Source organism: Glaciibacter kafniensis (assembly GCF_039538945.1).
GTDB lineage: Bacteria > Actinomycetota > Actinomycetes > Actinomycetales > Microbacteriaceae > Cryobacterium > Cryobacterium kafniensis.
The window spans coordinates 55,824-169,346 of record NZ_BAABCN010000008.1 but is presented as its reverse complement, the minus strand read 5'-3'; the positions used below and the strand labels follow the sequence as shown (position 1 = coordinate 169,346).

104 protein-coding genes and 3 tRNA genes (2 of these 107 running past the window's edge) are annotated in these 113,523 nt (G+C 65.0%); 29 read left to right on the top strand and 78 right to left on the bottom strand.

Going from position 1 to position 113,523, the window contains the following annotated elements; all coding sequences use genetic code 11:
* The 3 genes in view from ABD791_RS14105 to ABD791_RS14095 are tightly spaced (at most 40 nt apart) and all read right to left on the bottom strand, a layout consistent with a single transcriptional unit that may run on beyond the window.
* Positions 1-14, bottom strand: partial view of an FmdB family zinc ribbon protein gene (locus ABD791_RS14105; protein ID WP_345067840.1) — the beginning only. The gene continues 343 nt to the left of window position 1, outside the view; only the first 14 of its 357 coding nucleotides appear in the window; the start codon lies at positions 12-14; its stop codon lies beyond the left edge, outside the window.
* Between the two features lie 4 nt (positions 15-18).
* Positions 19-807, bottom strand: a complete 789-nt coding sequence (locus ABD791_RS14100; RefSeq protein ID WP_345067838.1) for an N-acyl homoserine lactonase family protein — start codon at positions 805-807, stop codon at positions 19-21.
* Between the two features lie 40 nt (positions 808-847).
* A complete protein-coding gene (locus tag ABD791_RS14095) occupies positions 848-2,044 on the bottom strand; it encodes a cytochrome P450 (RefSeq protein WP_345067836.1) in 1,197 nt (398 codons plus the stop codon).
* Between the two features lie 362 nt (positions 2,045-2,406).
* Between ABD791_RS14095 and ABD791_RS14090 the strand changes: the two genes are divergently transcribed.
* Together ABD791_RS14090 and ABD791_RS14085 are read left to right on the top strand one after the other, a co-directional pair.
* Positions 2,407-2,817: a carboxymuconolactone decarboxylase family protein gene (locus ABD791_RS14090; RefSeq protein ID WP_345067834.1), complete on the top strand. Its 411-nt coding sequence runs from the start codon at positions 2,407-2,409 to the stop codon at positions 2,815-2,817.
* Positions 2,814-3,701: an NAD(P)-dependent oxidoreductase gene (locus tag ABD791_RS14085; RefSeq protein ID WP_345067832.1), complete on the top strand. Its 888-nt coding sequence runs from the start codon at positions 2,814-2,816 to the stop codon at positions 3,699-3,701. The genes ABD791_RS14090 and ABD791_RS14085 overlap by 4 nt, the downstream gene beginning before the upstream one ends.
* An 89-nt stretch (positions 3,702-3,790) precedes the next feature.
* Here the strand turns inward: ABD791_RS14085 and ABD791_RS14080 are convergent, their stop codons facing one another.
* From ABD791_RS14080 to ABD791_RS14060, 5 genes are read right to left on the bottom strand one after another with little or no spacing between them, the layout of a single operon-like run.
* On the bottom strand, positions 3,791-4,714 hold the full coding sequence (locus ABD791_RS14080; RefSeq protein WP_345067831.1) for a LysR family transcriptional regulator: 924 nt from the start codon (positions 4,712-4,714) through the stop codon (positions 3,791-3,793).
* Between the two features lie 44 nt (positions 4,715-4,758).
* Positions 4,759-5,721: an alpha/beta fold hydrolase gene (locus ABD791_RS14075; RefSeq protein ID WP_345067829.1), complete on the bottom strand. Its 963-nt coding sequence runs from the start codon at positions 5,719-5,721 to the stop codon at positions 4,759-4,761.
* Between the two features lie 3 nt (positions 5,722-5,724).
* Positions 5,725-6,585 (bottom strand): SDR family NAD(P)-dependent oxidoreductase, encoded by an 861-nt coding sequence (locus ABD791_RS14070; protein ID WP_345067827.1) that lies wholly within the window; start codon positions 6,583-6,585, stop codon positions 5,725-5,727.
* The gene (locus ABD791_RS14065) at positions 6,579-7,787 is read right to left on the bottom strand and encodes an FAD-dependent oxidoreductase (RefSeq protein ID WP_345067825.1); all 1,209 of its coding nucleotides are present in this window, start codon (positions 7,785-7,787) and stop codon (positions 6,579-6,581) included. The genes ABD791_RS14070 and ABD791_RS14065 overlap by 7 nt, the downstream gene beginning before the upstream one ends.
* An 11-nt stretch (positions 7,788-7,798) precedes the next feature.
* Positions 7,799-8,812: a PDR/VanB family oxidoreductase gene (locus tag ABD791_RS14060; protein ID WP_345067823.1), complete on the bottom strand. Its 1,014-nt coding sequence runs from the start codon at positions 8,810-8,812 to the stop codon at positions 7,799-7,801.
* A 287-nt stretch (positions 8,813-9,099) separates the two neighbouring features.
* Between ABD791_RS14060 and ABD791_RS14055 the strand changes: the two genes are divergently transcribed.
* Positions 9,100-10,287 (top strand): cytochrome P450, encoded by a 1,188-nt coding sequence (locus ABD791_RS14055; RefSeq protein ID WP_345067821.1) that lies wholly within the window; start codon positions 9,100-9,102, stop codon positions 10,285-10,287.
* Positions 10,288-10,306: 19 nt separating this feature from the next.
* On the opposite strand, the gene ABD791_RS14050 is transcribed toward ABD791_RS14055, so the two are convergent.
* The 7 genes from ABD791_RS14050 to ABD791_RS14020 form a co-directional block, all read right to left on the bottom strand.
* Complete coding sequence (locus tag ABD791_RS14050; protein ID WP_345067819.1) at positions 10,307-10,876, bottom strand: HtaA domain-containing protein; 570 nt, start codon at positions 10,874-10,876, stop codon at positions 10,307-10,309.
* Positions 10,873-11,580, bottom strand: a complete 708-nt coding sequence (locus ABD791_RS14045) for a TetR/AcrR family transcriptional regulator (protein ID WP_345067817.1) — start codon at positions 11,578-11,580, stop codon at positions 10,873-10,875. Before ABD791_RS14045 ends, ABD791_RS14050 begins: the two co-directional genes overlap by 4 nt.
* A gap of 61 nt (positions 11,581-11,641) precedes the next feature.
* Positions 11,642-13,906 carry a cytochrome P450 gene (locus ABD791_RS14040; protein WP_345067816.1) on the bottom strand — a complete coding sequence of 755 codons (2,265 nt, stop codon included), beginning with the start codon at positions 13,904-13,906 and terminating at the stop codon, positions 11,642-11,644.
* 53 nt (positions 13,907-13,959) lie between these two features.
* Positions 13,960-15,093, bottom strand: a complete 1,134-nt coding sequence (locus ABD791_RS14035) for a serine hydrolase domain-containing protein (protein ID WP_345067814.1) — start codon at positions 15,091-15,093, stop codon at positions 13,960-13,962.
* Between the two features lie 114 nt (positions 15,094-15,207).
* Entirely contained in the window at positions 15,208-16,020 is an 813-nt protein-coding gene (locus tag ABD791_RS14030) for an SDR family NAD(P)-dependent oxidoreductase (protein ID WP_345067813.1), read from the bottom strand.
* 229 nt (positions 16,021-16,249) lie between these two features.
* Positions 16,250-17,005 (bottom strand): SDR family NAD(P)-dependent oxidoreductase, encoded by a 756-nt coding sequence (locus ABD791_RS14025; protein WP_345067811.1) that lies wholly within the window; start codon positions 17,003-17,005, stop codon positions 16,250-16,252.
* A 2-nt stretch (positions 17,006-17,007) separates the two neighbouring features.
* Positions 17,008-17,286, bottom strand: coding sequence for a putative quinol monooxygenase (locus ABD791_RS14020; protein ID WP_345067883.1), 279 nt, complete (start codon positions 17,284-17,286; stop codon positions 17,008-17,010).
* A 147-nt stretch (positions 17,287-17,433) separates the two neighbouring features.
* Between ABD791_RS14020 and ABD791_RS14015 the strand changes: the two genes are divergently transcribed.
* Positions 17,434-18,495 (top strand): zinc-binding dehydrogenase, encoded by a 1,062-nt coding sequence (locus tag ABD791_RS14015; protein ID WP_345067809.1) that lies wholly within the window; start codon positions 17,434-17,436, stop codon positions 18,493-18,495.
* Positions 18,496-18,507: 12 nt separating this feature from the next.
* Here the strand turns inward: ABD791_RS14015 and ABD791_RS14010 are convergent, their stop codons facing one another.
* The 15 genes from ABD791_RS14010 to ABD791_RS13940 form a co-directional block, all read right to left on the bottom strand.
* A complete protein-coding gene (locus tag ABD791_RS14010; protein WP_345067808.1) occupies positions 18,508-19,209 on the bottom strand; it encodes an ABC transporter ATP-binding protein in 702 nt (233 codons plus the stop codon).
* On the bottom strand, positions 19,206-21,935 hold the full coding sequence (locus tag ABD791_RS14005) for an ABC transporter permease subunit (protein WP_345067806.1): 2,730 nt from the start codon (positions 21,933-21,935) through the stop codon (positions 19,206-19,208). The genes ABD791_RS14010 and ABD791_RS14005 overlap by 4 nt, the downstream gene beginning before the upstream one ends.
* Positions 21,936-22,054: 119 nt before the next feature.
* Positions 22,055-23,266 (bottom strand): ABC transporter substrate-binding protein, encoded by a 1,212-nt coding sequence (locus ABD791_RS14000; RefSeq protein WP_345067881.1) that lies wholly within the window; start codon positions 23,264-23,266, stop codon positions 22,055-22,057.
* A gap of 170 nt (positions 23,267-23,436) precedes the next feature.
* A complete protein-coding gene (locus ABD791_RS13995) occupies positions 23,437-24,237 on the bottom strand; it encodes an SDR family NAD(P)-dependent oxidoreductase (RefSeq protein ID WP_345067804.1) in 801 nt (266 codons plus the stop codon).
* A 214-nt stretch (positions 24,238-24,451) separates the two neighbouring features.
* A complete protein-coding gene (locus tag ABD791_RS13990; protein ID WP_345067802.1) occupies positions 24,452-25,168 on the bottom strand; it encodes a GntR family transcriptional regulator in 717 nt (238 codons plus the stop codon).
* A gap of 43 nt (positions 25,169-25,211) precedes the next feature.
* Complete coding sequence (locus ABD791_RS13985) at positions 25,212-26,174, bottom strand: SMP-30/gluconolactonase/LRE family protein (RefSeq protein WP_345067800.1); 963 nt, start codon at positions 26,172-26,174, stop codon at positions 25,212-25,214.
* Between the two features lie 216 nt (positions 26,175-26,390).
* Entirely contained in the window at positions 26,391-27,338 is a 948-nt protein-coding gene (locus ABD791_RS13980; RefSeq protein ID WP_345067798.1) for a VOC family protein, read from the bottom strand.
* Between the two features lie 391 nt (positions 27,339-27,729).
* On the bottom strand, positions 27,730-28,731 hold the full coding sequence (locus tag ABD791_RS13975) for an aldo/keto reductase (RefSeq protein WP_345067796.1): 1,002 nt from the start codon (positions 28,729-28,731) through the stop codon (positions 27,730-27,732).
* Entirely contained in the window at positions 28,728-29,675 is a 948-nt protein-coding gene (locus tag ABD791_RS13970; protein WP_345067794.1) for a Gfo/Idh/MocA family oxidoreductase, read from the bottom strand. Before ABD791_RS13970 ends, ABD791_RS13975 begins: the two co-directional genes overlap by 4 nt.
* Positions 29,672-30,535 carry a class III extradiol dioxygenase subunit beta gene (locus ABD791_RS13965; protein ID WP_345067793.1) on the bottom strand — a complete coding sequence of 288 codons (864 nt, stop codon included), beginning with the start codon at positions 30,533-30,535 and terminating at the stop codon, positions 29,672-29,674. The genes ABD791_RS13970 and ABD791_RS13965 overlap by 4 nt, the downstream gene beginning before the upstream one ends.
* On the bottom strand, positions 30,535-30,933 hold the full coding sequence (ligA, locus tag ABD791_RS13960; protein ID WP_345067791.1) for a protocatechuate 4,5-dioxygenase subunit alpha: 399 nt from the start codon (positions 30,931-30,933) through the stop codon (positions 30,535-30,537). Before ligA ends, ABD791_RS13965 begins: the two co-directional genes overlap by 1 nt.
* 2 nt (positions 30,934-30,935) lie before the next feature.
* Positions 30,936-31,844, bottom strand: coding sequence for an amidohydrolase family protein (locus ABD791_RS13955; protein ID WP_345067789.1), 909 nt, complete (start codon positions 31,842-31,844; stop codon positions 30,936-30,938).
* Positions 31,841-32,860, bottom strand: a complete 1,020-nt coding sequence (locus ABD791_RS13950; RefSeq protein WP_345067787.1) for an amidohydrolase family protein — start codon at positions 32,858-32,860, stop codon at positions 31,841-31,843. Before ABD791_RS13950 ends, ABD791_RS13955 begins: the two co-directional genes overlap by 4 nt.
* Complete coding sequence (locus tag ABD791_RS13945; RefSeq protein WP_345067785.1) at positions 32,857-33,996, bottom strand: 4-oxalomesaconate tautomerase; 1,140 nt, start codon at positions 33,994-33,996, stop codon at positions 32,857-32,859. The genes ABD791_RS13950 and ABD791_RS13945 overlap by 4 nt, the downstream gene beginning before the upstream one ends.
* Positions 33,993-34,709: a 4-carboxy-4-hydroxy-2-oxoadipate aldolase/oxaloacetate decarboxylase gene (locus tag ABD791_RS13940; RefSeq protein WP_345067783.1), complete on the bottom strand. Its 717-nt coding sequence runs from the start codon at positions 34,707-34,709 to the stop codon at positions 33,993-33,995. Before ABD791_RS13940 ends, ABD791_RS13945 begins: the two co-directional genes overlap by 4 nt.
* 236 nt (positions 34,710-34,945) lie before the next feature.
* Here ABD791_RS13940 and ABD791_RS13935 point away from each other — a divergent pair, with 236 nt between their 5' ends.
* Complete coding sequence (locus ABD791_RS13935) at positions 34,946-35,515, top strand: DapH/DapD/GlmU-related protein (RefSeq protein ID WP_345067781.1); 570 nt, start codon at positions 34,946-34,948, stop codon at positions 35,513-35,515.
* A gap of 105 nt (positions 35,516-35,620) precedes the next feature.
* Here the strand turns inward: ABD791_RS13935 and ABD791_RS13930 are convergent, their stop codons facing one another.
* Positions 35,621-36,397, bottom strand: a complete 777-nt coding sequence (locus ABD791_RS13930; RefSeq protein ID WP_345067780.1) for an IclR family transcriptional regulator — start codon at positions 36,395-36,397, stop codon at positions 35,621-35,623.
* A 107-nt stretch (positions 36,398-36,504) separates the two neighbouring features.
* Positions 36,505-37,269, bottom strand: a complete 765-nt coding sequence (locus ABD791_RS13925; protein ID WP_345067778.1) for an IclR family transcriptional regulator — start codon at positions 37,267-37,269, stop codon at positions 36,505-36,507.
* 143 nt (positions 37,270-37,412) lie between these two features.
* On the opposite strand from ABD791_RS13925, the gene ABD791_RS13920 reads away from it, so the two are divergent.
* On the top strand, positions 37,413-38,606 hold the full coding sequence (locus tag ABD791_RS13920; RefSeq protein ID WP_345067776.1) for a 4-hydroxybenzoate 3-monooxygenase: 1,194 nt from the start codon (positions 37,413-37,415) through the stop codon (positions 38,604-38,606).
* Positions 38,607-38,755: 149 nt separating this feature from the next.
* Here the strand turns inward: ABD791_RS13920 and ABD791_RS13915 are convergent, their stop codons facing one another.
* Positions 38,756-40,075: an MFS transporter gene (locus ABD791_RS13915; RefSeq protein ID WP_345067774.1), complete on the bottom strand. Its 1,320-nt coding sequence runs from the start codon at positions 40,073-40,075 to the stop codon at positions 38,756-38,758.
* 199 nt (positions 40,076-40,274) lie between these two features.
* On the bottom strand, positions 40,275-41,684 hold the full coding sequence (locus ABD791_RS13910) for an FAD-dependent oxidoreductase (RefSeq protein ID WP_345067773.1): 1,410 nt from the start codon (positions 41,682-41,684) through the stop codon (positions 40,275-40,277).
* Between the two features lie 114 nt (positions 41,685-41,798).
* Here ABD791_RS13910 and ABD791_RS13905 point away from each other — a divergent pair, with 114 nt between their 5' ends.
* Positions 41,799-42,851 carry a LacI family DNA-binding transcriptional regulator gene (locus ABD791_RS13905; protein ID WP_345067771.1) on the top strand — a complete coding sequence of 351 codons (1,053 nt, stop codon included), beginning with the start codon at positions 41,799-41,801 and terminating at the stop codon, positions 42,849-42,851.
* 44 nt (positions 42,852-42,895) lie between these two features.
* Here ABD791_RS13905 and ABD791_RS13900 read toward each other — a convergent pair whose 3' ends face one another.
* The 8 genes from ABD791_RS13900 to ABD791_RS13865 all read right to left on the bottom strand — a co-directional run bounded on the left by ABD791_RS13900 (position 42,896) and on the right by ABD791_RS13865 (position 50,825).
* Positions 42,896-43,813: a Fic family protein gene (locus ABD791_RS13900; protein WP_345067769.1), complete on the bottom strand. Its 918-nt coding sequence runs from the start codon at positions 43,811-43,813 to the stop codon at positions 42,896-42,898.
* A gap of 3 nt (positions 43,814-43,816) precedes the next feature.
* Positions 43,817-44,599, bottom strand: coding sequence for a hypothetical protein (locus tag ABD791_RS13895; RefSeq protein WP_345067767.1), 783 nt, complete (start codon positions 44,597-44,599; stop codon positions 43,817-43,819).
* 220 nt (positions 44,600-44,819) lie between these two features.
* Positions 44,820-44,893, bottom strand: a tRNA-Met gene (locus ABD791_RS13890).
* A gap of 37 nt (positions 44,894-44,930) precedes the next feature.
* Positions 44,931-45,002 (bottom strand) — tRNA-Thr (locus ABD791_RS13885).
* Between the two features lie 75 nt (positions 45,003-45,077).
* Positions 45,078-46,952 carry a glycoside hydrolase family 13 protein gene (locus ABD791_RS13880; RefSeq protein ID WP_345067765.1) on the bottom strand — a complete coding sequence of 625 codons (1,875 nt, stop codon included), beginning with the start codon at positions 46,950-46,952 and terminating at the stop codon, positions 45,078-45,080.
* A 10-nt stretch (positions 46,953-46,962) separates the two neighbouring features.
* Positions 46,963-47,868, bottom strand: coding sequence for a sugar ABC transporter permease (locus tag ABD791_RS13875; RefSeq protein ID WP_345067764.1), 906 nt, complete (start codon positions 47,866-47,868; stop codon positions 46,963-46,965).
* Entirely contained in the window at positions 47,868-49,496 is a 1,629-nt protein-coding gene (locus ABD791_RS13870) for an ABC transporter permease subunit (protein WP_345067763.1), read from the bottom strand. Before ABD791_RS13870 ends, ABD791_RS13875 begins: the two co-directional genes overlap by 1 nt.
* Before the next feature lie 87 nt (positions 49,497-49,583).
* Positions 49,584-50,825 (bottom strand): sugar ABC transporter substrate-binding protein, encoded by a 1,242-nt coding sequence (locus ABD791_RS13865; protein WP_345067761.1) that lies wholly within the window; start codon positions 50,823-50,825, stop codon positions 49,584-49,586.
* A 175-nt stretch (positions 50,826-51,000) separates the two neighbouring features.
* Between ABD791_RS13865 and ABD791_RS13860 the strand changes: the two genes are divergently transcribed.
* Entirely contained in the window at positions 51,001-52,674 is a 1,674-nt protein-coding gene (locus ABD791_RS13860; protein WP_345067759.1) for a glycoside hydrolase family 13 protein, read from the top strand.
* 190 nt (positions 52,675-52,864) lie between these two features.
* On the opposite strand, the gene ABD791_RS13855 is transcribed toward ABD791_RS13860, so the two are convergent.
* The 4 genes from ABD791_RS13855 to ABD791_RS13840 all read right to left on the bottom strand — a co-directional run bounded on the left by ABD791_RS13855 (position 52,865) and on the right by ABD791_RS13840 (position 58,203).
* Positions 52,865-54,175, bottom strand: coding sequence for a peptidoglycan DD-metalloendopeptidase family protein (locus ABD791_RS13855; protein ID WP_345067757.1), 1,311 nt, complete (start codon positions 54,173-54,175; stop codon positions 52,865-52,867).
* A 235-nt stretch (positions 54,176-54,410) separates the two neighbouring features.
* Entirely contained in the window at positions 54,411-55,244 is an 834-nt protein-coding gene (locus ABD791_RS13850) for an inositol monophosphatase family protein (RefSeq protein WP_345067755.1), read from the bottom strand.
* 239 nt (positions 55,245-55,483) lie between these two features.
* Positions 55,484-56,098 (bottom strand): TetR family transcriptional regulator, encoded by a 615-nt coding sequence (locus tag ABD791_RS13845; RefSeq protein ID WP_345067753.1) that lies wholly within the window; start codon positions 56,096-56,098, stop codon positions 55,484-55,486.
* A gap of 932 nt (positions 56,099-57,030) precedes the next feature.
* A complete protein-coding gene (locus tag ABD791_RS13840) occupies positions 57,031-58,203 on the bottom strand; it encodes a threonine synthase (RefSeq protein WP_345067751.1) in 1,173 nt (390 codons plus the stop codon).
* A gap of 139 nt (positions 58,204-58,342) precedes the next feature.
* Between ABD791_RS13840 and ABD791_RS13835 the strand changes: the two genes are divergently transcribed.
* The 5 genes from ABD791_RS13835 to ABD791_RS13815 all read left to right on the top strand — a co-directional run bounded on the left by ABD791_RS13835 (position 58,343) and on the right by ABD791_RS13815 (position 64,501).
* Positions 58,343-58,981, top strand: a complete 639-nt coding sequence (locus ABD791_RS13835) for a TetR/AcrR family transcriptional regulator (RefSeq protein WP_345067749.1) — start codon at positions 58,343-58,345, stop codon at positions 58,979-58,981.
* A gap of 104 nt (positions 58,982-59,085) precedes the next feature.
* Positions 59,086-61,635: an MMPL family transporter gene (locus tag ABD791_RS13830; RefSeq protein ID WP_345067747.1), complete on the top strand. Its 2,550-nt coding sequence runs from the start codon at positions 59,086-59,088 to the stop codon at positions 61,633-61,635.
* Between the two features lie 512 nt (positions 61,636-62,147).
* Positions 62,148-62,294, top strand: coding sequence for a hypothetical protein (locus ABD791_RS13825; protein ID WP_345067745.1), 147 nt, complete (start codon positions 62,148-62,150; stop codon positions 62,292-62,294).
* A 795-nt stretch (positions 62,295-63,089) separates the two neighbouring features.
* Positions 63,090-63,551, top strand: coding sequence for a hypothetical protein (locus tag ABD791_RS13820; RefSeq protein ID WP_345067743.1), 462 nt, complete (start codon positions 63,090-63,092; stop codon positions 63,549-63,551).
* Positions 63,552-64,174: 623 nt separating this feature from the next.
* On the top strand, positions 64,175-64,501 hold the full coding sequence (locus tag ABD791_RS13815) for a hypothetical protein (RefSeq protein WP_345067742.1): 327 nt from the start codon (positions 64,175-64,177) through the stop codon (positions 64,499-64,501).
* 192 nt (positions 64,502-64,693) lie between these two features.
* On the opposite strand, the gene ABD791_RS13810 is transcribed toward ABD791_RS13815, so the two are convergent.
* Complete coding sequence (locus tag ABD791_RS13810) at positions 64,694-65,350, bottom strand: hypothetical protein (RefSeq protein WP_345067740.1); 657 nt, start codon at positions 65,348-65,350, stop codon at positions 64,694-64,696.
* A gap of 457 nt (positions 65,351-65,807) precedes the next feature.
* On the opposite strand from ABD791_RS13810, the gene ABD791_RS13805 reads away from it, so the two are divergent.
* Positions 65,808-66,389, top strand: coding sequence for a hypothetical protein (locus ABD791_RS13805; RefSeq protein WP_345067738.1), 582 nt, complete (start codon positions 65,808-65,810; stop codon positions 66,387-66,389).
* A gap of 219 nt (positions 66,390-66,608) precedes the next feature.
* Here the strand turns inward: ABD791_RS13805 and ABD791_RS13800 are convergent.
* Positions 66,609-66,690 (bottom strand) — tRNA-Tyr (locus tag ABD791_RS13800).
* A gap of 182 nt (positions 66,691-66,872) precedes the next feature.
* On the opposite strand from ABD791_RS13800, the gene ABD791_RS13795 reads away from it, so the two are divergent.
* Both ABD791_RS13795 and ABD791_RS13790 read left to right on the top strand, forming a co-directional pair.
* Positions 66,873-67,889 (top strand): LacI family DNA-binding transcriptional regulator, encoded by a 1,017-nt coding sequence (locus ABD791_RS13795; protein WP_345067736.1) that lies wholly within the window; start codon positions 66,873-66,875, stop codon positions 67,887-67,889.
* Between the two features lie 149 nt (positions 67,890-68,038).
* Complete coding sequence (locus ABD791_RS13790; RefSeq protein WP_345067734.1) at positions 68,039-68,527, top strand: YajQ family cyclic di-GMP-binding protein; 489 nt, start codon at positions 68,039-68,041, stop codon at positions 68,525-68,527.
* A 104-nt stretch (positions 68,528-68,631) separates the two neighbouring features.
* Here ABD791_RS13790 and ABD791_RS13785 read toward each other — a convergent pair whose 3' ends face one another.
* The 16 genes from ABD791_RS13785 to ABD791_RS13710 form a co-directional block, all read right to left on the bottom strand.
* On the bottom strand, positions 68,632-69,564 hold the full coding sequence (locus ABD791_RS13785; RefSeq protein WP_345067732.1) for a phosphate ABC transporter ATP-binding protein: 933 nt from the start codon (positions 69,562-69,564) through the stop codon (positions 68,632-68,634).
* Positions 69,565-69,588: 24 nt separating this feature from the next.
* A complete protein-coding gene (locus ABD791_RS13780; protein ID WP_345067730.1) occupies positions 69,589-70,455 on the bottom strand; it encodes a sortase in 867 nt (288 codons plus the stop codon).
* Between the two features lie 179 nt (positions 70,456-70,634).
* Positions 70,635-71,423: a hypothetical protein gene (locus ABD791_RS13775; protein ID WP_345067728.1), complete on the bottom strand. Its 789-nt coding sequence runs from the start codon at positions 71,421-71,423 to the stop codon at positions 70,635-70,637.
* Positions 71,420-72,499, bottom strand: coding sequence for a COG1470 family protein (locus ABD791_RS13770; protein ID WP_345067727.1), 1,080 nt, complete (start codon positions 72,497-72,499; stop codon positions 71,420-71,422). Before ABD791_RS13770 ends, ABD791_RS13775 begins: the two co-directional genes overlap by 4 nt.
* 213 nt (positions 72,500-72,712) lie before the next feature.
* Positions 72,713-73,741 carry a hypothetical protein gene (locus tag ABD791_RS13765; RefSeq protein ID WP_345067726.1) on the bottom strand — a complete coding sequence of 343 codons (1,029 nt, stop codon included), beginning with the start codon at positions 73,739-73,741 and terminating at the stop codon, positions 72,713-72,715.
* A gap of 38 nt (positions 73,742-73,779) precedes the next feature.
* On the bottom strand, positions 73,780-74,865 hold the full coding sequence (locus ABD791_RS13760) for a hypothetical protein (protein ID WP_345067724.1): 1,086 nt from the start codon (positions 74,863-74,865) through the stop codon (positions 73,780-73,782).
* Positions 74,866-74,977: 112 nt separating this feature from the next.
* Complete coding sequence (locus ABD791_RS13755; RefSeq protein WP_345067722.1) at positions 74,978-77,518, bottom strand: hypothetical protein; 2,541 nt, start codon at positions 77,516-77,518, stop codon at positions 74,978-74,980.
* A gap of 140 nt (positions 77,519-77,658) precedes the next feature.
* Positions 77,659-79,320, bottom strand: a complete 1,662-nt coding sequence (gene pstS, locus ABD791_RS13750) for a phosphate ABC transporter substrate-binding protein PstS (RefSeq protein WP_345067720.1) — start codon at positions 79,318-79,320, stop codon at positions 77,659-77,661.
* Positions 79,317-80,675, bottom strand: coding sequence for a phosphate ABC transporter permease PstA (gene pstA / locus ABD791_RS13745; RefSeq protein WP_345067718.1), 1,359 nt, complete (start codon positions 80,673-80,675; stop codon positions 79,317-79,319). Before pstA ends, pstS begins: the two co-directional genes overlap by 4 nt.
* A complete protein-coding gene (pstC, locus tag ABD791_RS13740; RefSeq protein WP_345067716.1) occupies positions 80,675-81,712 on the bottom strand; it encodes a phosphate ABC transporter permease subunit PstC in 1,038 nt (345 codons plus the stop codon). Before pstC ends, pstA begins: the two co-directional genes overlap by 1 nt.
* Before the next feature lie 265 nt (positions 81,713-81,977).
* Positions 81,978-83,801: a protein kinase domain-containing protein gene (locus tag ABD791_RS13735; RefSeq protein ID WP_345067714.1), complete on the bottom strand. Its 1,824-nt coding sequence runs from the start codon at positions 83,799-83,801 to the stop codon at positions 81,978-81,980.
* Complete coding sequence (locus ABD791_RS13730; RefSeq protein ID WP_345067712.1) at positions 83,782-84,309, bottom strand: hypothetical protein; 528 nt, start codon at positions 84,307-84,309, stop codon at positions 83,782-83,784. The genes ABD791_RS13735 and ABD791_RS13730 overlap by 20 nt, the downstream gene beginning before the upstream one ends.
* Positions 84,310-84,535: 226 nt before the next feature.
* Positions 84,536-85,537, bottom strand: a complete 1,002-nt coding sequence (locus ABD791_RS13725) for an alpha/beta hydrolase (protein ID WP_345067710.1) — start codon at positions 85,535-85,537, stop codon at positions 84,536-84,538.
* Between the two features lie 179 nt (positions 85,538-85,716).
* Complete coding sequence (locus tag ABD791_RS13720; protein ID WP_345067880.1) at positions 85,717-87,099, bottom strand: FAD-dependent oxidoreductase; 1,383 nt, start codon at positions 87,097-87,099, stop codon at positions 85,717-85,719.
* 78 nt (positions 87,100-87,177) lie between these two features.
* Positions 87,178-88,260, bottom strand: coding sequence for a polyprenyl synthetase family protein (locus tag ABD791_RS13715; protein WP_345067708.1), 1,083 nt, complete (start codon positions 88,258-88,260; stop codon positions 87,178-87,180).
* A gap of 30 nt (positions 88,261-88,290) precedes the next feature.
* Positions 88,291-89,025 carry a class I SAM-dependent methyltransferase gene (locus tag ABD791_RS13710; RefSeq protein ID WP_345067706.1) on the bottom strand — a complete coding sequence of 245 codons (735 nt, stop codon included), beginning with the start codon at positions 89,023-89,025 and terminating at the stop codon, positions 88,291-88,293.
* A 72-nt stretch (positions 89,026-89,097) separates the two neighbouring features.
* Between ABD791_RS13710 and ABD791_RS13705 the strand changes: the two genes are divergently transcribed.
* Positions 89,098-90,330 carry an isochorismate synthase gene (locus ABD791_RS13705; RefSeq protein WP_345067704.1) on the top strand — a complete coding sequence of 411 codons (1,233 nt, stop codon included), beginning with the start codon at positions 89,098-89,100 and terminating at the stop codon, positions 90,328-90,330.
* A gap of 178 nt (positions 90,331-90,508) precedes the next feature.
* Here the strand turns inward: ABD791_RS13705 and ABD791_RS13700 are convergent, their stop codons facing one another.
* The 4 genes from ABD791_RS13700 to ABD791_RS13685 all read right to left on the bottom strand — a co-directional run bounded on the left by ABD791_RS13700 (position 90,509) and on the right by ABD791_RS13685 (position 93,638).
* A complete protein-coding gene (locus ABD791_RS13700) occupies positions 90,509-91,405 on the bottom strand; it encodes a DUF4190 domain-containing protein (protein WP_345067702.1) in 897 nt (298 codons plus the stop codon).
* Between the two features lie 77 nt (positions 91,406-91,482).
* On the bottom strand, positions 91,483-92,361 hold the full coding sequence (locus tag ABD791_RS13695; protein ID WP_345067700.1) for a PPK2 family polyphosphate kinase: 879 nt from the start codon (positions 92,359-92,361) through the stop codon (positions 91,483-91,485).
* Positions 92,362-92,461: 100 nt separating this feature from the next.
* Entirely contained in the window at positions 92,462-92,935 is a 474-nt protein-coding gene (locus ABD791_RS13690; RefSeq protein ID WP_345067698.1) for a pyrimidine dimer DNA glycosylase/endonuclease V, read from the bottom strand.
* 139 nt (positions 92,936-93,074) lie between these two features.
* Positions 93,075-93,638, bottom strand: a complete 564-nt coding sequence (locus ABD791_RS13685) for a MarR family winged helix-turn-helix transcriptional regulator (protein ID WP_345067695.1) — start codon at positions 93,636-93,638, stop codon at positions 93,075-93,077.
* Positions 93,639-93,719: 81 nt separating this feature from the next.
* Between ABD791_RS13685 and idi the strand changes: the two genes are divergently transcribed.
* Genes idi through ABD791_RS13650 form a run of 7 tightly spaced genes read left to right on the top strand, consistent with a single transcriptional unit; the run spans position 93,720 to position 99,425 of the window.
* The gene (idi, locus tag ABD791_RS13680; RefSeq protein WP_345067693.1) at positions 93,720-94,259 is read left to right on the top strand and encodes an isopentenyl-diphosphate Delta-isomerase; all 540 of its coding nucleotides are present in this window, start codon (positions 93,720-93,722) and stop codon (positions 94,257-94,259) included.
* The gene (locus ABD791_RS13675) at positions 94,252-95,298 is read left to right on the top strand and encodes a polyprenyl synthetase family protein (RefSeq protein ID WP_345067690.1); all 1,047 of its coding nucleotides are present in this window, start codon (positions 94,252-94,254) and stop codon (positions 95,296-95,298) included. Before idi ends, ABD791_RS13675 begins: the two co-directional genes overlap by 8 nt.
* Positions 95,295-96,212 carry a phytoene/squalene synthase family protein gene (locus tag ABD791_RS13670; RefSeq protein WP_345067688.1) on the top strand — a complete coding sequence of 306 codons (918 nt, stop codon included), beginning with the start codon at positions 95,295-95,297 and terminating at the stop codon, positions 96,210-96,212. Before ABD791_RS13675 ends, ABD791_RS13670 begins: the two co-directional genes overlap by 4 nt.
* Positions 96,209-97,813 (top strand): phytoene desaturase family protein, encoded by a 1,605-nt coding sequence (crtI, locus tag ABD791_RS13665; protein WP_345067686.1) that lies wholly within the window; start codon positions 96,209-96,211, stop codon positions 97,811-97,813. The genes ABD791_RS13670 and crtI overlap by 4 nt, the downstream gene beginning before the upstream one ends.
* The gene (locus tag ABD791_RS13660; protein ID WP_345067683.1) at positions 97,810-98,133 is read left to right on the top strand and encodes a lycopene cyclase domain-containing protein; all 324 of its coding nucleotides are present in this window, start codon (positions 97,810-97,812) and stop codon (positions 98,131-98,133) included. Before crtI ends, ABD791_RS13660 begins: the two co-directional genes overlap by 4 nt.
* Complete coding sequence (locus tag ABD791_RS13655) at positions 98,130-98,480, top strand: lycopene cyclase domain-containing protein (protein ID WP_345067680.1); 351 nt, start codon at positions 98,130-98,132, stop codon at positions 98,478-98,480. The genes ABD791_RS13660 and ABD791_RS13655 overlap by 4 nt, the downstream gene beginning before the upstream one ends.
* Positions 98,481-98,510: 30 nt before the next feature.
* A complete protein-coding gene (locus tag ABD791_RS13650; RefSeq protein WP_345067677.1) occupies positions 98,511-99,425 on the top strand; it encodes a prenyltransferase in 915 nt (304 codons plus the stop codon).
* Between the two features lies 1 nt (position 99,426).
* Here ABD791_RS13650 and menD read toward each other — a convergent pair whose 3' ends face one another.
* Together menD and ABD791_RS13640 are read right to left on the bottom strand one after the other, a co-directional pair.
* Entirely contained in the window at positions 99,427-101,193 is a 1,767-nt protein-coding gene (gene menD, locus ABD791_RS13645) for a 2-succinyl-5-enolpyruvyl-6-hydroxy-3-cyclohexene-1-carboxylic-acid synthase (RefSeq protein ID WP_345067878.1), read from the bottom strand.
* 15 nt (positions 101,194-101,208) lie between these two features.
* Positions 101,209-101,727 (bottom strand): PLDc N-terminal domain-containing protein, encoded by a 519-nt coding sequence (locus tag ABD791_RS13640; RefSeq protein ID WP_345067675.1) that lies wholly within the window; start codon positions 101,725-101,727, stop codon positions 101,209-101,211.
* A 72-nt stretch (positions 101,728-101,799) separates the two neighbouring features.
* Between ABD791_RS13640 and ABD791_RS13635 the strand changes: the two genes are divergently transcribed.
* Positions 101,800-102,201, top strand: a complete 402-nt coding sequence (locus ABD791_RS13635; RefSeq protein ID WP_345067672.1) for a DUF4229 domain-containing protein — start codon at positions 101,800-101,802, stop codon at positions 102,199-102,201.
* Here ABD791_RS13635 and ABD791_RS13630 read toward each other — a convergent pair.
* The 3 genes from ABD791_RS13630 to ABD791_RS13620 all read right to left on the bottom strand — a co-directional run bounded on the left by ABD791_RS13630 (position 102,175) and on the right by ABD791_RS13620 (position 105,630).
* Positions 102,175-103,179 carry a 1,4-dihydroxy-2-naphthoate polyprenyltransferase gene (locus ABD791_RS13630; protein ID WP_345067669.1) on the bottom strand — a complete coding sequence of 335 codons (1,005 nt, stop codon included), beginning with the start codon at positions 103,177-103,179 and terminating at the stop codon, positions 102,175-102,177. The genes ABD791_RS13635 and ABD791_RS13630 overlap by 27 nt on opposite strands.
* 186 nt (positions 103,180-103,365) lie before the next feature.
* Positions 103,366-104,661: an AMP-binding protein gene (locus tag ABD791_RS13625; protein WP_345067666.1), complete on the bottom strand. Its 1,296-nt coding sequence runs from the start codon at positions 104,659-104,661 to the stop codon at positions 103,366-103,368.
* A gap of 57 nt (positions 104,662-104,718) precedes the next feature.
* Positions 104,719-105,630 (bottom strand): 1,4-dihydroxy-2-naphthoyl-CoA synthase, encoded by a 912-nt coding sequence (locus ABD791_RS13620; protein ID WP_345067663.1) that lies wholly within the window; start codon positions 105,628-105,630, stop codon positions 104,719-104,721.
* 310 nt (positions 105,631-105,940) lie between these two features.
* Here ABD791_RS13620 and ABD791_RS13615 point away from each other — a divergent pair, with 310 nt between their 5' ends.
* The 3 genes from ABD791_RS13615 (at position 105,941) to ABD791_RS13605 (ending at position 108,432) form a co-directional block, all read left to right on the top strand.
* Positions 105,941-107,005 (top strand): sigma-70 family RNA polymerase sigma factor, encoded by a 1,065-nt coding sequence (locus ABD791_RS13615; protein WP_345067660.1) that lies wholly within the window; start codon positions 105,941-105,943, stop codon positions 107,003-107,005.
* 71 nt (positions 107,006-107,076) lie between these two features.
* The gene (locus tag ABD791_RS13610; protein ID WP_345067657.1) at positions 107,077-107,397 is read left to right on the top strand and encodes a DUF7882 family protein; all 321 of its coding nucleotides are present in this window, start codon (positions 107,077-107,079) and stop codon (positions 107,395-107,397) included.
* 54 nt (positions 107,398-107,451) lie between these two features.
* Positions 107,452-108,432, top strand: coding sequence for an o-succinylbenzoate synthase (locus tag ABD791_RS13605; RefSeq protein WP_345067654.1), 981 nt, complete (start codon positions 107,452-107,454; stop codon positions 108,430-108,432).
* Positions 108,433-108,583: 151 nt separating this feature from the next.
* On the opposite strand, the gene ccsB is transcribed toward ABD791_RS13605, so the two are convergent.
* Genes ccsB through ABD791_RS13580 form a run of 5 tightly spaced genes read right to left on the bottom strand, consistent with a single transcriptional unit; the run spans position 108,584 to position 113,286 of the window.
* The gene (gene ccsB / locus ABD791_RS13600; RefSeq protein WP_345067876.1) at positions 108,584-109,543 is read right to left on the bottom strand and encodes a c-type cytochrome biogenesis protein CcsB; all 960 of its coding nucleotides are present in this window, start codon (positions 109,541-109,543) and stop codon (positions 108,584-108,586) included.
* A gap of 51 nt (positions 109,544-109,594) precedes the next feature.
* Entirely contained in the window at positions 109,595-111,268 is a 1,674-nt protein-coding gene (resB, locus tag ABD791_RS13595) for a cytochrome c biogenesis protein ResB (protein ID WP_345067650.1), read from the bottom strand.
* Entirely contained in the window at positions 111,252-112,019 is a 768-nt protein-coding gene (locus ABD791_RS13590) for a cytochrome c biogenesis CcdA family protein (protein ID WP_425562256.1), read from the bottom strand. Before ABD791_RS13590 ends, resB begins: the two co-directional genes overlap by 17 nt.
* On the bottom strand, positions 112,016-112,645 hold the full coding sequence (locus tag ABD791_RS13585) for a TlpA family protein disulfide reductase (RefSeq protein WP_345067644.1): 630 nt from the start codon (positions 112,643-112,645) through the stop codon (positions 112,016-112,018). The genes ABD791_RS13590 and ABD791_RS13585 overlap by 4 nt, the downstream gene beginning before the upstream one ends.
* Positions 112,642-113,286 carry a histidine phosphatase family protein gene (locus ABD791_RS13580; protein WP_345067640.1) on the bottom strand — a complete coding sequence of 215 codons (645 nt, stop codon included), beginning with the start codon at positions 113,284-113,286 and terminating at the stop codon, positions 112,642-112,644. Before ABD791_RS13580 ends, ABD791_RS13585 begins: the two co-directional genes overlap by 4 nt.
* 80 nt (positions 113,287-113,366) lie before the next feature.
* Between ABD791_RS13580 and aspS the strand changes: the two genes are divergently transcribed.
* Positions 113,367-113,523 carry the 5' end (the start) of an aspartate--tRNA(Asn) ligase gene (aspS, locus tag ABD791_RS13575; RefSeq protein ID WP_345067637.1) on the top strand. The gene runs 1,172 nt beyond the window's last position, so only the first 157 of its 1,329 coding nucleotides appear in the window; its start codon is at positions 113,367-113,369; the stop codon falls past the right edge of the window.

The window sequence follows — 113,523 nt, the reverse complement described above, 5'->3', positions numbered from 1 at the left end:
TCAACGAGGATCATGGCGCTACTCCAGCCCGACCAGGGGTCCCCCGAATGCCGCCCAGTCGCCCGGGTCGTGGCCGATCCAGATTCTGGCTCCTTCGGCTTCCAACTTCTTCAAGATACCGATGCTTGCCACCGCAGCCGTCTTATCCCAGTCATGCGGATCGGGCGACATCATGTCGTAGCCCACCCGCAGATGCACCGTGTCGCCCGTCAGCACGATGGTCTGCGACGGGAGCTTCACGACGAGGGCAAGCTCCCCCGGGGTGTGGCCCGGCGTGTGCAGGATCGTGATCGACCCGTCGCCCAGGAGGTCCTGCGACGAACCCTCGAGGGTGGTCCAGTCGAAGAAGCGCACTGGCTCGAGGTCGTCGGAGTAACGGAACAGGTGAGCCGTCTCCGCGCTCGGGGCCCTCGCCCAGTCGAACTCGCCGGGGCCGGCGTAGAACTTGGCCTGCGGAAACAGGTAGAGGCCACCGGAGTGGTCGGAGTGGGTGTGCGAGAGCACGACGTGGGTCACGTCTTCGATCCGGAAACCGAGGGATGCGATCTGGCGGTCGATCCGCTGGCCCGGGTTGGTCTGCACGTTCGCCACGGCCGCGAAATCCCCGAAATAGTCGTACGGGTTCTCGTTGAGCACCGGCGAGAAGCTCGTGTCGAAGAGGATGAGGGCGCGGTCATGCTGGATCAGGAACGCCGGGAGCGGGAAGGTGACCTTGCCGCTAGCGCCCACCACCAGATCTCCGGCGTCGAGGTCCATCGTGGGGGCGTCAAGCGCCCAGAGCTTGAGTGCGGTACCAGTGGTCATCATTGTCCTTTTCCTGGATTGCGGTTACGCGGGTAGAGCTCGGTTACTCGGAAATCGGGTTGAGGCGAATCGGCACGTATTCATGGCCGAACGCCTGGAAGTTGATCGCGCGACGCGGCTCGCCGACGAGATCGATCGAACCGACTCGCTTGAGAAGCGCTGCGAGGATCGAACGTCCTTCCATGCGCGCGACCGCCTGGCCGGCGCAGGTGTGGATTCCGAAGCCGAACGAGAGGTGGCTCTGGGGCTCCGGGCGGTTGATGATGAACTGGTCGGGGTTGTCCCACTTGCGGGCGTCGCGCCCGGCGCCGAGCCACATCGCGAACACCTTCGCTCCGGCCGGGATGCGGATTCCGCCGAGCTCGGTATCCTTCATCGCGACACGTCCGCCGTACCGTGACGGGGCGTAGTAGCGCGTCGATTCCTCGAATGCCGACGACAGCAGGTCGGGGTTCTCCCGCAGGAGCTGCCACTGGTCTGGATTGTCGGCGAACGCGCGCAGCATGCCCGCAATGCTGAAGACGGTGGTGTCGAAGCCAGCACCGAAAACGGCGACGAGCAGCTGCAGCGCCTCTTCTTCGGTGATGATGCCTTCGTCAGCTGCCTGGTAGAGCTGCCAACCGATTCCACCCTCGGTCTGGCGCTCGCGGGTGGCATTTGCCGCGACCCATTCGAGAGCGGGCTGGCCGTTCTCCATCTTCTTCTTGTAGTGGTCGTTGTGCGGACCGAAGACGTTGAAAACCGCATCCCCGAAGGTCAAGAGAAGCTCACGCCCTTGCTCGGGAAGGCCAAGGATGTCGGGGAAGATCTTGAGCACGTACCGGGCAGCCACGTCTTTATAGGCGTCAACCTCGATCGGGCCATTGGCCATCAACTCATCAACGAGGGCCTCAGCCTCCCGCTCGAAGTGGTTCTGCATCTTCTCCATGTTTTCCGCCGAGAAGATCCGGAGCATCACCGACTTGGTGTGGGTATGGTCCGGCGGGTCTTGCATCAGCGGCGCGGCCGTGCGGAACGGATTGGGCTCATAGAACGGGCGATCGGTGGACGAGAACACGCGCCAGTTGCGCAGGGCTTTCTGAACCTCTTCCGCACGCGTGATCGCGTAGAAATCGTACTTCTCGATGTACACGACCGGCGCGACCTCGCGCAGCAACCCGTCGTAGTGGTGCACATCCGCGAGCACCTCAGGAGCGAACGGGTCATAGTCTGAAACCGGTGCCTCGGTGAGCGTCTCCATTGTCGCAATCTCTTTCTCTTGTGTTCTCGTTCGGTTATCAGTTCGGGAGAGTTGTGCCGGGCGAGAGGCTACCGATTCGGTTCACGATCGTTTCTCGCTGCATTGCGAGTGCGACCTTTCCCTCTCGTCAGACGGGCATTCAATCGACGTCCAGACCAACATACAATCGGAGTTTACGACTTTCACTGAACAGTTGTCCACCGTACGCGCCGCTCTTTCAAAGCGCAACAGGCCCGATTCGCATCCTGCGCTTCTCTAAAGATTGTCGTACAATTCATTTGCGAGGGCGCCATCTGTGTTCATTGTCGAACACACGCTCCGTGCCGACGCGGCCAACAGGCCGTCGAGTCGTAAGGAGAACCATGACCACCGAGACCACGCGCGACGTTGTCACACACGCCGACACCTATGAAGCAGGAATCGGCATGCGCAAGGCTGTCTTGGGCGCCGCTCACGTCGAGCGATCCCTGGCCAACGTCAGCGACTTTTCCCGCCCGATCCAGGAGCTTGTCACCGAGTATTGCTGGGGCGCCGTCTGGACCCGCGACGGCCTGGAGCCGAAGACGCGCAGCCTGCTCAACCTGGCCATGCTGACGGCCCTGAACCGTCCGCACGAACTCGCCGTGCACGTGCGCGGCGCCGTGACGAATGGCTGCACTGTCAGTGAGATTCAGGAAGCCCTGCTCCAGACGGCCATCTACGTGGGAGTGCCGGCTGCACTCGAGTCGTTCCGCATCGCCGAGAAGACACTTGACGAGCTGGGAGCCCTGTGACCGCCATCACACCCGCGACCATTGGTTTCATCGGCCTCGGCAACATGGGAACCCCCATGGCGAGCCGGTTGATCGCGGCAGGACACACGGTCATCGGCTTCGACCTTGCCGAATCCGCTCGAGCGCGCCTCACCGAAGCGGGCGGACGAGCGGTGGGGAGCCCGACCGAAGCCATCGCGGGAGTCGACGTGCTGATCCTCATGCTCCCCAACTCCGCGATCGTCGAAGACGTGATCCTCGCACCGGAAGCACTGAAGGCGCTCTCCAGCACCACGGTCATCGTCGACATGAGCTCATCCGAACCGCTTCGCACCCGTGCGCTCGCCGAGAAGCTTGTTGAGACGCAGGGTGCCGTTCTTCTCGACGGCCCCGTCTCCGGAGGAGTCACGGGCGCGGTCAACGGCACGCTCACCATCATGGTCGGCGGGGGCATCAACCCGGTGGAGTCGGTCACCCCGATCCTGTCAATCCTCGGAAAGGTCGTTCACGCGGGCGATACCGGGGCCGGGCACGCTCTCAAAGCGCTGAACAACCTGCTGTCGGCAACGCATCTGCTCGTCACGAGTGAGGCGATCCTTGCCGGTGAACGCTTCGGCCTCGACCCGAAGGTCATGCTCGGAGCCATCAACAACTCAAGCGGCCGGAGCGGATCGACCGAGAACAAATGGCCGAACTTCATTCTTCCAGAGACATATAACTCCGGATTCGGGCTTCGCCTGATGCTGAAAGATATGAAAATCGCGACTGACCTGTGTGCGCAGCTCGGAATGCCGAGCCTGCTCGGCCAGCACGCCGTCGAGCTTTGGGACCGTGCCGCGGCCGCCCTTCCGGCCACGGCCGATCACACCGAGATCGCACGCTGGCTGAAGGAAAACGGCGAATAACATCGGGCGGGCACTGCCCGGCGAGACTGCCGGTCGACACTGCCGGTCGACACTGCCGCGTGCGGAACATCGTCGCCGCTAGACCCTTCCTACAGGGAGCCCAGCGCTGACGGGGTTCCGGCGATTGCCGTGGCGAGAAACCGTTCCGTCACTTCGGTCGGCTGGCGCGTCTTCGACCAGACCATCGCAATCTGAAGCGGAGGCACCCGCTGGCGGATCCGCCGGGTAATCACGACCGTCTGCGCCATCTCCGCGACCGCCTCCGGCATGACGCTCACCCCCATGTCGGCGGCAATCAACGGCAACGCTGTTTGCAGGTTCGGGATCAGCTTGAGGGTCGGCGGGGTCATCCCGTTCTCGAACCACAGCTCCTGAACCAGGTCGGGCAGTCCGAGAAAACGCGGAGTCTGACTCGGCAGCATCCATCGCTCTCCGGCAAGGTCGCGGAGGTCGATCGGCCCCGGTAGCGACGCAAAACGAGGGGGAAGGATCGCCGCTAACGGCATCTCTGAAATGCGGCTGACGTGCAGCTGCGCCGAGTACATGGTCTGCAGGCGGTCGGAATCCGATGTGGCCATGATGCCGATATCGAGGGTGCCGTTGATCAGCCCGTCCAGCACCACGTCCGGCGCGGGGTCGTTGAGATTCACGTCGACGCGAGGCGCAATCTCGCTGAAGGAATGCAGAAGCGGCGGCAGATAGGCCCAGGAGAACGGAAGGACCGCGGCCAGGTTCAACTGCCCGAGCAGCCCCTGCCCGATGGACTGGAGATCGGCCGTGATCTGGGCGAACTCCCGCAGCATCCGGTCGCCGGCTGCGGCAAGATAGATCCCCGCCGGCGTGGGCTCGACACCCTGCGCAGTTCTCTCCAACAGGCGCACCCCCGCCTCCTTCTCCAACTGCGCGATCGACGCGCTCAGGGGAGGCTGGGTCATCCCCAGCTGCCGGGCCGCCTTGGAGATCGACCCGCTGCCCACCACAACGGAAAAGTAGCGAATCTGACGCATATCCATACGTCGAATGTATATGCCCTCCCGCCCGCGTGGTGCGCGTGAGCCTACTGAGCCTGCTGTGTGGCCAGCCAGCGCAGCACCGGCGCGAGGGCGTGACCGGCATTTGCTTCCAGGATGAGACCGTGACCGTTGCCGGTGACACCGAGATCGCCGAGCCTGACGTGCGTGGCTGAGGCACCCCGGTCGGCAAGGAATGCCGTGGTGGCGGCGTCATTCTCCGCGCGACCGGATGCCTCACCAGAGACGATGAGCACCGGCAGTGCTTCCAGTGGTCGTCGACCGACGCCGTCCAGAGGTACCGCGGTCACCCCGTACTCCAGGCTGCCCCGTGGCCCGAGGTCGCGACAGGGCGGGCCGATCGGCTCGACCGCCACGATCCCCCTCACCAGCGCGGGCGCACGGGACGCCGCCAGCCAACCTGCCGACGACCCCGCCGAATGCGTGATGAGAAAGGCGGGACCGGTGCGTTCCAAGAGATCGACCAGTCGCCGGGCATCCAGTTCCTGGCTGAGTGCCGTGTTCAGGAGTATGCCGCCGCTGGAGGCCACCAGGGCGTCAAGTTCAGGCGAACCGGGCAGGCGTTCCCACTCCCACGCCGGGTTGAACGGCGTGGGATCTCCCGGGTCGGGGGCGAACAACGCGGCCGCCCCCGCATAATCCGGGAACGGTGTGCGCTCCCCCAGGCGCGTCGGGTCGTACGGACTTCGGCCGTGACCGGGCCGATCGAGGAGATAGACCGGGTAGCCGACCTCGACGGCGCGCGGGGCCCAGCCTGGCGCATCCGCTGACACCCCGAACCAATCGGTGGACTGTCCTCCCCCGCCGTGCACACAGACCAACGGCGGCAAGGCGGTACCCTCGGCGGGCGCTTCCCACTGCACCCAGGCTGGCCCCCATTGCCACGGGCCCTGATCAGAATCCTGGATGTCTCCGGGGAGGAAAAACCCGCCGGTCCGAACCGTTCGAGCCAAAGGGGACTGGTGCGGGCTGAGGGCTGACCTCGTCATCGGTCAGGATCCGGCCCGGCGTGCTGCCGGTGGAACCCCGGTCTTCATCCAGTCCAGGCGGCGTTGTACGCCGGCCATGGCCATGTCGGGGTGCGTCAAAACGAAGAACTGGTTCGTGCGGATGGCGTGGAGCACCTGGTCAGCAACCTCGGCCGGATCAAGCCCGACCTCCGCCGTGGTCGCGGCGAGCTTCTCCATCATCGCCACTCGTCCGGGTTCAGTGGCCGGCGGTACATCGGCCGGGCGGTTGCGTTCGGCCTCGATCATGCGCGTCTTCACCGGGCCCGGCGCCAGCAGGGAGACCCCGACCGGGCTGCCGGTCGTTCGCAGTTCGACCTCTAGGCTCTCACTCATCCCCAGCACAGCGAACTTCGACGCGCAGTACGGGGTCATCGTGGCGGTTCCCGAGTTGAACGCTGCGACGGATGCCGTGTTGACGATGTGGCCGCCGCCGTTCGCTTCGAGAATGGGAAGGAACACCCGGCATCCATTGAGAATGCCGAAGAAGTTCACGTCCATGACCCAGCGCCAGGCCTGCTCTGTGATGTTCAGGAACGTTCCGCCGGTCTCAACGCCGGCGTTATTGCAGACAATATCGACCCGGCCGAAAGCCTCCAGCGTCGCGTCGGCGAGGGCCTGCACCTGGTCGAGATCCCGCACATCCGTGCGAATGCCGCGAACCTCGCCGAGCGCCGTGAGCTCGGCGACAGCCGACTCAATGGCGCTCTGCTCAATGTCGGCGATGACCACGCGCGCTCCCTCCTCGAGGAAGCGCTTCGCGAGAGCGAAGCCGATACCGCTGGCGCCGCCCGTGACAACAGCGGTGCGCCCGGTGAAATCGGTGATGCCGGGCACGGTTACCACGCTCCGATCAGGGACGGGGTCTCCAGCGACTTCGGGAACATGAGGCGTTTGACCAGTGCTTCCTCATCAATGGGCAGCTTTTCGATCTCGGCCAGGTCCTCTGCAAGGCGCACCGGATCGGACGAGTGGTAGACCAGCCGTTTGTTGTTGCTGGCTGCCGGAGTAACGATCTCGGTGAAGATGCGGTGACGCTCCGTGGCGTAGACGTCCAACACCGCCTCCTCGGCCGTGCCTGCGATGACGGCGGCGAGAGCCTCGTACAGCACGAAGGTGTCGAACAGCCCGCTGGTCAGCCCCAGGCCACCCGTCGGGTTGGTGGAGTGCGCTGCGTCGCCCGCCAGCAACACCCGGCCGGAGCGGAACTGCGCCGCCGCGCGCTGATGCATGCTGTACGGCGAGTAGGCCTCGACGACCACGTTCTCCGGGTCCGCCAGGATCGCGGCGAAGTATGCCGGCATCCGCTCTTCGATACCGTCAACGGGCAGCGCCGCGTCTTCGGCGTAGGTGACCCGCCACAGTCCGTGCGCGCCACTGTTGTCGATCTTGGTGATGATCGCGCCGTACTCGTCGTCGACGAGGAACGTCGTCTGGCCCCAGCCGTTCTTCTCGAATGGGTACCGAACATTGGTGGCCACAAAGCGCTCTGGCCAGGTGATGCCCTCGAAGTCGATGTTCTGGCTCTTGCGCACTGCGCTGCCGGCGCCGTCGGCACCGATCAGCCAAGAGCCGGTGAACGTGACCGGGCCCGCTACTGTCTCGAACTCGGCGGTAACGGAGTCGGCATCCTGGGTGACGCCGACGAAGGTGTGACTCCAGTGCACCTGGGCGTGCGGGTAGGCCATCAGGCGTTCGAGGGCCAACTCCGCGAGCACGTTCTGCCCCATGTGCAGGTTGAACGGATGCGTGACCTTGCCCTCCAAGGCCTGCAGGCCGTAGCGCACCTCCTGGCCGGTCTTGAAGACTCGGTAGGCATAGTCCTGCTTGAGGAAGCCGCGGGTCGACGCTTCTTCGAACAGACCGAGGCGGTCCAGCCCATCGAGCACCGACCAGTGGTAGACCACGGCGCGCGGCGACTGGACCACGGCATCCGAGCGCTCGAACAAATGAACCGGAACACCGGCCCGAGCCAGTCCCAAAGCGTTGAGGATTCCGACCGGGCCGCCGCCGATGATCAGAACAGGAAGATGAGCGTCACTGGTCATTTTTTATCCTTCTACAGTTCGAGTTCGAGACGCGCGGACTTCGCCCGGGAGACGCAAATCATCATCATTTCGTTGGCGTTCTTTTCGTCGTCGGTCAGGATGGAGTCGCGGTGGTCCGCCTCACCGCAGACGATACGAGTTTCGCAGGTTCCGCAGGTTCCCTCCATGCAGGAGTAAATGACGGATGCCCCGGCTTCCTCCGCGACCTCGACGATGTTCCTGCCTTCTGGCACCTCAAATTCCAGTCCGCTCAGGGTCAGCTTGACGGTGAACGAGGTGCGGTTCTTGGTTAGTGCCTCCGCGTCATTCGGAGCGAAGCGCTCCAGCCGAAGCGTGTCGGCGGGCCAGACATCCGAAACGATCCCTTCCAGCGCTTTCAGCACGCCTTCCGGACCGCAGGCGTAGATTTTCACGTTGTCCCGCGGTTCGCCCAGCAGCGCCGGCAGGTTGGGAAACCCGAACTCGTCGTCTGGGCGAATGTCGACCTTGTTCGGGTAGCGCGATGCGAGCGAATCGCTGTACGCCATCGAAGCCCTCGAACGGCCCAGGTAGGAGAGTTTCCACGTCGCACCCGTGCGCTCGGCGTGCTCGATCATGGGGATCATCGGAGTGATGCCGATGCCCGCCGCGACGAAATGGTAGTCGGGAGCCTCTACGAATTCGAAGTTGTTCCGTGGGCCGGAGACCATGAGAACATCACCCTCGCGCACCTCGTCGTGGATGAAGGCGGAACCGCCGCGACTTCGCGGGTCTTTCAGCACGGCCACGCGGTAGCTGCCGATCTCGTCGGGATCACTGCACAGCGAATACTGGCGCACCAGACCGTTTGGCAGGGTCAGTTCAAGATGGGCTCCGGGCTTCCAGGCCGACAGGCTGAAACCGTCCGGGTTGACGAACTCAATCTCAACCACGGAGTCTGAAACGTCACGGCGGGCACGAATGGTCAACGGCTCCCCGTCGAGGGGCGCTCTGGCCCCCTGCTTCCGGGAAATCGTGGCAATTGCTTCATTCACGTTCGCACTCATCGCGCAGCCTCCTTGCTGAGTTTGATGCTCTGGCGTGACCCACGCTTCGTCGGGTCCCCAGTCACACTAATGCGGGCCACCGGACCGAGCCATACGAATCCTCGAATTTGGGTGCGAGGGATATACGTTGAGACTATGGCCCCTGTGCTATATCCTGAACGTATAGGTCTGCCCTCTAAATCCTCTACACAGTATGCGCGGCGTGTCTTCCGCCGCCTAAGCTGGGGCCAATCACCGCTGCCACGGGCACGGACGATCCAATGGCGGGTCAACGGAAGGCTCAGAAAATGACCGACACACTCACCCCGGGCTCCAGCACGGAAGCCGTCGACTGGCGCCCCATCCCGGTTCAGGACTACCCAGCCGAATACGACCGGCTGCGCGCGGAGATCCCCGTCGCTTACACCGACGACTACGACGGTTTCTACGGACTGATGAAGTATGACGACGTGCAAAAGGCGAGCCGGGACTGGAAGACGTACACCAGCGGCCAGCCGTTTCTCGAGTTCCCGCAGTTCATGATGTCGATCCCGATTCAATCGAATCCGCCGATCCATACCTTCTACCGCAAGTTCCTGATGCAGTACTTCACGGCAGAGCGCGTGGCAATGCTCGTTCCCGACATCAAGGCGATCATCGCCCACTGCCTCGACCCGCTGATCGCGCGCGGAGAAGGCGACATCATTGACGAGCTCGGGCGAATCGTGCCCCAGCAGGTGCTCGCGAAGTTCATGCTGCTCCCTGACGACGCCTGGATCACGATGGCCGAAAGCCTCGCCAAAGCGGATGCCGTACGGCACGACGTCGTGAAGCTCCGCGAGGTCAATAAGGACCTCTGGTATCCAACGGTCGAGAAGCTGATCGAGGAGCGCCGGCACAACCCCCAGGATCCGGCCATCGACATCATGAGCGGCGTATTGGAGTTGAAGCCGGATGGCCGCGAGGTTACCCACGAGGAGGCACTCTCACTCGGCGTGCAAATCTTCTCCGCCGGCGCCGACACCACCACCGGGGCGATCGGCTCGATCGTTGTGTACCTGGCCGAGCACCCCGCCGACCAGGATGCCCTGCGGGCCAACCCCGAGTTGATACCGACGGCAATCGAGGAGTTCCTGCGCCTGGCCCCGCCGCTGCACCAGACCGGTCGCAAGACCACCAAGGCTGTGACTGTGCGGGACCGAGAGATTCCGGAGGGCGCCCTGGTCGGTCTCAACGTCTTCTCCGCGAATCGCGATGCCGACAAGTTCGACCGGGCGGACGAGTTCGTTCCCGACCGCACCCCCAACGCTCACCTGACTTTCAGTCACGGCCCGCACCAGTGCATGGGTGCCCCCATCGCTCGCGAAGAACTGCACGAGTTTTTGACGCAGCTGCTGGCCAAGACCACGTCATTCGAACTGGCGGCCGAGCCGGTACCGGGCCGTCCGCTCCGAACCAACTGGACCAGCGTCGCGGTGCGCTTCGTCGCCGCATAACAGACGGACCTCGTGCCGCTTAGGGAAGAAGGATGAAGACCGGGTCCATCTCCTCGCCCTGGCCGTATTGCTCATTGAAGACGAACACTCCGCGCGCGCTCAGGCGTGCCGGAACGTCCTGCCAGAGCAAGCCGGCCGGGGCGGTTTCAGGTTCGACCCGGTCGAGCTCGGCGAGAACGATCCGCTGCTGACGGTCTGGCCAGGTGAGTGAATCGACCACCGTGAGCACGACGCCGTCGTCGGTGAACTCGACCCACGGGTCCGCGATCAGCACGAACATCATGTTGTAGTGCCCGCTCAGCTGCACCTGGCCCCGGAACTTCAGAACGCCGCGCCCGGTGGACGGGTCGTAGGTGGAGCCGTCGCCCAGCTCGAAGTGGAAGATACTGGAGTAGGCCAGCGAGGCCCCCTCCCCCAGCGCGTGCGCGCCGTCCGGCAGCGACGAGAGGTAGCGGATGAAGCTTCGCTTGAGCCCCCAGGTGAGGCCGGGGGCCAGCTCGGGGGCACCGTCCACTGGCGCGGCATCCGTTGTCGTGGCATCCACTGGCGCAGCATCCATTGTCGTGCCGGCGAGATCGTCGTTGGTCATGAGTATTCCTTTTCTGCACGAGGTGTCGTGCCGGTCGCGGATGCGGCACGCCCACGGTGGAGGAAATCCAGCCACTGCGTGGCCGCGACGGTGCGCAGGCACTCCAAATCGATGGGGCGTTCGCGCACGATGGCGAAGTAGAGCGTTCGGTCAAGTGCCATCTGCAGGGTGAGCAGATGAAGCTTCGCGGCTTCCCGGTCCGCTGGATCGGTCAACGAGTTGAACAGGTTCGGCATGTGCTGCCAGGTCGTCTGCAGAAGCCCATACCAGACATCTGTCACGGCATCATCACTGGCCAGCGCCTGCTCCATCGCCGCGTATTCCAGCCGGTGGTCCCGCCACTGCTCCATCGTTGTTGCCAACCACGCCTCGATGGATTTAAGGTCGGGATCGCGAATCGAATCCAGGTCGCTGTATGCCCGCAGGACTTCAGGCTCGATGCGGCGCATGATTTCGATGACGATCTCGGCCTTGCTCTTGAAATAGACGTACAGCGTGGCACGGCTGGCGCCCGCGGCCTTGGCGATGGCGTCGGCCGTGGTCTGGTTGTAGCCGATCTCGCGGAACTGCGCGAGGCCCGCGGTGATCAGGCGTTCCCGAGTGAGCTGCTTCTGGGTTTCCCGCAGGGAGGCGTGCTGGGGAGCCCAGCCGTCCATGTGCGACGATCGGGTTGCAAACCCATCGTCGCTCTTCTGTTCGCTCATCGGTTCACGCTCTCTTGCCAGCCTCAATGTCTCTGACCCGTCTCAGTGTCTCTGACCAGTCTCAGAGTTCGAGTTTAAGCTTGCAGCCGCCCAGGGAGCGGGAGACGCAGATGAACATAGTGTCGCAGCTGACTCGCTCCGATTCGGTCAGGATGGAGTCTCGGTGGTCCACCTTGCCCGACACCACAGGGGTCTCGCAGGTGCCGCAGGTGCCTTCGCCACACGATGAGATCACGGGAAGGTTCAGCTCCTCAGCGATGTCGAGGATCGACTTGTCCGCCGGAATCTGCACCGTGATTCCGCTGTCCACGAACTCGACCTCGAAGGCCACGTTCGCAGAGTCGTCGATCTCCTTCGACACGAACCGCTCCGTGTGCAGTGAGCCCTCCGGCCAGTGCGCGGTGGCCGCCTCCAACGCGTTCAGCAGCGGCTCCGGGCCACAGCAGTAGATCAGCGTGTCTTCGCGCACCTCGCGCAGGTACTCGGCGTAATCGACGCGGCCGTCGGTGTCCTCCGGAACCAGGCGCACCTTGTCACCCCAGGGCGTGAACTCGTCGAGGAATGCCATCGACGACCGACTGCGACCACCATAGATCGCAGACCACTCCGCGCCATCACGGTCGGCCTGGCCGATCATCGAAAGGATCGGGGTGATCCCGATTCCACCGCCGACGAACAGGTATTTCTTCGACGGCTGGAGCACGAAGAGATTGCGCGGCAGGCTGACGGTGAGCGTCGACCCCTCGATGATCTGCTCGTGGATCGCGATCGACCCACCGCGGCTCTTCGGCTCCTTGAGCACGCCGATCCGCCAGTGGTCCTCGGCACCTTCGGCCGAGCACAGCGAGTATTGACGCACCAGGTCGCCCACGGTCACGTCGATGTGCGCACCCGGGGTCCACTCCGGCAACAGCCGGCCCTCTGGGTCGCGCAGCACCAGAGAGACCACGCCATCCGACTCGTCGCGACGCTCGGCGACCGTCAACTCCAGGCGGGCCTGCGGGTCGGTGGGAGCCAGGCGTGCCGGCGGCTGCTCCGGATGCGCCGCCTCGGCCTCGTCGCGAGTGAGACCGGCGTCGACCTCCCAGGTCACTCCGAGCGAGCGACGCACCGGAAGCAGCGCCATCCGCACGAAGTCCAGCTTGATCGGGGTGTCGGGACGCAGCGACGGGATCCGCTCATAGAGCACCTTCAGGCCGGTAGCCCCCTGCACCCGCGCAAGCGGCTGGCCGAGGCAGGTGTGGCGGCCCTTCGAGAACGAGAGGTGATCTCGCGAGTCCTCGCGATGGATATCGAAGTCGAACGGCTCCTCATAGTGAGCCGGGTCGGTGTTGGCGCTGGCCAGGGCGACCCAAACGATGTCGCCGGCCTTGATGTCGGCGCCGCCGAGCGTGATATCGACGTTGGCTCGCCGCCCGGCGAACGGCGACGACGGGCGGCGGCGCACGGTCTCATCAAAGACACGCCACCACAGGTCGGAGTCAGCGAGGCCCTGCTCGATGTACTCCGGTTTCTTCGACAGGAAGATCACGGCGTTGGCCATGGCCTGCGCGGTGGTGTCGGTGCCGGCAGCGGCGAATTCGCCCAGGTGCACGGCAATTTGTTCCACCGGGATCAGCAGTTCGCCCGTGCTGTCGTTCGAGTTCGCCATGACGGTGATGAGGTCGTCGCCCGACTTCCCCCGACGCGCGATGATGATGTCGCGCAGCGTCGACTGGGCGGCGACGTAGCGATCCCACACCGTCGAAAGCTCGGGCTCAGCCATGGGCTCCTGGCTGCTGGCTAGGATCCGGAAGAAGTCGTCGCGCAGCTGGCGCATCATGCCTTCGAGGTCGTGCGGCAGGTCCATCAGGGCCATGATCGTCTGCGTGGTGAGCTCCAAGCAGTACGCGTCCATGAGGTTGGCGTGGCCCTCGCTCTCGAACCGGTCGATGATTCGGTGGGCCCGCTCCTCGATCTGCGGCTTAAGGGCGTCCATCCGGGCCTGAACGAAGCCCCGCTGGGCCACGCTTCGAGCGAGGGTGTGCCCCTTCGGGTCAGAGCCGACCAGGATCCGGGAGATCAGCTCGGACGAGATGAAGTCCTGGTGCTGCTCGGGAACGGTGATGTTGCCGCCGTTGGCCGCACTGGAGAAGTTTTTCCAATCCGGCAGGATCAGCTCGGCGTCCTCGCGCCGCGTGACGATCCACACGTTCAGGTAGGGGTAAAAGAAGACCGGCGCGTCATCGCGAACGTCGGCGAACGCCTGAGCGGGATCTTCGTAGTAGTGATCGCCCATCGCATCGAAGGCGAGGGATGTGGGCTGCTTCAACGGTGTGATCGTCATGGGGTGACTCCTTTGTCGGTCGTGCTGGTCTATCGGGCTGATCGGGAGTGTCGTTAGCCGGCCGAGGCAGCGACGATGGTGGAGAGTTTCTGAAAGCGGACGACGTTCTCGCTCTCCTCCATGACCCCCGTGGTGAGGCACACGAAGGTGATGCCGGAGACGGGGTCGATCCAGAAAAGGGTGGAACCGGCGCCATAGTTGCCGTGCGTGCGCGGGCTGGTGAACGGGCCAAAGAATGACGCGTGTGTGCCGGTGCCGGACAGAGAGAAGCCGAGGCCGAAGTTTCCCGGCGGTTCCTCCCACCCGCGGGCGCGGGCCATCATCGCGTACAGGTCGTTCGGCATGTCACCGGTCTGCAGAGTGGTGGCCACATCGAGGATGGCGGACGCGATGATCTGCTGGCCGTCGTGCAGGCCGGTGTTCCGGATCATCTCGGCGAAGGCGAAGACGTCGGCGGCGGTGGTGACCGACCCGACCCAGGGCATCTCAGCGTTCTCGTCGACGACGTCGTTCAGGTCTTCGATGTCCTTCGGCGAGAGCCAGCCGCCGTCGGGAATGAGGGCTTTGAGCGGCACGACACGGTCGGCCCATTCCTTTTTCGGACCGAACCGAGTGTCTGACATGCCCAGCGGTGTGAACAGGTGCTCCTCGACCAGGTCTCGGAAGCTCTCAGCACCGTAGACGCGGCGCACCATCTCGCCCATGAGAGCGTGGTTGATGGCCGGCGAATAGTTGAGAACCGAACCGGGTTCCGCCACCACGTCGATGCTGCAGATGGCCGCGATGACGTCGGCCAGATTGCCAAGTTGCGCATTGGGCAGCGGCTCGGGAGTGCTCGGCATGCCTGAGCGATGCGTCAGCAGGTGCGACAGGTTGATGCGGTCCTTGCGGTTGGCGCGGAACCGGTCCGTTCCGAAGAACTCGGGAATGATGTCGACCACACGGGTATGCAGAGCGAGCTTGCCCTCGCCCAGCGCCTGATAAACAAGCGCATTGGTGAATGCCTTCGTCAGCGACAGCACCCGAAAGATGTCGTCGTGCTTCAGCACCCGGCCGGTGGCTTGCTCAGCCATACCGAGGGTCTCATCGAATCCGATCACGCCATCGCGGGCGACGATCACCCGCGCACCGTGGTACATCCCCGACTCGATGTCGGCTTCGATGGTGTTCTTCAGAATGCCCAGCATGTCTGCATTCAATCTGGCGTCTGTACTACTCATGACACTTCACTCCGATGTGATGATTGTGTTGATGTGAAACACGTGGTGAGGGACCACTCGCACGGACCCCTCACCCGCTGACTACATGTGGATGCCGCCGTTGGGCTCCAGGGTCTGGCCGGTGTAGAAGGAACCAGAGTCGCTGGACAGGAAGAGCAGGGTCTCGGCGATTTCCGCTGGCTGCGCAGCACGGCGAAGCGGCTGCATGCTAATCAGTGCCTCGTTGAAATCCTCCGGCTGCTGGCGCAGCAGAGGGGTGTCAACCCCGGCGGGGGCGATCGCGTTGACGCGGATGTTGAACGGTGCGAGTTCGGCGGCGGCGCCGCGAGTCATGCCGAGCACGCCGGCCTTGGAGGCCGGGTAGTACAGCGGCATTGGAACACCGACCAGCGCGGCAGCGCTGGAGATGTTCACGATCGCTCCACCGACGCCGCCACGCTTGAGGAGCGGCGTCGCGGCTCGGATCACGTAGAACTGTCCGAACAGGTTGACCTCGAGCACGCGACGGAAGTCGTCGTCAGTCGTGCTCCCGATGAAGTTCGGGTCGAAGGACTCGCCACTGCGGGCAGCGTGGAAAGACGCGACGTTCGCCTCGATGAGGGCCTCATTGGCCGCCCGGTTGGGAGCGTTGATACCGGCCGCGTTGATGACAATGTCGAGACGACCGAAGGCCTTGTCGAGCTTCACGAACGCCGCGTCGACCTCGGCGCTGTTGGCGATGTCGAGGGCGATTCCGAGCGACCCGGGGATCAGATCGAACTCGCGAGCCAGCGCATCCGCCGACAGGTCGACGCCGACCACGCTCGCACCTTCCGCCGCGAAGAGCTTTGCTGTCGCCAGCCCGATTCCGGATGCTGCACCGGTGATGAAAGCGACCTTGCCTTCGAGTTTCATTCAAATCTCATTTCCATTACGACGGTCGAAGAGACCACCGGCGCCATTGCTATCGGACAGCCTCATAAGACAGGTGTCTAAAGACTGGACGTAAGTCTCGCACACGAAATGGGAGTTGTCACTAGGAATTCGAATTACTCTCAGCTGACTGACAAGGCTGCCGGGCGGGCGAGCAGGCGAGCAGGCGAGCAGGCGAGCAGGCGAGCAGGCGAGCAGGCGAGCAAATGTCTCAGAGAACCGCAACGCCACCGTCGACGCTGAACAACGCGCCGACGACGTAGCTGGCTGAATCGGAGGCCAGGTAGAGCACCGCGTCGGCAACCTCAGCGGCAGCGCCGAGGCGGCCGATGGGCGCTTTACCCTCAATAAAGGCCCGTGTGCCGGGATCGGCGACGAGGGGCGCGAGCATCGGAGTCTCGATGAATCCCGGGCACACGGCGTTGACTCGAATGCCGAAGGGAATGAGATCGAGCGCTGCGGCCTTGGTGAGACCGGCCACGCCGTGCTTACTCGCGATGTACCCCGGCATGCCCGGCGAGGCGACCAACGCCTGGATCGAGGCTGTGTTGACGATGGCAGTGCCGCCTGACGCCTTCAACGCCGGCACCTCCGCCCGCATGCAATAGAAAGCGCCACTGAGGTTCGTGCTGATGAGGCGGTGCCATTCGTCGAGATCGAGGTTCTCGAAGTCCCCGGACATCGTGGCCGGGATGCCGGCGTTGTTGAAGGCGATATGCAGTGCACCGGTCTCGGCAACCGTGGCGTCGACCATCGCGGCCACCGAGTCGTAGTTTGAAATATCCACGGTCACGGCCGAGGCCTGGCCTCCCCACGACCTGATCTGAGTTGCAGCGGCGTGCACGCGATCACCATCGCGATCGGCCAGCATCACCCAGGCGCCTTCTCGCGCGAACCCTTCGGCAGCGGCCAGACCGATACCCCCTGCCGCTCCCGTGACGAGCACCGAACGACCTTCGAATCGCATGTTCAATTGAGAAACTCCATCCGCGTGATAGCCGGTGCGCCCGCGAGGCACGGCTCGATTTCTGCCATGACGGCGCCGATCCGCGGGTCGTTCATGTGACGAACGAGCGCGGCGTCGTCTGCGAACCTCTCACTGACGAGATACCCGCCGGTTTCTCCCTCTATTCGCGCCACCGAATAGTAGTGGTAGTCCGGATCCTCGGCGGTGATCGAGGCGATCGCCTGCATCCCCGTCTCGAAACGTGCTTCACAATCGGGGAGCACCTGAAAACGCACAATCATGCCCTGCACAACCGGCCACCTCTCGTCACCATTGACTCTGGGATTCATCTCAAAATACGCTGCTAGCTGATAGCTTACAGGTATAAGAATTTCTCAAGGAAGAGGTATTTGATGCGTGCTGCCGTGCTCCACACACCGGGTGAACCGATGACCATCGAAGAGGTCGAGATCGCCGCCCCCGGCCCGGGTGAGGTGCTCGTTGAGGTGCGTGCCAGTGGCATCTGCCACAGCGACTTCCTCGCCTCCCGGACTCTTCCGCCGGGGCTCTTGCCGATCATCCTGGGCCACGAGGTCGCCGGCGTCGTGCTCGAGGTCGGCCCTGGCGTGCGCCGGCTGACGCCGGGCGACCACGTTGTTGCCTGCGAGGTCAGTCATTGCGGACACTGTGTCGAGTGCATTTCCGGCCGGCCCGCCCGGTGCATCCGCACGATTGAGACCGAGCGGCAGCAGGATGCCGACTCGCGGCTCTCGCTCGACGGAAAGGCAGTGGCGGCCTTTTCCCACATCGGAGGGTTTGCCGAACGCATCCTCCTGCACCCAAACAATCTCGCCATCGTTCCGAAGGAGCTGCCCTTCGACCGGGCGGCGGTGCTCGGCTGCGCGGTCGCCACCGGTGCGGGCGCGGCCATCAACACCGCATCGGTGCGCGTCGGTGATACCGTCGCCGTGTTCGGCTGCGGCGGCGTTGGGCTGTCGGCCCTGCAGGGGGCGGCACTCGCCGGCGCGCGCCGCGTCATCGCCATCGACATCCAGCTGGCCAAGCTCGACCTTGCCCGGCGCTTCGGCGCCACCGACACGATCGATGCAAGCGACACGGATGCCGTCACGGAGGTTCTGCGCCTCACCGACGGCATCGGTGTCGACTATGCATTCGAGGCGGCCGGCGTGACAAGCACCGCCCGGCAGGCGATCGCCGCCACCCGGCCGACCGGGACCACGTTCCTGATCGGCATGCAGTCGCCGGGGACGATACTTGAGTTCGATGTTTTCCAGGAGCTGATGCTGGACAAGAAAAGCATCCACTCCGTCTATATGGGATCGACCAACCCGCAGCGCGATATCCCCCTCTACGCCGAGCTCTACCTGCAGGGACGGTTCAATCTCGACGACCTGGTCTCACGGCACGTGAGCCTCGACGACCTCGAGGAGGGCTTCGCCTCCTTCCAGAATGGAAGTGTCGCACGCACCGTCGTCACCAGCTTCCGGTGATGACGGCGCGCCTCACCCGGCGGCCAGATAGAGGTCGCTGATCACGTCGGGTGTGGCGCGCAGGGTGCGCGCATCCGACTCGAGGGCGATCGACCCGCGCACTAGCACGAGCGCCCGGTCCACTGTCGACAGCGCGACCGGGACGTGCTGCTCGACAATGAGAACCGCGGCGCCCGCATCCGCTGCCGACCGCAATGCGGCCAGGAGGCGCTTGACGATCAGCGGCGCGAGGCCGAGTGAGAGTTCGTCGGCGAGCACGACTTTCGGCTGCGAGGCCAAGATCCGGGCCACGGAGAGAATCTGCTGTTGACCGCCGGAGAGCAGACCGGCCTGACGGTCGAGGTGTTCCTCGAGTTCAGGGAAGTGGCTGAGGGCGTCGGCGACGCTTCCCCGCCCCAGGCGCAGATTGTCGCGCACGGTCAGCGGCGCGAAAATACTGCGATCGTCGGTCAACAGCGCCAGGCCGTTCTTCGCGGCCTGATGGAGGGACCCGGGGTGTGGGGCGCCGTCGAACTCGAGCGTGCCACCGAGAGGCTTGATCTCCCCCGCGAGGGTGAGAAGGGTGGTCGTCTTGCCTGCACCGTTGGCGCCGAACAATCCGACCATTTCGCCCGCCCGCACCTCCAGATCGAGATCATGGACGATCGGTTGGCCGTGGTATCCGGCGCTAAGCCCGGTCGAACGGATGAGGGCCTCGCCCTTGTGCGAACTCATGCGGTTTGTCCTTCCTTCACGTCGAGCACATCGGTGACGGAGTCGTCAGTTCCGAGGTAGGCCGCGATCACGTTGGCATCGGCGCGGACCTCGGCCGGTGTTCCTTCGGCGATCACGCGGCCGAAGTCAAGAGCGACCACGCGATCGGAAACACCCAGAACGAGTTCAACGTCGTGCTCGATGATCAACACAGCGATTCCCCATTGGTCGGCGATACTACGCACAAGCGTGCGCAGTTCGCGCCGTTCATCGGAACCGAGACCGGCCGCCGGCTCGTCGAGCAACAACACTCGGGGCCGTCCGGCCAGCGCGCGAGCGATGGCCAGCAGTCGCCGCTCTCCATAGGACAGGTCGCTGGGTCGGTCGTGCAAACGGCCTTCCAGCCCGAAACTCGCAACCGCGGCCTGCGCCGCTTCACTCAGGCTCGGCTTGCCGGGGCGGATTCCGGCGATGAGGGTGTGGAACCACCGGGTGCGATCGGAGGCGATGACCAGGTTGTCGAACACCGTCAGGTCTTCGAACAGTTCCAGCGCCTGGAATGAACGGGCGATGCCCATCCGGGCCCGCGTGGTCGGCGGGGTTCCGAGAACCGGTCTGCCGTCGAAGGTGACGGTGCCCGCGCTCGGCTGGTTATATCCGGTGATGGCGTCGACCAGCGTGGTCTTGCCCGCGCCGTTTGGTCCGATGATGCCGAGCACTTTGCCGGCCTCAACCTCGAGGTTGACCCCGTGGAGCACGGTGTTGCCACCGAAGGCGACGGTGAGCCCGCGTACCGACAGCGTGGCGGGATCCACTCGCTGCACGGGCACGTCGGCAATGGGGGTGACCTCGACCGGCGTCTCGCTCTGAGGCCGGTTGCGCCGGAGCCGGGCGTATAGCTTGGCAAAGTCGCGTGCCATATTCGCCGCAACGCCACTCGGGGCCGTCACGACGGTCACCAGCAGAAGCAGTCCGCCGATGAGGTTGAACCAGCTGCCGCTCGTGATGAAGCTGAGCACCTGGTTCATTACGGCACCGGGTTCCATGGCGGTTCCCGCGATCGCACCACCGACGAAACCGACGCCGCCGACCGTGCTTTCTGCGATGGCGTTGATCGAATACGACGAGTCGAAGCGACCGCCGGGGTTGCCGAGCGCCACGACGAGATTCGTGAAGGCGATCAGCACGCCACCGACGCCCGCGATCATCGCCGACACGACGAAAGCGAATAGCTTCGTGCGGGCGACGTTCACACCAACGGATGCCGCAGCGCGCTCATTGCCGCGTACCGCGATGAAACGCCGGCCAACGGCCGAGCGGCGCAGGTTGAGCACCAGAAGGCCAACACCGATGAAGACGACGAGGGTGAAAATTGCATATCGCCGCGGGAAGAAGATAGCGCTGATGTCGAGGCCGAAGATGGTTGGGTTGCCAATGTTCAACCCGGTGGTTCCCCCTGAGAGGGCCGGATTGTCCAGAACGAGGGCTTGGAAAGCGACCGCCATGCCGAGCGTCACAATGGCCAGGCTCGTGCCGCGGGTTCGCACGGCGGACAGGCCCACCAAGATACCGACAGGTACGGTTGCCAGGATTCCGACCGCTGCCGCGGGGATGAACGACCATCCGAGGCCGGCGACGAGTTGCGCTGAGACCAGTGCGGCCACGCCGGCCATCGCGTAGGACGCGAGCGAAAGCTGGCCGGCGTAGCCCGTCACCACGACGAGCGAGAGCAGCACGACGGCGGCGACGAGGGTGACCGTGATCGCCTGCACCCACACTTCGGGCAGCACCCACTGGATCAGTACGAGGGTGATCGCGCCGATCACGATTACCGGGACGACGGGGATGCGACCGCTGCCGACGCTCGGCAGAGTATCCGCCGACTCCCCGCGCTGGGGTAGCGAACTGCCCCGCACAGCGAGCAGCACCACGATCACGAGAAATGGAATCGCTTCCTGCGATCCCTGAGGGAGATCAAGACGACTGATCTCTGCCTGGGCGATGCCGATCAGGATTCCGCCGAGGAAGGTCAGCCAGAACGACGACAGGTTTCCCAGCAGTGCCGCGGAGAGGATCGGTACGACCAGCGTCAGAGCGAGCGCGGGACTGAGCGAGGTGATCGGCGCCAGCATCACGCCGGCCAGCGCGGCCAGGCCCCCGGCGAGCACCCAGTTGATCAGGCTGACCCGGCGGGGCGCCCACTTGCCGAGCGCCGCGAGAGAGCGCTCGTTGACCGACAGCGCCGTCGAAGCAATGCCGAACGAGGACCGGCGGTAGACGAGGTAAAGCGCAGTTGTCAGCACCAGACTGACGGCGAGCACGATGATGCGGTCGGCACCGACCGCGATGTCGCCCAGTCGCACGACATCCGTCGGCAGCCACGGCGGCACGATGATCGGGTTGTATCCGTACCGGATGTTGAGGATCGACTGCAGGGTCAGCAGGATACCGATGGTGGCGATGGCCTTGGTGAGGGCGCTGGCATGGCGCAGCGGCCGCATGATCACCAGGTCGGTGACCGCCCCGATCGCCATCCCCACGACAACCGCCAGCACGAGGGCAACCGGCTGCGGGGCAAACCCGAGGAAGTCGTGATAGGCGTACGCTGCGGTGAGCGCAATGGCGGCGTGGGAGAAGTTGACCACGCGCGAGGCGCGGAAGACGACGTTCACGCCGAGTCCGAGTAGCGCCAGGATCGATCCTGCTGCAGCGCCGATGATCGCAAATCTGAGGATGTCGAGCATCATCGCTCGCTTTCTTTAGGGGGGGGCGGAATGGGCCGCGGAAATGGGCCAGGGAAAATGGGCCATGGAAAATGGGCCGCGGAGAAGAGCGCTGTTCGCCCTCCCCCACGGCCCCGTTCGATCTAGAAGCCGAGGCTCTCCGCCGTGAGCTCCAGCGGCTTTCCTTCGGGCTCGAACGTACCGTCCTTGGCGATGTAGGCCTGGAAGATGTTGCCTGCTGCGCGCGGGACCGGCGGGAAGAATCCGGTGACCTTCGTGAAGTCGGTCGCCGCGTACAGGCCGGTGTCGATCACGTTCCCGGGGGTCTGCAGCGCCTTTGTCACGGAGGCCCCGGTGACAGCGCCGTCGCCCTTTGCCGCAGCCTGCGCGAAGGTCAGCACCCCGGCGTAGGAGTTGAGTGCAGTCTCATCGATGACGACCTTCGCGTCGACGGCCTTCATCTCCTCGACGGCCGTCTTCGTCGCCGCCGCGCCCGTGGAGGGGAGGCTGAACGGGGAGAAGACCATCACACCGTTGCCGGCCGCGCCGAGCTGGGTGAGGGTGCTCTCGGGGAAGGCGATGGTACTGAGGGCGATCTGGGTGAATTCCTTTCCGGTCTGGTTGAGGGCGGTGATCAGGGCGGCGGAGTCCTGGGCGCCTCCACCGTAGATGACACACGATCCGTTGTCGGCAATCTGCTGGGCGACCGAGGTGAAGTCTGTCGTGTTTCCCGGGTACGCCACCATGGTGCCCGTCAGCTTCAGATTCTTTGCCAGCGGCTCGAAGTAGGCCTTGAAGGACTGCGTTGCCTGTGCGCTCTCTGGCGCGGCCAGGGTGATGGTGCCGCAGTCCTTGTCCTTCAGCCAGGTCAGGATCGGGGCCATCGGGGTTCCTGCCGTCATCACCGGGAAGGAGTGCTCGCTGGTGGAATCCATGGCGCCGATCGCCACGTTGTTGATGTATGGGATATCCGCTGCTTCGAGCAGGGGCAGGATTCCGTCGCCGAAGAGCGAGAATGCGCCGACCACTGCCGCCACCTTCTCCTGCACGGCCTGTCGGCCGCACGCTGTGGCGCCATTGGCGCTCATCTTGTCATCGCAGGAGATGAGTTCGACCGAGGTGTCCTTGCCGGCGATCCCGCCGGCTGCGTTGACATGGGCGACAGCGGCCTTGGCTGCCGTCTCAATCTGAGCCAGGGGGAACGGCGGTTGGCTGAACGAGCCGAAGACCATGATCTTCACTGAGTTCTTCGCCGAATCACTACTGGCGCTGCCAGCGCCGGTGCCGCTGGAACAGGCGACTAAGCCGATGGCCACGGTGGCGCCGACAATAGCCGCGACCAGGCCTTTCTTCATTGCAATCACAATAAGCCTCCTTGCTCATTTGGGTGCTAACCAGACCGGCGTTCGCGGATGCGAAGCTGCAGGTGCAGCCGGACTGGGTCAAAACCTACACAAGACCTGTCTGACAGCACAATGGCTGACAGCACATTGGTGCAGGGTTGAATCGTTACAGGGTCGAATCGTTACAGTGCCGCGGCGACCAGGTCGTCGGACCGCGTGCCGAAGCCACCGACGACTACTCCGCCGTCGACCGCCATCGGGTGACCGGTGACGAAGCTGGCCCCGGGGGAACACAGCCAGAGCACGGCCTGGGCGATCTCTTCGGCCTGGCCGAGCCGAACCATGCCCGAATTGAGAGTCAGCCGGTCGAGCTGCTCAGTCGGCAGGCCGCTGATGAAGGGCGTATCGATGGGACCAGGGCAGACGGCGTTGATACGGATGTTGCGCTCCCCGTAGTCCAGAGCCGCGGCGCGGGTCAGGCCGATCACGCCGTGCTTGGCCGCGGTATACGCGCCGAGGCCGTAGCCACCGATCAGGCCGGAAGCCGAGGCGGTATTGACGATCACGCCACCGCCTTGCGCCACCATGACCGGAATCTCGGCCCGCATGCAATAGAAGACGGAGGAGAGGTCGACGTCGATCACGCGACGCCAGTCCTCGACCGGAATGTCGGCGAGTGGTTCGTGAACCCCCTCGACACCGGCATTGTTGTGCGCGATGTCCAATTTTCCGTACCGTGCGACGATGGCAGCGATCAGGCGTTCGGCGCTGTCCGGGTCGGCGACGTCGACCGGGAAGAATTCGGCGGAGCCGCCGGCAGAGCGGATCAGCTCGACGGAGGCGCGTCCTGCAGTCTCAGAGATGTCGGCGACGGCCACATCAGCGCCGGCTGTGGCGAACGCGAGTGCGCTGGCTCGGCCGATTCCCGAGCCGGAGCCCGTGACGAGTGCGACGGTGTCGCGGTAATCGAAAGTGACGTTCATGCTTGTGATCCCTCTCCTTTGAGGCACTGAGGCGATCGGAAAAGTCAGGCCGGTCGCGGTCTCGTTGACCACGGTCAGGCTAACCTGTCTGACAGGTCGATAGCAAGCACGAATTTTACTCAGACCTCAGGATGGCCTGCGCGCAGATGTCTGCCCACTCAGCTGGCAGACACCCAGGCCTCAGGATGGCCTGCGTGAGAATGTGTTTGCCCGCTCAGCGGGCAGGCACATGCGTGATCGAGGGAGTCCCCTGGCGTTCCAGAGCAGCGAGCACGGTGACTGCGGCCCTGCGCACGTGCAGCGTCGCCGCATCCCGCGCGTCGGCGGCGTCCCTGCGCTCGACGGCGGCAAGGATCGCCTGAATTTCCCGCACGCTCTCCTGCGGGCGACCAGGTTGAGACAACGTCAGGGCGCGGAGCTGGGTCACCCGGCGCTGCAACGTGTTGACCATCTGGTGAAGCACCGGGTTTCCCGCGCCGCGAAACAGAACCTCATAGACGCGGTTCTTTGCATCGAGCACGTCGCGGTGCATGGAATCCTCGGTCCCCTGTGAGGCTCGCACCACGTCGCCAACGGTCGCGCGCAGCTCGGCAACGAGCTCATCATCCGCTCGCTCGGCGAAGAGCTGCGCCGCGAGGCCCTCCAACTCCGCGCGCACCTCGTAGACGTCGCGAGCGAGTTCCGGGCTCGCGATGGAGACGACGGTTCCCTTGCCATTGAGGGACTCCACGAGGCCCTCTGCCTCCAATTGACGCAGCGCCTCGCGCACACTCGGCCGGCTTGCCGAGGTCATCTCGCAGAGCTCGCGTTCGATGAGGAGCTGGCCCGCTTCGAGGCGCATCTCCACGATGGCATCCCTGATGATTGCCGCCACCTGCTCCCGAATGGGAGCGTGCCGCTGCACCTGGCGACCGCCCAAAAGATCGCTCATGGGGTCATCTCTCCGCGTTCAACTCTGTCCGCGCCAGCCAAATTCATTCCTTCACACTAGCGCTATCGGCTATCACTGCTTCAGCCACCTGACCAGCAAGGTGCACCGCCGTCTCAGCGATCCCTCGACCACCGGTCCCTCGAACCCGATACAGGAGACCCACCCCACGGTCCGGCTCGACCTCGTCGGGAGCATCGTCCCGAGGGACCCGGGAGGGGTCCAGCGACGTGACGTACAGGTCGCGTAGGCCCTCACCACCGAAGGCCAAGCTGGAGATCCCAGTCGTCGGCATCCGGAATCTCTCGGCCACGGTGCCGTCGGTCTCGAAAACGATGATGTAAGGGGAACCGTGCATGACCACCCAGATGCGACCGTCCACATCCACGGTCGCGCCGTCCGGCATTCCGCCGAGGGCACGGGTGTCTGCGAAGATCCTCCGCGCCCCCAGATCACCGCTGTCCAGGTCGTAGTCGTAGGCATAGATCAGCCCCCGGATGCTGTCGGAGAGATAGAAGATTGAGCCGTCGGGAGACCAGCAGGGCCCGTTTCCCAGGATGAACCCCTCGTCAAGGATGCGCACGGTGCCATCGTCGCGCAGCTGATGGATGGCACCGACCCCGTCCCGAAAGCCGAGATGCGACGACACCGCTACGAATCGTCCGGCCCGATCAACCTTTCCGTCGGTGAGTTGCGCCTCGGCGTGGCATCCGGCCTCGGCGACCAGGGTAAAGAGTCCGGTCGACAGGTTGAGCAGGTGGAAACCCTGCCCGAGTGCCACAGCGAGCGATCCAGCGCCGGTCGGGGCAACAGCGGCGACAAGCTCCGGTGTGACCCATTCGAGAATCGAGGCGTCACCCGGATCGTAACGGACGACACGCTGGCCCAGCAGATCGACATGGTAGAGCACACCAGCCTCCGGGTCCCAGAGCGGCCCCTCCCCGACGATCGAGCGACGCTCGCCGACCGTCGAAATTTCGATGATGCGCTCATTCATTTGGCTGCTCATCCTCATGTCTCCTGTGACTATGAATGCATTGTCCCCACGGGGACAAACCTGTCAAACGCCCGAGATTCTCAGCCCGCTTCAGGAGCAGCGTGCCAACCGCGACAGTGAGCATCGCGCCAACGAAGCAGCACTGCTCGTCCGATGCACCTAGATCCTACCCTGCTAGCTGACAGGTTCCCTAGGCCAATTTCGAATGAACACTGCGAGTTCGATGATCTACACCTCGGGGGTGCCGTGCGTGTGGAAGGTCTCGATGGTCTTCATTCCCCAAGCCTGGCCCTTCTTGCGCTCCTTCGCACTCCACTCCACGACCGGAGAATCGGGGTCGAGCAGCAGACGCGCCCCCGCGTTCGCGAGTTCGATGCGGTTGCCGCCCGGCTCCCAGACGTAGAGGAAGAACGTCTGGTTGATGACGTGTTTATGGGGACCCGCCTCGATGTGGATGCCGTTCTCGAGGAAGATGTCGGCGGCCTTGAGAATGTCCTCGCGGGTGTCGGTCGCGAACGCGATGTGGTGCAGGCGTCCGCCGTGGCGCGTCCAGTCATCGGAGTAGACGATGTCGTAGGACTTGTTGTTGAAGTGGAACCACCAGGCCGCGTAGCCGCCCTCGTCGAGCTTGATGCGTTCGCTCTCACGACCGGCGAGGGCCTTCGCGACGAACTCCCCGTTCGCAACGACGTCGTTGGCGAGGAGGTTGATGTGGTCGAGTCGGCGGGCGTTGACACCACGGCCAGGGAACGCCGACGCTTGGTTCTTCAGCGCGGGCTTATCGTCGGTGGCCACGTAACGTTCGGTCGCGTAGTAGACCCCCATCGAGTGCCCGTCGGGGCCGCGGAACTCATACGTCGGGCCGTTGCCGAGCTGCCCGTCGACCCAGCGGCCGGGCGTACCGGTTTCCTGGATGGCCGCGACGCGACGCTGCAGAGCTTCTTCGCTCGTGGCGCGGAAGGTCGTGCGGCCAACACCGGCACGCTCGGATGCCGTGAGCTTGATCGTGTACAGCTGGTATTCGTCCCAGCAGCGCAGGTAGACGGAGTCGCCTTCCTCGGCCACTACCCGCATGGCCAGCAGGTCACGGAAGAACCAGAGACTCTCGTCGAACTTCGGGGTGAGCAACTCGATATTGCCCAGGTGCGCAATATCGAACGAGGTGTGGTCAGTCATGTTGGTAGTCCTTTCTGACGTGCAGATTCTGTTCGTAAAGATGACATCGAGGTCATCTGTCTCTCGTTAGGAGTCCAGCTGCTGCTGCAGCGCATCGAGCACCACGTAGCAGGGCAGCACCTGCGCCACGCTCGAGTTCGGCTCGCGATATCTCGAGATGCGGCCTCCTTCGTCGGCTGCTCCTCGATCAACAGATGTCGATAATGTTCAGCTGTCGGGGTGCGCAGCCCTCGGGGAGCGTTGCAGTCGCTCAGGGCTGAACATGAGCGCCACAGCGACACGCATTCTCCCGCGGACAACCACCGCCGAATCAAGGCTTTCACGAGGTTCACCTGCGAAGGGGCTCGTGGCGGCTCGACCGGCTTGGCCGTTCGAGCCGTCATCTCATCGATCAGCTGGCAACTCCGAGAGAGTGCCTTCCTTCGGCGTACTCAAATGCTTCGGCGTCGACTTCGCTCGCGTTGAGCGCACCGTAACGCGGCCCGGCCACGGTCGACGTGTCGATGAGAGCACCGGCGCGCTCAAGCAACGCGGGGTCGACGGTGAGGTCCACGGAGGCTTCGTTGTCGCGCACGTGCTGGATGCTCGTGGTTCCGGGAATCGGCACAACATGCGCGCCACGCGACAGCACCCACGCGAGAGCCAGCTGCGCAGGAGTGCACGCGGCCTCGGCGGCATATTCGCGCCAAGCAGGCAACAGAGCGGCGTTGGCCGGCCAGTTTTCTGGCTGGAATCGCGGCATCGCACGGCGAATATCCTTCGGCGCAAGGTCGTTCGGGTCACTGACCGAGTCGCTCAGAAAGCCTCGCCCGACCGGCGAGAACGCGACGAGGGCAACACCCGCTTCACCCGTTGCTTCGAGAATTCCGAGCTCAGGGTTGCGACTCCACAACGAGTACTCGTTCTGCACAGCCGCAATCGGTGCGACAGCAAGCGCCTCGCGCAGTCGCTCTACCGAAACTTCCGACAGCCCGATGTTGCCGATCTTTCCCTCGATTACCAGCTCAGCCAACGCGGCAACGCTTTCGCCGATGGGCACAGTCTTGTCCCAACGGTGCAGGTAGTAGAGGTCGATGTGATCGACTCTCAACCGCTGCAGCGACGCATCAACCTGGCGACGCAACGTCTCAGGGCGCCCGTCAATGGTCTTGACGCCGTCGACAATTTCCATCCCGCCCTTGCTGGCAAGAAAAACCTCATCACGGCGCCCGGCAAGCGCGCGCCCGACGAGTTCTTCGTTACTGCCAGCGCCGTAAAGCGTCGCGGTATCGAGCATCTGCACGCCATCGTCGAGGGCGGTGCGCAGCATCTGCACGCCATCTTCGGCCGACGGAGGTACGCCATAAGCGTGGCTCAGCGACATGCAGCCCAGACCGATGCGGGGCAGGATCATGCCAGCTGTTCCTCAAGGGATCCGAGAACCCGGTAGCAATCGATGACCTGGCGAAGCGAGGAGTTCGGCTCGCGTCCCTCGCGGATCGCAGCGACAAATTCGCGATCCTGCAGCTCGATTCCGTTCATGCTGACGGCAATGTTGGATACATCGATCTGCTCGTCGCGACCGTTATAGAGGTCGTCGTAGCGCGCGATGTATGTCTCTGTGTCGCCGATGTAGCGGAAGGAGGTACCGAACGGCCCGTTGTTGTTGAACGACAGCGACAGGGTGCAGATCGCGCCTGACTCGCTCTTCAGCTGGATCGACATATCCATGGCGATGCCGAGCTCGGGGTGAATCGGACCCTGAATCGCGTTTGCCTGCACGATCTTTCCGGCCTGGTAGGCGAAAAGATCGACCGTGTGAGCGGCGTGATGCCAGAGCAGATGGTCGGTCCAGGATCGAGCTTCACCCTTGGCATTCGTGTTGCTGCGGCGAAAGAAGTACGTCTGCACGTCCATCTGCTGAACGTTGAACTCGCCCGCGGCGATCTGGTTATGCACGAACTGATGCGACGGGTTGAAGCGGCGCGTGTGACCAACCATCGCGACCAGCCCAGAGGGATCGGCTACGGCCAGAGTCGCCTCGGCGTCTGCCAGTGAATCCGCCAGCGGAATCTCAACCTGAACGTGCTTGCCTGCGGCAAGCACCGCCTGCGTCTGGCTGGCGTGCAAGCCGGTCGGCGTGGCAAGAATCACCGCGTCAACATCGTCACGTTCCAGCACGGCGTCGAGGCCGACAACGGCGTTCGCGACGCCGTACTTCTCGGCCACAGCCTGCGTGGGCGCGGCGCGCGTGCCACTGACAACCGTCACCTCGACATCCGCGATGTTCGCCAGAGCGTCAAGGTGCTTCATCCCGAAGGCGCCAGTAGCGCCGACGACGGCGAGGTTGACGGTCATGAATTCTCCTGCGTGCTCGGAAGCTGGGGGGTGAGGATGAGGTGGCCGACCGAGGTGTTCGATGCGGGCACGTGGTTGAAACGGTAAACCTCGTCGACGTTGTCGCCGAGCGCGCCGCGCATGATCAGCCACATGATGAGCTCGACTCCCTCGGAACCGGCCTCCACCATGTACTCGAGGTGAGGCTTGTACTGCAGTACCTCTGGCTGGTTGATGAGGTCGTCCATGAACTGCTTGTCCCAGGGCAGGTTGATCAGTCCGGCCCGTGCGCCCTGGATCTGGTGGCTCATGCCACCGGTGCCCCAGACCTGCACGTCGAGGTCCTCGTCGAATTGCTCGACGGCACGGCGAATCGCCTTGCCGATCGACAGGCAGCGCTCACCGGATGGCTGCGGGTACATCACCACATTGACAGCGAGCGGGATGACCTTGCTCGGCCACTTGTCGGGGGTGCCGTACATGAGCGAGAGCGGCACGGTGAGTCCGTGGTCCACCTCGAGCACGTTGAGCACCGTCATGTCGAAATCATCAAGGATGAGCGACGCGGCCAGATGGGTGGCCAGCTCCGGACTGCCCTCCACCGTCGGAACAGGCCGGGGCCCGTAGCCCTCGTCGCAGATCTCAAACGAGTCAGCGACACCGATGGCGAACGTGGGCATGATCTCCATGCCGAAGTACGACGCGTGGTCGTTGTAGATGATGATCGCGACGTCGGGGGTGTTGTCCTTGATCCAGTTTTTGGAGAACTCGTAGCCCTCGAACATGGGCTTCCAGTAGGGCTCCTCCGTGCGACCCATGTCGATGGCCGCGCCGACGGCGGGGACGTGGCTGGTTGCGACGCCAGCTGTGATGCGTGCCATTATGCCTCGCCTCTTTCTTTCTTCGAGCGCCAGCCCTCGATGCCACGGCCGCCGGCCGTCATCATCGCCTGGTACTGCTCGACATTCATATCGGTCATCGTGCTCACGGCCTGCACGTACGACAGGCCCTCCGAAGCAAAAATCTTCGAGAGAAAGTACACGTTTCCGCCGGTGTCCAGCATCTGCTGAAAGTCACGGGTGAGCACGGCCTGCTTCTGCTCGGGAGACATCTCCCATTCGTCGAGATACGCGGCCTCGTCGGCGAGAAACCGGGTGCGGTTCTCTGCGGTGCGCAGGCTCATGCAGAACTGGTTCAGCGCGAAGCCCTCGCGCGCCTTCTCGATCGTGAAGATTGTGGTGCCCGGGATGTCGTCGAACTGTGCGAAGTCAGGTTTCATGATCAGCTCCAGTAGAGGGTGGTGGGATTGTTCACGAGCAGCTTCTGCTGCAGAATGGCGGTCGTCGCGATGGACGGCACGTAGTCGACGAGGATTCCGTCGTCTGGCATCTCTTTTTTCATGTTGGGGTGCGGCCAGTCCGTTCCCCAGAGCACTCGGTCGCTGAACTCTTCGACGATGGTCTTCGCGAACGGCACGACGTCGGCGTAGAGCGGCGCACCACCGCGGATGGGCCCGTGGCTGAGCCGATCCGGGCAGCTCACCTTGCACCACACATCGGGGTTCTCCCGCATGAATCTCAGCAACAGCTCGAACTCCGCGTTGTCGACGGGCTTGCTCACATCGGGGCGACCCATGTGGTCGATGGCGATCGGGATGTTGAGCGAAACGAAGAAGTCCCACTTCTCGCGCAGGTCGGCCGGCTCGAAGTAGATCACGACGTGCCAGCCGAGCGGCCGGATTTTGTCGACGATCGTGCGGTAGTACTCGTCGGGCTTGGGGTCGACCAGGCGCTTGACGTAGTTGAAGCGCACACCGCGAACGCCGAGCTCGTGCATGCGTGCCAGCTCGTACTCGGTGACATCGGGCGTCACGGTGACGACGCCGCGTGCCCTGTCGTCGGAGTGAGCGAGCACATCGAGCAGCGCCGAGTTGTCGGCGCCGTGGCAGGTGGCCTGCACGACGACGTTGCGCTCGAAGCCCAGAAAATCGCGCAGGGCGAAGAGCTGCTCACGGCTGGCGTCGCAGGGTGTGTACTTGCGCTCGGGCGCGAACGGAAACTCGTTGCCGGGGCCGAAGACATGACAGTGCGCGTCGACCGCGCCAGCCGGCACCTGAAACGCCGGCACGCTGGGGTTCGGGTGCCAGTCCAGCCAGTCGGCATCCTTCACGAAGATCTGGGTGTCACTCACAGGCTCCGAGCCTCCAGCTTCTCGTTCAGGCGCGGGAACACCCGGCGCGCGTTGCCGGCGAAGATCGACGCGCGCTCGGCATCCGTCACATCAGCACCGTCGACATACCGCTTGGTGTCGTCAAAGTAGTGCCCGGTCTGCGGGTCGATCCCGCGCACCGCACCGATCATCTCCGAGCCGAAGAGGATGTTCTTGTTGTCGATCACGTCGACCAGCAGGTCGATGCCCGGTTGGTGGTAGACGCAGGTGTCGAAGAACACGTTGTTCATCAGATGGCCGTCGAGGCTCGGCTTCTTGAGCATGTCGGCGAGCCCCCGGTAACGACCCCAGTGGTAGGGCACTGCTCCACCACCATGGGGGATCAGAAGGCGCAGCGTCGGGAAGTCGGCGAAGAGGTCGCCCTGAATCAGCTGCATGAAGGCGGTCGTGTCGGCGTTCATGTAGTGCGCGCCGGTGGCATGGAAGTTGGGGTTGCACGACGCCGACACGTGGATCATCGCGGGAACGTCGAGTTCGACCATCTTCTCGTACAGCGGGTACCAGTACGGGTCGGTCAGCGGAACCGTCTCCCACTTGCCGCCGCTCGGGTCTGGGTTCAGGTTGCAGCCGATGAAGCCGAGCTCGGTGACGCATCGCTCCAGTTCGGCGATGCTCTCGGTGAGGTCCGCGCCGGGCGACTGCGGCAGCTGGCAGACGCCGACGAAGGTCTCCGGAAAGAGGTCGACGACGCGCTTGATCAGGTTGTTGCAGGCGACGGTCCACTCGAGGCTGATGCGCTGGTCGCCCTCGTGGTGGCCCATGGCGGATGCCCGCGGCGAGAAGATCGTCAGGTCGGTGCCGCGCTCGGTGATCAGTTTGAGCTGATTCTGCTCGATGCTCGCGCGGATGATGTCGTCGGAGATCTCGGGGTAGGCCGGCGTGGGCTCCCCCGCCGCGAACGCCGCCAGCTGGTCGATGCGCCACTGGTTGTGCAGCTCGGGGGCCGTTGTGTAGTGGCCGTGACAATCGATGATCATGTGCTCTCCCCAGATTGGAGTACGTGGACGGTGCCCGACATCAACAGGCGGGCGGTGCGAAGAAGTGCGGATTTGGTGACGACCGGCGACCCGCTGGAGTTGTCGACCTGCATCTGAACGGTGAAGAAGCCGGTGGGGTGTTCGACCGCGACCTCAAGGCTGTCGGCGATGCTGCCGTCATCTCCAGTGCTGCCGAGCCCGGCGATGTCGGCCGCGACGCTGCCCTCCAGCATGCAGGCGGTGGCCACCGACACGGCGCCGAGAACGCCGATGGACTCGTGCACGCGGTGCGGGATGAAGGTGCGCGTGCTGAGCAAACCGCCGTTTCTGGCGGGGGCCAGCAGGCTCATCTTGGGCACCGTCTTGTTCGTGACGTCGCCCAGGTTCATCAGCGGACCGACCTGCAGACGGATCGCCTCGACGCGCTCCCTCAGCTCGGTGTTCGCCTCGAGCTCGGCCGGCGTCTCATAGCCGGTCACGCCGAAGTCGGCCGCGTTCAGGCAGACGACCGGCATCCCATTGTCGATGCAGGTCACACGGATGCCGACGCCGTCGCCGTCGCCGTCAACATAGATCGTGTCGACCACATTGCCGGTCGGAAGCAGGGCTCCGCAGCTGGAACCGGCGACGTCCTCGAAGTTGAGGGTGATCGGGGCGTGCGTGCCGGGAACGCCGTCGATGCGCGCGTCGCCCGCGTACTCGACGAGGCGCCCGGGCGTCTGCACGGATGCCGTCGCCCTCGAGTCGGTGTTCACCATGTAGATGGAGACGTCGGTGACTCCGTCTCCGGCGTCGACCAGTCCGCTCTCGATGGCGAACGGGCCAACGCCGGCGAGAATGTTGCCGCAGTTCTGCTGGTCGCTCACCTCGGCACGGTCGGGCCACACCTGCAGAAACAGGTAGTCCACATCGATGCCGGGGCGGGTCGAGCGCGAGACGACGGCCACTTTGGAGGTGAGCGGATGCCCGCCGCCCATGCCGTCGATCTCCCGCGGGTCAGGTGACCCCATCGCCGCGAGCAGAAAGCGGTCGCGGGCGGAGCGGTCGACCGGCAAGTCATCCGCCAGAAAGTAGAGGCCCTTGGAGGTGCCGCCGCGCATTACAGAGCACGGCACCGAGACCTGGGTGTTCGTCATCCGTGGTCTGCCGCGTTTTCTTGGTAAGCCTCGCGCTCCTGGTAGACCTCGTAGACGAGGCCCTTCGCGGCGAGCGCCTCACGCATGTTGTAGATGTCGAGGCCGAGTTCCCCGGCCGCAAGGCGGGCACGCTTGGAGGTCTCGAGGGCCTCCCGGTCGCGGCCCTTCTGCAGCACAGCCGCCGCGTCTTCGCGGCGCACAACGCAGACGCCGTCGACGTCGGCGATCACCACGTCACCGGGGCGGATCTGCTGGTTCGCGATCATGATGGGCGTCTGCACGTTGGTCGGAGTGCCCTTGATGGTGCCCTGCGCGAAGATGGCCTTCGACCAGACGGGAAAGCCCATCTCGGTGAGGGTGGCGACGTCGCGCACGCCGGCGTCGATGACGAGGCCGCGCACGCCGTGGGCGAGCAGACTCTCGGCCAGCAGGTCGCCGAGAAAGCCGTCGTCGCAGGGGCTGGTCGGGGTGACGACCAGGATGTCACCGGGCTGGGCCTGCTCGACGGCCACGTGGATCATCCAGTTGTCACCGGGTGAGACCTCGCAGGTGAGGGCGTTACCGGCGATCTTCGCGGGAAAGATGGGGCGAAGCCGCTGGTCGAGCAAGCCGATGCGTCCCTGTGCCTCGTGAACTGTGGCAACGCCCAGTTCGGCCAAGCCGTCGACGATGTCCAGGGGGGTACGGGGGGTGCCCGTCACTACTCGCGCCATGATTCTCCTTTGAAATGCCGCGCAGTGCGCGTGTATCCAGACAACTTCACGGGGCGTGATCTTGCCAAAGCGAATTCCGGATACCGGAAGGGCAATCATGTCGATTCACTGGGAGCAGGGACATTGAGATTGAGGGGAGTTCCCACAGGCCCTGCCACTGAGCCCTCGTTTGCGCTGCAATAGATACTGAACGACAAACTGGTTCGTTGATCATCGCGAGGCTCTGAAAGGACACCATGAAACTCGACGACCTACTTGAAGCGCTCAATTCCGGGCACACCATAACCGGAGACTCACCCCTGCATGAGGTCATGCACCACGTGAGCCAGGATGCTCTGCGCATCACCGGCGAGCTGAACAGCGGATACCAGGAACCGGCGCGGGTGAGGGAACTGCTGGGTCAGCTCACGGGCAAACCGGTCGACGAGTCGGTAACGGTATTCCCGCCCTTCTACTCCGACTTCGGAAAGAACATCACCCTCGGCAAACGGATCTTCATCAACTCCGGATGCAAGTTTCAAGACCAAGGCGGTGTGCGCATCGGCGACGACTGTCTGATCGGGCACAACGCGGTTCTCGCCACGCTCAACCACGATCTCGCGCCGAGCAGGCGTACGGACATGCACCCGGCCCCAATCGTCATCGGCCGCAACGTGTGGATCGGATCGAATGTGACGGTTCTGCCCGGTGTGACGATCGGCGACAACGCCGTCGTGGCAGCCGCATCCGTGGTCACGAAGGATGTCCCGGAGAACTCTGTTGTCGTCGGCGCGCCCGCGCGAGTGGTGCGCACCCTGACGGACTGACCCGGCCCAGTTCGGAAGCGGCTCAGGTTGAATCGGCGCTGAGCTAGCGCTTGTCGAGGCTGCCGACTTCCTCACCATCGCACGGACGCTCGGGCTTTTGCGGCGTCAGAGCAACCGCTCGGCCACGCCGAGCCCCGTGTCGACGAGCTTCTTGGAGAGCGCAGCCGCCGTCACCTGCAGCACCGGCACCATCCGTTGGGGTTCGGTGTTCGTGCTCGGCAAGACAACACCGAGCGCCGCGATGACCTTGCCGGCCTTGCCGCGCACGGGGACGGCAACGGAGGTGGCTCCCTCCGCCAGCTCCGCATAGGTGATCGCGTAGCCCTGCAACGTGATCGCGCGCAGTTGCTCGCTCAGCTGCGCCGAGTCGGTGATGGTCTGCTCGGTGTAGCGGTCGAGCGAGCCGAGCACGGCGTCGTGAAGCTCCGGACTGCCATACGCCAGCAAAATCTTTCCGACGCCAGAGGCGTGCAGCGGCAGGCGGGTTCCTGGCTTGCTGAGCACCGACATCGTGCGCGAGCCGGCGATGCGGTCGACGATCAGGCAGCGGAGGCCGTCGAGCACGGCGATCTGCACGGCGTCATTACCAAGCCCGAAAACGTCTTCCATGTAGGGCAGCGCCACCTCGCGGAGTTCGGCGTGCACCGAGGCGAGGGTTCCGAGCGCCCAGATCTTGCGGCCGATCTCGTAGTCGCCATCGGCGCCCCTGACCAGGGCGGATTGCCTCTCCAAGTCGTGCACCAGACGATGCACGGTGGTCAGCGGAAGGCCGGATCGACGCGCGATCGACGACAGCGATTGACGACGGTACTTGGTGCTGAACGTATCCAGCACCGCGAAGGCGCGGGCCGTCACCGATCGGGTCAGGTCGGGCTTTTCCATGATTCTTGCGACTCTATCAAGCCACCGGCGCGGGCAGCGGATGCCGGCCCGAGGGCGGGCGCCGAGGTCGCCTGCTCGCTGGCACAGCAGGTGCGCACCCGCCGCGTTCAGCCTTCGTCGCCCAACCCGGCTTCGATCACGCGAGCGGCCTGGTTCAAGGTCGCCACCAGGCGGCCGACGTCCAGGCGCGCCATGTGCACAACGACCCCGACCGCGGCGACACAGGTGCCCCCGCGCAGAATGGGCACGGCGACGGATCCGCTGCCCGCCGACATCTCCTGGCGTGTGATCGCGTAGCCGCGCTCACGCACCTCGGCGAGATCCCGCCGGAGTGCGTCGGGATCGGTGATCGACCGCAGTGTGGGCCTCGGCAACGGATGCGACAGGTAGGCCTCGATCGCGGCATCCGTTTGGGCGGCGAGTAGCACCTTGCCGACCCCTGTCGTGTGCAGGGGAAGGTGCCCGCCGCCGCGGATCACCGTGGGAACGCTGCGCTCCCCCACGAGCCGGTCCACGTAGAGGGCCTGGCCGCGATCGAGCACCGCGAGCGTCACGTTCTCGCCGGTCTCCTCGTAGAGGCGCGCGAGTGTGGGCAGCGCGCTCTCCCGAAGCCGGTCGTTGAGCGGCGCCTGCTGGGCGATTGTCCAGAGCCGGGTGCCCACCCGAAACCGGCGGTCGGACCCCCTGCTGAGAAAGCCGCCGTTGCAGAGCGTCGTCGTGATGCGGTGGCAGGTCGACAGCGGGAGCCCGGTCAGTTGGGCGATCTGCGTCAGGGTCAGCGCGGTGTGCCCGGCATCGAAACAGCCGAGGATCTCCATTCCGCGCTCGAGCAGGGTGCCGGGCGTTGCCGGGCGCTCCTCCGTGACTCTCATGGTGGCTCTCATGCGCTGCTCACTCCCCGCCATCCACGAATACTTCCATGAGGCGGAAGTTTATCCTTGTCGGGCGGGGCCCGGTGCGCCTGAATAGACACCGAGCGCACACTCCGCCCTCCCCTGCACACGAAAGGTCACCGATGACCACAACGATCCGTACCCAAGTCGGAATCCTGGGCGCCGGCCCCGCGGGCTTACTCCTTGCCCACCTCCTGCAGAAGGCGGGAATCGACTCCGTCGTGATCGACGGCAAGAGCAGGGACGAGATCGAGGGAACAGTCAAAGCCGGAATCGTGGAGTCCCCTGCGGCACGCGTGCTCGCCGAGTCCGGCGTCTCCGACCGCATCTACCGCGAGGGAGCGAAGCACGACGGCATCGAATTCCACGTCGACGGCAACGCCCACCGTTTCGACTTTCAGGACCTGGTGCAGAAATCGGTCTACCTCTACCCGCAGCACGAGGTGCTCACAGATCTGATCGCCGCGCGCATCCGTGATGGCGTGCCCCCGCTGTTCGGGCACCTCGCCGAATCAGTGCAGGATGCCGAGACGACGCGGCCGCGCATCGTCGGCACCACGACGGAGGGCGAGGCCTTCGAGATCAGCGCCGATGTGGTCGTCGGCGCCGACGGTTCTGGGTCGATCGCCCGCATCCCGGTCTGCGGCTCGCAGCGGAACGGGCACTACCGGGAATACCCGTTCGCCTGGTACGGCGTGCTGGCCGAGGCGCCGCCGAGCTCAGACGAGCTCATCTACTCACGCTCAGAGCAAGGCTTCGTGCTGATCTCCACCCGAGACAAGAACGTGCAGCGCATGTATTTTCAGTGCGATCCACTGCTGGACGCGTCGACTGTCAGTGATGCGGAGATCTGGGACACCCTGCAGGCCGGCGTCTCCGGCACCACGCTCAAGCAGGGCCCCATCATCCGCAAAGACGTGCTGCGTTTTCGCAGTTTCGTGGCGCACGAGCTGCGCAAGGGACGTGTCTTTCTGATGGGGGATGCGGCCCACACGGTTCCCCCGACGGGCGCGAAGGGTATGAACCTCGCCTTCTCCGATGTGCTCTGGCTCAACCAGGCCCTCCGCTCCTTCTTCGCGACGGGTTCGGAGGCGCTCATGGATGCGTACCCCGAGAATGCCCTTCAGCGCATCTGGAAGGCGCAACACTTCTCCTACTGGATGACCAGCATGTTGCACATCGCGCCAGACGCGACCGAGTTCGACAAGCTCCGCAGCCTCGGCGAGCTCGCCTCCGTCACCGGTTCGCGCTCCGCGCAGGCGTATCTGGCCGAGAACTATGTCGGCCTCGACTACGGCGTGGGCGACTGGGACTAGCTGAGGTCCTGCAGGACGGGCCGCCGACTGCGGCGCCCTCTCACCGGTACTGCTGGTCCGAATGCGTCATGACGGGTGTGCGCGTCGAATCCTCTGCGCACACCCGTCATCGTTCTGCGCCGCCCGGTATGATCGCGACGGCGACGCGGTCAGGCGCCGATGTCGCGCAGGTCCTTGTCAGCGTTGTTCGGCCCGGTGAGCACCGTGAAGCCGGTGATGGCGAGAGTGATCATGATGTAGATTGCCAGCGGCCAGATGGCACCTACCCCTACTGCGACCAGCATGGTGGCAATATATGGCGCACTGCCGCCGAAAATCGCCGCGCCCATCTCGCGGCCCGCGCTCATGCCGCTGTACCGCACGTTCGAGGTGAACATCTCGGCCGCGTACGCCGCCTGCGGGCCAAAGATCATGTCCTTCAGGATCGGCAGACCGATGACGATCGCGAGGAACACGAGCCACGGCTCACGGGTGTTCAGCAGCCAGAAGAATGGGAAAACGTACAGCATGGTGAGTACGACGCCGGTGACGATGACCTTCTTGCGGCCGACCTTGTCCGACAGCCAGCCCCAGAACGGGATGGTCACCATCTCGAAGGCCGCGGCGATGCCGACCGACCAGAGCAGCACGGTGCGATCCATTCCGAGGTTGGTCGTGCCGTACGACAGCGAGAAGGTTTGGATCAGATAACCCCACACCGCGCCGCCCATGACGAGGCCGATCGTGCGCAGAACGGCCCCCGGGTGCTTGGTGATCGCTGTCACAAGCGGAGCCTTCTCGGTGTCGGCCTTCTCAATAGCGGAGAAGACCTTGGTCTCCTCGAGGCGAGACCGGATGATCACGCCGAAGATGACCAACACGACGCTGAGCAGGAAGGGGATGCGCCATCCCCACGCGAGGAACGCGTCGTTGGGAAGCGCGGACACCGAAGCGAACACGACAGTCGCGAGAACGAACCCGGCGCCCGTTCCCATCGACGGCACCGCGCCGAAGAAGCCGCGCCGTTTGATCGGAGCGTTCTCCATCGTCATGAGAGTTGCGCCGGCGAACTCGCCGCCGACGGCGAAGCCTTGAACGATACGGAGCACACAGAGGAGGATCGGTGCCCAGACGCCGATCTGCGCGTTCGTCGGCAGCAAGCCGATCAGCGCAGAGCTCAGGCCCATGGTGATGAAGGTGAACATCAGGATCGGCTTGCGGCCGATCTTGTCACCGAGGTTTCCGAGGATGAACCCTCCGATGGGTCGCGCAAGGAATCCGACGCCGAGAGATGCGAAGGCGGCGAGGGTGCCGCCGACACCGCTCGAGCCGAACATCAGGGGGCCGAATACCAGCGCCGACGCGAGGCCGTACAGATTGAAGTCGTACCACTCCAGAACGGTGCCGACTGTGCTGGCAAGCAGGGTACGTCGAGAGGCCGATTCCGAAATCTCAGTGTCGGACCGCTCGAGCTGAGCCACGTTGCTCATGAATTTCATCCTTTTGTTCTGTGAATGCCAGGCGGCGTAGGCCGGGAGCATCCGGACGGGCGTCAGGTCAGGGGACCAGACGCGAGCAGCGCCCACGATGTGGGGCCGCCAAACGGCCCGACCTCTCGCACCTGTGAAAGTCGTCCGCACGCGGAACACCAGTTCAGCACGTGGAGGGGTCGGGCACAGTTCACTTGGTTCAGGCGGCCTCGACGGCCGGCTGCTTGATCTCACCGGGGATCATCGCGCCCTGCTCGGCGAGCTGCGCGCGAAGGGCGTCAACGGACACGTCGCGGACTCGTCCGCCAGCGGAGAGCGCCATCGCGGCGGCCGTACCCGCCGCCTCGGCTACCGCCATGCAGGTTCCCATCACGCGGGCCGATGCGAAGACCGTCGAATCCACGGAAATGGTGCGTCCGCTGAGCAACAGGCCGTCGACGCCCTGCGGTACGAGGCAGCCGTACGGGATCCCGTATGGCTTCTCGATCACCGAGAGTTCGATGCCTTCGCCGGTGCCTGAGTGGATGTCGATGTTGTACGCCGACTGCGCGATCGCGGCCTCGGTGGTCGCTTCGCTTTCGAAGTTGTCGGTGGTCAGGCGGAACTCGCCGATGAAGTGGCGTGTCTCCCGAATACCCAGCGCCGGGGCGATTTGCGAGATGACGACGTCTTCGAAGCCCGGGACGTACTTTCGCATGAAGCTGACGATCTCCAGAACCTGCGCGTAGCCGGTCTCGAGGCCCGCCGACAGCTCGACGGGGTCCGACGCGTCGATACGTGTGACACGTGATGTATTGATCGTCAGCAGCTTCTCTGACGCGGTGGCGATGTGGATGAACTGGTTGCGCGGGACCGAGAAATCTCCTGCCTCTCGGGCCTTCTGCACGAGTTCGGTCAGGCCGATGAAGCAGTGTCCACGCGTCGTGCGAAGGAAGTCGACGTCGTATCCGGCGGCGTAGTCCTCCTTGATGCCCATCTCGTCCGGGTTCTCATCGAGGAAAGCGTACAGACGGTCGAGGTCGTGTCCGGCGACCGTGAACACGAGCGTGCTCGGCTGCATGATCTGCGTGTTCTCCTGGCCGCGGGAGAAAGGCACCCCTGCGAGGTAAGCGAGGTCGCCGTCTCCGGTCGCGTCGATGAATTGTTTGGCCTCGATGCGTGTCGTGGTCAGCTTGCCAAAAACGGTCACCGCGCGCAGCCGCGAATCCTCGTCGACCTCAGCGCCGAGGAGCTCGTTCTCGAACAGGATGTCGACGCCCGCTTCCTGACACATCTGCACGGCCACGATCTTCACGAGATCGGACGACACCGGAGTGATTGAGTTATGCACGGGGCACGGGAAGTGTCCAGGAGAGCCGCCGAGCGCAGCCAGTCGGTCGATGAATTCCTGCGGGATGCCTTCGAGCGCCTTGTTGCCCGAACGGTCGAGGAACCCGAGGATGCTGAGCCCCGAAGCTGCCGCGCCGCCGAGGGCAGCGCTGCGCTCGACGAGAACCGTCCGTGCTCCGTTGCGCGCGGCGGCGAGCGCGGCCGGGATGCCGCCAGGGCCGCCTCCGATCACGGCGACGTCATAGCTGATGGACCTTTCACGAAGCTGGGGCTGAACCACTTCATGTCTCCTTAGATGAGGCGAGAGCGTACTCTGCGCGACGCTGAACAATCGATTTCTCAGAGGCTAACGAAGTTCGACGTCGAGGTCAATCCGGCCGCTACAATGGGGATGATGTCGGCACGAATGGACCCCCGAAAGCTCGCACCCACACTTCGCGACGTCGCGACGCTGGCCGGGGTGTCGACCACGATCGCGTCACGCGTTCTCAACGACGACCCGGTCGTGCGCGTCCGTGACGAGACTCGGGCGCGCATCCTCGAGGCCGCCGCGACGCTCGGATACACGCCACATGGCGTCGCCCGCTCCTTGCGCACATCCCGCTCTGACGCGATCGGGCTCATCATGCACAATCTGACGAGCCCCATGAACACGACGGTGCTCGACGGCGTGCGCGGGCGGTGTGCCGAGGCCGGCTATGTCACCCTCCTCGCCGACTCGGAGCAGCTCGCCACCGACAGCGGTCGACTCCGGTCGTTCCTCGCGCGCGGCCGACTGGACGGCGTCATTCTCCACGTCGGACACGGCTACCACGACAAGCTCATCGCGGATGTGTCACGTCACGTTCCTGCTGTCCTCGTGAACTCGGATGGCTCGGGCTCCGTACCCACCGCCCGTCTTGACGATGTCGCCGCCGGACGCACCGCCACGGAACATCTCGTCGCCCTCGGGCATGCAGCCATCTGCTTCATCGGAGGACCGGCGGAGGCCATTACGTCCCTCGGCCGCCAACGTGGCTACGAGGAGGTTCTGCGCGAGGCGTACCCGGATGCCCGCGTCGACGTCATCAGTGCGGGGTGGACGGATGAACTCGGCGAGGATGCGGCCCGCCAGCTGCTGAGTCGGCCACAGCTGCCGACAGCCATCGTCGTCGCCAATGCTGTGACGGCAGCCGGCGTGCTGACGGTGCTCCGCCAAGCCGGTATCAATGTTCCGAACGACGTCTCGGTCGTTGGCATTCACGATGCGTGGTTCGCGAAGCATCTCGCGGTGTCGCTGACCACCGTGCGGCTGCCTTTGTTCGAGCTCGGAGCGATGGCCGCCGACCTTCTTCTGAGCACACTCGCCGGCAAGCCGACCCCCATGAACGCGCTGATCGTCGACCCCCCACCCGTTCTCGTGGTCCGCGAGTCGACGGCGCCTCCCCGGCCCGCATCACATGCTTGACGACCTCGTCTTCGGTGACGGGCATGGCGATGACCAGATCCGCGCTACTCAGGGCGCGAGTCAATGATGAACCGCATCATTTCGGTGGCGTCGCCATCGTCGAACAAGGGAGCGAGAAGCTGGTTGAACTCCAGCTGGCGTCTTGCCGAGATGGAGATCGCGTCGTAGCCGTTGTTCATCAGGTGCCCGGCCATCATCAGCTTCGAGGTGCGTTTGTTGCCGTCAAAGTAGAAGTGTCGCCTCGTCGCGGCGCAGAAGTACGCGACCGCTTGCTCTCGGGGGTCCTCCAGGTCCTCCAGGAGGTAGGCCGTCAAGCGTCGGAATTCTCGCTTGAGGTTCGCGCCATTCTCCCCGGGTTCCGAGGCGTGAAAGGTTCCGAGCGCGCCGATGCTGACGTGTCCGCCGCCGCCGGCCGCTCCCTCGCCGCGGAAGTGACCCGACTCGATCGCCTCGTGAACGGCGACCTTCGCATGGACCTCATCACTCGTCGCCTTGTCGAGGTGAAAATTGCGGCCGTCGACAAGCCCGCTGACGAGCTTGTCGATGAGGTTGAATCCCTCGTTCAGGGCGAGGATCTGGTCCTGGTCCGCGATGCGGTGCCCCGTGACGGTGATGCCTTCGAGGAGGGTCTGTACTTCAGGGAGCGTGTACGGGTTACCCTCCAGCGCGGCAGCGTCCCAGATGTACTCAGGCAAGGAAGCGCGGAATCGGGAGCGCACGCGGTCCACGGTCGATCGCTCGAGAAGCGACCAATCGACGGCGGACCGATCCCAGGTGATGCCCGTCTCCTCAAGCTGGACCTGCGTCGCTGAGTTACCGAGAAAGACCTTTGGCTCCGGCGACCGGCTTGCACCGCTCGCCGGTCTCGGCTGTGCGAACCGCTTGGGGTCGACGGCCCATGCTCTGATCAGACCCGGGCTCTTTTCACCCCCACCTGTCTCTGGCCCGCTTTTCTCAGCCATGCTTCACCAGCTCCTCGCGATGCGCTCTGCGGCCTGCCCGAGCGGGCCTCCGATGCCACAGGCGTCGATCAGGCCTTGGATCGGAGCGACGAGCCTGATTTTGCCGTCCTCCCACGAGTCCACCCCCGCGTCATCGGTGCGCTCGGCGATGATGACGTTCGCCTTCTCGGGGCGAACCTCATCCATGTTGTCGAGGAGGCGTGCGAAGCGGTGAGTATCGGCGCTGTACACGACGTACGGGCCGGCACTGGTGCCGGGCAGATCGCCGCCGTAGAGAGCACCGTCATCATCCGGCGCGCCGATGCGGTCGATGACGGCTGCGCCGGACAGCAACCAGTCCTGCCCCGAGAAGTCACCGGCGGAGGCGAGCTTGAGCTCGGTGACATGGCCGCGCAGGAATACGGCGCCTGGTCGGTGCACAAGGCTTGAGCTCTGCCCGGCTTGCCAAACGATGTCCACCGGGTCCCCGTTGGGCACCCACCGGCGAAGACGTTCGACCCATGCATCGACCTGCTTCGACCCTCCACTCAGCATGTACGAAGCCTCGAACCGAGGGTCTAGCATTACCCGCGCTGCACGCGCGGCATCCGGGTCCGACAGGGGCGCAAGAGAGAGGACGAGCTCGAAGCCTGCAGCGAGGGCAAGCTCGCGGACACTGCCCATGGTCGGGTCGACGAGACCATCGCGTATTCGGTACTGAGTGGAACGTGCGAGCCCAGATCGCGCCGCGAGAGCGGACTTAGACAGCCCTGACCCCTCGATGATCTGGTCGATGATCTGTTCCATGGATGCAACCATATCTCAATTTGTTGCAGTCATGCTACACAACCGCTCGACTGTCGCATTTGTGCTTCAAATTGGGTGGCTCGATCAGCGGATCAGCGATCGGCTCACCGGATCTCGACACGCTCGATCGACGGATCCCGCACCGCACGTGAAATGACGAAAGCCCCGGCCTCCTGACGGAGACCGGGGCTTTCGAAGTGAGTTCTTGAGTTTTGATGTGTAGCGGGAGCGGGAATTGAACCCGCGACACCACGATTATGAGCCGTGTGCTCTAACCAACTGAGCTACCCCGCCGCGACTATGACCCAAGCCTAAACCTGCATCAAGCCTGAGCCCCCTGTGGGAATCGGACCCACTACCTCTTCCTTACCAAGGAAGTGCTCTACCAATGAGCTAAGGGGGCAGAGTTCTAGAAGAACTGCGCCCGAATTTCGGCAACCCATAGAGATTATCATCACTTCGCACCCTCTGATGACCGTCAGGCCCCCGAAGCGCCGAACTCGGGCAAATTGAGGCCAGGCACGGCCCACGCAGTAAAGGATGGGCCACCGACACCCAGCCGGATGCCATCGGCCGAGGCCGTCAATTCGGCCTGCCCGAACAGTACCTCGGCAGCGTCCGCTCCCCCGAATGCCTGCCCCGGCAGAGTCACGCTCGCGCCTGCCCTGGCCGCGAAAACCAGCACAGAGCCCTCGGCCGATTCGCGCAGATAGACGAGCGCATCGTCACTCACATGCAGCCACCGCATGCCGCCGCCGTTCAGCGCCGCCCGAGTCGCCGGGTGCTGGGTGCGCAGCCTGATCAGTTCGGCGTACAGGTCGATCGTCGCTGCCACCTCGGGCTCAGCCACCGAATCCCAGGGGATCGGGGTGCGCGAATGCTCGCCGTCGACCCCGACGAGACCGAATTCGTCGCCGGCGAAGACAACCGGAATGCCGGGCAGCGTGATCGAGAGGCCGAGAGCGACCGGAACGACGCCCGGCCTGGCGCTGGTGCGAAACCGTGGCGTGTCGTGGGTGTCCAGCGCATTCATCGTGGCCAGGCGAACGCGCCACGGGAATCCGGCCGAGAATCTGACGTGCGCCCGCCAGAACTGCTCCCCCGTGTACTCGGGCACGCGCGCGTCGACGAAGCCGATGCCACCCTCTGCCCGGCTTCCCGGTTCACTCAACCAGCTCCAGAGCGGCCGGGTGAATGGGGCATAGGTCATCGCGCCGTGCCACGCGTCGCCCTGAAAATCACTCGAGGCGTCGTTGGTCGACTCGCCGAGCAGAATCGTGTCGGGATTCACCTCGAGCATCGTGCGCCGAATCGTCTGGCGCACCTCGGCGTTCAGGTCTTCGCTGCCGAGACGCCCCGTCATGTTCGCCACGTCAATGCGCCAGCCGTCGAGATGGAAGGGTGCGCCCAACCAGCGGGCGACCACCGAGTCGGGGCCCTCGACGAACCGGCGACGCAGCTCGGTCGAGTTCCAGTTGAACTTGGGCAAGCTGGGCACACCGAGCCAGGACTCGTAACCCTCGTTCTCGGTGTCGCGCCAGTAATAGAAGTCGCTCTCGGCGGCATCCGGATGCCGGTGCGCGGCAACGAACCACTCGTGGCGGTCCCCCGAATGGTTGCTGGTGAGATCGCCGATCACCTTGAATCCGCGCTCGTGTGCGGCCTCGATCAGGCGCACGTAAGCGGCATCGCCGCCGAGCAGCGGGTCAACCTCGGCGAAACTCGACGCGTCGTAGCGGTGGTTGGAGCCAGCCGGAAAGACGGGCGTCAGGTAGATCAGCGTGACACCGAGCCGGTGCAGGTGATCGAGGTGTTCACGGATGCCGTCGAGGTCGCCGCCATAGAACTGCTGCCCCCGCGTGGCGTGCTCCTGGTCGACCGGGTCGCCCCACTCTGCGGAGATGGCCCACTCGGGCAGTTCGCGCTCGGCGGCCGCGGCAGAGCGCCCGAACCGGTCGGGAAAGATTTGGTACATGACGCTTGCGGCGGCCCAGTCCGGTGCCGCCGGGGTGGCGAGCAGCGTGAAGTCCTCCGAGTCGAGGGTCTCGATGTCATGCAGGCCAGAGGCGTTCAGCCACCAGCGCGTGCCGTCGCCGAGTTCGATCACGAACCGGTAGCCGTGCACCGGGTTCTCCACCTCGACGTCGGCCTCCCACCAGTCCCAGCCGTCCTGCGCAGCGACGACGGATGCCTCGGCGTAGCGGGGCTCCCGGTTTGGGTTCGAGCGCGTGCGCACCCCTGCCACCGTGCCGAACGAGTGCGGGATGCGCACCCGCACCCGCACCAGGTCGCCGAGCGCCGGCTCCTGCGTCGACACGTACAACGGCGATCCATCGTGGTGAGGCAGCAACATGATTCGAACCCTACTTGACCGATCCGGCCGTCAGACCACCGACGATGTATTTCTGCAAGAACAGGAACAGCGCCATCACCGGGAGCGCTGCGAGCACGGCGCCGGCGGAGAATGCGCTCCAATCGGCGTAGTTGGGGTTCGACACCAGCTTGTAGAGGCCCACTGCGAGCGTCTGCTTCTCCGGATCGATGAGCAGCACGCTGGCCACCACGAACTCGTTGGTCGTGCCGATGAACGAGAGCAGCGCGACGACGGAGAGAATCGGGCCGACCAGCCGCAGGATGATGGTGAAGAAGATACGGGCGTGCCCGGCCCCGTCGATCTTGGCCGCCTCATCGATCGACGCCGGCACGGTGTTGAAGAAGCCGTACATCAGATAGGTGTTCACACCGAGCGCCCCGCCCAGGTAGACCATGATCAGGCCGATGTGGGTGTTCAGACCGATCGCCGGGAAGATGTCGCTGATCTTGCTCATCACCAAGAAAATTGCGACGACGGCCAGCAGCTGCGGAAACATCTGCGCAAGCACGATCGTCAACAGCCCGGTGCGACGCCCGGTGAAACGCATGCGCGAAAAGGAATAGGCAGCGAGCGCGCCGAGGAAGACCGTCGCGAGAGCTGTGATGCCGGCGATGATCAGCGTGTTGGCGAACCAGGCGGCGAACGGCTGGTCTGGGTTGGTCAGCAGGCGCTCGTAGGCACCGAACCCGATCTTCGAGAAGAGCGAGTTCGACCCGGTCAGCGTTCCGGTCGGGTTGAGCGACGCGGAGAGCACGTAGAGCAGGGGAAACACCGAGAAGACAACCATGATGAGGCCGACGAGGTGTCGCCAGCCCGTCGCACGGAACCAGCGGCTGAAATTGAATGCACGTCGGGTGGAGATGATCTCCCCGGACGCGGTGGTGACTACTGGCATTAGTTCAGCTCCTCCAACGCCTTCGTTTTTCTGAAACTGATGATCGCGATGGCGGCGACGAGGATGAAGATGATGATCGAGAAGGCACTCGCCAGGCCGTAATCACGCGTTTGACCCGTGAAGGCGACCTTGTAGACCATCGAGATCAAGATATCCGTCGATCCGACGTTGACACTTGCCGCCGCGTCGCGGGGCCCTCCGCCGGTCAGCATGTAGATGAGGTTGAAGTTGTTGAAGTTGAAGGCGAAGGATGCGATCAACAACGGCGCAACCGTGACCAGCAGTAGCGGCAGCTTGATAAGCCTGAAGACAGCCCAGGGTCTGGCCCCGTCGACGGTGGCCGCTTCTTCGAGCTCCTCCGGAATCGACTGCAGCGCGCCGGTGCAGACGAGGAACATGTAGGGGAAGCCGAGCCACAGGTTGACGAACAGGATGCTGAACTTCGCCAACGTCGGGTCGGTCAGCCAGGGAATCGAGGCGCCGCCGAGCAACACCTGGTTAATGAAGCCGAAGCTCTCACTCAACATTCCGGCCCAGACGAGGGCGGAGAGGAAGGCGGGGAACGCGTAAGGCAGGATCATCGCGACGCGGTAGAACTTGCGTCCGCGCATCCGCTTGTCGTTGAACACGATCGCGAGGAAGAGACCGAGGAAGAACGTCGAGGCCACCGATACGAGCGCGAAGACGAACGTCCAGATCGTGACGCTGATCAGCGGCCCGCGGATGCTCTCCTCTGTGAACGCGCGAGCGAAGTTGTCGAATCCGACATTGACCTTCCAGCCCGGCAGCAACTGCGTGCCGTCGGGAGCGGCGAAGGCGCCTTCCCCGGTGTCGGCGTAGACGATTCCGGTGGTGACATCGGTCATGGTGTCTGCCGTGGCATCGTATTCGAGCGTCGAGCTGTAGACATAGGCGCTGCTGCCGTCTGGCGTACGGAGCGCTCCGTCATTGGGGTCGCTCGAGAAGGGCACCGACATGGCGGTGATCTCGTCGGTGCGCTGCAGCACTGCTGCGAAGTTCAGGGTGGTGTAGCCGTCGAGGGCGACGGCCTTGCCGTTTTCCATCGTCGCGTCGTCGACCGACTGCAGGGGCGTGTCTGCGTTTCCGACGTTCACGTCGCCGTCGGGATCGGTGACAAGCAGGTTGAGCTGGCCGGCCCGATCGAGCACGGTGACGGCGTAGGTCGGCGAGTCGGGAACCCGCTCGAGTGCCGAGCTCATCAAAGCCGAGATGGCCTGCGGCTTATCGGAGTTGTGGCCGGTGCTGTAGTTGGTGAAGCCGATGTAGGCGGTGTAGCCGATCACGAAGATCTGAAAGATGACGAGAAAGATCACGCCAGGTGTCAGGTACTTGGCCGGAAGTTTGCGCTTGGAGAAATAGATCCAGTTGACGAGCGCCGTGACGACGATGACCAGGGCAAGAATCACCCATTCCGCCTGGGCGAACAGGATGAACAGTGCGTAGACGGCGATGGCGTCGACCAGACCGAGGGACACGATCTTGATCAGCAGAGTCTTGATTCCAACGGATGCCGAGTCGGCGATGCTCGCGGCTTGCTTCTGCCGCCGTGTGGGCGGTTTCACGGGGCCGGTGGCTACGGCTTCCTCTTCTTCAAGGGTGGTGCTCATTTTTTTGCTTTCCAAAGTCTTGTTCAGGCGAGTAAAAAGCCCCCGGGTTGCCGTTTGGCCGACAACCCGGGGGTTCGGATGGTGCTGTTAGCCGATTGCTGCCTGCACGTCGGTGGCCAGCTTCTGCCAGGTGCCGACCGGGTCGGCGCCGTTGATGATTGCTGCTTCTGCGATGCCCCAGTACTGCCAGACCTGGCCCATGGCCGGGATGGCCGGCATCGGAACCGCGTTGGCTCCCGCTGCGGCGAATCCGGCGACGAGCGGGTCAGCTGAAGCCGTCTTGGCCGCTGCGGCCAGGGCGGGGAGAACGTTGCCAGACTTGAAGAGCGAGAGCTGCACGTCTTCGGTGGCGATGTAGTTGACGAGGAAGTCGTTGGCGGCGACCTTGTTCTTGCTCTGCTCGTTGATGAAGAAGCCCTTCACACCGGCGAACGGCTGTGCCGTCTCCGGGCCGGGGCTCGGGATGGCGTCAACGGCGACGTTGATGCCGGCATCCGTTGCAGCGCCGACGTTCCACGGGCCGGTCAGCCAGAACGCCGCCTTGCCGCTCGTGAAGGCTTCCTTGGCAATGTCGCCGGTGATTTCGGTGTTGAAAACGCCGGTTCCGTTCTTGCCCTGGCTGCCGAGCCAGGTGGCGAATGCGTCGCCGCCTGCGTTGCCGAGCTCGAGCTTGGTCGCGTCGTAGCCGCCGGATGCGTCGGTGCCGAAGACGGGTGCGCCGAAGCCGGTCTGGAACGGGTACAGGTGGTACGGGTTGCCGTCTGTGCCCTGCTCGACGACGAACGGGTACGTGACACCTGCCGCGGTGCCCTGCGCGATCATGTCGTCGTAGCTGGTCGGCGCCGTGGGGGCGAGGTCTGCGTTGCGCAGCAACGCAAGGTTCTCAACCGCGTACGGCAGCTGGTAAACCTTGCCGTCGTAGGTGGCGGCGTTGATGGCGACGGGCAGAAAGTCTGCAGCCTTGTCGCCGAGTTCGATGGGTGAGACGACGCCGTTGGTGACGAGCTCGCCGAGCCAGTCGTGAGCGCCCATCACGACGTCGGGGCCCTTACCGGTCGGAGCCTGCTGGATGAAGTCATCCTTGATCTTGGCGACGTCCTTGGAGACGAGGTTCACCTCGACGCCGGTCTTCTCCTGGTAGGCCGCTGCCGCATCCTTGAGCGCATCGACGCGCTCTGCGTCAACCCATACGGTCAGGGTGCTGGACGCGGCTGAAGTGCTGTCTCCAGACCCCGCTCCAGCAGTTCCAGCTGAACATCCGGCCAGGGCCAGGGAGGCGACGACCGCAACTGCGCCAGCAGCCAGCAGGCCTTTCTTTTTCACCGTCATTGGTGTTGCCTTTCGTAGTGATTGCCGACAAAACTGCAAGCGATTACATGTATATCCTCTCATTCCTGGATTGACAACTCAGGGATTTCACATCGAGATCAGTTCGTGACAATTGCCTGAGCGTGATTTCATGCAACCGCTTCCATGAATTCGGGGATGCCGTAGTGTGTCACTCATGACAGGCAACACAGAGTGGTGGAGAACCGCCGTTATTTATCAGATCTATCCGCGCTCCTTCGCGGACGCCAATGGCGACGGCATGGGCGACCTGGCCGGCATCACCAGCCGACTCCCCGCTCTGGCCCAGCTGGGCATCGACGCGATCTGGCTTTCGCCGTTCTACACATCGCCGCAGCGTGACGCCGGATACGACGTCGCCGACTACTGCGACGTCGACCCGCTGTTTGGAACCCTGGCCGACTTCGACGTGATGCTGACCGGGGCACACGCTCTGGGCATCCGTGTGATTGTCGACCTCGTTCCGAACCACACCTCCAGCGCGCACGCCTGGTTTCAGGCAGCACTCGCAGCGGGCCCAGGCAGCGAGGAACGCGGGCACTACCTGTTCCGCGAGGGCAAGGGCGAGAACGGCGAGCTCCCACCGAATAACTGGGAGTCGGTCTTCGGCGGCGAGGCCTGGACCCGCGTGACCGAGGCGGATGGCACCCCCGGCCAGTGGTATCTGCACCTGTTCGACACCACCCAGCCCGACCTCGACTGGAACAACCCGTGGGTGCGCGAGCAGTTCCGCGACATCCTGCGTTTCTGGCTCGACCGCGGCGTCGACGGCTTCCGCGTCGATGTGGCGCACGGCATGATCAAGGCCGACGGCCTGCCCGACTACACGCCACCCACCGAGGGCGGCAGCATGGGTGGCGGCACCGCGACCCTCGAGCCCGAGATCAGCGCCGAGCCCCCGGCCCCCGCTCCGTACTGGGCGCAAGACGGCGTGCACGACATCTACCGCGACTGGCACGAGCTGCTCGCCGAGTACCCGGGCGACCGGGTGCTCGCCGCCGAGGCCTGGGTCGACCCGCTCACCGAGGTAGCCAAGTGGGTGCGCCCTGATGAAATGCACCAGGCCTTCAACTTCGCGTACCTCGAGACGCCATGGAACGCTCCGGCGCTGCGCTCGGTCATCGACGAGTCGTTGGCAGCCTTCGGCGCGGTCGGTGCGCCGAGCACCTGGGTGCTCTCAAACCACGACGTCGTGCGCCACGCGTCGCGGCTCGCCTTGACCGCTGAAAACCTGCAGGGTCACGGCATCGGGCCGAAGACTCTCGGTCTGCCCGACCCGGTTCTCGGCCTCCGTCGCGCCCGCGCCGCAACCGCGCTGATGCTGGCGCTGCCCGGCTCCAGCTATCTGTACCAGGGCGAAGAGCTCGGCCTGCCAGAGGTCATCGACCTGCCCGACTCCGCGCGCCAGGACCCCACCTGGTTTCGCACGAACGGTGAACGCTATGGGCGAGACGGATGCCGCGTGCCGATCCCGTGGACGGCCGACGGTCCGTCTTACGGTTTCGGCCCGACCGCGGCGAGCTGGTTGCCGCAGCCGACGGAGTGGGCAACCCTCGCCCGCGATGCGCAGCAGGGCGTGACCGGGTCGACGCTGGAGCTCTACACGCTGGCCCTCCGCCTGCGCCGCGAGCACGAGCTCGGCTGGGGAGGCGTGAGCTGGCTTGACGGCTATGGCGCAGAGGTCGTAGCTCTGACGAACAAAACCGTGACTGTGATCGCGAACGCGGGGGCGACATCCGTCACCCTGCCGGCCGGAGAACTGCTGCTGGCCAGCGGCCCGCTCGACGGCGATCTGCTGCCCGGTGACACGACGGTCTGGCTGCGCGCCTAACCCGGCAGCTGCACTGACGTAAAGGAGGAGATTCTGCGACACCCCGTCTCAAACCGCCAGGTTTGCACGGCATGTTGCAGAATCTCCTCCTTTGCGTGCGGCCGCGTCATGCGGCCGCGCCGATGAGTAGGCTTCCGCAATCGCGAAAGGCCCGCACAAAGCGGGCCAGATACGGTCGGTGCGGCTGTGGCTAGTTGGTGTTCGCTCGCAACCAGACGAGCGGGTCGGTCTTGGTGCCGTTGATTCCACCGAGGCGGATTTCGAAGTGCAGGTGCGGGCCGGTGGACATGCCGGTCGTGCCGGTCTTGCCGATCACTTCGCCGACCTTGACCACGTCGCCGGTCTTGAAGAGCATCGAACCGTGAATCATGTGGGCGTAAACGCTGGTCACGGTCTTGCCGTCGATCACGTGATCGATCATCATGTGCACGCCGAGGCTTCCTTCGCCGTCTTCGGCCAGGCTCACGACGCCATCGGCAATGGCCTGGATCGGAGCGCCGAGACCCGGGTTGAAGTCCTGTCCACCGTGATTCGCCGAGCAGCCGGCGCAGTCGCGCAGGCCGAACTCGTCACCGACATGCACACCGACGGCGAACGGCCACTGAATCGTGCCGTTCGGGTTGTTGGTGAAGGTGGCTTCCAAACGGATGCCACTGGCCGCGGCAACCTCGGCGATTGACTTTGACTCGTAGCCGTCACGCTGCACGGTGAGGGTGTCGCCACCGCCGGCGACGTTGATCTTCTGGCCCTCAAGCGTTGTCGTCGACTTCATCGCCAGGGCCGCAGTCTGCACGTCAGCCGACGACAACAGCGCTTCTGCCGGAAGCGACGTGGAGACAGTCATCAGAGCGACGACGGCCAGAACCGCGATGCTGGCGCCCTTGGCGGCCAGCCCCTTGACGCGTCCGACGGTTGATCGCGACGAGGTAGCCGACGGTGAGATCGAGCGGGTGGGGGTCCAGGCGGGTGCGGCCGGGCGAGCAGACTCGGCCCGAGAAGAAGTGGAGTGCGAGGTGCGGTGCGCACGTCGCGCGGAACCAGTCGGCGATGCGGGAGTGCGGCTCGACTTGGCGGAAGGCCGACTGCCTGGCTGAGGGGTGGCGGCACGACGGCTGGAACGACGCTCCGAGAGGTGCTCTTGCGGCGGTGATTCCTGGCGCTTCGCCAGCCGCTCGGTGGCCGGAAGCGTCGACGCGGCCGGAAGCGGAATCTCGGTTGTGTGCGTCTTCGCCGAACTATCGATCACGGCGATCACGGCGGTCGAGGTTGTCAGCTCGGCGGCCGGGGTCGTCAGCTCGGCAGCCGGGGTTGTCAGCTCAACGGGTGGGGTTGTCAGCTCAACGGCTGGGGTTGTCAGCTCGGCAGCCTCGACCGGAAGGGCGGCGTGCATCTGACGCTCGCGCTCGCGCAACTCACGGCGGGTGAGGGGAGGGTTCTCTGCTGTTTTGCGGTCATCCAGGGCTGACGCAGGGGCGTCGGGCTCAGTGATATGACGTGTCAAAACGAGGCAATCTTTCAGAGTTGGTTGACGTGTATGAAGCGCGTCTCTTGGCCAACGCCAAAAGTAACGAAAAATAACGGAACCTGACGAGGCTATCTCGCACAAGCTGAGAGTTCCAACAGAACTGCACCAAATGCCCCCAAAAAAGGGGGTGTCGGCCTGTCGAAATCGCCCCCCGTTCGAGGGGCAAGTCGTCGGTTGCCCCTGGAATTCGGGGCAACCGACACGTCTGAAACTAACTCAGGTTTTCCTCCATAAATTCTGTGAAAAGGTGCGACAGGCGGGGCTCGAAGCGCGCATAGAGGTCGGGGGCGGCTGCAATCACGAGATCGCTGCCCTCCCGATCGTCTCCGAAGGCACCGACTCGCGCTCCGGCCTCGCGCGCGACGAGGGCGCCCGCTGCGTGGTCCCAGGGGTTCAACCCGCGCTCGTAATAGATGTCGAGACGCGAGGCGGCCACCGAGCACAGATCGAGTGCCGCAGCCCCAATCCGACGAATGTCGCGCACCTCGCCGATCAGGCCTGCCACGACCTGCGCCTGCCGCACCCGGCGCGCGGCCGAATAGCCGAACCCCGTGCCGACCAAGGCGAGCGGCAGCTCGACTCCCGTCTTGACCTGCAGCGCCCGGTCGCCGAGAAACGACCCGCCGCCGGCTGAAGCGGTGAACAGTTCGCCCGTGGCCGGGTTGAGCACGGCACCGGCCAGCGTGGTCCAGGTCGCCGGGTCGGTGCCCCCCTCGACAACGGCGATGCTCACCGCATAAGCGGGAATGCCGTAGAGATAGTTGACGGTGCCGTCAATCGGGTCGACGACCCAGGTCAGCCCGCTCGAGCCCGCCGTGGCATCCGACTCTTCGCCATGGAAACCGTCATTCGGGCGCGCCTCAGCCAGCAGTCGGCGAATGAGCACCTCGCTCTCCCTGTCGGCGTTGGTGACAATGTCTTCGGGTGACGATTTCGAGGCGGCGATATCGACACCGTCGGCACGCCGTGCGCGCACGAGGTCTCCAGCCGCGATGGCGGTGTCACGGGCAAGGGCAAGCAGCGCTGCTGCGGCAGGTGTCGTCATGCGTCAACGCTAGTGCGAGCGGCCAGTGCCGGGGCGACCATGTCGACACAGTCGGCAATCGACCAGCGGCTGAAGCGGCATCCCGCAGTCGGGGCCGGCGCAAGCGGCCCCCCGACCGCTGCGCCGAAATTCAATGCTTCCCCCACATCGAACCCCTTAGTACGACCGTACTACAGCGCGGGTGCAAGGCCACAATCGGGCGAAGACCTGCGTCACAATCGACTCACCTGGCGTAGAAATCAAACGTCCAGATATTTTCCGACGTCGGTGACGCCCAGCACCGGGAGCACCCGAGCGAGCATCTCCTCGATGCGCTCGGGCAGATCCTCCCGGCCGGTCAAGCGATGCGAGGTCTCCTGCACGCCATTGAACGTTGCGACGAGGTGCCAGCCCTCCCGCTCGACATCGAGACCAGGCGGAATCTCCCCCGCCTCCATCGCTTCGCGTAGCGATCCGGCCACTTTGTCCATCCAGCCGAGATACGGCGTCGGAAAGGTGACGGGAATCAGCTGGTACTCCCGCACCAAGCGCACGGCGGCCCGCACGCGCACGTCGTCGCGAAACGCCCCGGAGACGCCGCGGATCGACGCGACAATCGCGGCGATCCCGGTGAGCGGCACTGTTTCATCGAGCAGGTTCGCAAACGGCGCCTTCGCGAAGGTAGCCTGCACGATGGCGACGGCAAGGTCGGCTTTCGCTTTGAAATGGTATTGAACGAGCCCCTTGCCCATGCCCGATTTCGCGGCGATGTCACCAATCGAGGTGCCGGCATAGCCGCGTTCGGCAAATTCACTGGCCGCAGTGGCCAGGATGCGTTCACGCGTCTCGCTGGAGCGGGCGCCCGGTGCCGACACGGCTGCCTCCAGAAAATGCGCGAATGGTTGAGAAGAAACACTACGCGCAGGACCTGGCCGCGAGATCACGACAGGCTCACTCCCAGCGCATCAGCGGCGAGAATCCAGAAACGGGTCGGTTGAAGGCCGGTGTTTGAGCCCGTCCAATTTCGTTGATCGAGGAGCGCCCGACGCAGGAGGCCGCGTCTCGAGATCTCGCGAGCCGATCTTGCGACCCTGGGTTGCGTTCGAACGGCGACTCGCGCTCTCGAGCTTCGGGGCCGCTGCGCGGCATTGTGGTGGACGAACTTGACCATTTTGTTGGTCGAGGAGCCGCCCGCGGCCGTCTCGACGCTTCTCTGGGTGATGTCAAGCCGCTTGGGCGTCGAGTTTCTAAAAAGTGACCGTGCGGTGTAGCGCTTGAGGCAGCGGACCTCCGTGAGGCAGGCCGTATCCGTTGCGCGGGTCCGGTGCCGTCACGCGGGTCGGCGCCAACGCGCCCAGCGGCGCCCAACGCGCGCAAGGCGCAGTCCGCCCGCTCAGGCCTCTCCGTACATCCGTCGCGCGGGTCGGATGCCGCCACGCGGGTCGGACGCAGGGCCCAATTACACCACGCGGGTTGAAAACCGCCACGCCCAGTGAACTCAACGGGCGTCACGGTTTTCGACCCGCGCAACGGTTCCGGTGGTCGACAAGAACGGTCAGAGACCTCGGGAGTCACCTTCCATCTTGCGCATGAGCACCAGCCTGCCAGTCAACCGGACCAGCTCGCGATCGTTACAGAGACCCCGTGAGCCACTGTTTGAACGCAACCCGAGTTCAAGGATTGGCTCGCGAGATCTCGAGACGCGTGCTCGCAAGCTCGCGCGCTCCTCGATCAAGGAAAAGGCCATATACCTAGACACGGCCTCCTGCCTCGGCTGCTCCTCGATCACCGAAGTGGTGACAGTCGTTTAGCGCGCACCGAGTAGCTGCGACATGGCCTGTGAGGCTTTCAGGCCGGAGCCGGTGAGCACCACCACCGTCGTCTCCCCCTGGTCGATCAGCCCGGTGCCGAGATGGTGCAGCGCCGCAGCGAATCCGAGGGCCCCGGTCGGCTCGGTGTAGAGCCCCCTCGTCAGCAGCATGCGCAGCGCGTCGACGATCGCATCCTCCGCGACCGCATTCATCCCGCCGCCGCACGTACGGATCGCGGCAAGCACCTCTCGATCGCGAACCGGTGCGCCGATCGAGGCGCCCTCGGCGATCGTCGGCGACCAGCGGTCCTGCCGCGCGATATCCACCCCAAGCGCTCCCTGATCGAAGGCATCGACCAGAGGTGCACAGTTCGCTGGTTGCGCGGCGAAGATCCGTGGCATCCGCTCGATGCACCCGGCGCGCAGCAGCTCGCCAAAGCCCAGTGACAACCCGAGGACGTTGCTCCCGGCGCCCGCCGGCACCACGACATTGTCTGGAGCCACGAATCCGAGGTCTTCCCAGATTTCGTAGCTCATCAGTTTGACGCCCTGCAGAAAGGCGGGATGCCAGTTGTGGCTCGCGTAGAAGATGTCGGCGGCTCGTCGCTCGGCCTCAGCCGCGGTCTCGGTGCGCGTGCCATCGAACTCCTCGACGGTGGCGCCGAAGAGGAGGCTCTGTTGCTGCTTGGCCGCTGAGGTGCCGCGCGGTACGAGAATGTTCGCGCGCATCCCCGCCGCGGCCGCGTACGCCGCCGCCGAGGATCCACCGTTTCCGGAGCTGTCTTCGAGGAACTCCTCGATGCCGTGCGCCGCGAGGGTGGAGATCAGAATTGACATCCCCCGGTCTTTGAAGCTCCCGGTCGGGTTGAACCATTCGGCCTTGACCCGCAGATCACCGAGTGAGGTCCCCACGGTGAGCAGCGGCGTGGCGCCTTCGCCGAGGGAGATTTCGCGCTGGAAGCGCTGTGGAAGCGCGGCGCGGTATCGCCAGTGCGATCGCTCGGTACGGTCGATCTGCTCGGGACGAATGCCGGGCAGTTCCGACATCATCAACGGACTCCCGTCATCGCCGCGCCAGCGTGGTTCGGCGAGCGGATAGCGTCGTCCGCTCCGGTCGAACAGGAACGGCTTCTCCGACATGCATTCCTCCGGTCCGCGACGATCCGTCACGACTGGAGCCTACGTGCACAGGCGCACACCGCCGACCCACGATCGCTCATCGTCGGCCTTCGCTTCTTCACAGCGAAGTCGCAGCAGCAGCCCCCTGAAAAGCATGCACTTCGTGCATCGTTGCATTTAGTGTAAACAGGTGACCATCCGTGCCATTGCCCCTGATCGACGTGCCGAGCTCAAAGCGCGATACCGTCTGGCGATTCTCGATGCCGCCGAGTCGCTGATTCGCGAGCGGGGTAAGCCGAATTTCAGCGTTGACGAACTCGCCGAGCGTGCCGATGTCTCCCGCCGTACCGTTTTCAATCACTTCGCCTCACTCGATGACGTGGTCATGACGACCTGCACTCGAGTGTTCAGCGGGGTTCTGGGCGAGTTTCGGGCGGCGACGAAGGCGGCCCCCGCCGGAGTCGGCAACCGCGTGGCTCTGTTCGCCGAGATCACGACAGTGCTTCGCAACATCGACCTGCCCACCGTGGTCGCCTATCTCTGGGGCGTACTCACCGACGACAGCGATGGCCGCTCCAAACACACCTTCGAGGATGTCGTCACTCGCGCGACCGAGCAGCTCTCGGTTGAGATCGCCGATCGCAGCGAGATCGATGAATTCGAAGTCGCGATCCTCGTCGGCTCCGTCATGAACGGCATCGCCGTGGTGGCCGCCCACTGGATCGCCCGCACGGGCGGCACGCTCGATGGGGTCTCCCGAAAGGTGTGGAACGAACTGTTCGACCGCCTCATCGTCAGCCTCCGCACCGGTTACGCCGCTCCCCACTGAGCCAGAACCTCCTCTCTGTTCTCGATGACGCGACGTGAGATTCCCCGCCCCACCCCTCGCCCCTCATCCGACCCCCACCCGACCATAGAAAGAACCTGAGAAATATGGCATCCCTTCTTTACCGACTCGGTCGGTTCTCCGCCCGCCGAGCCTGGCTGATCATCGTCGCGTGGGTGGTCGTTCTCGGCCTCGCCGGCGGCGCGTTCGCTCTCTTCGGCGGCACACTGACCTCAGCCGTCAGCATCCCCGGCACCGCCACCCAGAAGGTGAGCGACGAGCTCGCCGAGAAATTCCCTGCCGCCAGCGGCGGTCGGGGCACCGTTGTCTTCACCACCACCGACGACTCGCCGTTCACGGCCGAGCAGAAGACCTCGATCGGTGAGTTGCTCACGCGCACCACCGACCTCGATAACGTGACGTCGACCACGAACCCCTTCGACACCCAGGCCCAGATCGACGCCCAGGGCCAGCAGATCACCGACGGTCGCCAGCAGATCGCCGACGGCACGGCCCAGATGGATGCGGGGCAGGCGCAGATCGACGCGGCCACGGCTCAGATTGAGGCCGGGCAAGCGCAGCTCGATGCCAGTCGCGCCCAGGCCGAGGCGGCGGGGCAGCTTGCCGCCGCCCAGCCGATGCTCGATGCGCAGCAGGCCCAGATCGATGCGGGCAAGACGGAGATTGCCACGCAGCAGGCGACCCTCGACGCCAGCCGCACCGAACTCGAGAAGCAGCGCAACACGCTTGAGCAGGGATCCGAGCTGCTGGGCCTGGCCGCGGCGATCCGCCAGGTCTCGAACGATGAGACGACTGCTGTCGCGAGCATCCAGTTCGACACCTCGCTGAACGCGCTTCCGGCCGAGTCCAAGGAAGCGGTCGTCGACGAGATGAACAACGCCGGGATCGACGGCGTCACGGCCTTGGTCTCCAACGACATCGCCGCCAGCATCCCCGAGATCCTGGGCCCGGGTGAGATCGGCGGTGTGATTATCGCGGCCGTCGTGCTGTTCATCATGCTCGGCACGCTGATCGGTGCAGGGCTCCCCCTGCTGAACGCGCTCATCGGCGTGGCCGTCGGCGTGCTCGCGTCGCTCGCGCTCTCAGGCACCGTCGAGATGCTCTCCGTCACCCCGGTGCTCGGCGTCATGCTCGGCCTCGCGGTCGGAATCGACTATTCGCTGTTCATCCTCAACCGGCATCGCACACAACTGCGAAACGGTGTGCCCCTGCAGGAGTCGATCGGGCTCGCGAACGGCACGTCCGGCAACGCGGTTGTGTTTGCCGGCGCCACCGTGCTCATCGCCTTGCTGGCCCTCAACCTCACCGGCATCCCGTTCCTCGGTCTGATGGGCACCGTCGGCGCCGTCTGTGTCTTCGTCGCGATCCTCATCGCGATCACTCTGACACCGGCGATGCTCGGCTTGGTCGGTTCGAAGATTCTCACGAAGAAGGCCCGAGCGCGCGTCGGCAGCACCGACACCCACGCCACCGTGCCGAGCAAACCGATGAACACCGTGCGCGCCGTGGTGACCGTGGTCGCCGGCGTCGCCGTGCTGCTGATCATCGCCATCCCCGCGCTCTCGATGCGCCTGGGGCTCCCGGCCGGCTCGTCAGAGCCGCTCAACTCGAGCGCGTACAAGGCCTACACGCTCGTTGCTGACAAGTTCGGCGCCGGCGTCAACGGCCCGCTGCTCGTGGTCGCCGACCTCGATAAGGCGATCTCCAGCGACGATCTGGTCGCCGAACAGGTGCGCATCGGAACCGCACTCAAAGCGGTGAACGACGTCGTGGCGGTCGCCCCCATCGGGGCGTCCGACGACGATCTGCTGCTCGCCTTCCAGGTCATCCCCGAGGAGGGGCCGACCAGCGAATCGACCGAGCAACTCGTACGCGACCTTCGGGATCTCGACATCGACGGCGTCTCCTCTCTCGGGGTCGCCGGCAACGCATCCGGAAACATCGACGTCAGCGAGAAACTCGGCGCCGCGCTCCCGCTCTATCTGCTCGTCGTCGTGGGACTCTCGTTGATCATCCTGATCTTCGTGTTCCGCTCGATTCTGGTGCCGGTCACCGCGACCCTGGGCTTCGTGCTGTCGCTATTCGCGTCATTCGGCGCGATCACTGCGGTCTTCCAATGGGGCTGGCTCGAACCGGTCTTCGGCATCCATGACCCGGGGCCCATCCTGAGCTTCCTGCCCATCCTCGTGGTCGGCATCCTGTTCGGGCTGGCGATGGACTACCAACTGTTCTTGGTCAGCGGGATGCGCGAATCGTTCACCCATGGCGCCCCGGCGCGTCTCGCCGTGCAGCGCGGTGTTCACGCCGGCCGCACCGTTGTCATCGCCGCCGCGCTGATCATGGCCTCGGTCTTCTCCGGCTTCGTCTTCTCGAACTCGGTGATGATCCAGTCGATCGGCTTCGGTCTTGGCATTGGAGTGCTCCTCGACGCGTTCGTGGTGCGACTGCTGATCATCCCGGCCGTGATGCACCTACTGGGTGACGCGGCCTGGTGGCTGCCGAAGTGGCTCGACCGCATCCTGCCCAACGTTGATGTCGAGGGAGCGTCGCTCGAGCGCTCGCACGCCGGCGTCTACGCGGAGAGCGGGCTTGAACCTGAGGCCGCCGCAACGCCGGGCGCCTCCAGAGAGAGCTAGAGCTCAAGCCAGAGAGAACGACGAAGGCCCCCGGCGAATTGCTGGGGGCCTTACGTTTATTGATGTGGCGAGTGAGGGATTCGAACCCCCGAATGCTGAGCAGTCTGATTTACAGTTTGTTCAACCCAGAATCCATCAGTGTCCGACTGCATCCGCGCGCCTCCGTGACGCGTAAACATCACGACGTCGATAGCCGATCTCGTCCTCCCGAAACCCCTCGAAACCTGCCTTGTGTGCTCACAATGTGTTCACACTCGACGGAACACGCAGCCCGGTAGTGCTTCGGCCAGTCAGGCCCACCGCAGCTGATATCGGCCTAGCGGACGTCAGCTTGCCTGTCTGCTGGGCGTCGGCCAGAGGGGACTCGCTCAGTGAGTTCCCCGGGCGGCGGCCGCGAACATTTTAGGGAGGCCCCCAAATTGATCGATGACCATTTTCCCGGCGCCGTGAAGATGGTCGAGCACCATATTGAGGACCTGCCCAAATTGGTCAGTTTCTGATTCAATAGGCGCATGATTGGGCCTGACGTCGACCTCGAAACTTCCGCCGACCAAGAGATCATCGATTCCTACCTTGAGGGCGGTCTGGTCGACGAGGCGACTGCACGAATGTACCTGGCCATTGTTCGGAGCCCTCGCTCGGATCTCTTCGTGGATTAGGCTCCCGATCTGGATCAATCCCGCGGCGCCGCGAGGATGATGATCCGCGAGGCCGCGCAATCGCCAGAGTTCCGTCCATCTGAGTGACGGAACGCCCAGCAACCAACGCGAGATGACGACGAGGGGGTGCAAGACTTGCATACCCTTTCCGGCATCCCGACGTTCTAGGTGGGCGCCTAAATCATGCCTGGCACCAGACCATCTTCGGGAGTCACCGAAAATGGTACGCAGGCGAGGGGGTCGCTCAAATCGAGATCCTTCACGCGGGGTACTCACCCCTGAGTACCCCTATCTTGAATCTTGAAATGAGGGCGGCATTCTGGGCCCGTACCCTCGCGCTGGGCGAGGGTACGCACATCTGCGTACCCTCCCTCACGATGGGGTCAGTACTACTTAGCTCATCGGCTCAGCGATCATTTCGTTGAGGTCAACGAAATGCTCGAAGACTTCGGGCAGGTCGCATTTCAAATGCGACCTGGTTCCGCGGGCCAGCATGATTTGTCCTTGCAGCCAAATCATCTCCGGCGCCTCCCGAAAATGATCGTGCTCGAAGGGGTTCCACAAAGAGGAAGCCCTTGGCCATTCGACTGCGCGTTTGACCGGTCGAACCCGAAATGCGCGTATGCACCTACGCAGGTACGTCAGATGGCGAGCGGCGTGAACATTCGACAGCAAATGCACGCAGGCGGGTACGCGTGTGCGTCAGGAAGCGGTGCAAGGCCGTGCATCAGGCCGACACCGGCCACGCTGCTTCCTTCACCGTCGGTCCCAACTGCGAGAATCAACCATCAACCCATGACGGATATCGAAGAGGCAGAGCCGGAACCAAAGGCGGCGAGCTGGACGGACATGGCCATGCCGAGTCTCCCGAGGTTGCCCGATATGTTTTCGTTACTCGGTTTGTCCAAAGGCTCCGGCACTCTGAGCCATTTGATCCCGGCATTGGACCAGCGGCTGATTTTTTCTGAGCCACCGGATATCTATGTCGACCAGTCACCCCGCAAGACAGCCAAGAACACGAAGTCCATGGCCAAAGCAACGGCGGAGATGCTCGCGCTCACCCAGGCGAGCCTGAAGCTTGCCGAGCAGGCTCGCGCCGACTATGCGCAGGCCTCACGCTTCAACAGGGCAATGACGTGGACCTCAGTCGGCATCGCAGTCTTCTCGCTTGTCGTATCCGGCTTCTCCCTGTGGGTCGCCACGGTCGCCCTCAGCGTTGACGCCCCGGCACCCACGAAGTCGAGCTCAACGCCGTAGCTCTCAACGAGTCGAAGCCCGTCAGGTCCGACGCGCGCCCGAGTTGGTGTACCGTTCGATCTGTAGGACGCTCCCCGCACCAGCCTTGAAATAACAGGCCGTCAGAACGGGCGGGCCAGGCGCCCTACTTTTTCGCCTGCACACCCCGAAACGAGCCTCGTCGCGCATCGTTTCGCTAGTAGGGCGTCCCCTGCGTCAGCCTTGAAATAACAGGCGTCGGAACACGCGGGCCTGTGACGCCCTACCTCTGCGTTCGGGAGTCGACGGATGCCGGCTGCATTCCCGACGTCGCTCTACAGACTGACTCAACAGGAAAAGCGCCCCGCTCTGACTCGTGTGAGCCATGGCGGGGCGCTTCGATGAAAGGGTGTGGTGTTTCGCCACCCCCTCAGTTCTGGGCGAGGCCCTCGGAGTTCCGGATCACGGCGACGAGCACTTGGAAGCTTGGCGCCGGCGAGCATGAGCAAGCCGCGCAGCTCATCGTCGGTGAGGGTGCCGAGATCGTCGGTACCGGCGCCCTGTCGAACAGTGTCCGGGATGAACTGAACATTCTCGCTCAGTGTGGCTTGCGCGGATGGGAGGGTACGCGTCACATGCGTATCCGGCCCTCTAAGCTCACGACCATGGGAATGAAACTAAGCAACGCCACGGTACGCCTCGTTGACCTCGCACTGGACACGACTGTTCTCGATGGCCTGGAAGCAACCGACGTGAACTTCATCGGCCCCGCGGTAATGGCGTTGCTGCCAGGCACCGGCCAATGGAACGACGTCACTTTCGCCGAACCGATCGACTCTCTGCTCTGGGACATCGATGATCAGCGACTTTCAATCACCGGCGCTGTCGGAGTTAGCAACTTTGTGTTCACACGGTGCACCTTTTCAAGCATCGGCATCGCGGCTCAGCGGTCGCAGATGCCCGAGCTCGTGAAACTGATCAGCGTTTCTTGATGGGATCGTCGTTCTAAAGGATCATCCTGGCTAAAGCCGACCTGCTCGACCGTAAGCTTGACCGGTCGAAGCGAAACGCGCGCAGGCGTACACGCAGGTACGTCAAGGATTCTGCTTCGTGCAACATTGCACAGGCAAACCCGCGCGGGCGGGTACGCCTGTGCGTCAGTCCCTAGAGCGAGCGGCAACGATTCATGCGTCGAGGCTGATGTGCCCGGCCTTGATGTCGTGCATCACCTGCCGTCGCACGTTGCCAACAATTCTGAGGAGCACATCGAGTTGCAGGATTACGGCCAGCAACACTGACTCCATATCGCTCACGTTATCGAGTCGGGCACGTCTGGAATCGTCTTCGTGAAAGGCAACGCCGTTGATGTAATCCATTGTGATTTGATCGGCGCCCAAGAGTTTGCCTGGCCCGAGACCGTTGTCCATCTCAAGACGGCCGGAGTACATCATGGCGCCACCTTCCGGGCTGACCAACGCTCCGTCCCGAACGATCTGAGCAACATGCTTTTTGAGAGGATCTAGGCCTCTGGCGCGCTCTGGCGAGAGGCGCTGGAGCGCTCTGACGATGCCCGGGAGGTAGCAGTCCTCTCCGACCATGAAAAACACCCTGCATTCGACGATGACGCTGTTGAGTATGCGTCGATCGAGAGAGGGTTGGTCGAGCCCGCTCAGGGACCATTCTTCGCCGTCGTCGCTGCTCCAGTGAAGCTGCATGGCCATCTGCCCTGTATCGGGATCACGCAACGCAATAAGGGGCTCTCCCAAGCCCGGCGCCGATCTCTCAATAAACTTCCGGAGCTTGTTTCGGGCGGCTTCCTGCTGCTCAATTGTTTGTGACATGCCGGGACACTATCGGTCAGCTGGGCGCTTGACCGCCATTTGCGCTTGCTTGCGGCGGAACCCGCTGGTGAGCCTGATTCGCGATTAGATTACACCTGCCGTCGACCGGCAGCGCTCCCAGTGTTCTCTCCCGCTCGTTCGACTGTGCGTGCACTCGTATGGACGGCGCGAGGTGGAACTATCCCAGACGGTTGTCCGTTGTCGGCGTGAGATTGCCGTGCGTGATATCGCATCCTGTGCATTGGATTAGGTACTCATCGCCGGCTGCGAGTCGCCGATCGACGTTCCTTGTGGCGATCGCGCGCGAACCACAAGCTGGACAAAGTACATCTATCGAAACGGCCACTGGTTCTCCTTCATTCAGGCCAGGCGGGCGCCTGGGCTTGCCCGATCCTCGCAGCAGTTCAACTTCCGACTGGCCCCGGACACGCCGGTTGTTCCCGATAGAGTGCGAGACATGGAAGCTGCGACGTTATGGATTGCATTTGTGTCCGCGGTTGGGACAGGCGGGGCGGCAATCTTCGCGGGCTTCGCAATGGCGAACTCGGCCAAGGCAGAGGCCGCCGCAGCCAAGTCAGCGACGCGTGCCGAGAAAGCCCAAGCACAGGCTTTGGACGCATGGAAAGCAAGCGCTGCGGCATTGGAACAGGCAAATAGTCGCGCGGAACGCGCTGCGCGGGCACCTCTCGGACACGCACTGAACGACCTCGGGAAAAACATCCTCTCGGCGCGGTTTTCACGAGCCTCCGAGCTAGGAAGATACCCAGGGCGCGTCGAGGAAGCGGCGGCGCTAGGACCGCTCCAGTTTGCTGCTGGACATCCCTCTGCGAGGAAGGTCACGCGCTGGGTAGGGGAATTTGCAGAGTCGGTCCCGCTGCGCGATCCCGCGTCGATGCTTGGCGCTATGTCCTTGATTGGCGACAGGGTGCGAGATTGGGTGGCAGATCCCGACAGCACGATGACGGCAATTCGGGCTGATCCAAAAGTGCCAGAGAGCGCCATCACCCCTGGCGACAGTGCGGAATGGCGGGTCGAGTAGCCTCTCATGTTCGCTGTCACCTCCGCGACAGACTCTCTCTCACTGCAGCGCGTACCAACCGGGCGTTGCGGCCTTTGAATCCGAACTTGTACCGCAGGTTTGTCTGCCGTCCCTGAGCCGTGGTGTGCTCACAAGTGTGCTTACAGGCAAAAAAGAAGCCCCGCTCGGTGCCTCCGTGGAGGCCCTTGCGGGGCTTACTTCCCAGTCATAGCTGGAATGTGGCGAGTGAGGGATTCGAACCCCCGAATGCTGAGCAGTCTGATTTACAGTCAGATCCCTTTGGCCGCTTGGGTAACTCGCCAATGCGCACCCGACCTCGTGAAGCCACAGGACCGGAGACGCGTTGACAAGGATACAAGCCACAGGGCATTTGCGGAAATCAGGAATTCACGGCGATTCCCCGCGGTCTGAAATGCGCACGATCCGAACCCACACCTCGATATGATTCCTACAATCTCCCCTCCCATTCCGGTTAGGAAAACCATGATCGGCATCGCCGAGGTTGCCCGGTACGCCGGTGTCTCTACCGCCACCGTTTCACGCGCACTGAGCGGAAACGGCCACGTCTCACCGGCGACAAAGCTCAAGGTCGAGACTGCGGCGCGCGAACTCGGCTACGTGGTCTCCTCGACGGCGTCGAGCCTCGCATCCGGACGCATGAAGAACATCGGTGTCGTCGTTCCGTTTCTGAACCGGTGGTTCTTCACCAGCGTGGTCGAGGGCGCACAACGCGCACTGTTGCGCAATGGCTACGACCTCACCCTCTATAACCTCACCGGCGACGGCATCGAACGGCAGAGCGTCTTCGAACATTTCTTGTTGCGTCAGCGAGTGGATGCCGTGATCGCGGTTTCTCTGGAGCTCACCGAGGATGAGATCTTCAGGCTGCATGCGCTGGGGAAACCACTTGTCGGAGTCGGCGGCCTGATCGAGGGCGTGCGCACCCTGGCGATCGATGACATCGCCGTGGCCCGACTCGCCACTGAGCACCTCCTGGGGCTCGGACACACCCGCATCGCCCACATCGGCGGAAGCCAGCACTACGACCTCGACTTTCACCTGCCGACGAACCGGCGCTTCGGCTACGAGGCGGCGCTCACGGCCGCGGGCATCCCGCTCGACCCCGAGCTGGATGAAGACGCCGACTTCACCATTCAGGGCGGATACCACGCCGCGAAGCAGCTTCTGGGTCGACCGCACGGCCGACCGACGGCGATTTTCGCCGCCTCAGACGAGATGGCAATCGGAAGCATCCTGGCCGCCCGCGATCTCGGGCTCAGCGTGCCCCGTGACGTGTCGATCGTCGGCATCGACGACCACGAACTCGCCGAGTTCTTCGGGCTGAGCACCATCGCCCAATTCCCGCAGGGTCAGGGCGAGAAGGCCGTCGAGATTCTGCTCGATCAGCTGCACCCCGGGCAACACGACCAGGTGGAGCTGAATACACCGCTTCCGGTCAAGCTGATCGTGCGCTCCAGCACGGCGCGCCCCGGCGAATAGGCCGCCGCGTAGACCGGCGGCGGCTGGCGCGGGTCGGGTGCCGACGCGCGCACCGGCGCCAACGCGCGCCGCGGCGCCCGACCCGCGCAACGTCGCGCTCGCCCCCTGCCTCAGCCCCGGGCAGGACGGAACTCGATAGCATGGCAGGTATGGCAGATTCAACGTTCGACATCGTCAGCAAGGTTGACCAGATGGAGGCCGACAACGCACTCCACCAGGCACAGAAAGAGGTCGCGCAGCGCTACGACTTCAAGAATGTAGGCGCGTCAATCGAGCAGAGCGGCGAGAAGGTGCTCATGAAGGCCTCCAGCGAGGAGCGCGTCAAGGCGATCCTCGAGGTCTACGAAGCCAAGCTCATCAAGCGCGGCATCTCCCTGCGCAGCATCGACGCGGGCGACCCGTACCCCTCCGGCAAGGAATACCGCATCGAGTCGACCCTGAAGGCCGGCATCGACCAGGAGAACGCGAAGAAGATCAACAAGATTATCCGCGACGAAGCGCCCAAGAGCGTCAAGAGCCAGATCCAGGGCGACGAGCTGCGGGTCAGCTCGAAGAGCCGCGATGACCTGCAGGAGACGATGGCACTGCTCAAGGGCAAAGACCTCGATGTCGCCCTGCAGTTCGTGAACTTCCGCTAGAACTTTTCAACTGATGCCGAGGCATCCGCGCGACAACTCGTGACGGATGCCTCGGCATCCGTCGTTAGGGCACCAGCAGTGTCGGGGGTCGAGCGTATCGCAAGCTAGCCGAACCGGCCGTTGACGTAGTTGAAGGTGCGCTCGTCGATCGGGCTGCTGAACATCGCGTCGGTGTCGCCGTGTTCGACGATGCCGCCCGGTTGCCCCTGCCCGGCGAGAAAGAACGCACACTGGGTCGACACCCGCTGGGCCTGCTGCATGTTGTGCGTGACGATGACGATCGTCACGTCCTGCACGAGTTCGAGCATCGTCTCTTCGATGACCCGGGTTGAGGTGGGGTCAAGGGCCGAGCACGGCTCGTCCATCAGCAGCACCTTCGGCTGCACCGCCAGTGAGCGGGCGATGCAGAGTCGCTGCTGTTGACCGCCGGAGAGCCCGCCGCCTGGCGCGCGCAGTCGGTCCTTGACCTCTTTCCACAGCCCCGCCTTGGTCAGGCTCGATTCGACGAGGAAGTCCCGTCGGTCGCGATCGGTCTTCGTGCCGGTGAGCGTCAGCCCAGCGATCACGTTGTCGTAGATCGACATTGCCGGAAACGGGTTGGGCTTCTGAAAAACCATTCCGATGTGCCGACGCGCATCAGTGAGCTTGCGACTGACGTCGTAGATGTCGTCACCGTCGAGCAACACCTCCCCGGCCAAACTGGCCGACGGGATGAGCTCGTGCATGCGGTTGAGAATGCGCAGGAACGTTGACTTGCCACAGCCCGACGGCCCGATGAGCGCCGTGACGGCTCCGGCCGGCATCGTCAACGAGACCCGGTCGAGCACCTCATGATCGCCGAACCATGCTGAAATATTGCGCGCTTCCAACTGCGCCAGGGGCACATTCGCGGGTTCCGGCAGAACGAAACCCGCCGACGAGAAGGATGCCGCCGCCTCCTGACGCAGAGCAGGCCGCGTGAGCCGGCGTTTCAGACCGCCCCTGGGCAAGCGCGGCAAGACATCGGTGACATCTGACTGGGTGGTGGTGTCTGTCATGGCTGACTCATTTCGCACAATCGGTTAGAGCAGGTTGGGCAGCAAGCGGGTGATCTGGTCGGCGGCCAGGAGCCCGGCGAGCAGAACGAGGGGAATGCCGAGGATCCAGGTGCGTTGGGGGCCGAACCGTCCGAACGACCAGACGGCGGCGAGTTCGACAACGATCAGAAACTGTAGCGCGAACGCCAACGCCCAGACGGTCGAGGTGTCGGTGGCCATCGAGGTGTTGCTCGGTGGCAGCGAGACGGATGTGGTTTGGCGGCGGCCAGACGGCTGCGCGATTCCGATCAGTTGAGCGTCGACGCGGGCCACGCCGGTCGGCACGTAGGCGGCGCCACGAGCCGTCTCGAGAATCAGACGGCTTTGCCCCGCGGTCGGAGACGCTGGTGCCGGTTCGCCGGCGTATCGCAGCCCGATGACCTCGAAGACCTGTTCGCCCTGCCCCGTTGTCACCGAGAATGTCTCGCCAGGGGCCAACTCGTCGATGCGGGAGAACGGCCCGCCATAGGCTGCCGCGCGCGCCATCACCACGGAGATACCGGTCTGGCCGGGCAGCACGGTGTCTCGGCGATGCCCCGGCCCCGCCTGGAGCGTTGCAGACGAGGTGCCCTCGACGATGACCTCGTGCACTCCGATTGAGGGGATGTTGATCAGCGCGACCGGAGCACCGTCGGCGACGAGCACGTCGTCGACGGTGCCCTCGCTGACCGGGGCGACGGCCTGCGCCAGTTCGAGCTTGAAAGTGTCGGTCAGCTGCTGCTGTGCCACGAGGTGCTGCAGGTGGCTGAGCACGAGCACGTTGACGGCGAAGCAGAGCAGCACGGCGGCGAGCATTGCGGCGATGCTCCGTTGAAGCAACTGACGCGTCGTGAGCGGGACGGACGGAAGCATCGACCGAGGCAACCGCTTGGGCGGTCGTGGAATCCGCGGCAGCTTCGGCGGTTTGGGAGGCTGGGGAGGGCGTCCGCTCCGCTCACGCCGGGACGGCGGGCTGTCTAGCCCGGGCGTGTCCTCCTCAGGCGTGTCCACCTCAGGCGTGTCCATCTCGGGTGGTGCGTCGACGATTGTCGTCATACGCTGACCGGCGCCAAACCAACGCGTTCCCTGGTGAGCAAGAATCTGACGGCCACAACGGCGCTCACGCCCAGAAGCGCGACGACGGTGAGAGCCCACGGAAAGATGAAGAGCGGCGCCGTGCGGCTGATCGGGGCCACGGCAACGCCGTCGATCGTGGCCGGCGGGGTGAAGGTATAGCCGGCGTTGATGAGTACCCATTGTCCGACTCCGGGGAGCTCTGCCGACACGATCCGGCTCTCTCCCGGTGCGAGCTGCGTGACGGGTACCGCGTCGACGGAACCGAGATCATTGCCGAACGGGCCGGTCGCCCAGAAACGGGCAGATGCGTCAACCGTCTCGTTCGACACGTTCTTCACGGTGAAGCCGATGCTGACGGTGCCATCGAATGGGTTCACGCTCGGCCGGTAGGCGCTCTCGACGCCATCGAGAAAGAGCTTGCCGCCCAGGCTGACCTGGCTTGAAGTCGGGGTTGCCACCACCGGCGTTGTCGTCTTCGCCGCATCCACGGTTGTCGTCGTGCGCTGCGCGGAAGCGGACCCCGATGCGGATCCGGCCCCGCCGACGACGGGGTCGGTCGAAGTGTGCGGCGGCGCAGGGGTCGGCGTCGGAGAGGTCACCGTGACGGAGAGTCCGTAGCCGCTCTGCGGTGAGTCGACGCCGTTCTCGCCCGGTGTCGCTGAGGCTGAACCGGCCGACCAGAGTCCGCAGAGGGCAAGAGCTGCGAGGAGCAGAACCTGGCCTGCGCGCACGGGCCTGCGCGTCACACGTGGGATGGTCGTCATTTTGTCATCTCCTCAATCCGCGCATCGGCAGCGTCTTCTGCGGCGCGGCGGCGGGCTTCCGCCTCGGTGTACTCCAACCAGAGCCGCGCATTCTTCTCGTCGCGTTTGCCACGCAGCCGGAGCCCCAGCATCACGACTCCGGCGATCAGCAGCAGCGCCAGCAGGATCCAGGGCACCGCGATGACCGCGCTGTCCCTGCTCACTTCGCGCAGCGGTCCGGGGTTCAAGGCGTCGGCGTCGACCGTCGGAGCGAGCTTGACCACCGCGTTCAGATAGCCCCATTGGCCAATGTCGGGCACGGTGACGGTGAGGGTGCGGTGGGCGCCGGGAAGCAGCTCAGCGATCTCGCCAGACACGTTCTCCCCGACACCTATGCCGAAGACGGCGTTCGCCCCGACGAGGGTGCGTGCGGCCAACGCGACATTGCCGTTGTTGGCAACGGTGAACGTGACATCGACGGCACCGGTGAACGGGTTCAGCTCGCTCGCATAATCGGCACTGATAGCGCTGATGGTGAGGTTCGGTTGCAGGTCGCCCGGCACGCGCACGTAGAGGCGGGTGGCCACCCGTTTGTCGACGAGGATTTCACCGACAGGTGAGACCGAGGAGATGACGATGCCGGCCGCATGATCGCCCGGACGCGCGTCGGCCGGAACGTCAACGGTGAACGGGACGGTTGCCGAGGCCCCCGGCTCGAGCGGAACGCTGAGTTGTGCGGCCCCGCCCTCAAACGCCACCCAGCTGCCGGCATCCGTCGCTGTCGCATCGGTGTCAAGCAGCCCGTAGGCCCCGTCGTCGGTGTTGAACGCGTCGGTGGCGAAGACCGTGAAGCTCTGGCTCGTCGTTCCCGTGTTGCGCACGGTGTAGAAGTCGTCGAGATGCTGACCGGGCGCCGCCTGGTAGCTCAGCCTCGACCGGCCGTCCGGGCCGTTCGCATCGGCGGGCGTTCCCGATATTCCGTCTGAGTCGTCGGCAAATGCCGTTGCCGGTGCGACGACGGTGAAGGCGAGCATCGCGAGAAGTGCGGTTGCGGCGAGACGCGAGAAGCGGCGAGAAACCGCGGAGGTTGTGGGCACACTATATTCGCGCACGGTGAGGTGACCGCGACCCTTCGATCGGTTGAACGAGATATGAACGTCGAGTCAGGCGCTGCTGCTCGAGACGGATGTCCTGGGCCGGGTATCCAGACGGCCAGATGAAAGGCCCGGCCAGCCGAAAGGCCAGGTCAGACGGAAGGGGAAGAATCGCGCGTGGACGCGATCCCTCCCCCGTCGTGTGTGCTGCGAGTGCTACTTCGAAGCGAGCGTCAGCGTGAGCTTCGAGGTGTACGTGCCGACGACCGAGTCCTTCGGGGCCACGAAGGTCAGGTCAGCATCAAGCGTGGTCGTGCCGACAGCGGCCGCTGCGGCCAACTCTGCGAACGGCGCGCTGGCTGCTGCGCTGCCCGCGACCTGCTCGGATGCCGCGGCAGCGGCTCCCGAGACGACGATCGGCTTGATTCCGAGCTGCTTCTTGTCGATGGTGTTGGCACCGCTCACGAAGTCGGCGACCGACGAGGTCAGCGTCCAGCCCTGCTTCGAGAGAGCACGCTCGTCGGTGACAGTGAACTGGCCGAGCTTGCCGGTCGAGGTGGACATTCCGTTGACGAGCGTCGCCGTTCCGAGCGTCGCCTTCGCGCCGGCCGGCACGTTGAGGCTGAGCGGTCCGTCGACATCGGGCGTCGATGCGACGGTTGTGGCTTCGAGATCGATGGTCGCAGGCGAGCCGTCAACGATCGGGCCTTCAGGATCCACCGTGAATTTTCCGGTAATGGCCTCGACCGTGACCGGAACCCACCAGGCTCCCGACGCGGCGTAGTTCACGCCGTTGTCTTTCATGCATGCGAGCCCGATGCTCCACTTGCCACCGCCGGCTTTCACCACACCCTGATTACCGTTGATCTGCTGGTAGGGGGAGATGGTGTAGGCCAGCACATCTTTCGAGCCGGGTGCCATGAACCCCGAGGTGGTGTACGCCTGCCAGGCGGAACGGGTGAGTTCCTGGCCCTGCGGCGCAATGAAGGTGTAGGAATCGGTGGCGTCTGGCGAGCAGTGGAACGGCGCCGCCATGTCGGTGGCACTGAGCGAGCCGACGATGTCGTCGTTCCAGTCGAACACGTGACCGGCAGTTGGAATCAGGTCAGCGGTTCCCGCGTCATAGACGTAGACAGGACCTTCCGTCGGAAGCGGGGCTGCATTCGCGACGGTTGCGCCGACGGTTGCCAGTGAAACAGCCACCAGACCGGCTGCGGCACAGCGTGCAAGGTTGTTCTTGAACATGTCAGTTTCCTTTTCTTGTCTGCAAGCTCTGGCCGCCGCTAGGACAGCTTCGCCCGGATGGTGGTGGTGTCGGAGGGAGCGAGAAAGCCGAACTTCGTCTTCACCGCGCCGGACGTGGTGATGGAGGCGGCGAAGTTGGTCAGGCTCTTTGCCTTCGTGCGGTCGACCAGTGCGGCGAGACCGGCGTCGAACTGCGCACCGGCGGTGATCCGTGCGTATTCGACAACCACGTAGGTGTCGCGGCCCCAGGTGGAGTTCGCGTAGTAGGCCGAGTTCGGAACCAGGCTGCTGCCCGAGCCGGTGAACGCTGCCGTTGCGCCCTGGGTGCTGCCCAGGAGGGTTGCGGTTCCGGTGCGGTTCTGCGCAGCGCCGTTCTTCTGCGCGACCCAGCTGGCGACCGAGAACGGCACGATCTTTCCGGCCGCGTTGAGCACGGTTCCGTCGTTCTCGGCGACGTTGGGAACGACGCAGGAGCCGAGTGTCGGATTGCCGATTGCCCCGAGGAAGAACTTGGCGGTGCCGGATCCTGACTGCGGAAGAACGGGCGTGACAGTGACCCCGTTGACCACGGTGAGCGTGCACTCGTAGATGTTCTTCAGCTGGGCGCCGGTGAGCTGGTCGAGACCGGTGCCGTTGTAGGCGTATGACAGCGCGTCACGGCCGAACGGCACGTAGGCCAGGAGGCCGTTCGGGTCAATGGCTGCACTCGCGGGGCCGCTTGAGGAGCGAGCAATGTCGACCTGTCCGGTGATCGAGATCGCCGGCGTGGTGTTTCCGGCGACGCTGTAGGGAGCACCGTCGATCGAGCGGCTGAGGGCCTTCACCCCGTCGCCGGAACCGGCCGGGCGGGCGAAGTAGACGCCGCTCGACTTGGTCTGAATGGCGGCGGAGCCGAACGCGTCGAACGAGCCGATGCTCGTTCCATCGGCAGCAACCGCGCGCACTCGCGTGCCCGTTACATTCGTGCCGTTCGCGAGCGCGTTGCCCGCATCCTGGAGCGTGTCGGAGCCGACCAGCGCGTAGCTGTTCGACACAGGGTCGGCTTGGGCGGGGGCGGAGAGAGCAAGACCGGCAATGGTGACACCGACGACGGCGCACAGCGCCAGCGCTTTTCTTGACTTCACTTCAGTTCCTTTCGAGGAGTTGATCCGTGCGACCGCGGACGCGTTCGCATCGACTTGACCGGATGTGTGTCGATGATCGACGCCGCCCCCGGTGGTGCCAAGAATGTGAGCATCAGAGACTCTTTCGTCTGATGCGGGAGAGCAGCGGAACCGCGGCAGCGGCAGCCAGCCCAGACATCCCGCCGACCGGGATCGCCGCGGCGAGCCCTCCGGTGTCGGGATCGGCGGGGGTCTCGTTGCCGAGCACCGCCGCAGTGCTGCCAGAGGCCGAAGGGCCGGCGGCCGGCGCCGCCGCCGCGGGAGCCGAGACGTTTGAGGATGGGGACGCGGGTACCGCGGCGCTCCCAGAGGCGACAGGGGGCGCGACGGCGGGGTTCGACGGGGTCACCACCGCTCCGCCGGACTGGATGACATTGGCGGCCGCCAGCGCTTGATCGCGCCATCCCGGCGGGATGGGCGCGTAGCCGGCCGGCAGGGTGCCGGGGTCGGTGCCCGGCTTTTGACCTTCGGTCACGGCGTAGCGGATGAAGGTGGCGTAGTCGGCGCGTGCCGTCGCGTCGGTCGAGCGCGGGTTGGCCGCTGCATACACAGGCATGGCGAGCGGATACGCCGTCGGTGCTGCGACCGCTGCAGCACCGGCCGGGTCGTACTCGTAGACCTGCGACTGTCCGACGACCGGCGTCATCGCCGCGGCTGCCGCGGTGAGCGATTCAGTGGTGGGCGCCACAAACGAGCCGCTCGCGTTCTGAAGCGACGCGGAGACAACCTGATAGCGGGCGGCGGACGCCGTGTCGGTGAGCGACAACACTCGTTGTTGGCCCGGCAGGTTGCGCGGCGACTTGGTGTACTTGGCCGGACTCGAGGTGGGGTCCCAGAGTCCGAGCACCTGACCGTCGCCGCGCAGCGTGAGGTAGCCGGCTTGGTCGAGGTCGTTGGTGTACGGCCGCCAGCTCACGACGTTGATCGGCAGGCTGCCGTCGTTGCCTCCGGCCTGCTCGGCAGGATCGGCCTTCGGAAAGTCTTCGCGCGGCACAACGAAGGCGGACTCGCTCAGATTGGCCTCGGCATCCGTTGTCGTCCACGGGTTCACCACCATCTCCCAGGGGTCGGCCTTTCCCGCGAGAAAGTCGACAGCCTCCGGGTCGGACAACACATAGCGCCACAATTGCCAGGCGGCGTCTGACCGCCCCTGCGGAACCAGAAGGTCGGCCAGCGACGGGCTGATCAGGCTCTCGTAGTCCCACTCCGGATCATTGATCGCACGAAAGTCGGGGTCGAGCACAAGGTTGCGCGCGTTGTGGCCCGCATCCGCCGTGCTCGTGAAACCCAGGTGGGTCTTGTCTGCGAACGTCGGCAGCGAATCGAGGTAGGAGTTGGTGAGGAGCTTTGCAATCAGTCGCGGCGTCAGTTTGATCTCGGAGAACGATGTTCCCGTCTGCTCGGTGACCGATTCCGGTGTGCCCTCGCCCGGATCCGGCTGACGGTCGATCGCGAAGCCGATCGAGAGACCGGTGAGGGCGACGGGCGCGTAGGCGAGAGAATCGGTCAATTCAGACGACGACGCCCGTGTCGTCAGGGCGAGAGGGGCCGACTGCTGCGTCAACGACGTCTGCAGCGCATCCGACTCTGCACCCTTGCTGATCGTGTAGACGGCACCCCCTGTTGAACCGCACAACGTCGGTTGCCAGGATGCGACGGCGCCGGCGACGAGTTCGCTGCCGGCCACCTGACGCTCGGCCGAGCCGATCGGGCAGGTCAAGCCGATGGGCTTGAAGTCGAGCTTGACGGCGATGCGGTGCTTCCAGCTGCTCCAGAACAGCCCGGATTTGGTGATGCTGCTCACCCCTGGATCGGCCGTGCCGCGTGGGATGACCACGAGCCAGCAGGAACGCGGCGCGGTCGTGCCGTCAGGCTTCGCCTCGGGGGCTCCGCAGCCGAGGCCGGGCGACTGCAGCGCGGTCTGCACTTCGAATCGGGTGGCGCCCGTTCCCGCCGAGCCCGATCCGGCCCACTTCACCTCATTGGAGGTGTACTGGGTGAAGAACTCGTTGGTGTTGACGTCGACGTCGAGCTTCTCGTGATTCTCACCGATCGACGAGATCGTCTTCCCTGTCGCGGAACGGAACGGGATCGAGGTGTATGTCGGGTCGAACGGGCCGGCCTCCGGCGACGTGAATTGCACGTCTTCCGGCGCCACCACCGCGTCACTGCTGACGAAGTTGTCGCGCGCGGAGCCGGCCGACCTGAAGGCACCGTACTGGCAGGTCGTGCGGTCGGGCTGTCCGGGGTTCAGCGGGTCGTCGCCCCAGCACTGCGCGATCTGCAGAAAGTTCGCTCCGCCGTTTGAATCGCCGCTCGGCACTGTGGAGTGGATGCCGCCGGTCCAGCTCACCAGCACGCCCTGCGACATCAGATTCTCGGTTTGGGAGACGGTGACCGCGAGATCGGGAAGCGGGGCATTCTTCGCATCCGGATCTTGATCTGTGGCCTTCACTGTCACCGACGAGTTCGCGGTGTCGGCGGCCTGGGCCGTGGAGAACTTCGCTCCGCCGAACCCGAGCAGTGCAGTCGTCGCCAGCCCGACGACGAGTCCTGTCGCCACAGCACGCATGAGCGTGCGGTCTGGCGCGGGATGATTTCGGGTTGAACGCACGGGGGTGTCTCCTCGACGACGGTGCCGACTGCTGCGGGCAACTGTCACGGTAAGTAGCCACGGTGTCGGGAGAGTGACCGTGAGTGAACGACGAACGAACACGGCGCCACGACAAGCTTGCGTAGCGGATTTTCTTCTGGTCAGGCTGGTGGCTGGCTGTTGCCACGGCCGCGCTTCAGCCGGCGAGACAGGAACGGAGGAAGCAGAACTGCGGCGAGAAGAAGCACGACGGCGAAGAGCATGACCGAGTTCTCGGCCTGCCACCCTGTGCTCGCCAGGGCGAATGGTTTGGCCACCGCTCCCCCTCCGACACCGCCGGAGAGCAGGGCGCCGGTTGCGTCGTACACGGCGGCCCCCGCGCCGGAGCCTGCCCCGGCCGACCCTGCACCGGCCGAACCATCGGCGCCGGTGCCGGTTGCCCCGCCCGCCCCGGCCGACGGCGACCCCGTCGCGCTGCCGCCGGTGCCGCTGCCGCTCACCGAGGTGTCTTCGAGAGCACCCGCTGTGCCCGTCGTGCACTGATTCGGCCCGACCTTGTCACACTCGGCCGGCTGCGGAGCACTCGCCGCAAGCTGATTGTTCGACGGGGAATCGCCCGCCTTGAACGTGGGGTTGTTGCATTTGTTCACGTCGACATTCACATTGCCGGCACCGGGAATGCGCTTGATCTGATCAAATCCGGCCAGCACGAGGTTCATCGGCAACGGCGAATAGCCGAGCGCCCCCGCCTGCTGCTGCCCCTCACAGAGCATGTACTGGGCGAACGCGCCGAGCGTCGGGCCTTTCGCCTCGCTGAAGGTGTTGTTGACCGCGGTCGGAACGATCATGTACGAGTAGCTCGACAGCGGATAGGTGCGACTATCGACGCTGTTGTAGACGCCGTCGAGAATCTGGGTGAGATAGGTGGCGGGATCACTGGTGTCGGTGTTGATCTGCGCCTGCATGAGTGCGACAGCCACCGACGATGCGGTGGGCTCCACGTAGTAGCCGCTGGCGTTCAACACCTTCGCGACAGGAAAACCCGACTTCAGGGCGTACGAGTACTCGACGTAGGTGATTGCGCCATCTCCGTAGTCCTGCCCGACATAGCCGGCGACGCCGAGCGAGCCGCTCTGGGCCTTGGCCGCACCGAAAACGGGGTACTGCGAGGTCAGCCCGCACGGGGTCCCGCGCCCGACCGATGCGCAGAACGCGTTCCACAGGTCGGGGTGCTGCTTCGACATCCAGAGGGTGAATTGTGCCGTCGAGCCAGAGCCGTCCGAGCGCACCACCGGCGTGATTGCTTTGTCCGGCATGGCGAGGCCCGGATTGTCGGCCGTGATCTGTGGGTCATTCCACTTGGTGATCGCCCCGGTGAAGATTTTCGTCACCGTCTCGCCGCCGAGGCGCAGGTTCGTCACCTTTTTGCCGCCGATGCGCAGGTTGTACATGAACGAGGTGCCGCCGGCCACAATCGGCATGTAGGCATATCCGGTGGTCGGCTTCTCGGGAGCCGAGTTGTCTTCTGGAGCCGTTTGAAACGGGATCTCGCTCACCGCGAAGTCGACAGCCTGGTTGATGAAGTCCTTGCGGCCGGCCGACGAACCAGAACCGGTGTAGTTCACGGTCATGCTGTAGTTCGATGCCACGTTCGTGCGCCACTGGTCGAGGGCATTCTGCGACCAGGTCGACCCGGTGCCCGCGATCGGGTAGTAGGTCTCTGCGTTGGCGGCGGTCACGCCTGTGCCCGTCGCCAGCAGAGCGGTCAACAGCACGGCCGCCGCGCCGGCCGAGGCACGGAGAAATCTGAGTGTCACGGTCATCGGGGGGTCTCCTCTGGAGCAGATGCGGCGGCGGATGCGGCGGATGCGGCGGATGCGGCGGCGGGTCGTGAATCGACGGATGCGGCGGCGCGGCCCAGGAACCGCCGCACATCTTTCAGGGAGGCCTGGGCGGCAGCCCTCTGCTGACGCTCGCTCAACTGGCCGGGACCGCGGCCGCCGAACGCCCGAGCCAGCGTGAACAGCACGAGCACGAGGAGGATCAGTACCGCGGCGGTGCCGAACCCGCGGGCGATCATGTTCGGCTCCGGCGACTTCACCAGCTCGAACACCTGCAGCGGCAGCGAGATCATCGGCCCGGAGAACGGGTTGAGTGAGAGCACCGCTGTGACACCGGAGGTGAGCAAGACCGGCGAGGTTTCGCCGATGCCACGCGCGGTGCCGAGAATCACCGCGTTGACGAGTCCCGACCTCGCCGTCGGCAAGACCACATGCCAGACGGTGCGCCAGCGCGGAGCACCGAGCGCGTACGACGCCTCACGCAGGTTGCCAGCGACCAGCCGCAAGACAACATCCGATGCCCTGATCACGATCGGCAGCATCATCACGCTGATCGCGAGGGCTGCAGCGAATCCGGACCGCTGATGGGTGAAGAGCAGAATGACGGCGGCATAGATGAACAGACCGGCCACGATCGAGGGCAGCGCGGTCATGGCGTCAGAGACGGTGCGCACAAAGCGCGCGAACCGGCCGGGAAACTCATTGAGAAACACCGCGGTAACGATGCCGAGCGGCACGGTGATCGCCAGCGCGATCGAGATTTGGATGAGTGTTCCGACGATGGCGTGCAGAATGCCGCCGACGTCGAGCGGGTCGAGCGGGCCGGCCAGTTCCATCGTCTGGGTGAAGAAGTTCGGGTGAAAGAAGAGCGCTTCCCGCCCGCGCACGAGTGTGTAGACGACCACGAAGCTCAGAGCGGCGAAGAGTGCCAGCCCCGAACTGTAGAGCAGCGCCGTGATGAGCTTGTCGGTCACCGATTCTCGGCTGCCGGTCAGGCTGATCACCACCGAGTAGAGCGCGAGAAAGGCCAGATAGGTCACGACCACCCAGCCGATCGCCCCGCTCAGGGGTGCGAACCAGCCGAACAGCAGCGTGCTGAGCGCGGATGCCGCGGCCAACGAACCGACGATGGCACAGGTGTCGTCGAGGGTGACCCGGCGCAGCACGCGACGTTTCGCTGGGACGATGCCGTCGACATCCGGAATCACCGTGCGGTGGGTAGCGCCCGCGTGCGCGTGCGGGTCGGCCTGTGGCTCTGCCGGCTGCCGGCTCTGGTGTCCCGCGTGTTCGGGGCTGACCTGCGGGGCGCGTGGATCGGACAGGAGGTCGGTCGACATCAGCCGTCGCTCTCAGCGCCGGAGCGCGATCGGGCGACGATGGATGAGGCGGTGAAGTTCACGATCAGGGTCATCAGAAACAGCACCAGCCCGGCTGCCATCAGCGCCGAGAGACCGAAATCGCTGGCCTCGCCGTAGCGCAGGGCGATCAAGGAGGAAACCGAGTTCGTGCCGGTCTTCAACAGATGCCAGTTGATCGTGAAGATCGGCGAGATGATCATGTAGACGGCGATCGTTTCGCCGAGCGCCCGGCCGAGGCCGAGCATGGTGCCGCCGATAATGCCGCCGCGGCCGAACGGCAGCACGACGGAGCGGATCATTCCCCACCGCGTCGAGCCGAGAGCGTATGCCCCCTCGCGTTCGCCCTGCGGCGCCTGCGAGAAGGCCTCCCGCATGACCGAGGTCTGCGTCGGAACCACCATGAGCGCCACGACGACCCCGGCGATGAAGGCCGACGACGTGAACGCGCTCGCCTCCGGGAGAGTGCCTGGTTCAGCGCCGTCGACGCGCAAGAAGGGGATCCAGCCGAAGTAGGTCGAGATCCACTGGGCGACGGGAATGATGTTTCCCTGCAGAAAAAAGACGCCCCACAGGCCGAAGACCACGCTGGGCACCGCGGCCATGAGGTCGACGATGGTGGTCAGCGCCGATTTGAGCCGTGGCGGAACGATCTCTGAGATCAGGAGCGCGGTGCCGAGCGCCAACGGAAATGAGACGCAGAGTGCGACAGCGGCGATGGTGACGGTTCCGAAGAGAACCGCTGCGATCCCGAAAACTCCGGTCTCGGGTGACCACGACTGTTCGGTGAGAAATGAGAATCCGGCTGTCCCGAGCGCGTTTCCCGCGCGGAGCGTGAGAAACAGACCGACCGCGAGCATGATCGCCACCGTCGTGATCCCGGCGGAGAAGGCGAAAGTTCGAAAGAGCGCATCCGGCCCGGTCGGCTGGGAACGCAGGGAGCGCCGCAGCCGTGAGTCCGCCTCCGGCGCGGCGACCGGTGGGATCACCGGCGGAGTCGCCGGCGCGGTGACGCTCATCTCGACACCACCCACATCCTCACCATTGATCCTTTTCTGTACATTCGGCGTTCGGCGCTGAATGGCACAATCACGACTCGACACCACACGATCGATGCCAGAGATGAACCGTTGGGTTCGGTGCGGTGAAGAAGACGTGGACGATGCCTGTTGAAACGAAGACATTTCGGCGGCGGGCCGGAGCAGGGACGGAGTCGGGCTCTGCCGCGTGCCCTGTCCGTCACGTTCGTCACGTTCGTCACGTTCGTCACGTTCGTCACGTTCGTCACGGGCCGACCAGGGCGGGCGGCGGCGTTTCGGGCGGCGTGGACGGCCCTGTTGTCGGCGATGACGTCGGTACGGGGGTCGGGGTCGGCACAGCCGAGGGGCCCGTGCTGGGCACGGGAGTCGCGCCGCCTGAGCGTGCCATCGTGATCAGGATGCTTCCGCCGAGTAGAACTCGCGTTCCGACTCCTGGGTCGGCCGAGAGCACGTTCTCTCCCCCGGCGGAGGTGCTGCCCCCGTTCACGACGGTCACGGCGAACCCGGCCGCCGCGAGCGCTGCCGAAGCCTCTGCCGCGGTGAGGCCAACCACCGAAGGCACCAGATTCCACCCCGATGCCGCGACCAGGTCGACGCTCCAGCCGGCCTCTGCCCGCTCCCCCGCCGACCGGCTGGCGGCGATGACGGTTCCCTCCGGTTCGGCGGAATCCTCGACACCGACACTGCCGACGGTGAGGCCGGCATGTGCGAGCGCTGATCGCGCGGCATCGAGAGAAAGCTGTACCACCGAGGGCATCTCGACTGCGGTCACGGTCACGGTCTCGGGCGGCGGAGCGCTGCTCGGCGGGGCGGCCGGCTCGCTCGGATGGCTACTCGGCGACGCGACGACGGCGGGGGCGAGAGTGCTCCCCGAGGCCGCGATGAATCCGCCGATCACCACGGCGAGCACCGCGACGCTGATTCCGGCCAGCCAAGCCGCGCGCAGCGGGCGCGGCCGCTGGCGCCCAGCGGATGTGGCAGAGACTGCGCCCGGCCGCCGGCGCGAGGAGGGCTGCGCCCGTAGAACCTTGGTGAGAGCGGTCGACGGGTTCGGAAGAACCCGCGTCGCTGCGACAGTGCGTGCGGCGGAGGGAGCGTGCTGCTGCTGCGACTGCTGCTGCGTGCGCTGCCCCGGAATGCTCAGCACTGCGGCGAGCATCTCCTCGGCGGAGACGAAGCGACTCTGCTGCGCTGTGAGCATGCCCTTGACCACGAGACGATCCAGTTCCCGTGAAATGCCGGAGCGCACCGAGGAGGGAACGGGCGGGGGCGCGTGGAGATGGGCGAGGATGGTCGCTTCGGCCGACTCCCGCGGGTAGGGCGGCTGCCCGGTCAGGGCGAAGAAAAGCACAGCACTGAGTTGGTAGAGATCTGAGCGCTCATCGACAGCCGCCCCACTCGCCTGCTCCGGAGATAGATAGTGCACGGTTCCGAGCACACCGAGCTCGGCCGGCGGTGGCGTTTCGGCACTCGACGGCTGCGCGGTGCGCACGACATCGATGCCGAGCACCGGCCGACCCGCGGCATCCGCCAACCCGAAATCGATGACACGCACCGATTCCGACGCGATTGCCGATTCGAGCGGAACCATGATGTTGCCCGGCGACAGATCACGATGAATCACGCCGACCGCGTGTGCCGCTGCGACACCGCGCAGCATGCCCTCGGCGACGGCGACGGCATCGGCGCTGTCGAGCGGTCCCCGCTGCTCGACGCGTTCGGCCAGGCTCACCCCGCCGGCACGTTCGAGTGCGATCCAGACGACCGGCGGCGACTGGTTCTGGTCGGTGCCGAGCGCCACGACTCCGGCGACGTTCGGATGCCGGATGGCCGAGGCAACCCGCGCCTGCCGAAAGAAGGCCTGCTGCGTTGCCGAGGCGTCTGAGAGCCGGGGATGCAGAACCTTGAGCGCGACGCCACCACCCGTTGTCACATCCGTCGCGGCGAAGACCGAAGCCGATCCGCCGCTGCCCAGCAGTTCGCCGAGCAAGAAACGGTCGGAGATCAGCGAGGCGCCGGACGGCGAGTCGCCCTCGTGCCCAGCGGCACTACCAGGGCGCTGAGTCACTGTTCTCCCTAGCCGGCTCTGGCGGGCACCGACGCCCTGGTCGAGATCGAGGCTTGTCATCGATCGTCGCCTGCGAGAAAGCCAACACCGCTCCCGTTGCGGTTTTCGCGGCCTCTGAGGCAGAACCGAACAGCCGTGCTGAGGTGATCACTGGCTCATCCACGTAGTCGGCCACCCAGAACCAGGTGCCCAAATCGTGATGGCGCTCGACACGGAGGGCCAGCTGGGTCGCCATCTCACGCACCCGGGCGACGTGGCTGAACGCATCGCGAAAACTCGAGTAGGCCAGTGCGCTGCGCCCGAGCTCCCTGTTGTTTGCCGCGAGCAGCTGCCACACGCCGCGCGGGGCAGTGCTCGGCACCGGCTCAGTGAGCACCGCTGAGTTCGACGCCCGTGCGTTCGTCGGCACGCCCCCCAGGATGCGCGCATTCACGCGCTTCCAGACTGCGAACTGGAGATCGCTCGCTGAAGGAAACGAGGAGAAGGCGATCCGAGGCTGTGCTGGCATGACGGCTCCAAAGACTGACGACGGCAGAGTCGCGCTTCGGGCAAGTGCAGAAGATTCCAGGCATCTTCATAGCCCCAGTTCAGCGCTCTGAGTCACACAATCGAGCGCGCAGGTGAAGAAAGGGAATTGCCCATCTGAACAGGGCGTGGATTCCGCGTGGCCGTCGTGTGCCCGAGGCGGAGTTTCACTGCGCCCACCCCGCTGCTTCGATCACCGAAACCCGGCGCTAGGCCTCGGGGCGTAGGTAGCTACGCAGCCACCGCGTCAGCTGCTGATATGCCTCGTGGCGCACCGGAGGCGCCGACAGAAACACGTCGTGCAACGCACCGTCGAGTCGGGCGATCGTGACGAGCGAGCCGAGCCGCGTCGATCGCACCGCGATGTCGTCGACCCGCAGCACAACATCCGCGCCCATCATTTCTGGCGTCCACTTCGGAATGAGCATCGACCGCGCCGAAATCATGGTGAACACCGGGGCGTCGATCGAGAGTCCGGATGCGACGCGCGCGTGTCCGGCGAGGATCGCGCGCAGCCAGGCGGGATGCGCGGTGAACCCGCGCGGCGGCCGCCAGTCGAAGTTGTAGTCCCAGGCGCCGTCGAGCGTTGACGACACACTGCGCGTGTAGAAACCGAGGTCGACCTTCGGCAGCGGCGCCCGCGGATCGACCTTGGCCTGGATCTCGACGATCGGCAGGATGGCGGCCCGACCGACCCCTGTCGCCTGAAACTCGAGCCAGGGGCTGTTGAGCACGACGGCGGCGACGCGGCCCGGATTGCGGTCGACCCAGAGGCTGAAGATCAGCCCGCCGGTCGAATGTCCCATCATGATCAGCGGCCGTTTGGGCTCGTGGTGCCGACCATGCCCGATCGCACTGAGGGCCGCCTCGATGTCTTCGTCGTAGTCGTTGAGGTCGGTGATGTAGCCGGGCGTCTGGCCGGGGCGCAGGCTGCGGCCGTACTTGCGCAGGTCGAGCGCATGAAAGCGCGCTCCGGCATTCTGCCAGTACTCGGCGAGCTCGGTCTGAAAGAAGTAGTCAGACCAGCCGTGCACGTAGAGCACGTCGACGCCGGCCGCGACCGGGCGCACAAGCTCGAGGCGAAAGCGCGACACCGGACGCACCAGGGTGGCGACAACCTCGCCCTCGGCATCCGGACGCAGCGGAAGAGTGAGCTGTTCGAATCGATCACCCAGAACATCGGGAACCCATTCATTCGCCGGAGTGTGCATGCTCGCGAGGCTATCGCATCCGTGTTACCGAGCATCCGTCTCGCCGAACATCCGTCTCGAACGCCCACTCCGCCCTCATCGACGTCGCCGAACTGTGTCACATGACGGTTTTCACGCCCGAAAATGGTCATTTGTCACAGTTCGGCGAGAATCGAAGCGGGGGTCGACGCCAGAGAGAACTACTCCTGGCGGGAGACGCTCACCATCTCGTCACGCGGCACGACCTTGATGCGCGTGCGGCCCTCCGCCTCGCCGAGCGCCAGTTCGTGCTGGTCGAGATTGTGCCAGCCGTCGAGGTTCGTGTACGCGATGCCGCGTTCGTCGAGCATCGCCGTCACGCTCTCCTCCAACGGAGACTCAGGGGCCCACCAATTGCCGAGATCGTTGATCAGGTGTCGCACGGTCTCCATCGCGTCGGACTTCGTGTGCCCGATCAGGCCCACCGGCCCGCGCTTGATCCAGCCGGTCGCGTAGACGCCGTACATCTGCTCGTGGGCGCCGACCGAACCAGACGACGGGTCGCCCTTGCGCAGCACCTGGCCTTCACGGTTCGGGATGACGCCACGCTTCTTGTCGAAGGGGATGTCCGGGAGCGGCGAGCCGAAGTAACCGACGGCCCGGTAGACGGCCTGGATCGGCAGTTCGCGAATTTCGCCGGTTCCGATGACTCCGCCTTCACCGTCTGGCGCCGTGCGCTCGAAACGGATGGCGCCCACGCGCCCAGTGCCGTCATCGACGATCTCGATGGGCTTGGAGAAGAAGTGCAGGTGAAGTCGACGGCTCGCCTGGCCGGTCTCCCGCTGGCGCCACTGGTTCAGCACCTTGTCCATCACGAACACCTGCTTGTTGCTCGACACCGCGGTGCGGGCCGCGTCGTCGTAGTCGAAGTCCTCGTCGTAGACGATCATGTCGACGTCGCGCAGCTCGCCGAGCTCGCGCAGTTCCAGCGGGGTGAACTTCACAGAAGTCGGGCCGCGGCGACCGAAGATGTGCACGTCGGTGACCGGGGACGCCGTGAGTCCCTCGTAGACGTTGGCCGGGATCTCAGTGGTCAGGAGGTCGTCGGCGTGCTTGGCCAGAATGCGCGCGACATCCAGCGCGACATTGCCGTTGCCGACCACCGCGACCTCTTTCGCGTCGAGCGGCCACGTGCGCGGAAAGTCGGGGTGTCCATCGAACCAGCTGACGAACTCGGCGGCGCCGTAGGAACCCTGAAGCTCGATTCCGGGGATGTTCAGGTCGGCGTCGCGCACCGCTCCGGTAGCGAAGATCACCGCGTTGTAGTGCTTCTTGAGGTCGTCGAGCACGATGTCTGTGCCGTAGTGCACATTGCCGAACAGACGGATGTCGCCGCGGTCGAGCACGTCACGCAGTGCGTTGATGATGCCTTTGATGCGCGGGTGGTCTGGCGCAACGCCGTAGCGCACCAGGCCGTAGGGAGCAGGAAGGTGGTCGAACAGGTCGATCGAGACGTCGAAGTTTCGTTCCGCCTTGAGCAGAATGTCAGCGGCGTAGATGCCGGCGGGGCCTGCTCCGACAATGGCCAATCGCAACTTGGTCATGGGAACCTTTCCTACGGGGTCGACCACGGGGTCGATCACCGGGTCGATTTCTTCAGAAGTCATCGTGTCCTGCCGGGGTCAGCTTGAACGCTCGACGATTGTCTCGGCGAACTTGGTGAGTGCTTTCTTGACCGAACCGCGCGGCAGCGGTTCGAGCGCCTCGACAGCTTCGCGCGCCCACTGGTGCGCTTCTTCGAGGGTCTGGTGGGTGACGTCGTGGTCGCGGAGCGCCGCGATGGCCGCATCGGCGACCGGGGTCGGCTCACCGGGGGCGGTGGTCGACGGGGTCATCACGTCGCGTTCGAGACGCTCGAGAAGCTCGGCGGCCGACGCATCGGTGCCCTGGCGCTCGCGCAGGCGCAGCAGCGGCAACGTCGAGACGCCGGCCCGCAGGTCGGTGCCGGGAACCTTGCCGGTCTCTTCCGGCTGCGGCGACAGATCAATGACGTCGTCGATGAGCTGGAATGCCACGCCGATTTTCTCTCCGAATGTGACAAGCGGCTCTTCGAACTCGTCTGGCGCATCCGAGAACACGATTCCGGCCTGCGCTGCCGCGGCGATCAACGAACCCGTCTTGTCGGAGAGCACCTGAATGTAGTGCGCCACCGGGTCTTCGCCCGCGCGGGGTCCGACGGTTTCGTGCAGTTGACCCATCACGAGACGCTCGAAGGTGTCGGCCTGCAAGCGGATGGCGCGTTCCCCGAGACGGGCCATCAGCTGGCTCGCCCGGGCGAAGAGCAGATCTCCGGTGAGAATCGCGACCGAGTTGCCCCAGACCGTCTGTGCGCTCGGCACACCGCGACGCTTGTCTGCGTCATCCATCACGTCATCGTGATAGAGCGAGGCCAGGTGGGTGACCTCGATGGCGGCGGCGGCCGTCACAACGTCGGGCACCGTGCCGCTGCCGAGGTGGGCGGTGAGCAGGGCCAGCATCGGGCGCACGCGCTTGCCGCCGGCGTTGAGCAGGTAACGGCTGGTGACGTTGGCGATCTCATCGGCGAAGACCACCTCGGCGAGCAGGCTCGCTTCAACCTGGTCGAGCCCGGTGTCGATGGCTGCTGCCAGACCGCGGTCGGCCTTGCTCGAGAAGATGCGGTCGCTCAAACCCAATTGCGAAGCCACCGAGGAGCTACGACGGACGACGGGGGCGCTCGGTTTCACTGTCTGCCTAACGATTGGGTCTGAAAAGGGTCAGGATGCCGGGGACGTGCTCTGAGAATCCGCCGGTTTGATGCCACCACGGTGCAGTGCCACGATGCCGAGCGTCAGATTGCGGTAGGCGACGTTGCTGTAGCCGGCTTCACGCAACCAGGAGCTCAACGTGGGCTGGTTCGGCCAGGCTGCGATCGACTCGCCGAGGTAGTCATAGGCCTCGGCGTTCGAGGAGGCCAGCTTCACGATTCTCGGCATGACGTGCTCAAGGTAGGCGAAGTAGCCGACGCGGATCGGTTTCACCGGCGGCGTCGAGAACTCGCAGATCACGACGCGACCGCCGGGTTTGGTCACCCGGTAGAACTCGGCGAGAGCCTTCTTCGGTTCGACGACGTTGCGCAAGCCGAACGAAATCGTGACGGCGTCGAACTCGGCGTCCTTGAACGGCAAAGCCGTCGCATCCGCCTGCACGAACTCGATGTTCGGGTTGCCGGCGTGACGCTCACGGCCGACCCTGATCATGCCCTCCGAAAAGTCGGCGGCAACGATGTGCGCACCCGATTTCGCCAGCGCGGCACTCGAGGTGCCGGTTCCTGCCGCGATATCGAGGATGCGTTCGCCCGCGCGCGGCGCAACGGCCTTCGTCGTCGAGATGCGCCAGAGAGCCGCATTTCCCATCGACAGCACCGCGTTCGTGCGGTCGTAGTGGGTGGAGACCTCATCGAACATGGCGGCGACTTCTGCCGGTTGCTTGCCCAGGTCTGCTCTGTTCACTCCCCCAGTCTAATTGGGCCGCGCGAGACTGGCAGCACGAGGGTGCGGTGGCCGCAGGCGTAGGCTGAACAGGTGAATCTGCAGGCGCTGACGGTCGAAACCACCCCCATCTCCGATATCAGCCAACTCATTCTTCTGCTTGACCAGCACGAGCCGTTGCTCTGGATGCGGCGGGCCCAGGGCTTGGCCGGCATCGGCACCGCGCTGCGCCTCGAGTTCTCAGGGGCCACGCGCATGACCGATGCGGCCGTCGCCTGGCGCGATGTCGTCGCCGCGGCGACCGTGACTGACCCGCTGAACCGCACCGGAACCGGCCTGCTCGCGTTCGGAGCCTTCGCCTTCGATGACTCGTCGGCCGAGAAGAGCGTGCTGATCGTGCCGTCGGTGATCGTCGGACGCGAAGACGGCGTGTGCTGGGTCACCCGCATTTGGGCGACCGGCGAGACGCCTCCCGAGATTCCGTTGGAGCTGCATCCGCTCGGCCCGGAGTACCGATTGTCGCTGTTGCCTGGCGCGCTCACTCCCGATGGCTACCGCGAGGCGGTGGCCGAGGGCATCCGCCGCATTGCCGCTCACGACCTGAGCAAGGTGGTGCTCGCGCGCGATCTGGTCGGGCACCTGCCCGCCGAATCCGATGTGCGCCGCTCGATCTCTGAGCTCGCCCTCGGCTACCCGGACTGCTGGACCTATGCCGTCGACGGTCTCGTCGGCTCTAGCCCCGAAACCCTGATTCGCGCCGACCACGGCGAGGTCAACGCCCGCGTGTTGGCCGGAACGATGTCGCGCGGCACCGACGCCGCCGCCGATACGGCCGCCGCACTCGCCCTGGCCACCTCGCCCAAAGACGGTGACGAGCACGAGTTCGCCGTGCAGAGCGTGCTCGCCTCGCTGCGACCGCACACCTCCCACATCACCACGAGCGAGATTCCGTTCACCCTCAAGCTGCCGAACCTGTGGCACCTGGCGACGGATGTCGAGGGCACGCTCAGCGACGGATCAACCTCCCTCGATCTGATCGCGGCTCTGCATCCGACCGCCGCCGTGGCCGGAACCCCGACCGACAAGGCGCTCGCGCTGATTCGCGAGGTGGAGCCATTCGACCGCGGGCGCTACGCCGGCCCGGTCGGCTGGGTGGGCGCAGACGGCGACGGCGAGTGGGCCATCGCGCTGCGCTGCGCGCAGGTCAGCCCCAGCGGCGATGTTACCGCCTATGCCGGTTGCGGCATCGTGCTGGACTCAGAGCCTGAGCGCGAGCTGGCCGAGACCCGCATGAAATTCCGTCCGGTCGTCGAGGCGTTCGGCTAGACCGCGTTCGGCTAGGCCGCCTTCGCCTCGTCTGCACGCCGGGCCATCCGCGCTATCCCCCCGCGCGCCGCCCATCCGCTCGTCACCCATTCGACGGAGATTTTCGCTCCCAGGCGCGCTGAGCGGCCCAAAACGCCCAAAAGCGCCGCATTCTCCGTCGAATGGGGGAAGCGAACGGCTACTGCCAGGTCCAGGTTGAGATCAGCTCAGACAGAATCCGCTCCTCATCGGCGTCGGTCTGACCGACCTCGTCGGGGAGAACGACGGAGATCACGAAGTACTGCACGGGGCCGTTGGCGGTTTGGTAGGCAGCCGGTGCCCGCGCCGTGATCACGGCTTTCAGCTCGGTGAACTCGGCGTCGCTGTCGATCCGGGTGAGGTTCGCGGCGACTCCATCGAGCGTGATCGGCTCGAGCAGCGACTCGACGGTGCCCATCGCGGGCAGGTAGTCGAGGCTCAGCGCTTGCACCATCTCGTCAACCGTGTCGGCCGGCGTCATCGCGTCCGAGGTTTGCACCCGAATGGGCTCGACCCCGACGGTGCCGAAAATGGCGCCGACGCCGGTACTCAAGACCTCGCCGTCCGGGGTGACCTCACCCCAGAGCTCGAGACGGCTGGCGCAGGCCGCAACATCTGCTTCTGGCAGGTTGTTCACGTAGTGGGCTGGGCCGTCGAAGCCGTAGCAGGGCGTGCTCACCGGCGCGAACGTGAGTGCACTCTGCGCGTCGCCGAACTCGGCGCTGACCCCGTCGGCGAAGAGTGACAGCGAGCCACCGAGGAACACGGCAAACACGAACATCGCCACAATGTTCGTCAGCGTTGCGATGGCCGACAAAACGAGTCCGATCACCCCGAAAACGCGACCGGATGTTGTGCGCAGGGCCAGGATGCCGAGCACGATTCCGGCAAGTCCGAGCACAAAGCCGACTCCGATCATCCAGCCCAGCACGAAGGCGCTGCCGCCGACAATGAGTGCAGCAATGGCCAGTCCGCCCACCGGCGACTGCGGCGCAGGAGACTCCGGCCGCTGTTCGAACTGAGGCTGAGTGAACTCGGACTGAGCGGGGTACGACATTGTTGCAGCCTACCGGTGGGAGTCAGGGCGACCGCGGGTCAGGGAGCTCCGACAGGCCCTCAGCCGGCGAGCTCAGCTCAGGATGCCGCGAGTCGCGCCTTCTCGACCTCCACGTCGTAGGTCGCCGGCGGCCAGTCCACGTTCATCCGGGTCAATGCATCGATGAGCAGGTGTTGCACGGCCAGGCGCGCGTACCACTTCTTGTCGGCAGGGATCACGTACCACGGTGCGGCGTCGGTCTGCGTGCGCTCGAACACCACTTGATAGGCCTCCTGGTAGGCGGGCCACAGCATCCGTTCGTCGACGTCGCCCGGGTTGTATTTCCAGTGCTTGTCTGGCCGGTCCAGCCGCTCGGCCAGGCGGGCTTTCTGCTCATCGAAGCCGAGGTGCAGCATCACCTTGATCACGGTCGTGTCGTCATCGACGAGTTGCTGCTCGAACTGGTTGATCTGCTCGTAGCGCTCGTCGATCTCGGCGGGCGGCGCGAGCTGGCGCACCCGACCGATGAGAACGTCTTCGTAGTGCGACCGGTCGAATACCCCGATCATGCCGGCCCCTGGCACCCGCTTGCGGATGCGCCAGAGAAAGTCGTGGCTGAGCTCTTCTTTCGTCGGCGCTTTGAACGCGACATGGTCGATGCCCTGCGGGTCGACGGCTCCGACGACGTGGCGCACGATGCCGCCCTTGCCCGCGGTGTCCATGGCTTGCAGCACCAGCAAGATCTTTCGGGTGTCCCCCGAACGGCTGTTGGCGAAGAACTTCTCTTGCAGCGCGGAGAGCAAGGTCGCCCCCTCGGCGAGCGCTGACGCTGCCGCCTTCTTGTCGCCGTCGAAGCCGGGCGCTGCATCGGTGGGGTGGGCAGCGAGCACGAAGCCCGGCCCGACACTCAACGCGGCGGCTGGATCGTCTGTCCAGAACGTCTCGCCCTGCTTCTCCTGCTTCTCCTGCTTCGCCATGGTGCCCCTTTTCGTTGCAGGTCATTCTGCCGGTTGCTGCCGCCCCACGCCAGGGTTTCTTGCCGCCGACCGAGCGCTGATTCGTGCCACCGGGCGCGGCCTACTGCGCGATGCGCTCCCACGACGCGATCGGGCCGTCGACGACTCTGAACAACGGATGCGGCTGCGGGGTGTCGAGCGCGGCCCAGCGTTCTGCCACGTCGGGACTGCGCCGCTCGAGTTTCGCCCGGAGGTGGGCCCATTCGTACTGCAACTGACCGGTGGTGACGGCGAGCGCCGCGGTGCCGGGCGCGGTGTCGGCCTGGCCGCCGGGCAGGCGAACAGTCACCGTTCCCGTGATCTTCTCGCGCGCGAAGTGATAGCCCCTTGCATCGGCCTCATCCACGATTCCGTTCAGAAAATCGGCAATCGCATCGATCGGCGCCGGCTGCTCGCGAAAGCGTTCGAGCTGCGGATGATTACTGTAGCCGCGCCCCGGCGCGATCAGCACCGCCTGCGCCAGCAGCGCCTCCCGCCACGCGGCGGTCAAGGCCTGCCGGTCGAAGTACTGCGGGTGCACCGACCAGAGTCTCATCGCAATTCACCGCCGCTCACCGCTGTCCCGGTCACTCTCGCAGTCATGCTCATCGTCACTGTCATACTCACCGTCGCTGTCCAGATTGCCATTGCCGTCCTGATTGCCATTGCCGTCCTGATCACCCTTGCTGTCATGCTCACTGCTCCGACGCGATCCGGTGCCGGCTGAGCACCGGTCGCCGCGTGGCCTTCGAATCCTGGTCGGGCGAGTGCACGGACGAACTCATGTTGTCGAGAAACCGAATGATGGCTTGCTGCTCGCCGGCCGAAAAGTCCTGGGCGACGCTGAGCATCCGTTCGTGCATGGCACCGAGGGTTTTGCGCACCTCACTTTGGGCATCTGGAGTGGCGTAGAGAAGCTGGGAACGACGGTCGGTCGGATGCGTTTCACGTCTGATGTGCCCGGATTTCACAAGTCGAGCAAGCACCTTCGCCGTGGCGGCAGTTGAGATTTCGAGCGCAACCGCAAGTTCTTTCGGGCCGACATCGTCGCCCCTGCTTTCGGCGGCGATCAGATAGCGGAGGGCCAAGAGATCGGTCTCGTTCATGTCCATCTCCGACTGCGTGTGGTGCCGCATGGCGGTGTCGGCCGCTTTGAATCGGCGCAGTGATTGCAGCACGAGAATGGCCCGCGACACGTCATCGGCGTCGTCCTCAAACCAATACGACCCCGATGCGTGTGGAGTCTCCCGTTGCGTCATTCCACCATGCTAACGTTGATTTAGCTAACCTGGTTAGCTAGATTTAGGACTATGTTCCGAGAGAAGGAGGAGGCGAGCGCAATGAGTCTCAGCACTCTGCAGCATGACAGTGTGATTCTTGTCGACGATGCGGGCCGTCAGATCGGCACCGCCCAGAAGAACACCGTGCACACACTCGACACCCCACTGCATCTGGCCTTCTCCTGCTACGTCTTCAACTCGCACGGTCAGGTGTTGATCACTCGTCGCTCCCTGGCGAAGACCACCTGGCCGGGCGTCTGGACCAATTCGTTCTGCGGACATCCGCTCCCGGGAGAAGATCCCGACGATGCTGTCAGACGCCGCGCACAGCTCGAACTCGGGCTCGACCTTGACCAGCTGAAGGTGGTGGCCCCGCAGTTTCGCTACCGCGCCACCGACGCCAGCGGCATCGTCGAGAACGAGCTGTGCCCGGTCTACCGCGCCACGACCACCGCTGAACCCCGTGTGAACCCCGACGAAGTGATGGAGTTCGCCTGGACCGATACAAGCGCGCTGCACCGGGCCGCACGGGATGCCCCGTGGGCATTCAGCCCGTGGATGGTTCTGCAGCTGCGCGAGCTGGGAGCTCACGATGCCTGATCTCATCGCCGCCGGCGTCGACACCGAACTCGAGCGCTACCTCGCCGCCGCCCGGCTGCGAGCCAGCGACTACGGCGAACATTACGTTGCGCTCTGGGAAGCGCTTGCCCAGGCATCGAGTGGCGGCAAACGCGGCCGCCCGGCCCTCGTTCTCGCGGCCTACGCCGGATTCGGCGGGACCGATCTCCCGCTGGCCCTGCCGGTGGCCGTGAGCTTCGAGCTGCTGCACACGGCATTCATCATTCATGACGACGTGATCGACCGAGATCTCACCCGGCGCGGGTCCCCCAATGTCGCCGGGGAGTTCACCCTGCGCGCCATCCGCCACGGGGCCAGCGCCGATCAGGCGGGGGTGTGGGCGACCACCGCAGGCATTCTGGCCGGCGACCTGGCGCTCAGCGAGGCCCACAGGGCGATTGCGACGCTGCCGACCGCACCGCACATCCGTGGCCGGCTGCTCGACCTGCTCGATCGGGCGGTGTTCGTCACCGCCGCCGGCGAGCTGGCGGATGTCACGAACACCGCTCTGCATGCCCCGGTCACGCTGAGCGAGGTGCTCACCACCCTCGAACGCAAGACCGCCCTCTATTCGTTTGAGGCGCCGCTTCAGGCCGGGGCGATTCTCGCCGGAGCGTCGGCCAGCGCACTCGACGTGCTGGGTCGATTCGGTCGTCTCGTCGGAGTGGCATTTCAACTCGCCGATGACGTACTCGGGGTGTTCGGCGATCCGGCTGTCACCGGCAAGAGCGCACTCTCTGACCTGCGCGAGGGCAAATTCACCGCGCTGATCGCCTGCGCACGCACGACCGATGCGTGGCCGGCAATCGCCCCGTTCATCGGCACCGGAACGACGACAAACGAAGAGGCCGAACTGGTGCGCGCACACCTGCGGGCCTGCGGGGCAGTGCAGGCCGTCGACGAGCTCGCCTACGACCACATTCGACGCGCCATCGACGTGCTCGACTCCCCCGACGTACCCCAGGCCCTGCGCGAGACCTTGATCGGCCTGACCGAGACAGCAGCGGATCGACAACGATGACCAAGCAACGCACAATCACTCAACCGGATGCCCGCCAGCAGCAGACGACGGACCTCACGACCTACAACGCCGCGGCACAGGCCAGCTCAGCCGTGATCATCGGCGAATACTCGACGTCGTTCGGGCTCGCCGCCCGACTGCTCGAACCGAGGATGCGCGGCCAGGTTCGCGCCATCTACGCCCTCGTGCGGATCGCCGACGAACTCGTCGACGGTGCCGCAGCCGGCGCCGGGCTCGGCATCGAGGCGCAGCGGGAGCTGCTCGACGATCTGGAGACCGAAACGATCGCAGCGATCGGGCGCGGGTACAGCACAAACCTTGTGGTTCATTCGTTTGCCTTGACCGCGCGGGAAACCGGCATCGATGCGAGCCTGGTCGCGCCGTTCTTCGCCTCGATGCGCCGAGACCTCGACACCATTCCGTTCACCGATGACACCCTCGCGGCCTACATCTACGGTTCGGCCGAGGTCATCGGCTTGATGTGCCTGCGATCTTTTCTGCAGGGGATCAGTCCGAGCGACGTGGAGATGACGTACCTCGACACGGGAGCACGCCGCTTGGGCGCCGCGTTTCAGAAGATCAATTTTCTGCGCGACCTGGCCGACGACTACGAGACGCTCGGGCGCAGCTACTTTCCGGGCATCGACCCGACGGCGATGACAGAGGCCGACAAGGCCCGAATTCTCGCCGACATCGATGCCGACCTCGCCGCAGCGTCGTTGGCGCTGCCGCTGCTTCCGGTCGGATGCCGCGGTGCGGTGCGCGCCGCCCACGACCTGTTCGCGCGTCTGGCCCAGAAACTCCGCAACACTCCCTGCACCGCGCTCTGCACGACGCGGGTGCGAGTGCCAGACGGAGAGAAGCTGCTGCTCGCCGCCGGTGTGCTCCTCGGCCGCGGGGCGCGAACCCGATGACCGGGGCACCATCACCGGCAGCAGCACCGGCACCGGCCCGACAGCGCACCATTGTGATCGGCGGTGGCATCGCCGGGCTCGCCAGTGCCGCACTACTCGCCAAGGAAGGCCACGACGTCACTCTCCTTGAGGCGCAGAGCACGCTCGGCGGGCGTGCGGGAGTGTGGGAGTCCGACGGTTTTCGGTTCGACACCGGGCCATCCTGGTATCTCATGCCTGAGGTCTTCGACCATTTCTACAAGCTGCTCGGCACCAACGCCGCTGCACAACTCCATCTGACCCGCCTCGACCCCGGCTACCGGGTTCACTTCGAGTCAGACGTCGACCCGGTCGACATCGCGGCCGACCGGGCGAGCAACACCGCGCTGTTCGAGCGCATCGAGCCCGGTGCGGGGAAGGCGCTTGACCGCTACTTGGATTCGGCGGAAGACACCTACCGGGTTGCTGTTGACCGGTTTCTCTACTCGAGTTTCGAATCGATGGGACAGTTCGCTTCCCGTGAGATTCTGCGCCGATTGGGCCGGCTCGGCCGACTGCTCCTGCAGCCGCTTGACCGTTTCATCGCCGGATATGTCAACGATCCGCGCCTGCGCCAGATCCTCGGCTATCCCGCGGTTTTCCTCGGCTCCTCCCCCGACCGAACGCCTGCCCTGTACCACCTGATGAGCCATCTCGACCTGGCCGACGGAGTTCTCTATCCGCAGGGCGGCTTCGCAACAATCATCGACAGCATCGCAGGGCTCGCCAGGGCCGAGGGTGTCGAGATCATCACGGATGCCCGGGTGACCGCCATCCTGACGCGCAGCTTCGCGCAGCGGGCGGCGGTGACCACCGGGGTCAGCTATCTCGACGACACTGGCCATGTCGTGCGGCTCGCCGCCGACAACGTCGTCTCCTGCGCCGACCTGCACCACACCGAAACAGAACTCGTGCCGGTCGGTCACCGCACCTATCCAGAGCGCTGGTGGCGCCGTCGAGTCTCCGGCCCTGGCGCGGTCTTGGTGATGCTGGGGGTGCGCGGCGAATTGCCGCAGCTGTTGCATCACACCCTGTTCTTCACCTCTGACTGGAAGGAGAACTTCGGGCGCATCTTCGGCAGACGTCCTTCCGTCCCGTCACCCGCATCGTTCTACGCCTGCATGCCGAGCGTGACCGACGCGGCCGTCGCGCCAGACGGCGACTCGAACCTCTTTCTCTTGGTTCCCATTCCGGCCGATCCGACGCTGGGGCACGGCGGAATCGACGGCTCCGGCTCCCCCACGATCGAGGCGATCGCCGACCGGGCCATCGAACAGCTGTCAGAGTGGGCCGGAATTCCCGACCTTGCCGAGCGCATTGTTGTGCGCCGCACGATCGGGCCCGCCGATTTCGCCGCAACCTTGAATTCGTGGAAGGGCGGTGCGTTGGGGCCGGCGCACACGCTGCGGCAGAGCGCTTTCTTTCGCGGGTCGAACAAATCGGCCCGTGTCGACGGCCTCTACTACGCGGGAGGCAGCACCATTCCCGGCATCGGACTGCCGATGTGCCTGATCAGCGCTGAGATTCTGCTGAAGCGCATGAACTCCGACACCAGCCCAGGGCCGCTCCCGGAGCCACGATGAGCATCCTCTACCTGCTCACGCTGCTCGTTTCGCTCGGCGGAATGGTGGTGCTCGACTGGCGCTTTCGGCTCTTCTTCTGGAAGCGCCCTGGCCGCGCTGCCGCAGTGCTCGGCATCGGCCTCGCGTTCTTTCTGGCCTGGGATCTCGCCGGCATCAGCCTCGGCATCTTTCACCGCGGTGAGACGTCGGTGCTGACCGGCGTGCTTCTCGCCCCGGAGCTGCCGCTTGAGGAGATCTTCTTTCTCTGCTTCCTCTGCTACCTCACGATGAACCTCATCGGCGGAGTTTCGCTTCTGCGCCAGCGCGGGAGGCGCTTATGACTTATCTTCTGCTGAACGTCGTGTTCCTGGCCGTCGCGGTCGGCGTCGCAGCCATCGCCTTCGGCACTCGGCGGTTGACCCGGCGGTCGCTGCCGGCGCTGGGCGTCACCCTGGTCGCCGTGCTCGCATTGACGGCGGTGTTCGACAATCTGATGATCGCGGTCGGCCTGTTCGGCTACGACCCGGCGCACACCACCGGTCTCTCGATCGGCCTCGCTCCGTTGGAGGACTTCAGTTACCCCTTGGCGGCTGTGCTTCTCCTACCGTCGCTCTGGGCGCTGTTCGGCGGGCCCGATGGTGTGGCGCACGATGACCGGGCAGGCACAATGACCGAGGTGGCGCGATGACCGAGGTGGCGCGATGACCGAGGTGCAGCGATGACCGAGGTGCAGCGGGGCCGCCTGGGCTCGGCCGGATGGCTGACCAGGCAGGTGCTGTTGTCGTCACGTCCGCTGAGCTGGATCAACACCGCTTTTCCGTTCGCCGCCGCGTACCTCGTGACGTCGGGGCGGATCGACGCCCTGCTCATCGTGGGAACCGTCTTCTTTCTGATCCCCTACAACCTGCTGATGTACGGCATCAACGATGTCTTCGACTACGAGTCTGACCTGCGCAACCCTCGCAAGGGCGGCGCGGAAGGCGCACTGCTCGACCCGCGCCTGCACCGCCTCGTTCTGCGCTCCGGCGTGATCAGCGCCGCCCCGTTTCTCGTGGCGATGGTGGTACTGGCCGGCTGGCAGCATCCGTTCGCCTGGTTGGTGCTCGCGGTGAGCCTCTTCGCCGTCGTCGCCTACTCGGTTCCTGGCTTGCGGTTCAAAGAGGTGCCGTTTCTGGACTCGATCACGTCGAGCACGCACTTCGTGAGCCCGGCCGTGTTCGGGCTGGCGGTGGTCGGGGCCACGGTCACCCCGTCGCTCGTCGCGCTGTTGGTGGCCTTCTTCTTCTGGGGAATGGCCAGCCACGCGTTCGGGGCGGTGCAGGATGTCTGCCCCGATCGGGAGGCCGGAATCGGCTCGATCGCAACGGTGCTCGGGGCAGCGCGCACCGTGAGATTCGCGATGGCGCTCTGGGCGCTGGCCGGCCTGCTGATGCTGCTCACTGCCTGGCCAGGACCGCTCGCGGCGGTGCTCGCGGTGCCGTACATCGTGACGGCGTTTCCGTGGCGCCGGGTGAGCGATGAGCGCTCAGCCGAGGCGAACAGGGGCTGGAAGCGATTTCTCTGGCTCAACTATGTCAGCGGCTTCGTGGTGACTCTGTTGTTGATCGCCACGGCCTGGCAAGGATCAGTGTGACCTACCGGGCGAGCGGCACTTCGAGGATGCTCGGCCCGGCCGGCGGCGTCGTCAGCTCGCGTTCCAGGTCGCTGCGGGTCGCCGCCCGACTGTAACTCCAGCCGTAGGCCGCGGCGAGAGACGAGAGATCGACCTGCTGCGGGGTGAACAGCACCCGGTCGATGCTCGTCGGGTGGGCACTCTGGGCGACCTCGAGGCCGTCGAAAATCGTTCCGCCGCCGTCGTTGCCGACCACGATCTGCATGCGCGGCCGCAGCTCGCCCGGGGCGAGCAGCAGCGAACCGACGTCGTGCAGAAAAGCGAGGTCGCCGAGCAGCAGCCGAGTCGTTCCGCTTGAGCGAGGTTCGGGCCCGGCCTGGCTGGCCAGGGCAATGCCGACGGCGGTGGAGATGGTGCCGTCGATTCCGGCCAGCCCGCGGTTGGCGTGCACAAAGATTTTCTTGCCCAGAACCCGCTTGTCGGCTTCACGAATTAGGCGGGAGGCGCCGAGAACGAGCCGGTCGTGCGGCCAGGATGCCCGCCAGATTGCGTCGGCCAGCATGGCCCGGGTGACGGGGGCGCGCATCGCCGCAAGCTCGGCCTTGGTGATGCCGCGTTCGCCGATCGGGGTGACATCCTGCTCGGCCTCGGCGACCAGCACGTGCCTACTCGTCATCACCCAGCGTCCGAGCCACTCGCGGGCCGGTCGGGTTGCGGCATCCGCCACGGATGCCTCGTCGGCGACGACGGAACGCGCGCGTCGCGAGACGCGGTGACCGGGGTTGTACCACTCGTCTCCGGTGGCCGCCACGACGATGGTTTCGACGCCGTCGCGCTGAATCAGCGTCGGAATCTCACGGCTGAGGGTGGGATGCCCGAAGACGATGGCGCGCTCGACCTGTCCGCCGAAATCGGCGCTTTGCAACAGCTCGCGGTAGGCGACGATGAGGTTCGGGCCGAACCGGGCGCCGCTCGACACCTCGGCCAGCAACGGCCAGCCGCCCGAGCGCGCGAACCGTTCGGCTTGCTCGCCCGCGCCATGCCCGGCGATCACGATCGTGCGGAGACCAGGAGCGATCTGCAGAGGCGGCTCGGAGGCCAGATCGGTCAGCACGTCGGTCAGCACGTCAGCGAGCACATCGGCCAGCGGGTCAGTCGCCGGGGCGACCGATGCGGCATCCGCTCCCTCGTCTGTCCCGGCCTCCTCAAGCGTGAACGCCGACGACAGCGGTTCCCGAAAGGCGAGGTTGAGCTGCACCGGACCAGGGCCGGCGCTCTGCACGCCCGTCGCGGCATCCCTCGCCCTCCGCACCAACGCAGCGGCATCGGCAGCACGCACTGGGTCACTCGTGCCCGCCTCTGGCGCCGCGACGTCTTCAGCCAGCCGCGTCGCCACACCGAAGATGCCCGGCTGATGCGTTGTCTGGTTCGAGCGGATGCCGCGGAGCTCAGCTGGTCGATCGGCCGTCAGCAGAATGAGCGGCACCCCGGAATGGTGTGCCTCCAGCACGGCGGGATGCAGATTCGCCACCGCGGTGCCCGACGTCGTGACCACGAGCACGGGACGACTGCTCTCCACCGCGAGGCCCAGCGCGAGAAAACCGGCGCCGCGCTCGTCGATGCGCACGTGCAGCCGGATGCGCCCGACCCGTTCGAATTCGGCGGCGGCGAGGGCCAGCGCCTGCGACCGGGAACCGGGGCTGAGCACGACATCCCGCACGCCGCTGCGCACGAACTCGGCGAGCAGAGCGACGCTGAAGGTCGTAGCCGGGCTCGCACCCGGCGTCATGTGCACCACAGGCGGTTAGGCTTCGCGGCGGCCCGGCTGTTCGCCGTCGCCCGGGTCGGTGGTCTTCGGGGGGTTTCCTGAGGTACCGGTCGCACCGGTGGCACCTGAGCCCGCGGATCCGTTCGGTCCGCCCGAACCGGCCCCGCCCTTCGGTGTGCCACCCTTCGGTGCGCCGCCCTTCGCCGTGCCGCCATCCGTCGAGTCTGGCTTGTCGAGATCGGCAAGCTCCTGCTCCATCTGACGGATGCGCTGCTCCTGGGTCGCCTGCGCGGCAAGCCCTCTCAAGAAGTCGGGGTCGTCATCCGGTGCCATCGAACGCGTGGTGCGACCTCCGCCTGCGGCCTGACGACGACGGCCGCGGCCGACGATGAGCCAGAGCAGCGGACCGATCACCGGGATGAAGAGGATGACGAAGATCCACACCCAGCGGGGCAAACCGCGCACACGGGAGCGATCGAACATGGCGCAATCCACAACCGTGTAGACGGTCAGGATCACGACCATCAAACCGAGGAGAAACCAGACGCGAGCCATACCCTGAGTCTAGGCCGGGTCGGGTGTGAGCGCGGTGTCTGTCTGCACAGCTGGGCAACCTAAGCTGGATGCATGAAGGCTGTTCCCGTTTGGGTGTACTACTCCGTGCTGCGTGTGTTGATGTTTGCCGTTCCGCTGGCCATTTTGCTGGCCCTGCAGATTGAATGGTGGATTTCGGCCCTGGTCGCCGCACTCATCGGCTTCTGCCTGTCGTACATCCTGTTGAGCAAGCCGCGCGCGAGCATTTCCAGCGACCTCTACGAGGCTCGCCACCGCGACAAGGCTCCGATCGCTGCGGATGACGCCTCAGAAGACGCGGCCGTCGACCGCGCGTCGGCTGCGGTTGAGACGACGGCTGCGAAGGCTGCCGAGCAGTCGACTCAGAGTGAGCAGAACGTGCCGTCGACTTCTGCAGAGCAGCCGGCCCCGTCAGAGCAGCCAGCTCCGTCAGAGCGCGAAAGCCGCTCCGAGTAGCAACCCGTAGCCGAGGCCGGTGAAGCTGGTCAGCTTGAGGGCCAGGATGAGCTCCTGCGGAGTCTTCGCCGTCACGGTGATCAGACAGGCCGGCAGCGCCAGCAGCAGGCAGAAGAACGTGAAGAACGCGAGCGGGTAGAAGAGCGAGAAGAACGCGACGCCCACGAACGGCAACAGCAGCAGCACGCAGAAGACGACGCGCGAGGCCCGGTCTCCGATCAGTACCGACAGCGTGCGCTTGCCGGCCGCCTTGTCGGGTGCGAGGTCGCGCAGATTGTTCACCATCAACACGGCGCAGGCGATCAGGCCGATGCCGACACCGCCGATCACGCTTTCAACGTTGATGGTGCCGGCCTGCACGAGCGTCGTTCCGAGCGTGGCGACGGGGCCGAAGAAGATGAAGACGAACAGTTCTCCCAGACCGAAGTAGCCATACGGCTTCTTTCCGCCGGTGTAGAACCAGGCGGCCACGATCGCGACTGCGCCGACGGCGAGCAGCCACCACAGCTGGCTGAGGATGACGAGAATCAAGCCGGCGATCGCCGCCAGCCCGAAGAAGGCCAGGGCCACTTTCAAGACAGTCTTCGGCTGCGCAGCCCCCGAACCGGTCAGCCGGGCCGGACCGATACGGAATGCGTCGGTACCGCGGATGCCGTCGGAATAGTCGTTCGCGTAGTTGACGCCGATCTGCATGAACAGGGCGACGAGCAGCGCGAGCACCGCGCGCACCGGGTGATAGACACCGGGATCGCTGGCCACGATGGCCGCGCCGGTTCCGATGGCGACGGGCGCGATCGCGAGGGGCAGGGTGCGAAGGCGCGCGCCGCTGACCCAGTCGCCGAAGCTCGCCGGGGCGACTTTGGCGGGGTTTCCGCTGTGAGTGCCGTTGCGGCGGCCCGGATGCCCCGACCGTCCGTTTCGTTTCGCGGAGTTCGGGTGCTGGGTGTGAGGCCGTGCCGGCCCGGATCGATGTGCCACGCACTCATGTTAGTGGCCCGACCTCTGCCGAACCGTCTGCCAGGCCCGGCCCGGGCTTCTCGACGGTGCCGCGCGCATCGGCTTCGCCCGAGGGCGACGCCAGGGCGCACGCGAGTTGTCAGAGATGGCCCCATGAATCGCGTTCAAGGGGCCATCTCTGACAACTCGCGGCCCACCCGACCCCGGTCACGCTCGGCGGATGCGCTCGGCGAGCGCCTTTCGATCGGGTTTGCCAGAGGAGAGCAGCGGAATCTGTGGCACGGTGAACAGCTGCGCCGGACGCGCCGCCTTGCCGAGCTGCTCCCCGACGAGTTCACGGATGCGCTCCAGCGGCACCGCAGACTCCCCCGGTCGTGCGGCAGTTGCGTTCTCCGCTCGCGCCGGGCCATCGACCGGTGCAGCGTCGGCTGACGGCGCGGCATCCTCGACGGCTGACGTCACGGCATCCCCGCTGACCGACATCGCACTGACCGATGTCACGACGACGGGCACCTGCCCCCACTCGGCATCGTCGGCGCTCAGCACGACGGCATCCCCGAGTCCGGGAAGCGTGCGCACCAGGCGTTCGACCGCATCGAGCGACACTTTCTCGCCGCCAGAGATGATCACGTTGTCGGCCCGGCCGAGCACCCGCACGAGTCCGGCCTCGGCGTCGACCTCACCCAGATCGCCGGTGCGATACCAGCGCACACCGTGCTCGTCGACGAAGCGCTCGTGGGTGCGAACATCGTCGTCCAGGTAGCCGAGCGCGAGCACCGCCCCGCTGATCTCCAGCTCGCCGCACCTGACCCGCACCGTGGTGTTGCCGATCGGATGCCCGTTGTACACGCATCCGCCCGCCGTCTCCGACGATCCGTAGGTGCGCACCAGACGCAGGTCGAAGTAGTCAGCGAGCTCGATGAGTTCAGGGCGGATCGCCTGACCGCCGACCAGGATGCCGGTAAACCGGCGCAGCACGGTGAGAATGCGGTGGTTCGTGCGCGCGGCATCGAGCAGCCGGGCGAACTGCACCGGAACGAGCGAGGTGAACCGCAGGGGCGCGGTCAGTTGTTCGGCGAAGTCGGTGAAAACCTCGGGGTCGAAGTGCCCCGTCGGCAGAATGATCGGGGTCGTACCGGCGGCGATCGACCGCACGAGCACCTGCACTCCCGCCACGTAGTGCGCGGGAACGGCGAGCAGCCACTGCCCGTCGCCGCCGAGCGCAACGCTCGTCGCTGCGGCACTGGCCAGCAGGGCATCGGTCGTGAGCATCACCCGTTTGGGCGCCGCCGTCGACCCCGACGTCTCGATCACGACGGCAACGGCGCGAGGCACGACGCCGAGATCGCCCGCGTCGCTCAGCGGAGCGGCAGCGTCGCTCAGCGCTTCAGCGCCAGCGGCCAGGGGCAACACCGCGGGCCCAGTGCCGGACAGAGCAGCCTGCAGTGCCGCGAGCACATCAATCGGCGACTCCGCCGACACCGCGACGAGCGAACGGGTCATTCTGCGACCACCCTCACGTCTGCGTGATCCCGAAAGAGAAAATGCATCAGCGGCGCCTCAGTACTGCCAGGGGTATGGCGCCCAGTCCGGGTCGCGCTTCTCGAGAAAGGCATCGCGGCCCTCAACGGCCTCATCGGTGCCGTAGGCGAGGCGGGTCGCCTCCCCGGCGAACACCTGCTGGCCGACCATTCCATCGTCGACGGCGTTGAACGCGAATTTGAGCATGCGGATGGCGGTGGGCGACTTGGTCAGAATCTCGCGGGCCCAGTCCAGCGCGGTCGCCTCGAGCTCGGCGTGCGGCACGACGGCGTTGACAGCCCCCATCTCGTAGGCCCGCTGGGCGGAATACTCGCGGGCGAGAAAGAAGATCTCACGGGCAAACTTCTGCCCGATCTGGCGAGCGAAGTAGGCGCTGCCGTAGCCGGCGTCGAAGGAGCCGACGTCGGCATCCGTCTGCTTGAATTTGCCGTGCTCGGCACTGGCGATGCTGAGGTCGCAGACCACGTGCAGGGAGTGCCCGCCGCCGGCAGCCCAACCGGGGATGACCGCCATGACGACCTTCGGCATGAAACGGATGAGGCGCTGCACTTCAAGAATGTGCAGACGCCCGCCGCGACCGGCGTCGATGCCCGTTGCCTCTGCACCTTCGGCATACTTGTAGCCGTCGCGGCCGCGGATGCGCTGATCGCCCCCCGAGCAGAATGCCCAGCCGCCGTCTTTCGGGCTCGGACCGTTTCCGGTCAGCAGCACCACCCCGATACGTGGGTTGGTGCGGGCGTTCTCCAATGCGGCATACAACTCGTCAACGGTGTGCGGGCGAAAGGCGTTGCGCACCTCCGGACGGTTGAACGCCACGCGGGCAATGCGTCCGGATAGGTCATGGTGGTACGTCACATCGGTGAGATTTTCAAACCCCGCGACGTCGTTCCATTGCTGTGGATCAAAGATGTCAGAAACCCGCTCAGTCATGCCTCAAGCCTACGCGGGCACAGCGGGAGCCCCGATGTTCGCGGCGTGGCAGGCGAACAGCAATCCGGCGTCGAACGGTCTCGGAGGCGCGAATGCAGCACCACCCGAATGGGGGCCAAGTCAACCCCCTTGTCGGGCAAATCCGTCGCGGCTGTACTTGAATCTCCGGTTCATTTGGGGAGGTAGCCGTGCACCACATCATTCTGGCGGGACACCATTCCGCACGTCAGAAGGCGCTCACGACGAGCGTGCCCACGAGAAGAACGTTCGGGAACGACACGGGGAAATCCCCCAGCAAAGAGGTGCACCGATGAACACGCTCACGCACACGCCGACCCAAACGTTGCCATCCGCGGCAACCGCAACGGCCGTGAAACAGTCCGCGCCGCCGCGAAAGTCGGCGTCGGCGACAGAGCCACCTCCAGCCGCACCCCGGCAGGCATCCAACACTCCCTCCGGACCCCACTACACGCGAGCCTCGACCGATGCGTTCGGCGACTACCTGCGCCGCATCGGCAAAGGGCACCTGCTGACCGCCGAAGAAGAGGTCGAACTTGCCCGACGCATCGAGGTCGGCTTGTTTGCGGCCGAACGGCTGACGAAAGCGCCCGGCGTGATCGCACCGGAGCAGGCACGTGAACTGGCTTGGCTCGCCCATGACGGCGAGCGGGCCAAGAACGATTTCATCGAGTCGAATCTGCGGCTCGTCGTGAGCATCGCCAAGCACTACTCGGGTCGAGGCGTGCCCATCATGGACCTCGTGCAAGACGGCAACATCGGCCTCGTGCGGGCGGTGGAGAAATACGACTTCATGACGGGGTTCAAGTTCTCGACATACGCCACCTGGTGGATTCGTCAAGCCATTCATCGTGGCATGGCCGACAAGTCGCGCATGATCCGCATCCCGGTGCACACGGCCGAGAAGCTCAACAAGATCAAACGCATCCGTCGCGACCTCACCAGTGCGCTCGACCGCGAGCCGACCGAGAAGGAGATCGCAGAGGCCGCGCAGATTCCACCCCGCGAGGTGGCCAGGCTGCTGCTCTATGACAACGAACCCATCTCGCTGCATGCCCCGGTCGGCGATGGAGTCGGCGACATCGCCGAGCTGATCATCGACGACGATCTACCGCAGCCCGATGAGTACGCGACGATCACGCTGCGTGCAGCAGACATCGCGTTCTACCTCGAGGCGCTCCCCGCTCGGGAACGATCCATCCTGCGGGCCCGGTTCGGTCTCGACGGTGACGAACCCCACACCCTCGACCAGATTGCGCTCGTCGAAGGCGTCACCCGGGAGCGCGTGCGCCAGATCGAGAAACGGGCACTGGCACTTCTGCACGTTCCCCGGCTCGAGCGCTATCTGAGGGATTAACAAGTTTTTGCTCGCATTGAGCCTTCGATTCGGCGTAGGGTCTCAGCTACCCGTATCGATGGAGTGTCTCAATGGGAAAACTCACCTATGATTCCACGCTCACTGCCGACTTTGACGACCGCGTGCTTGCCCATATCCAGGTCGTCATCGGCGCAAAACTACGCCGGGGGGAGTCGTTCTACTTCAGCTGGCGCGACGAACCCCAGTCCGGAGAGGGACGCAGCACGGTCTGGCTGCATCCGGCCATCCCTCTCGCCTTCAAATACTTCGGCGGTCGCGCACCTTCGCTCAACCGCATCTGGATTGAGGCGCTGATGGTGACGGCGAACTCGTCGGGCGGCTTGCAGATCGTGCCGGAGCCGCCGAACCACAACGGCGACACCAAGGCCTGAGCCGCCGCAGATATTGCTTCTGTGCCCCGGTCGGTCGAGTGCCAGACTGGACGCATGCTGCCAGATCTGAACGACCTCCTGGGAACGGCGCGTGTCGTCTCGCTGCCATTGGTGACCCGTTTTCGTGGCATTGACACTCGCGAGGCCTTGCTCCTTGAGGGGCCACAGGGCTGGACCGAGTTCTCCCCTTTCGTCGAATACGACGACGCCGAGTCGGCCGCCTGGCTCTGGGCGGCGATCGAGTTCGGCTGGCAGCAGACTCCAGATGTTGTGCGCGAGCGCATTCCCGTCAACGCCACCGTGCCCGCCGTCGAACCGGCCGCCGTCGTCGCCGTGCTCGCCCGCTTTCCGGGGTGCCGCACCGCCAAGGTGAAAGTCGCGAGCCTCGGACAGACGCTGGCGGATGACGTCGCCCGGGTGCGCGAGGTGCGCTCGGTGCTCGGCCCAGAGGGGCGCATCCGCATCGATGCCAACGGGCTGTGGAATCTTGACGAGGCTGAGCACGCCATCCATGCGCTGGCCGAGTTCGACCTGGAGTATGTTGAGCAGCCCTGCGCAAGTATCGACGAGCTGGCCGAGATTCGCCGGCGCACGCACTACCTGACCGTTCCGATCGCCGCCGACGAGAGTGTGCGCCGCAGCGACGACCCACTCGCGGTGGCGCGGGCCGGTGCCGCCGACATCCTCGTGCTCAAGGCTCAGCCGCAGGGCGGCATCCGGGCCGCGCTGTCGGTGAGCCGGCAGACCGGGCTTCCCGTTGTGGTGTCGAGCGCGCTCGACACATCGGTCGGCATCGCGATGGGCGCCTACCTGGCCGCCGCGCTTCCCGAACTCGAGTTCGATTGCGGGCTCGGCACAGCCTCACTTCTGGCGGCCGACGTCACGACCGAGCCGCTGCTGCCGGTCGACGGTAGCATTCCGGTGCGTCGCGTGGTGCCGGATGCCGCGTTGCTGGACCAGCACGCGGCATCCGCTGAGCGTCGCGACTGGTGGCTCGAACGCCTGGCTCGCGTCTACGAGGTTGTCGCCGACTGACCGCTTCGGTGGTCGAGGAGGCCGCCCGCGGCCGTCTCGAGACCCCGTGAGCCGACGTTCGAACGCAACCAACGTCAAGAAATCGGCTCGCCAGGTCTCGAGATGCGCGCTCCTGCGTCGCGTGCTCCTCGACCAACGAGATGGAGGCTGCCTACAGCCCCGAGTACGCGTGCAGACCCTTGAAGAACACGTTCACGATACCGAAGTTAAACATCACGGCCGAGAAACCGATGATGGCCAGCCACGCTGACCGCGAGCCGCGCCAGCCGCGCGTCGCCCGCGCGTGGATGTAACCGGCATAGATGACCCAGATGATGAAGGTCCAGACTTCCTTGGTGTCCCAACCCCAGTAACGGCCCCAGGCTGCTTCGGCCCAGACCGAACCGGCCATCAGGGTGAACGTCCAGAGGATGAAGCCGACGATGTTCGTACGGTAGGAGAGGTTTTCCAGCGTCGTGGCCGACGGCAGTGTCGACAGGAACTTCAGGTGGGTCGGCTTGGACTCCGCTGCGTGGCTCTCGCGGCGGAACTGCAAGAGTTGCACCACCGAGAGAGCGAAACCGAGCGCGAAGAATCCGGTGCCGAGCGTGGCGACGAAGACGTGGATGACGAGCCAGGCCGACTGGAGTGCCGGCGGCAGGGGCGCAATCTCCACGTAGTAGTTCAAGCTGGCGATGCCGAGAAGAACCAGCACCAGACCGGTGACGAAGGTGCCGAGAAAGCGCAGGTCGACGCGGGTCAGCACGATCAGGAAGACCGCCATGATGATGAGCGTGCCCGTCATCGCGAACTCGTACATGTTCGCCCACGGCACCCGCTCGGCCGCGATGCCACGCATGATCGTGGCGGCCAGCTGCAGCAGCCAGGCCAGCACCGTGAGCGAGACACCGATACGAAGGCTCTTCGACCGGCCGTATGGCGTCGCCGCGTCGTTGTCCATCCGCGCGCTCAGCCGGGTGAGAGTGGCAGTGCCACCCGCCGCAGTGGCCTGCGCCTCGGCAGCGCCGGCTTCAGCCGGCACCGCTGCCGCAGCCTCAGCCGCACCCACCGCCGACGAACGCCGGGCGAGGTCAATCGCAAAGGCGATAAATGCCATGGCATACACGGCCATGGCCGAGTAGAGGCTGAGAACGGAGAGATCGTTGAGATTCACGAAGTAAGCCTAAGTCTGATCGGGGGCGGTGGCGAGCGGAGTCGTGGCAGAAAGCTGGGCGCTGTGCTTGTCGGCGAGCGAGGCGACGGCCCCGTCGAGGGTCGGATCCTCACCGCGGGCCAGGCCCGCGTACTCGAGGCGCAACGTGCCGTCCTCGTTCGGGATCGCCTTCACCCAGACGCGCCGACGCGGCACGAAGAGCGAGGTCAGCAGCCCGAGCAGAATGAGCACCGCGAAGGTCAGCACCCAACCCTGGGTCGGGTCTCGGTGAATGTCGAACGAGGCGAAACGCAGCACGGAGCCCGAGAAATCGCCGACCTTCGCGTCGGGGCTCTCATTCTCGAGCGTGACCGAGCCGAGCCCGTTCGGCAGCTCCTGCGACTCACCTGGCTTGAGCTCAATCGAGTCGACGCCGGTCTCTCCGCCGGTCAGCTGGGTGAGTGAGGCGGTGTCGAGCGTGTAGACGGATGTCGGCACGCCGGCGTCGAGGCCGAGGTCGCCGGTGTAGACGTTGAGGGTGAGCATCGGGTACTCAAGCCCGGGGAACGACGAGAAGTAGGCGCCGGTCGACGAGGTGTCCTGGGTCGGGTAGAAGAACCCGATCATGCCCAACTGCTTCGCCAGGCCGTCTGGCACCTTGACCACACCGACCGAGGTCAAGTTGGCGTCTTGCGGCAGGAACGGAATCGAGTCGGTGAAGACCACCTTGCCTGCCGGGTCTTTCACCGTGACGGTGGGCGCGTAGCCATTGCCGAGCAGGTAGATGTCCGAGCCGCCGGTGCGCAGCGGGTGGTTGACCTTGACGGAGCCCTGTTCGGGCTCCTGGCCCTTGTGCGTGACCGACACCTTCGCCTCGAAGTCGGTCGGTTGGCCGTAGGCCTGAAGGTTCTGCATTTCGTAGTCGACCGAGAAGTCGTCGAGCTTGAGCTTGAACGGCTCGAGGGTTCCCTCGTCGAAGAAGCGGCCGGGGTTGAACGAGTCGAAGGCGCTGACGGTGTTCACGAAAGACTGACCCTCGACCAACACGCGCTGTCCGGCGAAACCGAAGCCGCTGCCGAACCCGACGGTGAGCAGGATTCCGACGAGAGCCGAGTGAAAGACCAGGTTTCCAGTCTCACGCAGGTACCCACGCTCGGCCGAGACCGAGGCTTCTGATCCGTTGTCGAATCGGGCGACGCGGTAGCCGCTGGATTTCAGGAGCGCCTGGGCCGAGTCGATGGCGGCCGCGGCATCCGTGCCGGTCGGCGCCTCACGGGTGGTGAACCCGGCGAGGCGCGACAGACGCACCGGCGTCTTCGGCGGCTTCGCACGCAACGCCTGCAGGTGGTGCTTGGTGCGCGGGATGACGCAGCCGATCAGCGAGATGAACAGCAGCAGGTAGATGGCGGAGAACCAGGCCGACGAGTACACGTCGAACGCCTGAATCTTGTCGAGCGCCGGTGCGAGGTCCGGGTTGTCGTTGAAGTACTGGGTGACGCCGTTCGGGTCTGAACTGCGCTGCGGAACGAGCGAACCGGGCACGGCGGCGATGGCGAGCAGCAGCAGCAGGAACAGCGCGGTGCGCATGCTCGTCAGTTGACGCCAGAACCAGCGCAGCCAACCGACGAAACCGAGTTTCGGCTGGTTGAGCGGGTCAGCGGCCGAGGCCGGCTTTGAGTCGAAATGGTCAGATGGCCGGGACATAACTGCCAATCACCCCTTGCAGGTCGAGGAGCCAGGCATTCCAGACGCCGCTCACCATGAGCACACCGATGACGATGAGAAAGAGGCCACCGATGAGGTTGACCGCACGTATATGCCGCTTGAGGAATGCGACGGCGCCGGTCATCCAGTTGAGGCCGAGTGCGATCAGTAGAAACGGGATGCCGAGGCCGAGCGCGTAGAACAGGGCAAGCAACCCACCCTGCCACGGCGACCCGGTGGTCAGGCTCAGGGAGTTGATGGCGGTCAGCGTCGGCCCGGTGCATGGCGTCCAGCCCACGGCGAAAACGGCACCGAGCAGCGGTGCTCCGGCCAGACCCATCCGCGGGCGCCAGGTCGATTTCACCGTGCGCTGCGTGAAGCCGAATTGACCGACGAAGACGAGACCCATCAGGATGACGATGATCCCGGCGATGCGGGTGATCAGGTCGCGGTACTGGTTGAGCCAGAATCCGGCGAACCCGAAGACCACACCGGTCAGCACGAAGACGAGAGTGAAACCGAGGATGAAGAGGGCCACGCCGAGCAGCAAACGGTTCTTGCCCGCCCGGTCACCGTCACGGGCGCTCGAGCGCCCGTCGGTGAACCCGCCGATATAGGCGAGATAGCCGGGAACGAGCGGCAGGATGCACGGCGACGCAAACGAGACGAGGCCGGCGAGAAGGGCAACGGGGATCGCCAGGTAGAGCTGTCCGCTGAAGACGATCTCGCCAAAGGGATTGCCCACGCCTATTTTCCTTCTGCGATCGTGTCGCGGATCAGGGTGGAGAGAATCGACGGCGCGGTGATCTGGCCGAGGATACGCGCGGCGACGCGCCCTTCCTTGTCGACAACGAGGGTGGTCGGCACGGCGTTGGGCGGAATCCGGTCGCTGAAGGCAAGCTGCATGCCGCCGTCGTCCACGTCGATCACCGAGGGGTAGGTGATCTTGTAGGTGTCGTTGAAGGCGATCGCGTTGGCGGCCTGGTCGCGCACGTTGACGCCGAGGAAGCTGGCACCCTGGTCGCCGAACTTTTCGTTCAGCTTCTGCAGGTCGGGGGCTTCGGCCCGGCACGGCGCACAGCTGGCGTACCAGAAATTCACGACGACAACCTGGCCGGCGTAGTCGGCGCTCGACACGGTGTCACCGTTCTCATCGACACCTGCGTACTCAATGGCGGCGCCACGGTCGGCTTCGGCGATCTCAGTGACGCTGCCGTCGCCGGCGACGTAACCCTTGTTGCTGCCCTCGCGGTACTGCTCGGCGAGCGGGTCTGAGGTGCAGCCGGTCAGCACCAGGGCGAGAGCGAGCAGCCCGGTGGCGGCACGAGCAACGGTGCCACGCGTGCGGGTGCGGGCGGCGGGGCGCGGCGTGTTCATACCGCTCCCACATCTGTGGCGTTCAGCTGCAGAGGGGCCGCCGGGTTGGCATACCCCGTTTCGACGAAGCGGTCGCCGTGGCGCTCCACGGTGGTGATGCTCGACAGATCGCAGCGGCGCTTGCGCGGGTCGTGGGCGAGCCGTTCACCGGCCAGCGCACGGTGCACCATCCAGATCGGCAGCTGGTGGCTCACCAACACGACGTCGCCGTCGTCAACCGACGCCCAGGCGTCGTCGATGGCCGCGAGCATCCGGTCGGCAACCTGCTGAAACGGCTCGCCCCAGCTCGGCCGGAGCGGGTTGATCAGCAACGGCCAGTTCTTCGGTTTGCGCAAGGCACCGCCAGGGCCGCGCATTTTGGTGCCTTCGAAACTGTTGGTCGGCTCGATGATGCGCTCATCGGTGTCGATCGGCAGGTTGAACGTAGCGGCGAACGGCTGTGCCGATTCCTGGGCGCGCAGCAGGGGGGAAGCGATGAGGCGGCTGACCTGGCGACCGCGTTTCTGCAGGTCGAGAGCGGCGGCTTCGGCCATTTTCATGCCGAGATCGGAGAGTCGGTAGTTCGGCAAGCGTCCATAAAGAACACGTTCGGGATTGAACACCTCTCCGTGACGGACAAGGTGCACCTGGCTAGCTACCACGGCATCCAGTCTACGTAGCGTAGAGCTTTGAATTTGCCGATAGGAACTCAGTCTCGAAGCAGACAGCTAAACTTGCCCGTGTGACTGAGCGCGTATTGATCAAGAACCTGGCCGCCCTAGAAGATGGACCCGTTTCGGTGTCCGGCTGGGTCGACACCGTGCGTGACCAGAAGAAGGTGCAATTCGTCGTTCTGCGCGACGAGTCGGGTGCCGTGCAGCTGGTGAACCCGCGCACGA

What these genes read in the sequence shown, in the direction of transcription:
- ABD791_RS14100 (WP_345067838.1), bottom strand. Translation starts at nt 807, where the DNA reads ATGATGACCACTGGTACCGCACTCAAGCTCTGGGCGCTTGACGCCCCC.
- ABD791_RS14095 (WP_345067836.1), bottom strand. Translation starts at nt 2,044, where the DNA reads ATGGAGACGCTCACCGAGGCACCGGTTTCAGACTATGACCCGTTCGCT.
- ABD791_RS14090 (WP_345067834.1), top strand. Translation starts at nt 2,407, where the DNA reads ATGACCACCGAGACCACGCGCGACGTTGTCACACACGCCGACACCTAT.
- ABD791_RS14080 (WP_345067831.1), bottom strand. Translation starts at nt 4,714, where the DNA reads ATGGATATGCGTCAGATTCGCTACTTTTCCGTTGTGGTGGGCAGCGGG.
- ABD791_RS14075 (WP_345067829.1), bottom strand. Translation starts at nt 5,721, where the DNA reads ATGACGAGGTCAGCCCTCAGCCCGCACCAGTCCCCTTTGGCTCGAACG.
- ABD791_RS14065 (WP_345067825.1), bottom strand. Translation starts at nt 7,787, where the DNA reads ATGACCAGTGACGCTCATCTTCCTGTTCTGATCATCGGCGGCGGCCCG.
- ABD791_RS14060 (WP_345067823.1), bottom strand. Translation starts at nt 8,812, where the DNA reads ATGAGTGCGAACGTGAATGAAGCAATTGCCACGATTTCCCGGAAGCAG.
- ABD791_RS14055 (WP_345067821.1), top strand. Translation starts at nt 9,100, where the DNA reads ATGACCGACACACTCACCCCGGGCTCCAGCACGGAAGCCGTCGACTGG.
- ABD791_RS14050 (WP_345067819.1), bottom strand. Translation starts at nt 10,876, where the DNA reads ATGACCAACGACGATCTCGCCGGCACGACAATGGATGCTGCGCCAGTG.
- ABD791_RS14045 (WP_345067817.1), bottom strand. Translation starts at nt 11,580, where the DNA reads ATGAGCGAACAGAAGAGCGACGATGGGTTTGCAACCCGATCGTCGCAC.
- ABD791_RS14040 (WP_345067816.1), bottom strand. Translation starts at nt 13,906, where the DNA reads ATGACGATCACACCGTTGAAGCAGCCCACATCCCTCGCCTTCGATGCG.
- ABD791_RS14035 (WP_345067814.1), bottom strand. Translation starts at nt 15,093, where the DNA reads ATGCTGGGCATTCTGAAGAACACCATCGAAGCCGACATCGAGTCGGGG.
- ABD791_RS14030 (WP_345067813.1), bottom strand. Translation starts at nt 16,020, where the DNA reads ATGAAACTCGAAGGCAAGGTCGCTTTCATCACCGGTGCAGCATCCGGA.
- ABD791_RS14025 (WP_345067811.1), bottom strand. Translation starts at nt 17,005, where the DNA reads ATGCGATTCGAAGGTCGTTCGGTGCTCGTCACGGGAGCGGCAGGGGGT.
- ABD791_RS14020 (WP_345067883.1), bottom strand. Translation starts at nt 17,286, where the DNA reads ATGATTGTGCGTTTTCAGGTGCTCCCCGATTGTGAAGCACGTTTCGAG.
- ABD791_RS14015 (WP_345067809.1), top strand. Translation starts at nt 17,434, where the DNA reads ATGACCATCGAAGAGGTCGAGATCGCCGCCCCCGGCCCGGGTGAGGTG.
- ABD791_RS14010 (WP_345067808.1), bottom strand. Translation starts at nt 19,209, where the DNA reads ATGAGTTCGCACAAGGGCGAGGCCCTCATCCGTTCGACCGGGCTTAGC.
- ABD791_RS14005 (WP_345067806.1), bottom strand. Translation starts at nt 21,935, where the DNA reads ATGATGCTCGACATCCTCAGATTTGCGATCATCGGCGCTGCAGCAGGA.
- ABD791_RS14000 (WP_345067881.1), bottom strand. Translation starts at nt 23,266, where the DNA reads ATGAAGAAAGGCCTGGTCGCGGCTATTGTCGGCGCCACCGTGGCCATC.
- ABD791_RS13995 (WP_345067804.1), bottom strand. Translation starts at nt 24,237, where the DNA reads ATGAACGTCACTTTCGATTACCGCGACACCGTCGCACTCGTCACGGGC.
- ABD791_RS13990 (WP_345067802.1), bottom strand. Translation starts at nt 25,168, where the DNA reads ATGAGCGATCTTTTGGGCGGTCGCCAGGTGCAGCGGCACGCTCCCATT.
- ABD791_RS13985 (WP_345067800.1), bottom strand. Translation starts at nt 26,174, where the DNA reads ATGAGCAGCCAAATGAATGAGCGCATCATCGAAATTTCGACGGTCGGC.
- ABD791_RS13980 (WP_345067798.1), bottom strand. Translation starts at nt 27,338, where the DNA reads ATGACTGACCACACCTCGTTCGATATTGCGCACCTGGGCAATATCGAG.
- ABD791_RS13975 (WP_345067796.1), bottom strand. Translation starts at nt 28,731, where the DNA reads ATGATCCTGCCCCGCATCGGTCTGGGCTGCATGTCGCTGAGCCACGCT.
- ABD791_RS13970 (WP_345067794.1), bottom strand. Translation starts at nt 29,675, where the DNA reads ATGACCGTCAACCTCGCCGTCGTCGGCGCTACTGGCGCCTTCGGGATG.
- ABD791_RS13965 (WP_345067793.1), bottom strand. Translation starts at nt 30,535, where the DNA reads ATGGCACGCATCACAGCTGGCGTCGCAACCAGCCACGTCCCCGCCGTC.
- ligA (WP_345067791.1), bottom strand. Translation starts at nt 30,933, where the DNA reads ATGAAACCTGACTTCGCACAGTTCGACGACATCCCGGGCACCACAATC.
- ABD791_RS13950 (WP_345067787.1), bottom strand. Translation starts at nt 32,860, where the DNA reads ATGATCATCGATTGTCACGGCCACTACACAACGGCCCCCGAGCTGCAC.
- ABD791_RS13945 (WP_345067785.1), bottom strand. Translation starts at nt 33,996, where the DNA reads ATGACGAACACCCAGGTCTCGGTGCCGTGCTCTGTAATGCGCGGCGGC.
- ABD791_RS13940 (WP_345067783.1), bottom strand. Translation starts at nt 34,709, where the DNA reads ATGGCGCGAGTAGTGACGGGCACCCCCCGTACCCCCCTGGACATCGTC.
- ABD791_RS13935 (WP_345067781.1), top strand. Translation starts at nt 34,946, where the DNA reads ATGAAACTCGACGACCTACTTGAAGCGCTCAATTCCGGGCACACCATA.
- ABD791_RS13930 (WP_345067780.1), bottom strand. Translation starts at nt 36,397, where the DNA reads ATGGAAAAGCCCGACCTGACCCGATCGGTGACGGCCCGCGCCTTCGCG.
- ABD791_RS13925 (WP_345067778.1), bottom strand. Translation starts at nt 37,269, where the DNA reads ATGAGAGTCACGGAGGAGCGCCCGGCAACGCCCGGCACCCTGCTCGAG.
- ABD791_RS13920 (WP_345067776.1), top strand. Translation starts at nt 37,413, where the DNA reads ATGACCACAACGATCCGTACCCAAGTCGGAATCCTGGGCGCCGGCCCC.
- ABD791_RS13915 (WP_345067774.1), bottom strand. Translation starts at nt 40,075, where the DNA reads ATGAGCAACGTGGCTCAGCTCGAGCGGTCCGACACTGAGATTTCGGAA.
- ABD791_RS13905 (WP_345067771.1), top strand. Translation starts at nt 41,799, where the DNA reads ATGTCGGCACGAATGGACCCCCGAAAGCTCGCACCCACACTTCGCGAC.
- ABD791_RS13900 (WP_345067769.1), bottom strand. Translation starts at nt 43,813, where the DNA reads ATGGCTGAGAAAAGCGGGCCAGAGACAGGTGGGGGTGAAAAGAGCCCG.
- ABD791_RS13895 (WP_345067767.1), bottom strand. Translation starts at nt 44,599, where the DNA reads ATGGAACAGATCATCGACCAGATCATCGAGGGGTCAGGGCTGTCTAAG.
- ABD791_RS13880 (WP_345067765.1), bottom strand. Translation starts at nt 46,952, where the DNA reads ATGTTGCTGCCTCACCACGATGGATCGCCGTTGTACGTGTCGACGCAG.
- ABD791_RS13875 (WP_345067764.1), bottom strand. Translation starts at nt 47,868, where the DNA reads ATGCCAGTAGTCACCACCGCGTCCGGGGAGATCATCTCCACCCGACGT.
- ABD791_RS13870 (WP_345067763.1), bottom strand. Translation starts at nt 49,496, where the DNA reads ATGAGCACCACCCTTGAAGAAGAGGAAGCCGTAGCCACCGGCCCCGTG.
- ABD791_RS13865 (WP_345067761.1), bottom strand. Translation starts at nt 50,825, where the DNA reads ATGACGGTGAAAAAGAAAGGCCTGCTGGCTGCTGGCGCAGTTGCGGTC.
- ABD791_RS13860 (WP_345067759.1), top strand. Translation starts at nt 51,001, where the DNA reads ATGACAGGCAACACAGAGTGGTGGAGAACCGCCGTTATTTATCAGATC.
- ABD791_RS13850 (WP_345067755.1), bottom strand. Translation starts at nt 55,244, where the DNA reads ATGACGACACCTGCCGCAGCAGCGCTGCTTGCCCTTGCCCGTGACACC.
- ABD791_RS13830 (WP_345067747.1), top strand. Translation starts at nt 59,086, where the DNA reads ATGGCATCCCTTCTTTACCGACTCGGTCGGTTCTCCGCCCGCCGAGCC.
- ABD791_RS13825 (WP_345067745.1), top strand. Translation starts at nt 62,148, where the DNA reads ATGATTGGGCCTGACGTCGACCTCGAAACTTCCGCCGACCAAGAGATC.
- ABD791_RS13820 (WP_345067743.1), top strand. Translation starts at nt 63,090, where the DNA reads ATGACGGATATCGAAGAGGCAGAGCCGGAACCAAAGGCGGCGAGCTGG.
- ABD791_RS13815 (WP_345067742.1), top strand. Translation starts at nt 64,175, where the DNA reads ATGGGAATGAAACTAAGCAACGCCACGGTACGCCTCGTTGACCTCGCA.
- ABD791_RS13810 (WP_345067740.1), bottom strand. Translation starts at nt 65,350, where the DNA reads ATGTCACAAACAATTGAGCAGCAGGAAGCCGCCCGAAACAAGCTCCGG.
- ABD791_RS13805 (WP_345067738.1), top strand. Translation starts at nt 65,808, where the DNA reads ATGGAAGCTGCGACGTTATGGATTGCATTTGTGTCCGCGGTTGGGACA.
- ABD791_RS13795 (WP_345067736.1), top strand. Translation starts at nt 66,873, where the DNA reads ATGATCGGCATCGCCGAGGTTGCCCGGTACGCCGGTGTCTCTACCGCC.
- ABD791_RS13790 (WP_345067734.1), top strand. Translation starts at nt 68,039, where the DNA reads ATGGCAGATTCAACGTTCGACATCGTCAGCAAGGTTGACCAGATGGAG.
- ABD791_RS13785 (WP_345067732.1), bottom strand. Translation starts at nt 69,564, where the DNA reads ATGACAGACACCACCACCCAGTCAGATGTCACCGATGTCTTGCCGCGC.
- ABD791_RS13780 (WP_345067730.1), bottom strand. Translation starts at nt 70,455, where the DNA reads ATGCTTCCGTCCGTCCCGCTCACGACGCGTCAGTTGCTTCAACGGAGC.
- ABD791_RS13775 (WP_345067728.1), bottom strand. Translation starts at nt 71,423, where the DNA reads ATGACGACCATCCCACGTGTGACGCGCAGGCCCGTGCGCGCAGGCCAG.
- ABD791_RS13765 (WP_345067726.1), bottom strand. Translation starts at nt 73,741, where the DNA reads ATGTTCAAGAACAACCTTGCACGCTGTGCCGCAGCCGGTCTGGTGGCT.
- pstS (WP_345067720.1), bottom strand. Translation starts at nt 79,320, where the DNA reads ATGACCGTGACACTCAGATTTCTCCGTGCCTCGGCCGGCGCGGCGGCC.
- pstA (WP_345067718.1), bottom strand. Translation starts at nt 80,675, where the DNA reads ATGTCGACCGACCTCCTGTCCGATCCACGCGCCCCGCAGGTCAGCCCC.
- pstC (WP_345067716.1), bottom strand. Translation starts at nt 81,712, where the DNA reads ATGAGCGTCACCGCGCCGGCGACTCCGCCGGTGATCCCACCGGTCGCC.
- ABD791_RS13730 (WP_345067712.1), bottom strand. Translation starts at nt 84,309, where the DNA reads ATGCCAGCACAGCCTCGGATCGCCTTCTCCTCGTTTCCTTCAGCGAGC.
- ABD791_RS13725 (WP_345067710.1), bottom strand. Translation starts at nt 85,537, where the DNA reads ATGCACACTCCGGCGAATGAATGGGTTCCCGATGTTCTGGGTGATCGA.
- ABD791_RS13720 (WP_345067880.1), bottom strand. Translation starts at nt 87,099, where the DNA reads ATGACCAAGTTGCGATTGGCCATTGTCGGAGCAGGCCCCGCCGGCATC.
- ABD791_RS13700 (WP_345067702.1), bottom strand. Translation starts at nt 91,405, where the DNA reads ATGTCGTACCCCGCTCAGTCCGAGTTCACTCAGCCTCAGTTCGAACAG.
- ABD791_RS13695 (WP_345067700.1), bottom strand. Translation starts at nt 92,361, where the DNA reads ATGGCGAAGCAGGAGAAGCAGGAGAAGCAGGGCGAGACGTTCTGGACA.
- ABD791_RS13690 (WP_345067698.1), bottom strand. Translation starts at nt 92,935, where the DNA reads ATGAGACTCTGGTCGGTGCACCCGCAGTACTTCGACCGGCAGGCCTTG.
- ABD791_RS13685 (WP_345067695.1), bottom strand. Translation starts at nt 93,638, where the DNA reads ATGACGCAACGGGAGACTCCACACGCATCGGGGTCGTATTGGTTTGAG.
- idi (WP_345067693.1), top strand. Translation starts at nt 93,720, where the DNA reads ATGAGTCTCAGCACTCTGCAGCATGACAGTGTGATTCTTGTCGACGAT.
- ABD791_RS13675 (WP_345067690.1), top strand. Translation starts at nt 94,252, where the DNA reads ATGCCTGATCTCATCGCCGCCGGCGTCGACACCGAACTCGAGCGCTAC.
- ABD791_RS13670 (WP_345067688.1), top strand. Translation starts at nt 95,295, where the DNA reads ATGACCAAGCAACGCACAATCACTCAACCGGATGCCCGCCAGCAGCAG.
- crtI (WP_345067686.1), top strand. Translation starts at nt 96,209, where the DNA reads ATGACCGGGGCACCATCACCGGCAGCAGCACCGGCACCGGCCCGACAG.
- ABD791_RS13660 (WP_345067683.1), top strand. Translation starts at nt 97,810, where the DNA reads ATGAGCATCCTCTACCTGCTCACGCTGCTCGTTTCGCTCGGCGGAATG.
- ABD791_RS13655 (WP_345067680.1), top strand. Translation starts at nt 98,130, where the DNA reads ATGACTTATCTTCTGCTGAACGTCGTGTTCCTGGCCGTCGCGGTCGGC.
- ABD791_RS13650 (WP_345067677.1), top strand. Translation starts at nt 98,511, where the DNA reads ATGACCGAGGTGCAGCGGGGCCGCCTGGGCTCGGCCGGATGGCTGACC.
- menD (WP_345067878.1), bottom strand. Translation starts at nt 101,193, where the DNA reads ATGACGCCGGGTGCGAGCCCGGCTACGACCTTCAGCGTCGCTCTGCTC.
- ABD791_RS13640 (WP_345067675.1), bottom strand. Translation starts at nt 101,727, where the DNA reads ATGGCTCGCGTCTGGTTTCTCCTCGGTTTGATGGTCGTGATCCTGACC.
- ABD791_RS13635 (WP_345067672.1), top strand. Translation starts at nt 101,800, where the DNA reads ATGAAGGCTGTTCCCGTTTGGGTGTACTACTCCGTGCTGCGTGTGTTG.
- ABD791_RS13625 (WP_345067666.1), bottom strand. Translation starts at nt 104,661, where the DNA reads ATGACCCGTTCGCTCGTCGCGGTGTCGGCGGAGTCGCCGATTGATGTG.
- ABD791_RS13620 (WP_345067663.1), bottom strand. Translation starts at nt 105,630, where the DNA reads ATGACTGAGCGGGTTTCTGACATCTTTGATCCACAGCAATGGAACGAC.
- ABD791_RS13615 (WP_345067660.1), top strand. Translation starts at nt 105,941, where the DNA reads ATGAACACGCTCACGCACACGCCGACCCAAACGTTGCCATCCGCGGCA.
- ABD791_RS13610 (WP_345067657.1), top strand. Translation starts at nt 107,077, where the DNA reads ATGGGAAAACTCACCTATGATTCCACGCTCACTGCCGACTTTGACGAC.
- ABD791_RS13605 (WP_345067654.1), top strand. Translation starts at nt 107,452, where the DNA reads ATGCTGCCAGATCTGAACGACCTCCTGGGAACGGCGCGTGTCGTCTCG.
- ccsB (WP_345067876.1), bottom strand. Translation starts at nt 109,543, where the DNA reads ATGGCCGTGTATGCCATGGCATTTATCGCCTTTGCGATTGACCTCGCC.
- resB (WP_345067650.1), bottom strand. Translation starts at nt 111,268, where the DNA reads ATGTCCCGGCCATCTGACCATTTCGACTCAAAGCCGGCCTCGGCCGCT.
- ABD791_RS13585 (WP_345067644.1), bottom strand. Translation starts at nt 112,645, where the DNA reads ATGAACACGCCGCGCCCCGCCGCCCGCACCCGCACGCGTGGCACCGTT.